General features: G+C 55.3%; 88 protein-coding genes, 1 pseudogene and 1 riboswitch. Of the genes and pseudogenes, 47 read left to right on the top strand and 42 right to left on the bottom strand.

Features of this window, described 5'->3' with window-relative positions:
* Positions 1-83: 83 nt before the first annotated feature.
* Positions 84-590, bottom strand: coding sequence for a molybdopterin-guanine dinucleotide biosynthesis protein MobB (gene mobB / locus GRPL_RS21245; RefSeq protein WP_032698473.1), 507 nt, complete (start codon positions 588-590; stop codon positions 84-86).
* Positions 587-1168, bottom strand: a complete 582-nt coding sequence (gene mobA / locus GRPL_RS21250) for a molybdenum cofactor guanylyltransferase MobA (RefSeq protein ID WP_032698472.1) — start codon at positions 1166-1168, stop codon at positions 587-589. The genes mobB and mobA overlap by 4 nt, the downstream gene beginning before the upstream one ends.
* Positions 1169-1239: 71 nt before the next feature.
* Here mobA and GRPL_RS21255 point away from each other — a divergent pair, with 71 nt between their 5' ends.
* The 3 genes from GRPL_RS21255 (at position 1240) to dsbA (ending at position 3222) form a co-directional block, all read left to right on the top strand.
* Entirely contained in the window at positions 1240-1509 is a 270-nt protein-coding gene (locus tag GRPL_RS21255) for a YihD family protein (protein ID WP_004869260.1), read from the top strand.
* Positions 1510-1584: 75 nt separating this feature from the next.
* Positions 1585-2571, top strand: coding sequence for a serine/threonine protein kinase (locus tag GRPL_RS21260; RefSeq protein ID WP_032698470.1), 987 nt, complete (start codon positions 1585-1587; stop codon positions 2569-2571).
* Between the two features lie 27 nt (positions 2572-2598).
* Positions 2599-3222 carry a thiol:disulfide interchange protein DsbA gene (gene dsbA / locus GRPL_RS21265; protein ID WP_032690139.1) on the top strand — a complete coding sequence of 208 codons (624 nt, stop codon included), beginning with the start codon at positions 2599-2601 and terminating at the stop codon, positions 3220-3222.
* A gap of 76 nt (positions 3223-3298) precedes the next feature.
* Here dsbA and yihG read toward each other — a convergent pair whose 3' ends face one another.
* A complete protein-coding gene (yihG, locus tag GRPL_RS21270) occupies positions 3299-4207 on the bottom strand; it encodes a 1-acylglycerol-3-phosphate O-acyltransferase, YihG family (protein WP_032698468.1) in 909 nt (302 codons plus the stop codon).
* A gap of 396 nt (positions 4208-4603) precedes the next feature.
* Here yihG and polA point away from each other — a divergent pair, with 396 nt between their 5' ends.
* Together polA and spfP are read left to right on the top strand one after the other, a co-directional pair.
* Positions 4604-7390, top strand: a complete 2787-nt coding sequence (gene polA, locus GRPL_RS21275; RefSeq protein WP_032698466.1) for a DNA polymerase I — start codon at positions 4604-4606, stop codon at positions 7388-7390.
* 165 nt (positions 7391-7555) lie between these two features.
* On the top strand, positions 7556-7603 hold the full coding sequence (gene spfP / locus GRPL_RS28640) for a small protein SpfP (RefSeq protein WP_071892919.1): 48 nt from the start codon (positions 7556-7558) through the stop codon (positions 7601-7603).
* A 135-nt stretch (positions 7604-7738) separates the two neighbouring features.
* On the opposite strand, the gene yihA is transcribed toward spfP, so the two are convergent.
* Complete coding sequence (gene yihA / locus GRPL_RS21280) at positions 7739-8371, bottom strand: ribosome biogenesis GTP-binding protein YihA/YsxC (protein WP_032690136.1); 633 nt, start codon at positions 8369-8371, stop codon at positions 7739-7741.
* A 585-nt stretch (positions 8372-8956) separates the two neighbouring features.
* On the opposite strand from yihA, the gene yihI reads away from it, so the two are divergent.
* Together yihI and hemN are read left to right on the top strand one after the other, a co-directional pair.
* Positions 8957-9463 (top strand): Der GTPase-activating protein YihI, encoded by a 507-nt coding sequence (gene yihI, locus GRPL_RS21285; RefSeq protein WP_032690135.1) that lies wholly within the window; start codon positions 8957-8959, stop codon positions 9461-9463.
* Between the two features lie 188 nt (positions 9464-9651).
* A complete protein-coding gene (gene hemN / locus GRPL_RS21290) occupies positions 9652-11025 on the top strand; it encodes an oxygen-independent coproporphyrinogen III oxidase (protein ID WP_032698464.1) in 1374 nt (457 codons plus the stop codon).
* A gap of 43 nt (positions 11026-11068) precedes the next feature.
* Here hemN and glnG read toward each other — a convergent pair whose 3' ends face one another.
* From glnG to glnA, 3 genes are all read right to left on the bottom strand, one after another.
* A complete protein-coding gene (gene glnG, locus GRPL_RS21295; RefSeq protein WP_032690144.1) occupies positions 11069-12478 on the bottom strand; it encodes a nitrogen regulation protein NR(I) in 1410 nt (469 codons plus the stop codon).
* An 8-nt stretch (positions 12479-12486) separates the two neighbouring features.
* Positions 12487-13536 carry a nitrogen regulation protein NR(II) gene (gene glnL / locus GRPL_RS21300; RefSeq protein ID WP_004869278.1) on the bottom strand — a complete coding sequence of 350 codons (1050 nt, stop codon included), beginning with the start codon at positions 13534-13536 and terminating at the stop codon, positions 12487-12489.
* 187 nt (positions 13537-13723) lie between these two features.
* The gene (gene glnA / locus GRPL_RS21305) at positions 13724-15133 is read right to left on the bottom strand and encodes a glutamate--ammonia ligase (RefSeq protein ID WP_004127100.1); all 1410 of its coding nucleotides are present in this window, start codon (positions 15131-15133) and stop codon (positions 13724-13726) included.
* A gap of 378 nt (positions 15134-15511) precedes the next feature.
* Between glnA and typA the strand changes: the two genes are divergently transcribed.
* The 6 genes and pseudogenes from typA (at position 15512) to fabY (ending at position 20680) form a co-directional block, all read left to right on the top strand.
* Positions 15512-17335, top strand: coding sequence for a ribosome-dependent GTPase TypA (gene typA / locus GRPL_RS21310; RefSeq protein WP_032690133.1), 1824 nt, complete (start codon positions 15512-15514; stop codon positions 17333-17335).
* Between the two features lie 160 nt (positions 17336-17495).
* Positions 17496-17690, top strand: a pseudogene (locus GRPL_RS26525) (transposase); the annotation flags it as partial.
* Between the two features lie 116 nt (positions 17691-17806).
* The gene (gene yihX, locus GRPL_RS21315) at positions 17807-18397 is read left to right on the top strand and encodes a glucose-1-phosphatase (protein WP_032696664.1); all 591 of its coding nucleotides are present in this window, start codon (positions 17807-17809) and stop codon (positions 18395-18397) included.
* A gap of 2 nt (positions 18398-18399) precedes the next feature.
* Positions 18400-19254 (top strand): virulence factor BrkB family protein, encoded by an 855-nt coding sequence (locus GRPL_RS21320; protein WP_032690129.1) that lies wholly within the window; start codon positions 18400-18402, stop codon positions 19252-19254.
* 2 nt (positions 19255-19256) lie between these two features.
* Positions 19257-19694 (top strand): D-aminoacyl-tRNA deacylase, encoded by a 438-nt coding sequence (dtd, locus tag GRPL_RS21325; protein ID WP_004869291.1) that lies wholly within the window; start codon positions 19257-19259, stop codon positions 19692-19694.
* 44 nt (positions 19695-19738) lie between these two features.
* On the top strand, positions 19739-20680 hold the full coding sequence (fabY, locus tag GRPL_RS21330) for a fatty acid biosynthesis protein FabY (protein ID WP_032690128.1): 942 nt from the start codon (positions 19739-19741) through the stop codon (positions 20678-20680).
* Positions 20681-20695: 15 nt separating this feature from the next.
* Here the strand turns inward: fabY and GRPL_RS21335 are convergent, their stop codons facing one another.
* The 5 genes from GRPL_RS21335 to fdnG all read right to left on the bottom strand — a co-directional run bounded on the left by GRPL_RS21335 (position 20696) and on the right by fdnG (position 27340).
* Entirely contained in the window at positions 20696-21619 is a 924-nt protein-coding gene (locus tag GRPL_RS21335) for an alpha/beta hydrolase (protein ID WP_032698463.1), read from the bottom strand.
* A 197-nt stretch (positions 21620-21816) separates the two neighbouring features.
* A complete protein-coding gene (gene fdhE / locus GRPL_RS21340) occupies positions 21817-22746 on the bottom strand; it encodes a formate dehydrogenase accessory protein FdhE (RefSeq protein ID WP_032690126.1) in 930 nt (309 codons plus the stop codon).
* Entirely contained in the window at positions 22743-23378 is a 636-nt protein-coding gene (gene fdoI / locus GRPL_RS21345) for a formate dehydrogenase cytochrome b556 subunit (RefSeq protein ID WP_032690125.1), read from the bottom strand. The genes fdhE and fdoI overlap by 4 nt, the downstream gene beginning before the upstream one ends.
* The gene (gene fdxH, locus GRPL_RS21350; RefSeq protein WP_004869304.1) at positions 23375-24277 is read right to left on the bottom strand and encodes a formate dehydrogenase subunit beta; all 903 of its coding nucleotides are present in this window, start codon (positions 24275-24277) and stop codon (positions 23375-23377) included. The genes fdoI and fdxH overlap by 4 nt, the downstream gene beginning before the upstream one ends.
* Before the next feature lie 12 nt (positions 24278-24289).
* Entirely contained in the window at positions 24290-27340 is a 3051-nt protein-coding gene (gene fdnG, locus GRPL_RS21355; RefSeq protein ID WP_094898567.1) for a formate dehydrogenase-N subunit alpha, read from the bottom strand.
* A gap of 157 nt (positions 27341-27497) precedes the next feature.
* Between fdnG and fdhD the strand changes: the two genes are divergently transcribed.
* From fdhD to GRPL_RS21405, 9 genes are all read left to right on the top strand, one after another.
* On the top strand, positions 27498-28334 hold the full coding sequence (fdhD, locus tag GRPL_RS21365) for a formate dehydrogenase accessory sulfurtransferase FdhD (RefSeq protein WP_032690122.1): 837 nt from the start codon (positions 27498-27500) through the stop codon (positions 28332-28334).
* Between the two features lie 127 nt (positions 28335-28461).
* A complete protein-coding gene (locus GRPL_RS21370; RefSeq protein ID WP_032690121.1) occupies positions 28462-28674 on the top strand; it encodes a YdgH/BhsA/McbA-like domain containing protein in 213 nt (70 codons plus the stop codon).
* A gap of 401 nt (positions 28675-29075) precedes the next feature.
* Positions 29076-30056, top strand: a complete 981-nt coding sequence (locus GRPL_RS21375; RefSeq protein ID WP_032698474.1) for a 6-phosphofructokinase — start codon at positions 29076-29078, stop codon at positions 30054-30056.
* Between the two features lie 11 nt (positions 30057-30067).
* On the top strand, positions 30068-30382 hold the full coding sequence (locus GRPL_RS21380) for a PTS sugar transporter subunit IIB (RefSeq protein ID WP_032690119.1): 315 nt from the start codon (positions 30068-30070) through the stop codon (positions 30380-30382).
* Entirely contained in the window at positions 30375-31742 is a 1368-nt protein-coding gene (locus GRPL_RS21385; RefSeq protein WP_032690118.1) for a PTS sugar transporter subunit IIC, read from the top strand. The genes GRPL_RS21380 and GRPL_RS21385 overlap by 8 nt, the downstream gene beginning before the upstream one ends.
* Entirely contained in the window at positions 31729-32571 is an 843-nt protein-coding gene (locus tag GRPL_RS21390) for a class II fructose-bisphosphate aldolase (RefSeq protein WP_032696659.1), read from the top strand. The genes GRPL_RS21385 and GRPL_RS21390 overlap by 14 nt, the downstream gene beginning before the upstream one ends.
* 65 nt (positions 32572-32636) lie before the next feature.
* Positions 32637-32906, top strand: coding sequence for a hypothetical protein (locus GRPL_RS21395; RefSeq protein ID WP_032698461.1), 270 nt, complete (start codon positions 32637-32639; stop codon positions 32904-32906).
* A gap of 9 nt (positions 32907-32915) precedes the next feature.
* Positions 32916-33353: a PTS sugar transporter subunit IIA gene (locus GRPL_RS21400; protein WP_032690117.1), complete on the top strand. Its 438-nt coding sequence runs from the start codon at positions 32916-32918 to the stop codon at positions 33351-33353.
* Positions 33350-33904, top strand: a complete 555-nt coding sequence (locus tag GRPL_RS21405) for a P-loop nucleotide/nucleoside kinase family protein (RefSeq protein ID WP_032690116.1) — start codon at positions 33350-33352, stop codon at positions 33902-33904. Before GRPL_RS21400 ends, GRPL_RS21405 begins: the two co-directional genes overlap by 4 nt.
* 41 nt (positions 33905-33945) lie before the next feature.
* On the opposite strand, the gene GRPL_RS21410 is transcribed toward GRPL_RS21405, so the two are convergent.
* Positions 33946-34269, bottom strand: a complete 324-nt coding sequence (locus GRPL_RS21410) for an AzlD domain-containing protein (protein WP_032690115.1) — start codon at positions 34267-34269, stop codon at positions 33946-33948.
* On the bottom strand, positions 34269-34928 hold the full coding sequence (locus GRPL_RS21415) for an AzlC family ABC transporter permease (protein ID WP_032690114.1): 660 nt from the start codon (positions 34926-34928) through the stop codon (positions 34269-34271). The genes GRPL_RS21410 and GRPL_RS21415 overlap by 1 nt, the downstream gene beginning before the upstream one ends.
* 100 nt (positions 34929-35028) lie before the next feature.
* On the opposite strand from GRPL_RS21415, the gene GRPL_RS21420 reads away from it, so the two are divergent.
* The 4 genes from GRPL_RS21420 (at position 35029) to GRPL_RS21435 (ending at position 40219) form a co-directional block, all read left to right on the top strand.
* Entirely contained in the window at positions 35029-35577 is a 549-nt protein-coding gene (locus GRPL_RS21420; protein ID WP_032690113.1) for a helix-turn-helix domain-containing protein, read from the top strand.
* 101 nt (positions 35578-35678) lie between these two features.
* Positions 35679-36674: a substrate-binding domain-containing protein gene (locus GRPL_RS21425; protein WP_032690112.1), complete on the top strand. Its 996-nt coding sequence runs from the start codon at positions 35679-35681 to the stop codon at positions 36672-36674.
* Between the two features lie 113 nt (positions 36675-36787).
* Complete coding sequence (locus GRPL_RS21430) at positions 36788-38911, top strand: alpha-galactosidase (protein ID WP_032698459.1); 2124 nt, start codon at positions 36788-36790, stop codon at positions 38909-38911.
* A gap of 42 nt (positions 38912-38953) precedes the next feature.
* A complete protein-coding gene (locus GRPL_RS21435; protein ID WP_032696650.1) occupies positions 38954-40219 on the top strand; it encodes an MFS transporter in 1266 nt (421 codons plus the stop codon).
* Between the two features lie 94 nt (positions 40220-40313).
* Here the strand turns inward: GRPL_RS21435 and rhaM are convergent, their stop codons facing one another.
* The 9 genes from rhaM to rhaB form a co-directional block, all read right to left on the bottom strand.
* Positions 40314-40628 (bottom strand): L-rhamnose mutarotase, encoded by a 315-nt coding sequence (gene rhaM, locus GRPL_RS21440; protein WP_032690106.1) that lies wholly within the window; start codon positions 40626-40628, stop codon positions 40314-40316.
* Positions 40625-41773 carry a lactaldehyde reductase gene (gene fucO / locus GRPL_RS21445; protein WP_032696649.1) on the bottom strand — a complete coding sequence of 383 codons (1149 nt, stop codon included), beginning with the start codon at positions 41771-41773 and terminating at the stop codon, positions 40625-40627. The genes rhaM and fucO overlap by 4 nt, the downstream gene beginning before the upstream one ends.
* A gap of 90 nt (positions 41774-41863) precedes the next feature.
* On the bottom strand, positions 41864-42868 hold the full coding sequence (locus GRPL_RS21450) for an ABC transporter permease (RefSeq protein ID WP_032698458.1): 1005 nt from the start codon (positions 42866-42868) through the stop codon (positions 41864-41866).
* The gene (locus GRPL_RS21455) at positions 42865-43872 is read right to left on the bottom strand and encodes an ABC transporter permease (RefSeq protein WP_162180055.1); all 1008 of its coding nucleotides are present in this window, start codon (positions 43870-43872) and stop codon (positions 42865-42867) included. The genes GRPL_RS21450 and GRPL_RS21455 overlap by 4 nt, the downstream gene beginning before the upstream one ends.
* Complete coding sequence (locus GRPL_RS21460; protein ID WP_032698455.1) at positions 43869-45380, bottom strand: sugar ABC transporter ATP-binding protein; 1512 nt, start codon at positions 45378-45380, stop codon at positions 43869-43871. The genes GRPL_RS21455 and GRPL_RS21460 overlap by 4 nt, the downstream gene beginning before the upstream one ends.
* A gap of 48 nt (positions 45381-45428) precedes the next feature.
* A complete protein-coding gene (gene rhaS / locus GRPL_RS21465; RefSeq protein ID WP_032690100.1) occupies positions 45429-46415 on the bottom strand; it encodes a rhamnose ABC transporter substrate-binding protein in 987 nt (328 codons plus the stop codon).
* Positions 46416-46591: 176 nt separating this feature from the next.
* On the bottom strand, positions 46592-47422 hold the full coding sequence (gene rhaD, locus GRPL_RS21470) for a rhamnulose-1-phosphate aldolase (protein WP_032698453.1): 831 nt from the start codon (positions 47420-47422) through the stop codon (positions 46592-46594).
* A 168-nt stretch (positions 47423-47590) separates the two neighbouring features.
* A complete protein-coding gene (gene rhaA / locus GRPL_RS21475) occupies positions 47591-48850 on the bottom strand; it encodes an L-rhamnose isomerase (RefSeq protein ID WP_032698451.1) in 1260 nt (419 codons plus the stop codon).
* Positions 48847-50313 carry a rhamnulokinase gene (gene rhaB, locus GRPL_RS21480; RefSeq protein WP_032698450.1) on the bottom strand — a complete coding sequence of 489 codons (1467 nt, stop codon included), beginning with the start codon at positions 50311-50313 and terminating at the stop codon, positions 48847-48849. The genes rhaA and rhaB overlap by 4 nt, the downstream gene beginning before the upstream one ends.
* Before the next feature lie 312 nt (positions 50314-50625).
* Here rhaB and rhaS (GRPL_RS21485) point away from each other — a divergent pair, with 312 nt between their 5' ends.
* Both rhaS (GRPL_RS21485) and rhaR read left to right on the top strand, forming a co-directional pair.
* Positions 50626-51462 (top strand): HTH-type transcriptional activator RhaS, encoded by an 837-nt coding sequence (gene rhaS, locus GRPL_RS21485; RefSeq protein WP_032690143.1) that lies wholly within the window; start codon positions 50626-50628, stop codon positions 51460-51462.
* Positions 51463-51534: 72 nt separating this feature from the next.
* Positions 51535-52383 carry an HTH-type transcriptional activator RhaR gene (gene rhaR, locus GRPL_RS21490; protein ID WP_032696643.1) on the top strand — a complete coding sequence of 283 codons (849 nt, stop codon included), beginning with the start codon at positions 51535-51537 and terminating at the stop codon, positions 52381-52383.
* Between the two features lie 4 nt (positions 52384-52387).
* On the opposite strand, the gene rhaT is transcribed toward rhaR, so the two are convergent.
* Positions 52388-53422, bottom strand: coding sequence for an L-rhamnose/proton symporter RhaT (gene rhaT, locus GRPL_RS21495; RefSeq protein ID WP_032690095.1), 1035 nt, complete (start codon positions 53420-53422; stop codon positions 52388-52390).
* A gap of 292 nt (positions 53423-53714) precedes the next feature.
* Between rhaT and sodA the strand changes: the two genes are divergently transcribed.
* Together sodA and yiiM are read left to right on the top strand one after the other, a co-directional pair.
* Complete coding sequence (gene sodA / locus GRPL_RS21500) at positions 53715-54335, top strand: superoxide dismutase [Mn] (protein WP_032698449.1); 621 nt, start codon at positions 53715-53717, stop codon at positions 54333-54335.
* A gap of 71 nt (positions 54336-54406) precedes the next feature.
* Positions 54407-55081 (top strand): 6-hydroxyaminopurine reductase, encoded by a 675-nt coding sequence (yiiM, locus tag GRPL_RS21505; RefSeq protein WP_032696642.1) that lies wholly within the window; start codon positions 54407-54409, stop codon positions 55079-55081.
* A 129-nt stretch (positions 55082-55210) separates the two neighbouring features.
* Here the strand turns inward: yiiM and cpxA are convergent, their stop codons facing one another.
* Both cpxA and cpxR read right to left on the bottom strand, forming a co-directional pair.
* Complete coding sequence (cpxA, locus tag GRPL_RS21510) at positions 55211-56584, bottom strand: envelope stress sensor histidine kinase CpxA (protein ID WP_004869367.1); 1374 nt, start codon at positions 56582-56584, stop codon at positions 55211-55213.
* Positions 56581-57279, bottom strand: coding sequence for an envelope stress response regulator transcription factor CpxR (gene cpxR / locus GRPL_RS21515; RefSeq protein WP_004869370.1), 699 nt, complete (start codon positions 57277-57279; stop codon positions 56581-56583). Before cpxR ends, cpxA begins: the two co-directional genes overlap by 4 nt.
* Positions 57280-57434: 155 nt before the next feature.
* On the opposite strand from cpxR, the gene cpxP reads away from it, so the two are divergent.
* The 3 genes from cpxP to pfkA all read left to right on the top strand — a co-directional run bounded on the left by cpxP (position 57435) and on the right by pfkA (position 60158).
* Positions 57435-57938 carry a cell-envelope stress modulator CpxP gene (gene cpxP, locus GRPL_RS21520; protein WP_004869373.1) on the top strand — a complete coding sequence of 168 codons (504 nt, stop codon included), beginning with the start codon at positions 57435-57437 and terminating at the stop codon, positions 57936-57938.
* A 157-nt stretch (positions 57939-58095) separates the two neighbouring features.
* Complete coding sequence (fieF, locus tag GRPL_RS21525; protein ID WP_004869375.1) at positions 58096-58992, top strand: CDF family cation-efflux transporter FieF; 897 nt, start codon at positions 58096-58098, stop codon at positions 58990-58992.
* A gap of 203 nt (positions 58993-59195) precedes the next feature.
* Complete coding sequence (gene pfkA / locus GRPL_RS21530) at positions 59196-60158, top strand: 6-phosphofructokinase (protein ID WP_004869378.1); 963 nt, start codon at positions 59196-59198, stop codon at positions 60156-60158.
* Between the two features lie 63 nt (positions 60159-60221).
* Here pfkA and rraA read toward each other — a convergent pair whose 3' ends face one another.
* From rraA to priA, 7 genes are all read right to left on the bottom strand, one after another.
* A complete protein-coding gene (rraA, locus tag GRPL_RS0125515) occupies positions 60222-60707 on the bottom strand; it encodes a ribonuclease E activity regulator RraA (protein ID WP_004869382.1) in 486 nt (161 codons plus the stop codon).
* 92 nt (positions 60708-60799) lie between these two features.
* Entirely contained in the window at positions 60800-61726 is a 927-nt protein-coding gene (gene menA, locus GRPL_RS21535; RefSeq protein ID WP_032698447.1) for a 1,4-dihydroxy-2-naphthoate polyprenyltransferase, read from the bottom strand.
* Positions 61727-61794: 68 nt separating this feature from the next.
* Positions 61795-63129: an ATP-dependent protease ATPase subunit HslU gene (gene hslU, locus GRPL_RS21540; protein WP_004869389.1), complete on the bottom strand. Its 1335-nt coding sequence runs from the start codon at positions 63127-63129 to the stop codon at positions 61795-61797.
* Between the two features lie 9 nt (positions 63130-63138).
* On the bottom strand, positions 63139-63669 hold the full coding sequence (gene hslV / locus GRPL_RS21545; protein WP_004869393.1) for an ATP-dependent protease subunit HslV: 531 nt from the start codon (positions 63667-63669) through the stop codon (positions 63139-63141).
* Between the two features lie 91 nt (positions 63670-63760).
* Positions 63761-64750: a cell division protein FtsN gene (ftsN, locus tag GRPL_RS21550; RefSeq protein ID WP_072010661.1), complete on the bottom strand. Its 990-nt coding sequence runs from the start codon at positions 64748-64750 to the stop codon at positions 63761-63763.
* Between the two features lie 91 nt (positions 64751-64841).
* Positions 64842-65870 carry a DNA-binding transcriptional regulator CytR gene (gene cytR / locus GRPL_RS21555; protein WP_004869399.1) on the bottom strand — a complete coding sequence of 343 codons (1029 nt, stop codon included), beginning with the start codon at positions 65868-65870 and terminating at the stop codon, positions 64842-64844.
* A 151-nt stretch (positions 65871-66021) separates the two neighbouring features.
* Complete coding sequence (priA, locus tag GRPL_RS21560; RefSeq protein ID WP_032690086.1) at positions 66022-68217, bottom strand: primosomal protein N'; 2196 nt, start codon at positions 68215-68217, stop codon at positions 66022-66024.
* Between the two features lie 241 nt (positions 68218-68458).
* On the opposite strand from priA, the gene rpmE reads away from it, so the two are divergent.
* Positions 68459-68674, top strand: coding sequence for a 50S ribosomal protein L31 (gene rpmE, locus GRPL_RS21565; protein ID WP_004869403.1), 216 nt, complete (start codon positions 68459-68461; stop codon positions 68672-68674).
* Positions 68675-68804: 130 nt separating this feature from the next.
* Here rpmE and metJ read toward each other — a convergent pair whose 3' ends face one another.
* Entirely contained in the window at positions 68805-69122 is a 318-nt protein-coding gene (metJ, locus tag GRPL_RS21570) for a met regulon transcriptional regulator MetJ (RefSeq protein WP_004869405.1), read from the bottom strand.
* Between the two features lie 267 nt (positions 69123-69389).
* Between metJ and metB the strand changes: the two genes are divergently transcribed.
* Both metB and GRPL_RS21580 read left to right on the top strand, forming a co-directional pair.
* Positions 69390-70550: a cystathionine gamma-synthase gene (gene metB / locus GRPL_RS21575; protein WP_032690084.1), complete on the top strand. Its 1161-nt coding sequence runs from the start codon at positions 69390-69392 to the stop codon at positions 70548-70550.
* Between the two features lie 2 nt (positions 70551-70552).
* The gene (locus GRPL_RS21580; RefSeq protein WP_004869409.1) at positions 70553-72985 is read left to right on the top strand and encodes a bifunctional aspartate kinase/homoserine dehydrogenase II; all 2433 of its coding nucleotides are present in this window, start codon (positions 70553-70555) and stop codon (positions 72983-72985) included.
* Positions 72986-73029: 44 nt separating this feature from the next.
* On the opposite strand, the gene GRPL_RS21585 is transcribed toward GRPL_RS21580, so the two are convergent.
* Positions 73030-73401 carry a carboxymuconolactone decarboxylase family protein gene (locus GRPL_RS21585; protein WP_032698444.1) on the bottom strand — a complete coding sequence of 124 codons (372 nt, stop codon included), beginning with the start codon at positions 73399-73401 and terminating at the stop codon, positions 73030-73032.
* Positions 73402-73491: 90 nt separating this feature from the next.
* Here GRPL_RS21585 and GRPL_RS21590 point away from each other — a divergent pair, with 90 nt between their 5' ends.
* Positions 73492-74391 carry a LysR family transcriptional regulator gene (locus GRPL_RS21590; RefSeq protein WP_032698442.1) on the top strand — a complete coding sequence of 300 codons (900 nt, stop codon included), beginning with the start codon at positions 73492-73494 and terminating at the stop codon, positions 74389-74391.
* Between the two features lie 167 nt (positions 74392-74558).
* A complete protein-coding gene (metF, locus tag GRPL_RS21595) occupies positions 74559-75449 on the top strand; it encodes a methylenetetrahydrofolate reductase (RefSeq protein ID WP_032690080.1) in 891 nt (296 codons plus the stop codon).
* A gap of 29 nt (positions 75450-75478) precedes the next feature.
* On the opposite strand, the gene gldA is transcribed toward metF, so the two are convergent.
* The 3 genes from gldA to GRPL_RS21610 form a co-directional block, all read right to left on the bottom strand.
* Positions 75479-76582 (bottom strand): bifunctional L-1,2-propanediol dehydrogenase/glycerol dehydrogenase, encoded by a 1104-nt coding sequence (gldA, locus tag GRPL_RS21600; protein ID WP_032696639.1) that lies wholly within the window; start codon positions 76580-76582, stop codon positions 75479-75481.
* A 54-nt stretch (positions 76583-76636) separates the two neighbouring features.
* Positions 76637-77299, bottom strand: coding sequence for a fructose-6-phosphate aldolase (fsa, locus tag GRPL_RS21605; RefSeq protein ID WP_032698441.1), 663 nt, complete (start codon positions 77297-77299; stop codon positions 76637-76639).
* 211 nt (positions 77300-77510) lie between these two features.
* Complete coding sequence (locus GRPL_RS21610; protein ID WP_032696636.1) at positions 77511-78362, bottom strand: helix-turn-helix domain-containing protein; 852 nt, start codon at positions 78360-78362, stop codon at positions 77511-77513.
* A 152-nt stretch (positions 78363-78514) separates the two neighbouring features.
* Between GRPL_RS21610 and zinT the strand changes: the two genes are divergently transcribed.
* Positions 78515-79165 (top strand): metal-binding protein ZinT, encoded by a 651-nt coding sequence (gene zinT / locus GRPL_RS21615; protein ID WP_032696635.1) that lies wholly within the window; start codon positions 78515-78517, stop codon positions 79163-79165.
* Positions 79166-79270: 105 nt separating this feature from the next.
* On the opposite strand, the gene ppc is transcribed toward zinT, so the two are convergent.
* Positions 79271-81922 carry a phosphoenolpyruvate carboxylase gene (ppc, locus tag GRPL_RS21620; protein WP_032690075.1) on the bottom strand — a complete coding sequence of 884 codons (2652 nt, stop codon included), beginning with the start codon at positions 81920-81922 and terminating at the stop codon, positions 79271-79273.
* A gap of 254 nt (positions 81923-82176) precedes the next feature.
* On the bottom strand, positions 82177-83328 hold the full coding sequence (argE, locus tag GRPL_RS21625) for an acetylornithine deacetylase (protein WP_032690073.1): 1152 nt from the start codon (positions 83326-83328) through the stop codon (positions 82177-82179).
* Positions 83329-83506: 178 nt separating this feature from the next.
* Between argE and argC the strand changes: the two genes are divergently transcribed.
* The 4 genes from argC to oxyR all read left to right on the top strand — a co-directional run bounded on the left by argC (position 83507) and on the right by oxyR (position 87965).
* On the top strand, positions 83507-84511 hold the full coding sequence (gene argC / locus GRPL_RS21630) for an N-acetyl-gamma-glutamyl-phosphate reductase (protein WP_032690072.1): 1005 nt from the start codon (positions 83507-83509) through the stop codon (positions 84509-84511).
* 6 nt (positions 84512-84517) lie between these two features.
* Entirely contained in the window at positions 84518-85294 is a 777-nt protein-coding gene (gene argB, locus GRPL_RS21635; RefSeq protein WP_094898572.1) for an acetylglutamate kinase, read from the top strand.
* A gap of 102 nt (positions 85295-85396) precedes the next feature.
* Positions 85397-86770: an argininosuccinate lyase gene (gene argH, locus GRPL_RS21640; protein WP_032696633.1), complete on the top strand. Its 1374-nt coding sequence runs from the start codon at positions 85397-85399 to the stop codon at positions 86768-86770.
* Positions 86771-87047: 277 nt separating this feature from the next.
* A complete protein-coding gene (oxyR, locus tag GRPL_RS21645; protein WP_004869452.1) occupies positions 87048-87965 on the top strand; it encodes a DNA-binding transcriptional regulator OxyR in 918 nt (305 codons plus the stop codon).
* Here the strand turns inward: oxyR and sthA are convergent.
* Positions 87948-89348 (bottom strand): Si-specific NAD(P)(+) transhydrogenase, encoded by a 1401-nt coding sequence (gene sthA, locus GRPL_RS21650; RefSeq protein ID WP_004869456.1) that lies wholly within the window; start codon positions 89346-89348, stop codon positions 87948-87950. The two genes, oxyR and sthA, sit on opposite strands and share 18 nt — an antisense overlap.
* Before the next feature lie 196 nt (positions 89349-89544).
* On the opposite strand from sthA, the gene fabR reads away from it, so the two are divergent.
* Entirely contained in the window at positions 89545-90180 is a 636-nt protein-coding gene (gene fabR, locus GRPL_RS21655; protein WP_032690068.1) for an HTH-type transcriptional repressor FabR, read from the top strand.
* A 15-nt stretch (positions 90181-90195) separates the two neighbouring features.
* On the top strand, positions 90196-90555 hold the full coding sequence (locus GRPL_RS21660) for a YijD family membrane protein (RefSeq protein WP_032690067.1): 360 nt from the start codon (positions 90196-90198) through the stop codon (positions 90553-90555).
* Positions 90556-90598: 43 nt separating this feature from the next.
* On the opposite strand, the gene trmA is transcribed toward GRPL_RS21660, so the two are convergent.
* A complete protein-coding gene (gene trmA, locus GRPL_RS21665) occupies positions 90599-91699 on the bottom strand; it encodes a tRNA (uridine(54)-C5)-methyltransferase TrmA (RefSeq protein ID WP_032698440.1) in 1101 nt (366 codons plus the stop codon).
* Between the two features lie 115 nt (positions 91700-91814).
* A riboswitch (cobalamin riboswitch) is annotated at positions 91815-91994 on the top strand.
* 67 nt (positions 91995-92061) lie between these two features.
* Here trmA and btuB point away from each other — a divergent pair.
* Together btuB and murI are read left to right on the top strand one after the other, a co-directional pair.
* Entirely contained in the window at positions 92062-93930 is a 1869-nt protein-coding gene (btuB, locus tag GRPL_RS21670; RefSeq protein WP_032698438.1) for a TonB-dependent vitamin B12 receptor BtuB, read from the top strand.
* Complete coding sequence (murI, locus tag GRPL_RS21675; protein ID WP_032690064.1) at positions 93875-94726, top strand: glutamate racemase; 852 nt, start codon at positions 93875-93877, stop codon at positions 94724-94726. The genes btuB and murI overlap by 56 nt, the downstream gene beginning before the upstream one ends.
* Positions 94727-94877 lie beyond the last annotated feature (151 nt).

The raw sequence follows: 94877 nt of genomic DNA, 5'->3' as shown, positions 1-94877 counted from the left end.
GTTATTTATCCGCTATGTTTAATCTTGCAGGAATAACGCAAACGGGCGTAATCTTACGCCCATTGCTGAAATACTCACTGCCATTAAGCTTCTGCCAACCATCGTAGAATAAACGCCGCGATCTGCGGAATATCGTTTAAATCTAACTGTGGGAGTGATGTCTCTAATGGGGTGTCGCTGACCACCGCAATCACATGCTCGTCCAGGACGAGTTCCTCGATACGATGTCCACCCTGTTGCCGAAAAAGCAGGAGCTTTGCCACCGGCTCATGCTTAAACCCTTCAACCAGAACTAAATCCAGCTTTGATGCATCCATCCTGCTAACCAGCCAGGCCAAATCCACCTCTTCTTGATCCGGCGTTTCCGTCATTAGCGCCCAGCGTTGTGAACTGGCGACAATCGTTTGAGCTGCCCCGGCTTTACGCAATTCATAGCTGTCTTTACCCGGCCGATCGACATCCATATTGTGATGGGTATGCTTGATCAAACCTGGACGCAGGCCAGCAGCGCACAATGCGGGGATTAATTTCTTTAACAGCGTTGTTTTACCGGTACCACTCCAGGCTGAAATGGCGAGAACGGGGATCATGATTGCTCCTGTATGCGCTGCAAGTCATCAAGGGTATTGACGTTAATAAATGCCGAGCGGACATCGCTGAAATCAACGCGATGTCCGCCGCTGTCGCGCATAAAAGCCATCACGCGTCGTTCTCCTGCAGCAAGATATGTTGCCAGATCGGGCATTAAACATCGATGCATCAGAGTAATAGCGGGATGATCGCGTTCGCCATCGTAAACCCAGACTACGGGGGCGGTCTTTTTCTGCTGTATAAAGCGCTCAGCCAGGAATGGGGGGATAAAGGGAGTATCGCAGGGACAGAAGAGAAACCATTCGCTCTGTGTCTGCTGCATCACGGATAGCATACCGGCTAATGGCCCCGGGAAGTCAGCGAGACTGTCGGAATACACCGGATACCCGCTTTCATACCAGCGTTCCAGATTACGGTTGGCGCTGATAGCCAGGTTGGCCACCTGAGGAGACAGCGCATCTGCAACATGGCGCCATAATGGCTTACCATCGAGTAGCTGCAATCCCTTATCCGCTCCTTCCATCCGCGTGGCCCTTCCGCCTGCTAATACAACGCCGGTTATGACCTCGCCTTGCATATCAATATCGCCTCTTTCATTGTGGGATTGACCCTGTTAAGTTGTCGCTATCAAGAGTAAGGAGCATGACCATGAAATGTAAACGTCTGAATGAAGTAATTGAACTCCTCCAGCCAGCCTGGCAGAAAGAGCCGGAGCTGAACCTGATGCAATTTTTGCAGAAACTCGCAAAAGAAGCCGGTTACGACGGTGAGCTGGTCGATCTTTCCGACGATATCCTGATTTATCATCTGAAAATGCGTGATTCAGCAAAAGAAGCCGTTATTCCTGGTATTCAGAAGGATTACGAAGAGGATTTCAAAACGGCCTTATTGCGCGCACGCGGCGTGATTAAAGAGTAAAAGGTTGTAAGTGCTGCCGCGGAACGAGTTATGAGATGATATCCTGAACTATTCCTAAGATTATCGGATGTCAGGATGCACGATAAGGCTTTTAATTTTCAGACGCTAAACCCGGATACCATCATCGATGGGCTATTCGATCTGGGGATGCGAGTGGACTCCGGGCTCACTCCGCTTAACAGCTATGAAAACCGCGTTTACCAGTTTCAGGACGAAGACCGCCATCGCTATGTGGTGAAGTTCTATCGTCCTGAACGTTGGTCTGCCGAACAGATCCTCGAAGAACACCAGTTTACCCTCCAGCTCAAGCAGGATGATGTTCCTGTTGCTGCGCCATTATTTTTCAATGACAGCACCCTTCATCAGCATCAGGGCTTCTTTTTTGCCGTGTTCCCCAGCTTAGGTGGGCGCCAGTTTGAATCTGATAACCTCGATCAAATGGAGTCCGTCGGCCGTTATCTGGGGCGCTTGCACCAGACCGGGCGTAAAGCGCGTTTTGTCGCGCGCCCTGAGATAGGAGTGAATGAGTATTTGCTCGCGCCGCGAGACGTTTTTGAACACTCAACGCTGATCCCCTCAGGTCTGAAGAAGGACTTCCTCTGCGCCGCAGATAAGCTGATTGCTGCCGTTATCGCTCAATGGCACGGCAACGCGGACATTCTGCGTCTGCACGGCGATTGTCATGCCGGTAATATTCTCTGGCGCGATGGTCCGCTTTTTGTCGATTTAGATGATGCCCGCAACGGTCCGGCCATCCAGGATCTCTGGATGCTGTTGAACGGTGATAAAGCCGAGCAGCGTATGCAGCTGGAGATGATCGTTGAAGCTTATGAAGAATTCAGTCCGTTCAATTCGGACGAAATCGCCCTTATCGAACCTTTACGCGCCATGCGGTTAGTTTATTATCTGGCATGGTTGCTCAGGCGCTGGGACGATCCTGCTTTCCCTATTAATTTCCCCTGGCTTACCGGGGAAGATTACTGGCGGGGGCAGACAGCAACTTTTCTTGAGCAGGTGAAGGTTCTGCAAGAACCCCCTCTTCAGTTAACGCCAATGTATTAATCAGATATTTCCAGGAGAGACGTAAACATGAAAAAAATTTGGCTGGCGCTGGCTGGTATGATTCTGGCTTTTAGTGCTTCTGCTGCCCAGATCACCGACGGTAAGCAGTACATCACCCTTGATAAGCCCGTAGCCGGCGCGCCTCAGGTTCTTGAGTTCTTCTCGTTCTACTGCCCGCACTGCTATCAGTTTGAAGAAGTGCTGCACGTTTCTGATAACGTGAAGAAAAAGCTGCCGGAAGGCGTCAAAATGACCAAGTACCACGTTGAATTCCTCGGGCCTTTGGGTAAAGACTTAACCCAGGCATGGGCCGTAGCGATGGCGCTGGGCGTTGAAGATAAGATCACTGTGCCGATGTTTGAAGCGGTGCAGAAAACCCAGACCGTGCAGACCGTGGCTGATATTCGTAAAGTCTTCGTTGATGCTGGCGTGAAAGGTGAAGACTACGATGCGGCATGGAACAGCTTTGTCGTGAAATCCCTGGTTGCTCAGCAGGAAAAAGCGGCCGCTGACTTCCAGCTGCAGGGCGTACCGGCAATGTACGTCGACGGCAAATATCAGCTGAACCCGCAGGGGATGGATACCAGCAATATGGACGCCTTTGTCGCCCAGTATGCGGATACCGTTAAGCAGCTGGTTGAGAAGAAGTAAAAAAAAAGCCGGTCACTGACCGGCTTTTTTAATATCCCTGTTAAACTCCCCTGTCGAGGTGGCATCATTATCAGGTTCAACGCTCCTCGCGTCCTTTTGTCCGCATGATTTCCGTCAGCTGACGATCTTTCTCTTCCCACAGTTCATTCAACCAACGCTGGAAACGGCGCTTAAAGTTTTTGTCATTCACGTAGTCGCCGTGCAGATCTTCCGCCACGAGAACGAGATTAACGCGAACCACAATACGCGTCAGCCGGCCGCTTAACATATCGTAAAATGGCCTCTGGTTGTTCTCCGGATAGCAAAGCGTGACGTTCAACAGCTTATCGAACTGAGCACCGAGCACGTTCAACGCCATCGCGATACCAGCGGCCTTCGGTGGTAATAAATTGCGATAAGGTGAACGGGTTTGCCGCTGCTTGTCTTCGGTAAAACGTGAACCCTCTACAAAATTGACGATGGTTGTCGGATGTGAGCGAAATTTCTCGCAGGAGCGGCGAGTGGTTTCAACATCTTTACCGCGACGCTCAGGATGGCGAATTAAATAACCTCGCGAGTAGCGACGCATAAAGGGCATATCCAGCGCCCAGCAGGCAAGCCCGATAAAAGGCACCCACGCCAGCTGTTGCTTAAGGAAGTACTTATTCATAGGGATATGCTTGCGGAACAACACGCAGAGCACCACGATATCCGCCCAGCTGTGATGATTACTGATAAGCAGATACCAGTTTTTCTTATTCAGCCCTTCAAGACCTTGCACGTCCCACGTCAGTCTGGGATTCAGGTAGAGCAGCAGTGCCAACCCTTCGCACCAGCAATACATCATGAAATTGCAGAAACGGGAAATCGCACGCCATACCGCAGGGATGGGTACAAGAAGTTTAATCAGCCCGGCGATGATTATCGGTACGGAACAGATAATGGTGACTAAGATGGTAAGGGCGATACTCAGCGGAAGTGTTATTGCAGCGAGTAATCTCGACATAGTTAGTTTATTCAGAAAGTTAGGCTGATAAAGAGCGCAGTTAAACCGTGCAAGAGGCTGATTTTACCAGAAAACGCAGCAAATGACGGGTCTTACCAGAACAGAAAAAAAGGCGGATCTTATATCCACATGGAACATTGAGTCATTAGAAAGGTATTAAAAGCCAGGATCAATAATTAACTTTATGATAAATAAACTTAAATTATGTTTTTTGTTATTTTATTTCAGAGCAGACAGCTATCCTTATAAAACTATGCACAAAGTTATCCACAGATATTGCCGCCGCACGATCGACCGGATCAACGAATCTTTTTGGTGAAATGCGGGAAAAATTCAGGTTTTCAGGCCTGTCTGTGGCATCCTTTACCCATAATCTGATAAACAGGCACGGAAATTATGGTTCAGATCCCAGAAAACCCACTTATCCTCGTTGACGGCTCCTCTTACCTCTACCGGGCGTATCACGCTTTCCCGCCGCTGACTAACAGCGCCGGAGAACCGACAGGCGCTATGTATGGCGTGCTGAATATGCTGCGAAGCCTGATCCTCCAGTATCAACCCACGCATGCCGTGGTGGTATTTGATGCCAAAGGGAAAACTTTCCGTGACGAACTGTTTGAGCATTACAAATCCCATCGTCCGCCGATGCCGGACGATCTGCGGGCGCAGATCGAACCGCTGCATACCATGGTGAGGGCGATGGGGCTGCCGCTGATGGCTGTGCCTGGCGTCGAAGCGGACGATGTGATCGGAACTCTGGCGCGCGAAGCAGAAAAAGCGGGCCGCCCGGTGCTCATCAGTACCGGTGATAAAGATATGGCGCAGCTGGTCACGCCGGGAATTACCCTGATTAATACCATGACCAATACCATTCTTGGCCCGGAAGAAGTGGTGACGAAGTACGGCGTTCCGCCAGAGCTGATTATTGACTTCCTGGCGCTGATGGGCGACTCCTCCGATAACATTCCCGGCGTACCCGGCGTGGGCGAGAAAACGGCTCAGGCGCTGCTGCAGGGGTTGGGAGGGCTGGATACGTTGTACGCTGAGCCAGAAAAAATTGCCGGTTTGACCTTCCGTGGTGCCAAAACGATGGCGGCGAAGCTGGAACAGAATAAAGAGGTGGCCTACCTCTCGTATCAGCTGGCCACGATTAAAACCGACGTCGAGCTGGATCTGAGCTGTGAAGAGCTGCACGTGCTGCCGCCGGCGGCGGATGATCTGTTGGCTCTGTTCAAAAAATATGAATTTAAGCGCTGGATCACCGATGTTGAATCCGGAAAATGGATGCAGTCAAAAGGCGTGAAGCCAGCCGTAAAACCGACAGAAGCGGTGGCAGTAGCGGAAGACGAAGCCGAGGTGGTGGCGACGCTGTCTGCGGAAAACTACGTCACTATTCTTGATGAGCAGACGCTGATCGAATGGATCGACAAGCTGAAACAAGCGCCGCTGTTTGCGTTTGATACGGAAACGGACAGCCTGGATAATATTTCTGCCAATATGGTGGGTCTGTCGTTTGCCATCGAGCCCGGCGTTGCCGCCTATGTACCGGTTGCGCATGATTATCTCGATGCGCCGGATCAGATCTCCCGAGAACGCGTACTGACGTTGCTGAAACCCCTGCTGGAAGACGAGAATCTGCTGAAGGTCGGGCAAAACCTGAAATATGACCGCGGAATTCTGGCGAACTATGACATTGAGTTACGCGGTATCGCTTTTGACACCATGCTGGAATCCTACATTCTTGATAGCGTGGCGGGCCGTCATGATATGGACAGCCTTGCCGACCGCTGGCTGAAGCATAAAACGATTAGCTTTGAAGAGATTGCGGGTAAAGGTAAAAATCAGCTCACCTTTAACCAGATCGCGCTGGAAGAAGCCGGCCGCTACGCGGCGGAAGATGCCGATGTCACCCTGCAGCTGCACCTGAAGATGTGGCCGAAGCTGCAGCAGCATGAAGGTCCGCTGAATATTTTTAAAAATATTGAGATGCCGCTGGTACCGGTGCTCTCCCGCGTAGAACGTAACGGGGTCAACATTGATCCGGCCGTACTGCATGCCCATTCACAGGAGATTGCCAAACGCCTGATCGAGCTGGAGCAGAAAGCCTACGAGATCGCGGGTGAAGAGTTCAATCTCTCTTCACCCAAGCAGCTTCAAACTATTTTGTTTGAAAAACAAGGTATTAAACCACTGAAGAAAACACCGGGCGGCGCGCCTTCAACTTCCGAGGAAGTGCTCGAAGAACTGGCGCTGGATTATCCGTTACCGAAAGTTATTCTGGAATATCGCGGACTGGCGAAGCTGAAGTCGACATATACCGACAAGCTGCCGCTGATGATTAACCCTAAAACCGGCCGCGTGCATACCTCTTATCATCAGGCGGTAACGGCGACGGGGCGTCTCTCCTCCACCGATCCTAACCTGCAGAACATTCCGGTGCGTAACGAAGAGGGGCGTCGTATTCGTCAGGCATTTATCGCGCCGCCGGATTACCTCATCGTCTCTGCCGACTATTCACAAATTGAGTTGCGCATTATGGCGCATCTGTCGCGTGACAAAGGCCTGCTGACCGCCTTTGCGGAAGGTAAAGATATCCACCGCGCAACGGCGGCAGAGGTCTTTGGCCTGCCGCTGGAGAGCGTAAGCAGCGAGCAGCGTCGAAGTGCCAAGGCGATTAACTTTGGTCTGATTTATGGCATGAGCGCATTTGGCCTTGCCCGGCAGCTCAATATTCCGCGTAAAGAGGCGCAGAAATATATGGACCTCTATTTTGAGCGCTATCCTGGCGTCCTCGATTACATGGAGCGTACCCGGGCACAGGCAAAAGAGCAGGGCTATGTCGAAACGCTGGATGGCCGTCGCCTCTACCTTCCGGACATCAAATCCAGCAACGGCGCCCGTCGTGCCGGCGCCGAACGTGCGGCGATCAACGCCCCGATGCAGGGGACGGCGGCTGACATTATCAAGCGCGCGATGATCGCCGTTGATGAATGGCTGCTGACCGAGAAGCCGCGGGTGCGGATGATCATGCAGGTGCACGATGAACTGGTCTTTGAAGTGCACAAAGATGACCTTGATGCCGTGGCGAAAAAGGTGCACGAACTGATGGAAAATAGCACCACGCTGGCGGTACCGCTGCTGGTGGAAGTGGGAAGCGGAGAAAACTGGGATCAAGCGCACTAAGTATTCAGTGGATAAGGTGATTTCCTGTAAGTAAGCAACATAACTTATAGCGTTTTGTGATGATCATTTGAATTTGCTATGTAAAGAGTGAAAAAAAACTACAAAAAGTGCTTTCTCCGTAACCAAAAGAAGAGTAGAGTTAATGACGTAGGGTACAGAGGTAAGATGTTCTATCTTTCAGACCTTTTACTTCACGTAATCGGATTTGGCTGAATATTTTAGCCGCCCCGGTCATTTATGACCGGGGCGTTTTTTATTGCGCGAAAGAAAATTCTGGCGGACTGCGGTGGGCTGATGACGCAGCCCGGATAAGGCGTCAGGCGCCGCTATCCGGGAAAACAACGGCGATTACTCTCCGTCGGCGATCTCTTCCTGAGGAGGGATCTCATTAAACCAGCTGTCGAGCTTCTGACGCAGCTTATCCACGCCTGATTTTTTCAGCGAAGAGAAGGGTTCAACCTGCACATCGCCGTTAAAGGCAAGAACCGCCTCACGCACCATATTGACCTGCGCTTTACGTGCGCCGCTGGCCAGCTTATCGGCTTTGGTGAGCAGAACCAGTACCTGGATATCGCTTTCTACGGCCCATTCGATCATTTGCTGATCGAGGTCTTTCAGCGGATGACGGATATCCATCAGCACCACCAGTCCTTTCAGGCACAGACGTTTCTCCAGGTATTCACCCAGAGCGCGCTGCCATTTGATCTTCATCTCCTCCGGGACCTGAGCGTAGCCGTAACCCGGCAGGTCGACCAGGCGTTTGCCTTCGGCGACTTCAAACAGGTTGATTAGCTGGGTGCGGCCAGGGGTCTTAGAAGTACGCGCCAGGCTTTTCTGGTTGGTGAGCGTATTCAGGGCGCTGGATTTCCCCGCATTTGAGCGACCAGCAAAGGCAACTTCGATACCCGTATCGGATGGAAGGTGGCGGATATCGGGTGCGCTGGTGACAAAATGCGTCTGTTGATAGTTCCAGTTAGTCAAGACTGTCGTCTCCGTTAAATAAGGCTATGGCGGGGATTATACCTGAACAGCAGAAAAAGGCTGTTTTTACCGCATCCTCTGCCGTAAGTAAAAACCCTTCACTTTGTGAGACATTGTCCATTCAATGTCGAGGCAATCGATGAGAAACGACGGTGTGGATAGTGTTAAAGCATTAAAATTCATACAATTAACTGTATAGAACAATCTTAAATAGCCATTTTTACTTTGTGGTTGGTTGTAGGATTTGATTAAAACGGTAAAGTAATGGGCACAGGCGAGGAAGCCGGCAGGAAAGTGACTCAGGATGAGTAGTCAGGAGCGCCAGGGAGGCGAAGACCCGGGATTAATGTCAGGATGACAAACGTCTGGAGACGTTTTAACAAGGAAAGGGAGATAACAGGGACTGTTATTTGCTAAAGGAAAGACAGGGTGCGTCGTGAGCTAACAGGGAAAGTGGAAACCCGCTAAGGGTTGTCAGTGAGGAAAAAGGCGGCAGAGTAATCTGTCGCCTTTTTTCTTTGCTTGCTTTCTGCTAGATTCCGCCTCAATTCTATACTGAAGAAAACGAATCTGAAGATTACCTATATGAAAAAACCGACATCCGTACCCCGTGGCAAAACGCATCGCAAGACACGTGAAGAAATGAATCAGGAATCCCGCGATCGCAAACGCCAGAAGAAACATCGTGGTCACGCGGCAGGAAGTCGCGCAACCGGCGGTGATGCCGCATCATCCGGCAAAAAACAGAGCCAGCAGCAAGATCCGCGTATTGGGAGTAAAAAACCGATTCCGCTGGGCGTGACTGAAAGCACCCCGGCTCCTAAGCAGCACAAACCGAAGAGCGAGAAACCTATGCTTTCACCACAGGCTGAGCTGGATTTGCTGGAAAACGATGAGCGCCTGGACGCGCTGCTGGAACGTCTGGAAGAGGGCGGCACCCTGAATGCTGAAGAGCAGTCGTGGGTCGATGCCAAACTCGATCGTATTGATGAGCTGATGCAGCAGCTTGGCCTGTCCTACGATGATGACGAGGATGAGGAAGAAGAAGAGCGTCAGGAAGATATGATGCGTCTGCTGAAGGGTGGAAACTAACGTTTGCACTCAATCGGATTCCCGGTCCTGCTTATAACCCTTTTGGTTGTATGTTATCTGCTGTGGTTATTCGTTAAACTACGACGGTTGTCGCGGCGTCAGAAATGGCTGCGCAACCGGCTCATTACCCGAGGTGCGGTTGGGCCGGGGCGGCGTACCCGCCGACGGCACCATCGGAAGGAGTGAGCATGTCTGTGCAGTTAATCGACTGGGATCTGGCCCTGATCCAGAAATATAACTATTCGGGGCCACGTTATACCTCATACCCCACCGCACTGGAGTTTTCGCCTGAGTTCGGTGCGGCAGAATTTGATGCGGCGGTAGCTCGCTACCCGCAGCGTCCGCTATCGCTGTATGTGCATATTCCGTTTTGTCACAAGCTCTGCTATTTCTGTGGCTGCAACAAAATTGTGACTCGCCAGCAGCATAAAGCCGACCAGTACCTGGATGTGCTGGAGCAGGAAATTATTCATCGCGCGCCGCTCTTTGCCGGGCGTCAGGTGCACCAGCTGCACTGGGGCGGCGGTACTCCCACTTACCTGAATAAAGCGCAAATCAGCCGCTTAATGCGTTTGTTGCGCAGCCATTTCAGTTTTAACGCCGATGCAGAGATCTCGATTGAAGTCGATCCGCGTGAAATTGAACTGGATGTTCTGGATCATCTCCGATCGGAAGGCTTTAACCGGTTGAGCATGGGCGTGCAGGATTTCAATAAAGAGGTTCAGCGGCTGGTGAACCGCGAGCAGGATGAGGCGTTTATCTTTGCCCTGCTCAACCATGCGCGTGAAATTGGTTTTACCTCGACGAATATCGATCTGATTTACGGCCTGCCGAAACAAACGCCGGAGAGTTTTGCCTTTACGCTGCAAAAAGTGGCCGAGCTCAACCCCGATCGTCTGAGCGTATTCAACTATGCGCATCTGCCGACGCTCTTCGCCGCTCAGCGTAAAATCAAAGATGCCGACCTGCCTTCGGCGGAACAGAAGCTGGATATCCTGCAGGAGACCATTGTCTCACTCACCGACGCCGGCTATCAGTTTATCGGCATGGATCACTTTGCCCGTCCGGATGACGAGCTGGCCATTGCTCAGCGCGACGGCGTCCTGCACCGTAATTTCCAGGGGTACACCACTCAGGGCGATACCGACCTGCTGGGGATGGGGGTGTCGGCGATCAGCATGATTGGCGACTGCTACGCGCAGAACCAGAAAGAGCTGAAGCTCTATTATCAACAGGTTGATGAAACCGGAGATGCGCTCTGGCGCGGCATCGCGTTGACCCGCGATGACTGTATTCGTCGTGACGTTATTAAGGAATTGATTTGCCAGTTCCATCTCGATTTCTCTGCGGTGGAAACGCGGTGGGAACTGGATTTTCAGCGTTATTTTGCCGACGATCTGGCGCTGCTGGCACCGCTGGCAAAAGATGGGCTGGTGGATGTGGATGACAAGGGCATTCAGGTGACGGCAAAAGGCCGTCTGCTGATTCGCAACATCTGCATGTGCTTTGACGCCTATCTGCGTCAGAAAGCGCGGATGCAGCAGTTCTCCCGGGTAATTTAAACACTATCCCGGCGGGCGACAGGCCTGCCGGGACAGCGAAGCATTACTCCATTCCTAACTCTTTCAGCTTGCGCGTTAGCGTATTACGTCCCCATCCTAGCAGTCGCGCGGCTTCCTGCTTATGCCCTTGCGTATGACGCAGGGCAGTAGTAAGCAGCGTCCGCTCCATCTCCGGCTGCGCTTCAGAAAGCAGGTTTTGATGACCGGAACGTAGAGCGCGATCGGCCCACTGTCCCAGTAAGGTTGCCCAGCTGTCCGGTTGCATATGCGTCGGGCTATCGGGAATCGCGGTTTCAAACAGTTCGCTGGGAAGATCCTGCGTCAGAACCTCCTGGCCTGCTGCCATCACCGTCAGCCAGCGGCAGGTGTTCTCCAGCTGGCGGACGTTACCAGGCCAGGCTAAACGGGTGAGTGCGGTTTCCGTCTCCGGATGAAGCAGCTTGGCTTCGACCCCCAGTTCGCGGGCGGCAATTTGCAGGAAGTGCCGCGCCAGGCGGGGAATATCTTCGCGGCGCTCGCGCAGCGGCGGCAGATGAACGCGAATCACGTTCAGGCGGTGGAACAGGTCCTCACGGAACTTTCCTTCCTGCACGCGCTGCTCAAGGTTCTGGTGGGTTGCCGCAATAATTCGCACGTCTACCTTCACCGGCGCATAGCCGCCAACGCGATAGAACTGGCCATCGGCCAGCACGCGCAGCAGGCGCGTCTGTACATCAAGCGGCATATCGCCGATCTCATCGAGGAACAAAGTCCCACCGTCAGCCTGCTCAAAACGTCCCTGACGTACGGTATTGGCGCCGGTAAATGCCCCTTTTTCGTGACCGAAAAGTTCAGATTCGATCAGGTCTTTTGGGATTGCAGCCATATTCAGTGCGATAAACGGCGCTTTTGCCCGCGGGCTATGGCGGTGCAGGGCGTGCGCAACCAGCTCTTTACCGGTACCGGATTCGCCGTTGATCAATACGCTGATTGATGAACGCGACAGGCGCCCGATGATGCGAAAGACGTCCTGCATTGCCGGCGCTTCGCCGATGATATCGGCCGTCGGGCTATTAATCGGCGCATTACGCGGCTGCTGCTGTTCCTGGTAATGGCTAATCGCCCGATCAACCAGCGCCACCGCTTCATCGATATCAAAAGGTTTGGGCAGATAGTCAAAGGCACCTTGCTGATAGGCGCTGACCGCCGCGTCCAGATCCGAATGCGCGGTCATTATGATGACCGGAAGCATTGGGTGACGCTGTTTGATTTGTTTCAGTAACGCCAACCCATCCATTCCCGGCATCCGGATATCAGATAACAGTACATCCGGGGTTTTGGTGGTGAGTGCATCAAGCACCTCGTTGCCGCTTTCAAACGTTGTACAACTTAAGCCTGCTCCGGTGAGCGCGCGTTCAAGCACCCAACGGATGGAGCTATCGTCATCAACGATCCAGGCTATCCCTCGTTGCATAAACACCTCTACTTCCGAATAGGCAGGTACACCGAGAATTCGGTATGTCCTGGCCAACTGGTAAATTCAATTTTGCCGGAGTGCTGATCGATAAGACTGCGGGCAATGGAGAGCCCCAGACCGGTACCGCCTTCGCGACCGCTAACCATGGGGTAGAACAGCGTATCCTGTAAGTGGGACGGAATTCCCGGGCCGTTGTCCTCGACGTCAATACGCGCGGTGAGGCGGTAACGTACGCCGTGCAGCGTCAGCTGAAAGGCGGTACGGGTGCGCAGGATGATCTCGCCACCTTCTGGCCCCAGCGCCTGCAGCGCGTTGCGTACGACATTCAGCAGAACCTGTTCGATCTGGTCCGGGTCATGAGGAAGCTCCGGTAGGCTCGGGTCGTAATCGCGGACCAGTTTGACGTTATCCGGCAGTTCCATCGAGACCAGCTTCACAACCCGTTCGGCGACCTTATGGATGCTTTCGGTAACGTGCATCCCTGGATGCTGCGGCCCCAGCAGGCGGTCGACCAGATTTCTTAAGCGATCGGCCTGTTCAATAATCACGTTGGTGTATTCCATCAACGCCGGGTCAGGCAGCGCTTTACTCAACAATTGCGCAGCGCCTCTCAGGCCGCCTAAAGGATTTTTGATCTCATGGGCCAACCCGCGAACCAAATCCCGCGCCGCGATTTGCTGGGCGTGCTGCAGCTGCTCCTGGCTCAGGCGTCGCTGGTTATCCATCGGTGCCATCTCCAGCAGGATATAGCCTTCAGGCAGGCGCTGTGCGGTCAGAGACAGGATATGCGAGCGGCCATCGATAACCAGCGTCACTTCGTTGTCGGTAAAGCCCTGGCCCGCCAGCAGGCTTTCCTGCATCAGGCCGATATTCAGTGAAAAGTAGCTCAACAGTTCCGGAAGCGGCGTGCCAAAGAGCTTACGTGAACTTTGCGCCAGCAGCTGCTGCGCGGCCGGGTTCGCGTAATGCACCGCCAGGTCGTCATCGACCAGTAAGATACTGTTGATTAAAGAGTTAAGGATCTGCCCAGCATCGGGCTGAGTGCCTGTTGCCATCTGACAGTCTCCTGAAAAGAGTGCACCATTTTAGTGCAGTATAGCTTTTTATAGATAAAAAGCGCATGAGATCAGAGTGTTGGTGGAGAAAAAAGCCCATCCTGAGATGGGCTGAAAGTTTCCACGGCAACAAAATATCCACGGTACCCCACGCCACAACACGGAATACCGGGGATTTACAGCAAAATCAGACGCTGTAGTACAGTTCGAATTCAACCGGGTGCGGAGTCATGCGTACGCGGTCGTTTTCTTCAATACGCAGGGCGATGTAAGCATCGATAGCGTCGTTGGTGAACACGCCGCCAGCCGTCAGGAACTCACGGTCAGCGTCCAGCGCGTTCAGTGCTTCTTCCAGAGAGCCTGCAACCTGTGGGATCTCTTTCGCTTCTTCCGGCGGCAGGTCGTACAGGTTTTTGTCCATCGCTTCGCCCGGATGGATTTTGTTCTTGATACCGTCAAGGCCAGCCATCAGCAGTGCTGCGAAGCACAGGTACGGGTTAGCCGCCGGGTCCGGGAAGCGCACTTCGATACGGCGTGCTTTCGGCGAGGTGACTACCGGGATACGGATGGAAGCGGAACGGTTACGGGCAGAGTAAGCCAGCATGACCGGTGCTTCGTAACCCGGGACCAGACGCTTGTAGGAGTTGGTGGTCGGGTTTGCCAGGGCGTTGATCGCTTTAGCGTGCTTGATAACGCCGCCGATGTAGTACAGCGCTTGTTCAGACAGGCCTGCATACTTGTCACCAGAGAACAGGTTAACGCCGTTCTTGGACAGAGACATGTGGCAGTGCATACCGGAACCGTTGTCGCCGAACATAGGCTTCGGCATGAAGGTCGCGGTTTTACCGAAACGGTGCGCCACGTTGTGCACAACGTATTTGTAGATCTGAATTTCGTCCGCTTTTTTAGTCATGGTGTTGAAACGGGTAGCGATTTCGTTCTGACCCGCGGTAGCCACTTCGTGGTGGTGAGCTTCAACAACCAGGCCCATCTCTTCCATGATCATACACATGGTAGAACGGATGTCCTGAGAGGAGTCAACCGGCGGAACCGGGAAATAACCGCCTTTCACGCCTGGGCGGTGACCTTTGTTACCACCTTCGTATTTGGTGGAGGAGTTCCATGCGCCTTCGATGTCGTCGATAGCAACGTGGGAGCCGGAGATAGAGGCGCCGAAACGGATATCGTCGAACAGGAAGAACTCAGGTTCTGGCCCGAACAGAACGGTGTCCGCCAGACCGGTAGAGCGCAGGTATTCTTCCGCGCGTTTGGCGATGGAGCGCGGGTCACGGTCGTAGCCCTGCAGCGTACCTGGTTCCAGGATATCGCAGCGGATGATCAGCGTCGGTTCTTCATAGAACGGGTCGATCAGCGCAGTGGTCGCATCCGGCATCAGAACCATGTCAGATTCGTTAATACCTTTCCAGCCACCAATCGAGGAGCCATCAAACATTTTGCCTTCTTCGAAGAATTCGGCATTTACCTGATGAGAAGGAATTGTGACGTGCTGTTCTTTACCTTTGGTATCGGTGAAGCGCAGATCGACAAACTTCACTTCGTGCTCGTTCAGCATCGTCAAAACGTGTTCAGCGGACATACTTAAACTCTCCCGGATTGGTCATTGTCGTCGTGGTAACGAAAACTTTTTAACTGCTTAATGTGGCGTTGTTGCCTTAAAAAATATAAAGCGAAATCTGTGCCAACTTTTAAATTGCCCCCAAAAGGCGTTATCATGCACTCCATCGTGCAAAAGGGCTGCACCATTATGAATGCATTGCACCAATATAGTGCAATTGTGTGAACATTGGGCACTATTTTGGTGCAATTGACCTTGAATAACCCTTTTAACGCTCCGTGAAAGCGATCACAAAGAAACTCTGCAATACTTGTTTGTGGAGGATGTTTGTGATCCTGTTTTGTACTGCGATTAATCCGTGTACAATAACGCGCTATTTCTAATGCCTGAGGCAAAGTTGTGATCGAAAATTTGCGTAATATCGCCATCATCGCGCACGTTGACCATGGTAAAACTACCCTGGTTGATAAGCTGCTGCAGCAATCCGGTACGTTCGACGCGCGTGCCGAAACTCAAGAGCGAGTGATGGACTCCAACGATTTGGAGAAAGAGCGTGGGATTACCATCCTCGCGAAAAACACCGCCATTAAATGGAATGACTACCGTATCAACATCGTTGATACCCCTGGGCACGCCGACTTCGGTGGTGAAGTTGAGCGTGTAATGTCCATGGTTGATTCCGTTCTGCTGGTTGTTGACGCAATGGATGGCCCAATGCCGCAGACGCGCTTCGTAACCAAGAAGGCATTTGCTCATGGCCTGAAGCCCATTGTTGTCATCAACAAAGTTGACCGTCCTGGCGCGCGTCCTGACTGGGTTGTCGATCAGGTATTCGACCTGTTCGTTAACCTCGACGCTACCGACGAACAGCTGGACTTCCCGATCGTTTACGCTTCTGCGCTGAACGGTATTGCGGGCCTGGATCACGAAGATATGGCTGAAGATATGACTCCACTGTATCAGACTATCGTCGATCGTGTTCCGGCACCGAACGTTGACCTTGATGGTCCGCTGCAGATGCAAATCTCCCAGCTGGATTACAACAACTACGTTGGCGTCATTGGCATCGGCCGCATCAAACGCGGTAAAGTGAAGCCAAACCAGCAGGTCACTATCGTTGATAGCGAAGGCAAAACCCGTAACGGTAAAGTGGGTAAAGTTCTGACCCACCTGGGCCTGGAGCGTATCGACAGCGATATTGCTGAAGCGGGCGATATCATCGCGATCACCGGTCTGGGCGAACTGAACATCTCTGACACCATCTGCGATCCGCAGAATGTTGAAGCGCTGCCGGCGCTGTCAGTCGATGAGCCAACCGTATCCATGTTCTTCTGCGTTAACACCTCTCCGTTCTGTGGTAAAGAAGGTAAGTACGTTACCTCTCGTCAGATTCTTGACCGTCTGAACAAAGAGCTGGTGCATAACGTGGCGCTGCGCGTTGAAGAAACTCCGGATGCTGATGCATTCCGCGTTTCCGGTCGTGGTGAACTGCACCTGTCGGTTCTGATCGAAAATATGCGTCGTGAAGGTTTCGAAATGGCGGTTTCCCGTCCGAAAGTTATCTTCCGCGAAATCGACGGCCGTAAACAAGAGCCGTTCGAAAACGTAACGCTGGACGTTGAAGAGCAGCATCAGGGTTCTGTCATGCAGGCTCTGGGTGAGCGTAAAGGCGACCTGAAAAACATGAATCCAGATGGCAAAGGCCGCGTACGTCTCGACTACGTGATCCCAAGCCGTGGCCTGATCGGCTTCCGTTCTGAGTTCATGACCATGACTTCCGGTACTGGTCTGCTGTACTCCACCTTCAGCCACTACGATGACATTCGTGCGGGCGATGTGGGCCAGCGTCAGAACGGCGTACTGATCTCCAACGGTCAGGGTAAAGCGGTTGCGTTTGCCCTGTTCAGCCTGCAGGACCGCGGTAAGCTGTTCCTGGGTCACGGTGCTGAAGTTTACGAAGGCCAGATCATCGGTATTCACAGTCGTTCTAACGACCTGACTGTAAACTGCCTGACCGGTAAGAAACTGACCAACATGCGTGCTTCCGGTACTGACGAAGCAACGGTCCTGGTTCCGCCAGTGAAGATGACCCTGGAGCAGGCTCTGGAGTTCATCGATGACGACGAACTGGTAGAAGTGACCCCAACTTCCGTTCGTATCCGTAAACGTCATCTGACCGAGAACGACCGTAAACGCGCAATGCGCGGTGCGAAAGAAGATTAATTCCCGCTTCTGTCGATGCCAGAACCCCGCCTTGATGGCGGGGTTTTTTTTGTCTGTAGAAAATCACCGGTCAGGTGAACTGCATCCCAAAAGCTGGGCGGGGGCAGTTCACTAGTAGGGGGGGCCGTAAATCTTTCCGCTTTGGGCCCGTTATGAGTGTGCGGGATTTATGGGATATCTGAAGGGAAAAAGTCACCTGATACTGTATGAGCAGTTTGGTGATCTGAAGTGTAAATACAGAGTCAGGGCGTTCTGACACCGGGGTGACTACGCCGATACGGTGGGCAAGAACTCGGCGAAGATACAGGAATACATGAAGCACCAGATTGAAGAGGATGAAATGGGAAGACCGTGATCGATTCCTTATCCGGGCAGCATAAATCGTTCTGAACGCCGGTTTAAAAACCATACATAGTCAAACCCCGCCTTTCCCGCTACAGTTAATCTTTCATGGCGCGCAAGGAGACAAAAATGCTCTATATCTTTGATTTAGGTAATGTGATTGTCGACATCGACTTCAACCGGGTACTCGGGACATGGAGCGATTTGAGCCGTATCCCGCTCGCGACGCTCAAGCAGCATTTCACCATGGGCGAGGCGTTCCATCAGCACGAACGCGGTGAAATTAGCGATGAGGCCTTTGCGCAGGCGATGTGCCATGAAATGAATATGCCGCTGAGCTATGAGCAGTTTTCCCACGGCTGGCAGGCCGTTTTTGTCTCTCTGCGCCCTGACGTCATCGCGATTATGCAAAAACTGCGTGAGCAGGGGCACCGCGTGGTTGTCCTGTCGAATACCAATCGCCTGCATACCACTTTCTGGCCGGATGAATATCCGCAGGTGCGGGCCGCCGCCGATCGTATCTATCTTTCCCAGGAAATGGGGATGCGCAAACCCGAGGCGCGAATCTATCAAAGCGTCCTGCAGTCGGAAGGTTTCTCTGCGGAGGATACGGTCTTTTTTGACGATAACGCCGATAATATCGCGGGGGCTAACCAGTTGGGGATCACCAGTATTCTGGTGACCGGAAAGGAGACCATCCCCGCCTACTTTGCGAAATAACTATGCTCAAAACCGTTCATCAAAAAGCAAAGCACCGCGTCCGGCCCCTGATGGCCTGGATAAAACTGCTGTGGCGGCGCATTGATGAAGACCATATGACCACGCTGGCGGGGAATCTCGCCTACGTGTCGTTACTCTCCCTGGTGCCGCTGATTGCCGTGGTCTTTGCGCTGTTCTCGGCATTTCCGATGTTTTCCGAGGTCAGCGGGCAGATTCGCCATTTTATCTTCGCTAACTTCATCCCGGCGACGGGGGATGTCATCCAGGGATACATCGAACAGTTTGTCGCGAACTCCAGCCGGATGACGGCCGTCGGCGCCTTCGGGCTGATCGTGACGTCACTGCTGCTGATGTATTCTATTGATAGCGCGCTGAACACTATCTGGCGCAGCACGCGCACCCGGTCCAAAATTTACTCGTTTGCCGTTTACTGGATGATTCTGACGCTGGGGCCGCTGCTGGCGGGGGCGAGCCTGGCCATCAGCTCTTATCTGCTGTCTCTGCGCTGGGCAAGCGAACTGAACGGCGTGATTGATGATGTGCTGCGTCTCTTCCCGCTGATTTTATCGTGGACGGCGTTTTGGCTGCTTTACAGCATTGTACCGACGACCCAGGTACGCAATCGCGATGCGATTATCGGATCGCTGGTGGCGGCGCTGTTATTTGAGGCGGGTAAAAAAGCGTTTGCCTTATATATCACGGCGTTCCCGTCGTATCAGCTGATTTACGGCGTGATAGCCGTGGTGCCTATTTTGTTTGTCTGGGTGTACTGGACGTGGTGTATCGTCTTGCTTGGGGCAGAAATTACTGTCACTCTCGAGGAATACCGCAAACTTAAAAAAGAAGAAACAGAATAACTATGATTGCATTAATTCAGCGCGTATCCCGTGCAAGCGTAACCGTGGAGGGCGAGGTGACGGGTGAAATCGGCCCGGGGCTTCTGGTGTTGTTGGGCGTCGAGAAAGACGATGATGAGCAAAAAGCGAATCGCCTGTGCGAGCGCGTGCTTGGCTATCGTATCTTCAGCGACGCCGAAGGAAAAATGAATCTGAATGTGCAGCAGTCCGGCGGCAGCGTGCTGGTGGTCTCACAGTTCACGTTGGCAGCGGATACCGAACGGGGTATGCGCCCGGGTTTTTCCAAAGGGGCTGCCCCTGACAGAGCAGAAGCGCTGTATGACTATTTTGTCGCGCGCTGTCGCCAGCAGGAGATGAACACACAAACCGGGAGATTCGCTGCGGATATGCAGGTATCACTGGTGAATGATGGTCCTGTGACCTTTTGGTTGCAGGTATGAGCCAGCTTCCGGGCCGGCTGCGGGTAACAAAAGAGAGTACAGCTATGTATCACCTTCGTGTACCGCAAACAGAAGACGAACTCGAGAGCTACTATCAGTTCCGCTGGGAGATGTTGCGTAAGCCGCTTCATCAGCCCAAAGGATCGGAGCGTGACGCCTGGGATGCGATGGCGCATCACCAGATGGTAGTGGATGAAGAAGGCAACCTGGTTGCCGTCGGGCGGCTATATATCAATGCGGAGAACGAAGCCTCCATTCGTTTTATGGCCGTACACCCGTCGGTGCAGGATAAAGGCTTGGGTACGCTGATGGCGATGACGCTGGAGTCCGTCGCCCGTCAGGAGGGCGTTAAGCGCGTGACCTGTAGCGCTCGCGAAGACGCGGTGGATTTTTTTGCCAAGCTCGGTTTTGTTAACCAGGGCGAGATTACCACGCCAACCACCACGCCTATCCGCCACTTCCTGATGATTAAACCGATCGCCTCGCTGGACGATATTCTGCATCGCGGCGACTGGTGCGGGCAGCTGCAGCAGGCCTGGTATCAGCACATTCCGCTCAGCGAAAAAATGGGTGTGCGCATTCAGCAGTACACCGGCAAAAATTTCATCACCACCATGCCCGAAGCCGGTAACCAGAATCCGCACCATACGCTGTTTGCCGGAAGTCTGTTTTCCCTGGCGACGCTGACCGGCTGGGGGCTGATCTGGCTGATGCTGCGCGAACGGCATTTGGGCGGTACGATTATTCTCGCCGATGCCCATATCCGTTACAGCCAGCCGATTAGCGGCCGCCCGAGCGCAGTGGCCGATCTGGGTTCGCTCAGCGGCGATCTCGACCGTCTGGCGCGTGGACGTAAAGCCCGCGTGCAGCTGCAGGTTGAGTTGTTTGGCGGCGAGAGTCTGGGCGCCATTTTTGAAGGCATTTACATCGTTCTGCCCGCGAAGCCGTTTGGTTCGTATGAAGAGGGCGGGAACGAAGAAGAGTAATTCCCGCCGCAGCGATTATAGCGACCGACCTGGCGAACGGATTCGCCAGGCGATATCTCCCATGGCATGGCGCGCCGCCAGACTGATGCCACCCAGCTGAAAGAAACCGTGAATCACGCCAGCATAGCGCTGGCAGGTACAGGCCACATTTTGCTCAACCATCCGTTGGTACAGCGCTTCGCCTTCATCGCGCAGCGGGTCATATTCGGCGGTGAGGATATGCACGGGCGGCAGACCGCTGAAGTCGTCACGCCAGAGCGGGCTTGCCTCCGGGTGTGCAGATTCCGTGGCGGGCAGGTACATTTCGTAGCCGCTCAGCAGCGTATCCCGGGTGATGATGTAATCCTCTCCGTTGCTGATGTAGCTTGCCGAAGCCGCGGTAGCGTCCAGCATGGGATAAATCAGAATCAGCTGCGCGGGCAGCCAGGTCCCCGCAGCTTTCAGCCGTAGCGCGGTGACGAGAGCCAGATTCCCCCCCGCGCTATCGCCCGCAAGGGTGATTCGCGAGGTATCCACCCCAAGCGGCTCTGCGTGGCGCCGGATAATCTGCGCTCCCCGTTCCGCGTCATTGTGCGCGGCAGGAAACGTCTGCTCGGGCGCCAGCCGGTATTGCACGGCAATCACCCGGCAGCCGCTTTCATACGCCAGCTGGCGCAATTGTTTATCGTGGGTGGCGAAGCCGCCGCTGACAAAACAGCCGCCGTGATAGTAGATAACGGTAGGTAGAGGACCGGCAGCATTCTGCGGTGATACCACGCGAAAATTGATTCCTTCCAGCGTGATGTCGTCCACCTGCACACGCGTTTCGCTTTCTCCGGCCAGCACCGTACTGGCTACATAACCCGCCCTCCGGTCATCAATATTCTGCTGTCGTGAAGAGGGGCGCCCTGCGGCGATAAACTCCTCAACCAGCCGGGCGATACCTTGTTCCAGTGCCATCATTATATTCTTTCAATCTGTATGGATATACAGTGTTATAGCCTGGATTGCAGCCGATAGAAAAGGGTTTTTTTGTGAGAAATGAGCGCCGGGGCCGGGAGAGGGGCGTACTAAAGCGAAGGCGTTCCTCGGCTGAGGTGCTTGCGCATCGGGGTGGAGTGCCGGGTAACCTGGATTACCCGGCACTATGAGGGGATTTACTCCCCTTCACCCGGGAACATAAACGGGTTAATCGAACTTCTGGCGAAGCCTTCCTGCTCCATGCGGGCATCCAGCACCAGCGAGGCGAGATCGTCGGCCACGGCTTCCACTTTCGGATCTTTTTCCTGATATAGAATCTTCAGGTACGTTCCGCAGTCACCGCAGCTTTCGGCTTTCACCGCCGCATCTTCATTTTCCAGCGACCAATAGTTGAGATCGCGGGTCTGTTCGCAGTTGCTGCATTTGATGCGCACCACGTGCCATTCAGTTTCACACAGGTTGCAGTGCAGGTAGCGCAGCCCCTGAGTGGTCCCAATCTGCACCATGCTGGAAACAGGCATTGAACCGCATACCGGGCAGAACTGGCGTGCTTCACCGTATTCGGCGCGGGCTTTACCTGGGATCAGGCTGGCCATTTGCGCCCAGTAGAGCGACAGGGCGGCCCAGATAAACGGCGCTTTATCACTGCTCACCAGCGAGAAGTCGGAAGCGAACAGCGCGCTTGCCATCTCTTCCAGCTCCAGATCGGAGGATTTTTCCAGATTCTCGATAACCGCCAGCGCGGTACCGCTCATCTCCGGCTTCAGCTCGGCAATGAGCGAATGCAGCAGCTTGTGCCAGTGCTTATCGCGCGGCAGGAGGTGAATATCCAGCGGCGGTTTGCCCTGCGCGTTGGCTTCTTTGATGCGCGCGGTCAGGTCCATTTGCAGCGGGTGGTCGTAGAGCACCACTTCCTGCGCGTGGGCGACCAGCGCGGCAAAACGCAGAAAATCGCCCAGCGGGTTGTTCTCTGCCAGCTCGCGCAGACGCTCTGCGCGGCGGTTGTAGAGGTTCTTGAGTCTGGGGAATAACAACGGCGGAATATAATCCGCCGTGCGTTTCTCGCTCGAACCCAGCTCATCTTGCGGGATTATGCGAATACTCATTCAGTCTTATTTTCCTGTTTCTGGCGAACTTCTCGGTACCAGCGGGGGTGATGTTTCTTCGCCCATGTTTTGGTAACCCAGCCTTCCACCATCGCGGTAATGGTGCCTTTCACCCACAGGGCGGCGTAAATATGCACCATGATAACCACAATTAGGGCAACGGCGGCAAATGAATGCAGCATGAGCGCTAACCGGATTACCGGGATTGAGAACGCAGGCGCAAAATACGGACGCCAGATGATCACACCGCTGACCAGCAGCAGAACCAGCAAAATAATCGCCGCCCAGAATACGCATTTCTGGCCGAAGTTATAGCGCCCGGTGTCACCCACTTCCTCGTTGACGACGATCTTACGAATATTCTTCGCCCAAAAGATATCATCCCGATTGATTAGGTTATGGTGCCAGTAGCGGAAAAACATGATGATGAATGAGGCAAACATAATGACCCCAACAAACGGGTGCAGAATGCGCGCCAGCTGCGGAGTGCCCATGATTTGCATCAGCCAGTTGAAGGACGGGAAAAAGAATCCCAGTCCGCTTATCGCCGCCAGCATGAAGCAGAAGGCGGTGACCCAGTGGTTGATGCGTTCCGGCGCCGTGTAGCGCACGATGGTGTCACGTCTTTTCATTTGCGCACCTCGTCATTCTCTTCATGCAGGTTGTCCTCTTCCTCTTCCGCACGGTTCGGACCGACCCCGACATAGTGGAAGACGCTGGCTGCAAAGGTCGCGGCAAACCCTACCGCCGCGAGCGGTTTCCAGATACCTTTCCAGAACTTCACGGTGGCGCTGATTTCCGGATTTTCCGGCAGGCCGTGATACAGATTCGGCTTGTCGGCGTGGTGCAGTACGTACATCACGTGCGTTCCGCCTACGCCAGCCGGATCGTACAGGCCCGCATTGTCATATCCACGAGTTTTCAGCTCGGCGACGCGTTCGCCGGCCAGCACCTTCATGTCCTCTTTGGAGCCAAAGTGAATCGCCCCGGTCGGACAGGTTTTCACGCATGCCGGCTCCTGGCCCACGGTGACACGGTCTACGCACAGCGTACATTTGTAGACGCGGTTGTCTTCCGGGTTGAGTCGGGGGACGTCAAACGGACAGCCGGCGATGCAGTAGCCGCAGCCAATACACTGTTCGGACTGGAAGTCGACGATGCCGTTGGCATACTGAATGATTGCCCCTTCCGACGGACAGGCCTTCAGGCAGCCCGGATCGGCGCAGTGCATACAGCCATCCTTACGGATCAGCCACTCCAGTTTGTCGTTCTGTTCCACTTCCGAGAAGCGCATTACCGTCCAGGATTTGGCGGTCAGATCCGCGGGGTTATCGTACACCCCGACGTTGCTGCCGACTTCATCACGGATGTCATTCCATTCTGAACAGGCGACCTGACAGGCTTTACAGCCAATACAGGTGGTGACGTCGATTAGCTTCGCGACTTCCTGCTGGTGGTCCCGCGCCTGAGGCGCGGGAGTGAAACCGTTAGTCGCGGAACGACGAATGATGTCTTGCGATTGATAAGCCATAAGTCGTCTCCGTTACACCTTTTCCACGTTCACGAGGAAGGCTTTAAACTCCGGCGTTTGCGTGTTCGCATCGCCGACGAACGGCGTCAGCGTGTTGGCGATAAAGCCTTTCTTCGCCACCCCTTCATAACCCCAGTGGATAGGAATACCGATCGTATCGATATCCTTACCGTCCACTTTCAGCGTGCGAATACGCTTGGTCACCACCGCCTTGGCTTTGATATAGCCGCGGTTGGAGGAGACGCGAACGGTATCGCCATGCGCGATGCCGAGCTTATTCGCCAGCTTCTCGCCGATTTCCACGAACTGTTCCGGCTGGGCGATGGCGTTGAGCAGCGCATGCTTGGTCCAGTAGTGGAAATGCTCGGTGAGACGGTAGGTGGTACCGACGTACGGGAACTTATCCGCTTTACCCATCTGTTCCAGGTCACCGCTAAAGACGCGGGCGGCCGGGTTAGAGACGACATTCGGGTGTAGCGGGTTGGTGCCCAGCGGCGTTTCAAACGGCTCATAGTGTTCCGGGAACGGACCTTCCGCCATCTTATCGAGAGCAAACAGGCGACCCATACCTTCGGGCTGCATGATAAACGGTCCGACATCGCTGCCCGGTGCGGCGGCGCTGTAGTCCGGAATATCCATACCGGCCCATTTGGCGCCGTCCCATTTCAGAATCTGACGCTTCGGATCCCACGGTTTACCCTGCGGATCCGCCGAGGCGCGGTTATACAGGATGCGGCGGTTGAGCGGCCACGCCCAGGCCCAGCCCAGCGTATTACCCAGCCCTGACGGATCGGCGTTATCACGGCGGGCCATCTGGTTGCCTTCCGGCGTCCAGCTCCCGGCGAAGATCCAGCAGCCGCTGGAGGTGGTGCCGTCATCGCGCAGCTGCGCAAAGGAGCTGAGCTGCTGGCCTTTCTTCACCACTACCGCGCCGGTGACCGGGTCGGTCAGATCCGCCAGCGCCTTACCGTTGCTCTCCATCGCCACTTCTTCCGAAGCCGGTTCGTGCGGCGTGGAGTAGTCCCACGTCATATTCAGCACCGGTTCTGGCGTCGGGCCGCCTTCTTCGGCGTACATTTTCCGCAGGCGTAAGAAGATACCGGCCAGAATTTCACCGTCGGTGGTCGCAATCCCCGGGGCGTCCGCGCCTTTCCAGTGCCACTGCAGCCAACGCCCGGAGTTGACGATAGACCCGTTCTCTTCGGCGAAGCAGGTGGAGGGCAGACGGAACACTTCGGTCTGGATTTTCGCCGGATCGACATCGTTCGACTCACCGTGGTTTTGCCAGAAGGTGGACGTTTCGGTATTGAGCGGATCGATGGTCACCAGGAACTTCAGTTTCGACAGCGATTCGACCACCTTGTTTTTATTTGGGAATGAGGCCACCGGGTTAAAGCCCTGGCACAGATAGCCGTTCACTTTGCCCTGGTGCATCATCTCGAAGTATTGCAGGACGTCGTAGCCCTTATCCCACTTCGGCAGCCAGTCGAAGCCCCAGCTGTTTTCCGCCGTCGCTTTATCGCCAAAGAAGGCCTTCATCATTGAGACGAAGAATTTCGGGTAGTTGCCCCAGTAGTTCACCTGATCTTTCAACAGTGGCTTCGGCGTGTTGGCGGTCAGGTAGGTTTGCAGGTCGGTCTGTTTCTCACTCGGAAGCGTCATATAACCCGGTAGGCTCTGCGACAGCAGCCCCAGATCGGTCAGCCCCTGGATGTTGGAGTGACCGCGCAGGGCGTTCACGCCGCCACCGGCCATCCCCATGTTGCCGAGCAGCAGCTGGATCATCGCCATGGTACGGATGTTCTGCGCACCGATAGAGTGCTGCGTCCAGCCGAGCGCGTAGAGGAATGACGCGGTTTTATCCGGTGCGCTGGTTTCGGCGATGTACTCGCAGACTTTCAGGAAGTCGGCCTTCGGCGTACCGCAGATGTTTTCCACGACATCCGGGGTATAGCGGGAAACGTGTTGTTTCAGCAGGTTCCATACGCAGCGCGGATGTTGCAGGGAGGTATCGCGTTTGGCGAAGCCGTTTTCGTCCAGCTCATAGTTCCAGCTGGTCTTATCGTAGCTGCGTTTTTCCGCGTTATAGCCGCTGAACAACCCGTCGTCGAAGCTGTAATCCTCACGCACAATCAGGCTGGCGTTGGTATAGGCTTCGGTGTACTCGCGGTTGAATTTTTCGTTATTCAGCAGGTACAGGATGACGCCTGACAGGAAGGTAATGTCAGTCCCGGAACGAATCGGGGTATAGAAGTCGGCTACCGACGCGGTACGCGTAAAGCGTGGGTCGATAACAATCAGCTTCGCGCCGTTGTGAATTTTGGCTTCCATCGCCCAGCGGAACCCTACCGGGTGCGCTTCAGCGGCATTACCGCCCATCACCACGATCAGGTTGGCGTTTTTGATGTCAACCCAGTGGTTGGTCATCGCACCGCGACCAAATGTTGGAGCAAGACTTGCTACCGTTGGTCCGTGTCAGACGCGCGCCTGGTTGTCGACCGCGAGCATACCGAGCGCGCGGGTGAATTTCTGCGTTAAATAGCCGGTTTCGTTACTGGAGGCTGAAGCGCACAGCATCCCGGTGGTCAACCAACGGTTGACGGTAGTGCCGGCGTCGTTTTTGGCGATAAAGTTGGCATCGCGGTCTTCTTTCATCAGCTTCGCGATGCGATCGAACGCTTCATCCCAGCTGATTTGCTGCCACTTGTCGGAGCCTGGCGCACGATATTCCGGGAATTTCAGACGACTTTCGGAATGGATAAAGTCGACCAGACCCGCCCCTTTCGGGCAGAGCGCACCACGGTTGACCGGATGGTCAGGGTCACCTTCGATATGAAAGATGGATGCTTTGGCGTTTTTCGCACCGTCGCCGAGGCTATACATTAACAGCCCACAACCGACAGAACAGTACGTACAGGTGTTACGGGTTTCACGGGTACGCAGCAGCTTATATTGCCGGGTTTCCGCGAGCGCGGCGCCTGGGGCAAAACCCAGCGCTGCAGCCGTTGTGCCTGCCATACCGCCAGCGCAGATCTTAAAGAACTGCCTTCTGCTGACCTGCATGGTTCACTCCTTGTATCGACATTGTCACATGTAGTTATTTACTTTGCGGTAAGCGCCGCAAAGGTTCAGAATTGGGGGGTGATCACCCTTTCACTTGAAGGGGTATGCAAAGAATACCACATTGTGTGTATGCCTGTTCCAATACGGTTAAGACAAAGTGAATAAGAACCCTCCCGAACAAATTGAAAATGTGACAAGCATCACAGGATGTCGTCAGGTCGCGCTCTGGAAGCGCGATGATTTGCAACATCCGCAGTCTGACGAATTAGCCGAAGAGGTTCCTGTGGCGCTGGTCTATAACGGTATCTCACACGTTGTCATGATGGCCTCTCCCAAGGATCTGCAACGATTTGCCGTCGGTTTCTCATTATCCGAAGGGATTATTGAAAACCGGCGCGAGATCTACGGGATGGAGGTGGTGCAGGCCTGCAACGGTCTGGAAGTGCAGATTGAACTTTCCAGCCGTCGTTTTATGGGGCTGAAAGAGCGCCGTCGCGCGCTGGCCGGGCGTACCGGCTGCGGCGTTTGCGGCGTTGAGCAGCTCAACGATATCGGCAAGCCGGTGCAACCTTTACCTTTCACGCAAACCTTTAGCCTGGGGAATCTCGATCGCGCGCTGGAACAGCTTCGTGATGTTCAGCCGATTGGCCATATCACCGGCTGCACCCATGCGGCAGCGTGGCTGCGTCCGTCTGGTGAGCTGGCGGGCGGACACGAGGATGTCGGGCGTCACGTCGCGCTGGACAAACTGCTGGGGCGGCGCGTAGAAGAGGGCGATGACTGGCAATGCGGGGCGGCGTTAGTCTCCAGCCGCGCCAGCTACGAGATGGTGCAGAAGGCGGCAATGTGCGGGGTGGAAATTCTGTTTGCGGTTTCCGCCGCCACTGCGCTGGCGGTGGAGGTCGCGGAACGTTGCAACCTGACGCTGGTGGGCTTTTGCCGCCCGGGCAGGGCGACGGTTTACACCCATCCGCAGCGGCTGATCGCAGGTTAAAAATAAGTCAATTTTTTTGAATGATGAGAGCAAATCCTTCCGCTTTTAGTTGTGGGTTGTGAGGTCTACTATTTATCACATCAAGGAAAAACGCCTTACCCAAACAACTTAATGAAGGATTTACATCATGAAAAGCATCAAAACTTTTGCTGCAGTTATCGCTCTTACCGCTTCCTTCGGTTCTTTCGCTGCACAGTCAGTGAGCGCAACCTCCTCTACAATGGACGGCGCGGAAGCGAAAATCGCCGCTCAGGCTCAGGCCGCCGGTGCTTCTTCTTACACCATCACCGAAGCCTTCACCGGTAACCGCGTGCATATGACGGCAGAACTGAACAAATAAAACCGGCACCACCGTCGAAAGAGCGCCTGCGGGCGCTTTTTTTGTTTTTGTGCTTTCATCATCGTGAAATCCCTCCACCCAACGCCTCCACTTCTCCTCAAAAAAATGTGGTGTTTATCACGTTTCTCTTCTTTGCTTTTGGCAACGAGGTTAAGCCTCTGGCAAGCAAAATGACGCGCTCTCCTCTCAATATTTAACCTAATGAATAATAAAGTTATTTAAAAATAACTGTTAAGACGATCTCATCTTTTAAGTGAGATGTTCATCACAAAAAACACTCCATATTTATATCTGTCAATCGTTACAACGGATAAATTAATCATAATTATGTGATCTTGATTGCAAATCCAGGTCTTGAACTTAGGGATAAATGTGGGCAAGCAAATATGACGGTGGTGACCATGAAAATCGGTATTGTTATTAGCGGCGGCGATGTATCTGGAATTAATAATTTCATTTTTCAGGTTGCGAAACTCGCGAGCGCGGAGATCACCATTTTTAATGGTGGAATACCTGGGCTGCTCGATAAAAATCACCAGGACATCGCCTGGCGGGATCTTGTCGATTTCTCTATTTGTTCACTGCCTGTTATTACGTCCGGCCGAACCACTCGCAAATTGCTGAGAAATGAGTATGAAACTATAGCCAGGAAAATTAAGTCACTGCGCCTTGATGTACTTATTATGGCCGGTGGTGATGGTAGCCTACAGTTCCTTAATACGCTTAGCGAATTTGATATTAACTGTTTCGGTGTCGGGATGACTATCGATAACGATGTATACGGTAGTGATTATACTATCGGATTTTCTACAGCCTGCGAACAAATTATCAAGGAGGTTTCTCGTTTAAGAAATACCGGCAGGGCATTACCTGGGCGGGTGTTTATGGTTGAAATATTAGGAGGGTATTGTGGAGAGCTAACGCTGCAGTCAGCGATTAAAAGTAATGCCGATATTGCGCTGATCCCGGAAGCACAGATGCCATTAGAGGATCTGGCTGAGCGCGTCAGAGGCAAGCTTCGCGAGCAAAACAGCGTGGTGATACTTTGCTCTGAAGGTTACACCAGGGAGTATTCACCTGGGTTTCAAGGGGCTATCGATACGATGATCAAGCAGCTTGAGCCACGTATCGGTGTCCGCATCCGTAAAACCATCATCGGCTATGGACTGCGCAGCGGCGACCCGACCTGCGAAGAAATTTACCAGGGCACGATCATGGCGAATGAAGTTGTTCGCTGTATTCAGTCAGGAATGAAAAATAAAGCCATTATTATAAATTCAAGCAATAAACCTATTCCAATTGACTTAGTCAGTATGAAAAAACGTCTGGTAGATATCGAAGGACATCATTATAAACTTGCCAAACAACTCAATATTATTTGAGGAGACCCTACATGCTGAAAATTCTTTGCGTATGTGGCTGCGGCCTCGGTTCAAGCTTTGCCATCGAAATGACGGCGAAAGCAGTATTAAAGAAGCTGGAAATTCCTGCACATATTGAACATACCACCGTATCTGAAGCTGGAGCATTTAAATCTGACATTATTCTGACGCAAAAAACATTTGCCGACATATTAACTGCCGACGCTACTGAAGAGGAAATAAAACGAGTGGTGGTCCTCAACAAGCTGACGGATAAAGATGAAATTGAGCGAAAAATCGTCTCATTCCTGAAGGAGCGTAATCTGAAGGTGGCCGATCATGAATAGCTTTATCGAGTTTATTGTAAAAGATTTGCTCGGCCAGGCTTCGATATTAATCGCGTTTATTGCCATGCTGGGTCTGATCTTACAGAAGAAGTCAGTGGGTAAAACAGTAGAGGGGACATTTAAAACGCTGCTCGGGTTCTTAATTATGATGGCCGGCATTAATATTATTGTCGCCACCCTGAGCTTCCTTAACGATATCTTCACCCACGGTTTCGGGATGAAAGGATACATCACCGATGTTGCCGCTATCGCCGGTCTGGCGAATCGGGAGCTGGGTTCTGAAGTGGCGCTGACGCTGATGGTGATCTTTGCCGTTAACATTATTATCGCCCGCCTGACGCCGCTGAAATATATCTTCCTCACCGGGCAGGCGCTGCTGTGGATGGCGACGATTGGCACGGTGATTGGCTACAAAGCCGGGCTGACCGGGCTGCCGCTGATCCTGACCGGCGGTATCTTTGGCGGCGTCATGGCGGTACTGATGCCGGCATTAGCGCAGCCGGTGGTCAGACGCATTACCGATTCTGACGATGTGGCTCTCGGCCATTTTTGCACCATCGGATATTTAGTCCAGGCAGCGGTGGCCAAAGTGGTGGGTAAAGGCTCCCGTTCCACTGAAGATCTTGAACTGCCTGATAACTTCAAGTTTCTGCAGGATACCTATCTCGCCATGGCGGTGGTGATGGTCCCCATGTACCTGATTCCGGCGCTGGCGGCCGGACCAGAGTATATCGCCCAGTTTTCCGGCGGCGTGAACTACATGATGTATGCCTTTATGCAGTCTGTTCAGTTTGTGGCAGGGGTCTTTGTCCTCTACAGCGGCGTGCGCTTATTACTGAATGAACTGGTCCCGGCTTTTCGCGGTATTGCCATGCGTATTGTTCCGGATGCGAAACCAGCGCTGGACTGCCCCGTACTGTTCCCTTATGCCCCGAACGCGGTCATCGTGGGATTCCTGGCGACTACCGTGGGTTCGATCATCGGCATGTTGGTCTTCCCGATGTTTGGTCTGGCGATGATCCTCCCGGGACTGTTAACCAACTTCTTTGCCGGCGGTACGGCGGGCGTCTTTGGTAATGCGCTGGGGGGGCGTCGCGGGGCAATGATTGGCGGCGTGGTTCACGGTCTGTTTATTACTTTCCTGCCTGCCATTCTGGTACCGATGCTTGAAAGCTACGGTTTTACCGGCGTCACATTCAGTGATTCAGATGTCATTAGTTCAGGGTTGGTATTAGGCCATGCCTTGCAGAATAACTGGTTATTTGTCGCCTTGTTTATTGTTTTTGTCGCCGCACTGGCATGGTTCGTAAACGGTACATCATCTAAGCCTAAAGGGGAAAATATTCATGAGTCTGTATAATTTCAACGATATTCTGAAAGTCGCCCAGCAACGAAATTACAAAGCTATTGGCTCATTTAATTTGCACTGTATTGAAATGCTACCGGCTTTTTTTAAAGCTGCACAAAAGAGCAATAGCCCTTTAATGATTCAAATCTCGACCGGTACGGCGGAATATCTTGGCTATCGTTTACTGGTGGATGCCGTTCGCTCACTGGCGGAAAGTGAAAATGTGCCAACCTGTCTGCATCTGGATCACTGTTCTGATATTAGCGCGATTGAAACGGCCATGAATGCCGGATTTTCATCGGTTATGTATGACGGTTCACACCTGGGGCTCGAAGAAAATATCGGCAATACGCGGATTGTGGTGGAAATGGCGCGGCCGCGGAATATCACCGTGGAAGGGGAGCTGGGCGCCATCGGGGGTTCAGAAGATGGTAAAGCCGTTGCCGCAGAGGATATCTGTTTTACCACCGTCGAAGACGCCACGCGCTTTGTAAATGAGACCCAGGTTGACATGCTGGCTGTATCCGTCGGTACGGTGCACGGCCTTTATACCGGAAAGGCGCAGATCCAGCATCAGCGCCTGAAGGAGATTAGCCGGGCTACGGGCGTTCCGCTGGTGCTGCACGGCGGTACCGGCGTCAGTGATGAGGATATGCGTAAAGCGGTGACTGAAGGGATTAATAAGGTCAATGTGGGCACAGAAATGAACGTGCAGTGGGTTGACCAATGTAAAACCACTTTTGAAAAAGGCAAGGTTAATGACAGCGTGCGTAAGTTTTTAATTCCCGCCAATAATGCGGTCACGCAGGTGCTGATGGAAAAAATGGAATTATTTAAATAGTCAAACCGCAATAATAGATTGTTATTACCAGGTTAGCCCTGCACCCGTCAGGGCGGGAGAAGATTATGTTTCAATCACTGAAAGCGTTGTGGAAAAAAGAGAATCATCCGCCGCAGGATTATGATCGGCTGTCCCGTGAGCTGGCTGAGGAAATAAAGACGCTGGAAAATGAACTGCAGGGCGAGCCTGGCAATGGTGAAATCCAGAAGGCATTGATGCTGAAGTATAACAGGGCGCTAGCGGTGTATGCTAAAAGCAAAATACATCGTCAGGATATCGACGCACTATTTATTCGTATTGATGAGTTACGCAATATTATTCGCCGTAATATCTAGGGAGGCGTAATGACCATAAAAGATTTGCTGATTGAGGCCGATGCGATTCAGGTCGGCGTGATGGAGTCTGACTGGCGCAAGGTGATTGAGCTTGCCGCCAGTCCCCTGGTGGCGAACGGGTATATCTCTGAGAGTTATAGTAAAGCGGTTATTGATAATACTCTCAATCATGGAGCTTATTACGTATTCGAAGAGGGGATTGCCATTCCCCATGCCAGACCGGAGTGCGGGGTGAAGCGAAACTGCTTCAGTCTGGTGGTATTAGATAAACCGATTCAATTTGCCGGAAGCGACAGGGCGGATATCGTCATTATGTTCGGCGCTCAGGATAGTAATGCGCATATTGAAGAGGGAATTCGGGCGATTGTTGCGCTGCTGGACAATAACGAAACCATGGCCAGGCTTCGCGCCGCCAGTACCAGAGAAGAGGTGATTGCGTTGTTATGAACAGACATCTCACTGCAGGCTGTAAAACCGTGATCTTAATTAACGGCATCCCCGCTTCGGGAAAGAGCACGATAACCCAGGCGCTATCGCAAACCTTTGGCCTGCCGCTCCTGACCATCGATGAGATTAAAGAGCCGTTTATGGCGTGCTTTACCGACATCGATCGGCCTTTTAACCGTCAGTTGGGATGCGCGGCCTACGAGGTTATCTGGTCGATCATCGGGAATTCGCCAGCCAACGTTATCTGGTTAATCGACGCCTGGTTCGGTTTCCAGCCCCGGGAAACTCTGCAGCGGTTGCTGCATCAGGCGGGGGTTGAGAAAGTGGTTGAGATCTGGAATCAAATCTCCCCTGAGCTTGCCGTGTCACGCTATGCCACGCGCCTGCAGGAGCGCCGCGCGGGACACCCCGGAGAAGAATATCTGCCGGAACTTGCCCTGCTGGCTGAACGGGCTGAGCCGATGCGATTTGGCCCGGTCTTCACGGTGGATCAACAGCAACCGCTGGATATTGTCAGGCTATCGGCGTGGATTAAGCAGACGCTAGGTTGACGGAGCGTCTGATTGCCGGATAGCGCTTACGCCTGTCCGGCCTACGAAAGTCCGGCCAGACGCAGCAGCGCCGTGACCACCGCCGCCGAAATAATCACCACGATCAGCGGCATCTTGCGCCAGGCAAGAAAAACGGCGAAACCGACGCCCAGCACTCGTGCCATGCCAGCAAAATGTTCACCTTCATAAAAGGTGGTCGCCAGGGCCACAGAAAACAGCAACACCGTTGCCGCATCGGAAAGCAGCGCCTGAGATCGTTCAGAAAGCGCTAAACGACTGCCGAGCTTCGCCCCGCCCAGGCGCATCAAATAGGTTCCTGCCGATAAAATCGCCATGCCGACGATGAACAGCGTGATATCAGCCATTATTTTTTCCTCGTCATCAAACCAAACAGAGAGAGCAGCACCGGCAAACCCACCGGAGCGAAGGGAACGGTAGCAAGGGATAGCGCCGCGCCGCTGCAGGCGCGAATTAAGGTGGTGCGATTCTTAAACGCCGGAATGACCAGCGCCAGCAAAATAGCCGGGAATACCGCATCCAGACCAATGGTTTCCGGGTCGGGTAACAGCTTGCCGACCATGGCGCCGAGCAGTGCCCCTGCGGGCCAGATCATCGCCACGCCGAGGCCACACAGCCAGTAGGCGGCTTTACGCTGTTCCGGCGTTTTTTGCGAGAGCCCGAACACCACGCTCTCATCATTCATAATATGGCAACCCAGCAGGCTGACGCCGCGTTTGCCGACCAGGTCGCGCACCGTGACGCCGAACGGAATATGACGGGCGTTGACCAGCAGGCCTGCCGCCGCAGCGGCTAGCGGGTTCCCGCCGCTGGCGATAATGCCGATAAACATAAATTCTGAGGCGCCTGCCAGTACCGAAAGGGAGAGCGCAAACGGAACCCAGACCGGGAAGCCATAGGCTATCGCCAGCGAACCGTAGGACATGCCGACGATGCCGACTGCCAGGCACACTAACGCTATCGCTTTGATAGTGTCTGCTTTGAGACAGGAGAGGTGCTGCTTCATACTATTTAGCCATATCGAACGAATTTCCATTATAATGAACGCATCAGTATCGATTTTCAAGACGAACGAATCGTTCGATATAAAAAACGTGGAGCCGTGTATGACACAGCCAATTAGCCTGATTGCCAAAAGTCTGGTACGTGAACGTGCACGTACCGGGCTGTCGCTGGCGGAAGTGGCGCGCCGGGCGGGTATTGCTAAATCAACGTTATCGCAGCTGGAATCGGGCAACGGTAATCCGAGCCTGGAGACCCTGTGGGCCCTCTGCGTCGCGCTGGATATCCCTTTTGCGCAGCTGCTGGAGCCGCAGGCGCAAAAGACACAGGTATTGCGTCGCGGAGAAGGAACCAAAGTGGTGGCCGAACAGGCCCATTACCAGGCTATTTTGCTGGCGAGTTGTCCGCCGGGTGCCCGCCGCGATATCTATTTATTACTGACGCAGCCAGGCGCTGACCGAATTTCTCACCCCCATCCACCGGGTTCGGTTGAGCATATTATTATTACTCAGGGGCGCGCGCGGGTCGGGTTGACCGAAGCACCGGAAGAGCTGGGTGAAGGAGATTACATCTGCTATCCGGCGGATCAGGAACATGTTTTCCAGGCGCTGGAACCGGATACTCAGGCGATACTGGTTGCTGAACAAAACTAACGGGATGGCGAGGACACAGGCGCCGTCGCTGTTGCTGTTGCTGGACGCCATCTCCGTATTGCGGGAAACTAGCCGCATTCTCCGCGAAGACAGGGATACATATGTCGCTGAAAGCCATTGCTAAAGAACTTGGGATCTCGGTCACCACCGTCAGCCGGGCATTAAACGGCTATGATGACGTGTCGCAGGAGACGCGAGCCCGCGTCGAGGCAGAAGCGAAACGCCGCGGCTATCGGCCCAATACCTTTGCCAGGCGTCTTAAAATGGGCAAAATCGATGCCGTGGGCCTGGTGTTCCCCGTACGTCCGGCTCCGCTGAATAACACGGTGTTTCTCGAGATGGTCGGAGAGATTAGCCATGAGCTGGCGCGTTATGAAATTGATTTGCTGCTGATCGCGGATGATGAGCAGGCGGATAAACATGGCTATATGCGCATGGTGCAAAGCCGGCGAGTCGATGCGCTGATCGTGGCGCACACGCTGGATGACGATCCGCGTCTGACGCAGTTGCTCTCCTCCGGGTTCCCGTTCCTCGCTCTTGGTCGCAGCCGCCTGCCGCAGCCCTACGCCTGGTTTGATTTCGATAATTATGCCGGGACGTATCGCGCGACCCGCCACTTAATCAGCCAGGGCCATCGGCGCATCGCCCTGCTGGGGGAAAATAACAGCCAGGCGTTTATCATTCAGCGGCGTAACGGCTACCTGGACGCCTTGCGTGAAGCGGGTCTGTCCGATAGCTGGCTGCGTAGCGTGTCGCCCACCCGACGCGGCGGATACCAGGCTACGCTGGAGCTATTGCGCCTGCCGGAGCCGCCGACGGCGATCGTCACTGACTGCAATACCCACGGCGACGGCGCGGCGATGGCGCTCTCGCAGCTGGGTCGCCTGACCGGCGATAGCCGCGTGTCATTAGTGGTTTATGACGGATTGCCGCAGGACAGCATTATCGATACTCCGGTCGCTGCGGTGGTTCAGTCCACCCGTCAGGGCGTCGGCCGGCAGATTGCAGAGATGGTCCGGCGGCTGATCGCCGGTGACGATCTCTCCTCTTTACAGGTGCTCTGGCAACCTGAATTCATCCCTGGCGAAACCGCCTGATCGTCTTTCTACAACGCTAATTTCTGCACTCGATCACGGATCCGAAACGTTTTGGTTGTTACCCGAAACGTTTCGGATCAACAGTAAGACATTCCTTGTTGTGGAGATGTCTGATGTCTGATTCGATTTTACGTCTGCAAAGCGCCACGGTTGATGTGGTAATCAAAACCCAGCCGTTCGCCGAAATTATCTACTGGGGGCCGCATTTAGCGCACTTTTCGCCGCAGGATGCTGACACACTTGCTCGCCCGATCGCCAACGGTCGCCTTGATGTTGACTCGCCGGTCACCTTGATGGCCGAGCTGGGCCACGGGTTGTTCGGCGCGCCGGGAATTGAAGGGCATCGTCAGGGCCTGGATGGTTCGCCGGTCTTTGTGACTACCGGGATTTTCCACGAGGGGCAGCGCTTAACGCTGACCAGCGAAGACAAGCAGGCCGGTCTGCGTCTGGATAGCGAGATTGAGCTCGATAGCAGCGGCGTCCTGCGCGTCCGACATGGCTTAACCAATCTTCGCTCGCAGCCCTGGCAGGTCGATCGCCTGGCCGTGACGCTCCCGGTTGCCGAACGTGCCCGCGAAGTTATGGCGTTCCACGGCCGCTGGATTCGCGAATTTCAGCCGCATCGTCTGACCCTTGAGCACGACAGTTTTGTGCTGGAAAATCGCCGCGGACGCACCTCCCATGAACATTTCCCGGCGCTGATTACCGGTAGCCCGGCGTTTTGCGAAATGGAGGGAGAGGTCTGGGGCGTGCATTTGGGCTGGAGCGGTAACCACCGTCTGCGGGCGGAGGTGAAAACCGACGGCCGCCGCTACCTGCAGGCGGAAGCCTTGTATCTGCCGGGCGAAATGGCGCTCGCGGAAGGGGAAACGTTGTGGACACCCAGCCTCTATGCCAGCTATTCCGCTCAGGGGCTGAACGGTATGAGCCAGCAGTTCCACCGCTATCTGCGTGAGCAGATCATTCGTTTTCCGGACAATAAGCCGCGACCGGTGCATCTCAATACCTGGGAAGGGATTTACTTCGACCATGATCCGCAATACATCATGCGCATGGCGGATGAGGCGGCGGCGCTGGGCGTCGAGCGATTTATCATTGACGACGGCTGGTTTAAAGGCCGCAACGACGACTGGGCGGCGCTCGGCGACTGGTATCTCGATGAGAAGAAATATCCCAATGGTCTGACGCCGGTGATTGAGCATGTGAAGTCGCTGGGCATGGAGTTTGGCATCTGGGTTGAACCGGAAATGATTAACCCGAACTCCGATTTATATCGCGCGCATCCTGACTGGGTGCTGGCGCTGCCGGGCTATAAGGCGCTGACCGGACGTCATCAGTATGTTCTGAACCTGAATATCCCTCAGGCGTTCGATTATCTGCTGGAGCGGATGAGCTGGCTGCTGGGCGAACATGCGGTTGATTACGTGAAGTGGGATATGAACCGCGAGCTGGTGCAGCCGGCGCATAACGGCAAAGCGGCGGCCGACGCGCAAACCCGTCAGTTTTATCGCCTGCTGGATACCTTAGTGGCCCGCTTCCCGCAGATCGAGTTTGAATCCTGTTCTTCCGGCGGCGGACGCATTGATTACGAGGTGCTTAAACGCAGCCACCGCTTCTGGGCTTCAGACAATAACGATGCGCTGGAGCGTAATACCATCCAGCGCGGCATGAGCTATTTCTTCCCGCCGGAAGTGATGGGGGCCCATATCGGCAACCGTCACTGTCACGCCACCTTCCGCCAGCACAGTATCGCTTTTCGCGGCCTGACCGCGCTGTTTGGTCATATGGGGCTGGAGCTGGATCCGGTGAGCGCCGATGAACAGGAGCGTGCCGGCTACCGCAAGTATGCGGCGCTGCATAAGCAGTGGCGCGACGTGATTCACCATGGTGTGCAGTGGCGGCTGGATATGCCGGACACTACTACCCTCGCACACGGCGTGGTCAGCGAAGATAAGGGGCAGGCGCTGTTTCTGGTGAGCCAACTGGCGATGCCGGATTACAGCCTGATGGCGCCGCTGCGCATCGCGGGCCTGGAGGCGGGGGCGCGGTATCACATTACGCTCCTTGATCACCCGAATATTCAGATAACGGGGGAGGGCGGTCACACCATGCGCAAGCTGCCGGCGTGGATGACCTCACCGCAGACGGTAAGCGGCGAGTGGTTGCAACAGGCGGGACTGGCGCTGCCGATTCTCGACCCGGAAAGCGCCATTTTGATTGGTCTGCAACGCGTGTGATGGCAATGGGCCGCCCGGCGGCCCTTATTGAGGAATATAAAAATGAACCCGACCGCCTGTACCCATAAAAACAACCCTAACTTCTGGATTTTCGGGCTGTTCTTCTTTCTCTACTTTTTCATCATGGCCACCTGTTTTCCGTTTCTGCCGATCTGGCTATCGGACGTTATCGGACTGAACAAAACCGAGACCGGTATTGTGTTTTCCAGCCTGTCTCTGTTTGCGATCTGTTTTCAGCCGGTGCTGGGCGTTATCTCGGATAAGCTGGGGCTAAAGAAGCATCTGATGTGGGTCGTCTCCGTCCTGCTGGTGCTGATTGCGCCGTTCTTCCTCTACGTGTTTGCTCCGTTATTGAAAACCAATATCTGGGTCGGCGCGTTAAGCGGCGGTGCCTATATCGGCTTTGTGTTTTCCGCGGGCGCCGGGGCGATGGAGGCGTACATCGAGCGCGTCAGCCGGAATAGCGGGTTTGAGTATGGCAAAGCGCGTACCTTCGGTTGCCTGGGATGGGCGCTGTGCGCGACCACGGCAGGCATGTTGTTTAGCGTCAACCCGGAATGGGTTTTCTGGATGGGATCGGTCGCGGCCTTGCTGCTGCTGGTACTGGTGGCGATAGCTAAGCCGCAGGCCAGTCAGGCGACCCAGGTGCTGGGCTCCCTGGGGGCCAATCGTTCCGCAGTGGATTTGAAAACCGCGGTGCGCATGTTCCGCCAGCGCAAAATGTGGATGTTTATTTTGTATGTGGTTGGCGTGGCCTGTGTCTATGACGTGTTCGATCAGCAGTTCGCCACCTTCTTTAAATCCTTCTTTACCACCCCGGAGGCAGGCACGCGGGCGTTTGGTTTTGCCACCACTGCCGGGGAGATCTGCAATGCTATTATCATGTTCTGCTCACCATGGATTATTAACCGTATCGGCGCCAAAAATACCTTGTTGATTGCCGGGATGGTGATGGCGGCAAGGATGATCGGTTCATCGTTTGCCACGACGGCCGCTGAAGTGGTGGCGCTGAAAATGCTCCATGCGCTCGAGGTTCCGTTCCTGCTGGTGGGGGCCTTTAAATACATCACCGGCGTCTTCGATACTCGACTGTCGGCGACGATCTACCTGGTCGGTTTTCAGTTTGCCAAACAGGTGGCGGCGATTTTCCTCTCCGCGTTTGCCGGCAATATGTATGACCGGATTGGCTTCCAGGACACCTATATGATCCTTGGCGGAATAGCGCTGGTGGTCACGCTTATCTCGGCTATCACATTATCAGGTAAAGCCCCCCAGGGCAGCGTAGAGGGCAAGGCGATGACGACCTGATCGTGCAGTTGGCCATAACCCGGCGTGGCCGAGCGCCAGGCACGACGCCGCAGTGACCCGCGGCGTCGTTTTTTATACCCGGTTTCCGGGCGATTCAAGCGAGATAAAACACCTCTTTGAGCTCCGCGCTCACCGGGCTGTTGTCCGGATTGGCAGGCATCACATCGCGCATATGTTGCCACCAGCGCTGGCAGACATCGGTACTGGCGACTGCATTCCACCGCTCCTCAGATTCAATTTCCACCGTGGCGAACAGCAGATTGCGCTCTTTATCGAGATAAATCGCGTAGCGATGCGCGCCCTGTGCTTTGAGTACCGCCTCCAGCTCCGGCCAGATGGGATTATGGCGACGCTGGTACTCCTCATGCGCGTCGGGATTGACCTGCATGACAAAGGCTTTGCGGATCATAAGGCCTCCAGATAGAGCTCACGGACCTCATCGCGGCTGGCGCTGCGCGGGTTGCATGGCGCGCAGGGGTCAGCCAGCGCCTTATCCAGCCAGCCTTCGATATCGGCTTTGGTGACGCCAAGCTGGCTGAAGCCTTGCGGGATTCCGACCCGTTTGCTCAGTGCGCGAATCGCGTTGATGGCTTCTGTGCTGGCGGCTTCATCGCTCAAACCGTGGGTGTCCACGCCCATGGCCTGCGCCACGCGGGCAAAGCGAGCGATGGCGTTCGGGCGGTTAAAATTTTCGATGATCGGCAGCAGGATAGCATTGCATACGCCATGCGGCAGATTGTGGGTGGCGCCTGGCTGATGCGCCAGCGCATGGACCAACCCCAGTCCGGCGCTGTTAAATGCCATGCCCGCCAGATACTGGCCGAATGCCATTTGTTCGCGCGCCTCGAGGTTATGCCCGTCCTCAACGGCCTTCGGTAGCCACCGGGATATCAGGCGAATGGCCTCCAGCGCGTTGGCGTCGGTAAGCGGATGGGCGCCGACGGAAACAAACGCTTCGATGGCGTGGGTCAGAGCGTCCATCCCGGTTGCGGCGGTGATGGATGGCGGAATATCCAGCATTACGCTGGCGTCATCCACCGCAATATCCGGGATAATATTCGGATCGATAATCACCTCTTTGACCTGACGCCCGGAGTCGATAATCACCGCGTTGCTGGTCATCTCTGCCGCGGTACCGGCCGTCGTGTTAATCGCCACCAGCGGTACGCCGGCATTTTTCACCTTGCCGACGCCGGAGTAAGCGGTGGAAGGCGCCGGGTTAGCGGTGAGGATTTTTACCGCTTTGGCGGTATCGATTGGGCTGCCGCCGCCAAAGGCGATGAGGTAATCGCACCCGGCCTCCCGATACGCCGCATAGCCTTGTTGTACCAGCGCCTCGGTGGGATTGGGAAAGACCTCGTCAAACAGATGATAAGACAGCTGCTGCTCATCCAGCGCGGCGAACAGGCTGTCCAGCAGCCCGAGCTTGACCAACTGGCCATCGGTGACGATCAGCGCTTTGCCCCACTGTTTATTCGCTACCAGCTTGACCATATCACCGATAGCGCCCGCGCCGTGGAGGCTGATTTTGGGAAGTGCCAACATAAAACTCATCATAATTCTCCTTAATTACCGTGATTTTTATGCCCGGCGGCGCTGCGTTTGCGTGGGCCTGTTCTCTCGTAGGCGCAGCGCCGTCCGGCATTAGATCCGTCTTCGCTGCATCACTCGCCGCGTAATAATTGGCAGCGAGATCACCGCAATCAGCATCGCGCCGATGATGATTGACATAACAATGCCCGGCACGTTGAGCAGGCTCAGGCCAAAGGTCACCAGCCCCATCAGGAAGGCGGCGATAATCACCCCCACCATGCTGCCGGAACCACCGAGAATATTGATGCCGCCGAGTACCGCCATCGTCACGACCGCCAGCTCCCAGCCCATCGCCAGGGTCGGGCGGGTGCTGCCAAGTCGGGAGGTCAGCAGCACGGCGGCTAACCCGGACATCAGCCCGACCAGCGCAAACAGCACCAGGTTGTGGCGCTTCACGTTGATACCGGAAAACCAGGCGCCGGTCGGGTTATTGCCAATGGCGTAGGTGCGGCGGCCAAAGTTGGTTTTGTGCAGCAGGAAAGCAAAGGCGATGGCGAGAAGAATAAACAGCGCGAACTCGAACGAGAGCGCGCCCCACACATAGCCCTGGCCGAACCAGGCGAAGCTGTCCGGATAGTGGTTCAGCGCTTTGTCGCCCAGCAGAATGTAGGTCATACCGCGATACAGGCTCATGGTGCCGATGGTAATGACGATCGACGACAGATTCAGGCGCGTGACCAGCAGGCCGTTAAACAGACCGCACAGCAGACCCACCCCCAGCCCGACGACCACCAGCAGCGGCGTATCGATCCCCGCCGCCGCGCAGAAGCCCATCACCGTTGAGCTCAGCGCCATGGTGGAGGCGACCGAGAGGTCGATTTCCCGGGCAATAATCAACATCGCCATCGGCAGGACCACAATCGCCTTCTCGGTAAAGTTGAAGGTGGCGTCCGACAGATTCCAGATATTGAGGAAGTAGGGCGAGGCCAGCGCGCAGACCACGAAAACCACCACCGTGACCGCGAGTAAAAATCCTTCCCAGCACAGCAGGCGGCGCAGCGGTGACGGCGCAGGTGCGACGTTGATCATCTCTTCCGGGGTCATTATTTTGCTCATGATTTCACCGTCTGTTTTTGCGCGGCAACCACCGCACTGCGCAGAATTAACCGCCCGTGTCGCTTGTTGCCGCGCTCATTGAGCACCACCGCGATAACGATGACCGCGCCGGAGATCGCCATTTGCCAGAACGGTGAGATACCAATTACCGGCAGCGCATTATTGATGATGCCGAGGAACAGCGCGCCGCAAAGGCAGCCGATGACGCGCCCGGTTCCCCCCATCGTACTGATGCCGCCAATCACGCAGGCGGCCACGACCTGTAATTCAAAACCGTTGGCAACGTCAACGTAGGCGACGGCAAAGCGCGAGATCCACAGGTAGCCACAAAAGCCCGCCAGCGCGCCGGAGAGGCAGAAGCTGATGAACTGCATTTTCCCCGCATTAATCCCGGTGTAATACGCCGCGGTAGCGTTGCCGCCTGCGGTATACAGTGCCCGGCCGGTACGGCTGTAACGCAGAAAGTAGCCCACCAGCAGCAGCGCGGCGATGGCGCACCAGCTCAGCAGCGGTAGCCCAAGCAGCGAGGCGCGCGGCAGGCCGAGAAAATCGGCGCTCATCTGGTGCGAGTTGACCCAGCCGCCGTCGGAAAGCAGGAAGATAATGCCGCGGTAGATGCTCATGGTACCGAGGGTGACCACAATGGCCGGGATGCCGAGCCGCCATACCAGCAGGCCGTTGATCATCCCCATCAGCAGGCCCAGCAGGGTTGCCAGAACCAACAGCGCCCAAACCGGTACCTCGGGATAGTGGGCGTTGAGCAGCGCGACAATCATCCCGGTCAGCGCCAGATTGGCGGTCATCGACAGATCGATGCCTTTGGTCAGCAGCACCATCATCTGACCGAGGGCAAGGATGATCAAAATGGCGGTGTCGTTAAACATCTCCACCAGATTACCGGGAGTGATAAATGACGGCGCCCGGCTGCCGATAGCGCCGATCATCATAATGATGACGACAGCCAGCAGCGCTTCACGGTGTTTAAGCAGTTGTCGCCCCATTATGCTGCCTCCCGACCGAGGCCGCTGGCGGCGCTGACGATGGTTTCCGCCGTTGCCTCCCCGGCGCGATATTCGGCCACCATCAGCCCTTCATGCATCACGATGATGCGGTCTGCCATCCCCATGACTTCCGGCAGCTCCGACGACACCATGATCACCGCCAGCCCCTGGCCTACCAGTTCGGACATAAACTGATGCACCGCCGCTTTTGAACCGATGTCGATCCCCTTGGTTGGCTCATCGAGAATGATCACCTCCGGGTGCGTGGCCAGCCATTTGCCGATCACCACTTTCTGCTGATTGCCACCGGAGAGGGTTTCTACCGTCTGCTGCCAGTTAAACGCTTTGACCTGCAGACGTGAGGCATACTTATTCGCCAGCTGCCATTCGCGGGTGGCGTTCAATACGCCATTGGGGTTGAGTTGACTTAGCTGCGGCAGGCTAATGTTCTGGGCGATTGGCAGGGCAATAATCGCCCCCTGCTTCTGCCGCTCTTCCGGCACGCAGACAATACCCGCCCGGATGGCGTCCGCTGGCTGGCGGAAGTGCATGGTTTTACCGTTCAGCACGATCTCTCCGCTCGCGGGACGAGATACCCCGGAGAGCGCCTGCATCAGCTCGGTTCGCCCGGCGCCGACCAGGCCGTAGAAGCCCAGAATTTCACCTTTACGCAGCGAAAAATGGATGTTGGCAAACTCGGTGGGATGACAGAGGTTCTTCACCTCCAGGACCGTTTCGCCCGGCGTGCACTCGACTTTCGGGTAGGTCTGGGTGATGGCGCGACCGACCATCATCGCCACCATCCGTTCTTCGGTAATGTCATTCATCGCGCCGGAGCTGACGAAGACGCCGTCGCGCAAAATGGTGTAGTAATCAGCCAGTTCGAAAATTTCGTCAAACTTATGCGAGATAAACAAAATCGCTTTCCCGTCTTGCTTCAGACGTTCAACGATTTGATAGAACTCCAGAATCTCATGCTGCGAGAGGGCGGCGGTGGGTTCATCGAGAATCACCACCTGGGCGTCGAAGGAGAGCGCCCTGGCAATCGCCACCATATGACGCTGGGCGATGCTGAGGGTTTTCAGCGTCGCGCGTGGGTCAATCTGCACCTCAAGGCGGGTGAGAATTTCGCGGGCTTTGCGGTGCATTGCGGGCCAGTCGAGTTTCTTCAGCAGGCCGGTATGCAGATACTGGCCGACGAAAATATTTTCGGTGACCGACAGCTCGTCGAACAGCACGGTTTCCTGATGAATCGCGGTGATCCCCACCTTATGCGCCGACTCCGGGTTCGGCAGCTGGATAGGGATCGCTTTATAGAGAATCTCGCCCTCTTCGGGCTGATAAATACCGGTCATGACTTTGACCAGCGTGGATTTGCCGGCGCCGTTTTCACCGATTAAGGCGGTCACTTTGCCGGGCCAGAGATCGAGCTGTACGTTCTCAAGGGCATGCACACCGGGGAAAACCTTGGTGATGCCCTTAAGCGACAGCAGAGGAGTGGATGCCATCATGATAATTCTCCAGTTTTTCCCCTCCCTGAATCGGTGAGGGGAACGGGGTCAAAAGATTTTTGAGAATTTATCGATGTTGCTGGCATCGTAAACGAACGGCTCGGCCATCGCGCCGTTGCCGTCGGCATCCAGCTGTACTTTACCCAGCTTGCCCATACTGGCTTCGGTTTTACTCGCTGTCCCTTTAACCAGATCGTCGGCCAGATATGTGGCGGCGTAGCCCAGATCAATAGGGTTCCAGATAGCGAAGCTTTTGCTGGCGCCGGATTTAATCGCCCCGGCCATTTCAGACGGCAGCCCGAGCCCGGTCACGTAGACCTTGCCAATCTTGCCCTGATCCTTGACCGCCTGCGCGGCGGCAACGATCCCGACCGAAGAAGGCGAGACGATCACTTTCAGATCGGGATACGACTTCAGCAGGCCCACCGCTTCGCGGTAGCTCTTATCCGACAGATCGTCACCGTAGGCCACGGTGACCAGATTGACGGACGGGTACTTTGGCAGCACCTTTTTCATCTCCTCGATCCAGATATTCTGGTTGGTCGAGGTCGGCGTGGCGCTTAACACGGCCACATCGCCTTTATCGACATTCAGCGTTTTTAACGCTTCGGCGGCGAGCCGGACGTTGGTTTCGCCAATCAGGGCATTATTGGAGGGGTTGAGATGGATTTGCCGACCCGCCGGCGCTACGCCGGAATCCCAGGAGACGACTTTGATACCGCGCTGCATGGCTTTTTTCAGTACCGGGACCACGGCATCAGGATCGTTGGCGGAGATAGCGATCGCATCCACTCCCTGGGCGATCAATCCGTTCAGCACTTCGATCTGCGCTTCTGCCGTGGTGGTGGTTGGGCCGGTATAAATCACTTTCACATCGCCTAACTCTTTGGCCGCTTCCTGGGCGCCGACGTTCGCGGCTTCGAAGAATCCATTTCCCAACGATTTCGCCACGAGGGCGATTTTCACTTCCGCGGAAGCAGAACCGGACAACGCCATAATGGCAACGGTGAGGATCAAGCTTGTCTTTGTTTTCATTGCTTTTACTCCACATGATTGAGTTAGATTCCCGTTGTCATGCACATGACAGATGCGTTGGCTTGTACGACCCGTCCATCCGTGGACTCCGCCCCCTTCCTGCAGTGCGACTTACTCGGGGAATGATTTGCAGGTGACAGAGTTCGCCCCGTCTCGGTGAGCGGGGCGCGATGTTGTTATTGATACAGGTCTAACGCGGACTGCATGGGTTGTACCGCAAAGCGTTTGCCCAGGGCGATGAGCTCTTCGCGGGTGATGGTCTGTTTCATGCCCCCCATCGAATAGACTTTCACCAGCACTTCGGCTGACTTCTCGGCGGTATCGATGAGACCGAAGGTTTCGTCCAGCGTCGGGCCGCTACCGAAGACGCCGTGGAACGGCCACAGCACCAGCGAATGTTTGCGCATTTCCTGGGCGGTGGCCTGGCCAATTTCATCGGTACCCGGCACCATCCACGGCAGAATGCCGACCCCGTCCGGGAAGACCACCAGACATTCGGTGCTGCCTTCCCACAGTTTACGGGTGAACAGATCGCTGTTGTTCTCCAGTACATAGGTCAGGGCAATCAGGTTGGTGGCGTGGCAGTGCATGATCACGCGGTCTTTGCCGTTGGTCAGCTTGATGCGTTCGCTGTGGGAGAGAAAATGCGCCGGTAATTCAGAGGTCGGCACCGCATCGTCCGTCAGTCCCCATAGCACGTGGTATCCCGCACCATCGCTGTCTACCTTCACCACGCCGAGATTGGCCGCAGGATCGAGCTGGACGTTGCGGAAAAATTTGCCGGAGCCGGTGACGATAAACGGCTGGTTCGCCAGCGTGGGCATCGGCTGACTGAGGGCGATGTAGCGCGGCTTAGCGTGAAAATCGGCCGCGAACGGTTCGATATCCGCTTCGTCGAGGCGCAGCGTCAGGTTACCGCCGTTACGCTCGTCCCAGCCCTTCAGCCAGGCATCGGAGGTGGCTTTAATCATGCCCTGGACGAACCAGGCGTTGATGATGTTCTGCATAGTCTTGTATTCCTGTTCATTTGGTGCGGGAATTGCCCTCACCGTAAATAGGGTGTTTATCTGCCGTAGGTCCTGTGATGGCGTCGTAAACGGCTTATCCGGATGAGCAGAATTCGCCGATCCGTAGCCCGGGTAAGGCGTCAGCCGCGACCCGGGGAAAATCCGGCATTATCTGCGCTGGTTCAGAACCGCTTTTTCGTAAGCCCGCACGCTATCCAGCCACTGGCTACCGGCCGGGGTATCATGACGCTGGCAGTACATCTCCCAGGCGGCCTGCCATGGCAGGCACTTCTGCTCTTCCAGCAGGGCCAGACGGGCGGTGTAGTCACCGTCAGCTTCCAGCTGGCGCAGCTGTTCCGTCGGTTCCAGCAGGGCGCGCAGCAGCGCTTTCTTCATGTTGCGGGTGCCAATCACCCACGCCGCGATGCGGTTAATCGAGGCGTCGAAGAAATCGAGACCGATGTGCACGCGGTCGAACAGGTTGTGACGGATGATTTCGCTGGCGATCGCCTGGGTTTCGTCATCCAGCAGCACGACGTGGTCACTGTCCCAGCGCACCGGACGGCTGACGTGCAGCAGCAGCCGAGGGATATACAGCATGGCGGCGGAGATTTTGTCGGAGATGACTTCCGTCGGGTGGAAGTGGCCGGCATCGAGGCACAGCGCGGTCTGGCGGCTGGTGGCGTATCCCATGTAGAACTCGTTGGAGCCGACGGTGTAGCTTTCCGCGCCGATACCGAACAGTTTGCTCTCTACGGCATCGATATGATGCGCCGGGTCGAGTTTTTCGCTGATGACCTCATCCAGCGCATTGAGCAGACGCTGGCGCGGGGCAAAGCGGTCAACGGTAATATCTTTCATGCCGTCCGGGATCCAGATATTCATCACCGACGGGGTGCCCAGCTGCTCGCCGAACCAGGCCGAGATACGGCGGCTGGCTTTACAGTGATCGATCCAGAACTGGCGGATTTCGTCGTTGGCATGCGACAGAGTAAAACCATCTGCGCTCATCGGGTGGGAGAAACAGGAGGGGTTAAAATCCAGCCCCAGCTTATTGGTTTTGGCCCACTCAACCCAGTTGCGGAAGTGTTGTGGTTTGATTTCATTGCGCGCCACCGGCGTGTCTGATTCCAGATAGAGCGCGTGCAGATTCAGGCGTTTCGGCCCCGGAATCAGGCTCAGCGCCTGCTCAAGGTCGGCGCGCAGCTCGCCAGCGTTCCGGGCTTTGCCCGGATAGTTCCCCGTGGCCTGAATCCCGCCCGTTAAGCTCCCTTCCGGGTTTTCGAAGCCGGCGACGTCATCGCCCTGCCAGCAGTGCATCGAAACGGGTAGCCGGTCCAGTTGACGCAGGGCCTCCTCGACATCCACGCCAACGGCAGCGTAGCGCTGTTTAGCAATATCCCAGGCTTGTTCAAGTTGAGTGGTCATGCGCAAAGCTCCTTAGTCTGTTGTGGCTGAAACTGCGCCACGAAACGGGCAATTTCATGTTCAGGATTGGGGGTAAAGGTGGTAAGCGCGGCATTGCGGCATACCACCTGACGGAAATCGTCGACGTTATTCAATTCGTCCAGGGTCATCAGCTGGATGCCGATATTGCCCAGCGTAGAGGCCTCTACGGGCCCGGCAACCACCGTGATGCCGCAGGCGTCGGCGCACAGCTGATTAAGCAGCGCGTTCTGGCAGCCGCCGCCGACAATATGCAGCTGGCTGAACGGCTGGCCGCGGAGTTGGGCCAGTTCGCGGAGTACGCGGGCGTAGAGCAGGGCCAGGCTGTCGAAAATACAGCGCGCCAGTTCGGCGTCATCGCCGGGAACCGGCTGCCCGGACTCGCGACAGGCGGACTGAATTTCGGCGCTCATATTGGCCGGATTGATAAAGCGTTCGTCGTTGCAGTCAATGACGAAACGGCAGGCCGGAAGAGGAGCGGTACGGGCGATCAGCGCCGACAGGTCGCTGATGTTTTGTTCTTTCAGCACCCGCTGTAGCAGCCAGAGGCCCATGATATTTTTCAGCACCCGATAGCGCCCTTCGGCGCCACCTTCATTGGTGATATTCGCCTGCAGCGCGTCGCTGCCGGTGTAGGGGGTTTTGCTTTCAAAGCCCATCAGCGACCAGGTGCCGGAAGAGAGATACGCGGCGTTTTTGCTGGCCAACGGCGCGGCGATCACCGCGCTGGCGGTATCGTGACTGGCGACGGCCACTACCGGAATGGCGTTGCCCTGCGGGCATATCCAGTGACCGATCACGTTACCGGGATGCGTCGGCGTACCGAACCATTCGCGCGGCGCTCCGCTCCAGTTCAACAGCTCTTCATCCCAGCTATCGCTGTTAATATTGATCAACTGGGTGGTGGTGGCGTTGGTGTATTCCCAGTTCAGATTGCCGGTGAGGCGAAAGCTGAAATAGTCAGGGATCAGCAGCGCATGCGAAACCTGGCTGACCAGCTCCGGCTGCTGTTCAACCAGCGCGCGGAGCTGGTAAAGGGTATTGAAGGACATAAACTGAATGCCGCTACGGCGGTAGATCTCGGCGCGGCCTATCTGCTCTTCGGCATGGTGCATCAGGCCATGGGTACGTGAGTCACGATAGGAGACCGGCAGGCCCACGCGTTCGCCGTGCTTATCCAGCAGGACATAATCCACGCCCCAGGTATCAATACCGATACTGTCGATGAGGATACCCTGCTCGCAGACCTTCACCAGCCCGCGGCGAATTTCGCCTTCCAGACGGTCGACATCCCAGCAGTCGTAGCCATCCACCTTTTGCAGGCTATTGGTAAAGCGGTGTATTTCGCGCAGCGTTAGCGTACGCGGCCCGCATTCATAGCTGGCAAGCATCACCCGCCCGCTGGAGGCGCCTAAATCAACGGCTACACAATGACGAAAGCTCATGGGGAGATCCTTGTAAAAATCATTGTCAGCAGTCTAAAAAAGTCGTGAATCGCGCACCTTCTTGCCACTGACAGGGAAAACAGGCGGCTGGCAAGAAAGCAAAGATGACCGTGAGGGAGGTCACAGTTTCTCTTCATGAGCGTCAGGGAAGAGGATGTGATGTTGTCCGCAGTTCCCGATCTTTCCGGCTGTTTCTTGAAAAAGCGGCAGGTTTTACGAATTTTGCGGTCAAAAATTGAAGGCCGGATTGCGGACCCTTAATTACTATTTGTGACACTGATTGATAACATTTCTCATTTCGAGGGCGCCGTTATGACCATCTTGCACAGCGTGGATTTCTTTAAGTCCGGGACTTCTGCTGTGGCCATTGAGCCACGTCTCCCTCAGGCGGCGTTCCCGGAACATCATCACGATTTCCATGAAATCGTCATCGTTGAGCACGGTACGGGGATTCATGTGTTTAACGGCCAGCCCTATACCATCAGCGGCGGTTCGGTGTGCTTTATTCGCGATCACGATCGTCATCTCTATGAACATACGGACAATTTATGCCTGACGAACGTGCTCTACCGCGCGCCGGATGCCTTTCGCTTTCTGAATGGCGTCAATCAGCTGTTACCGCAGGAGCAAGAGGGAAATTACCTTTCTCACTGGCGGGTGAACCAGACCGTGCTGCAGCAGGTACGGCAGATCGTCGGACAAATGGAAGATATCGGTCTCGAACCGGATATGCATACGCTCGCCGGACGGGAGATTCTCTTTATGCAACTGCTGGTCCTGCTGCGTAAAAGCAGCCTCGCGGAAGGGGCGGTCGGCAACGAAGCGCGGCTGAATCAGCTGATGGCCTGGCTGGAAGATCACTTCGCCGAGGAGGTCTGTTGGGAGGAGGTGGCGGCTAAGTTTTCCCTGTCGCTGAGAACGTTACATCGCCAGTTGAAGCAACAGACCGGCCTGACGCCGCAGCGCTACCTCAATCGGGTGCGACTGATGAAGGCGCGTCACCTGCTACGCCATAGCGATGAGAGCATTACGGATATTGCCTATCGCTGCGGTTTCGGCGACAGTAACCACTTTTCGACGCTTTTTCGCCGCGAGTTTTCCTGGTCGCCGCGCGATATTCGCCAGGGACGGGACGCCATTCTTCAGTAACGCGAGAGCAGTCAACGTTTTAGCGAGCAAAAACGCGAATAATAAACCGTTATTGGCGGTGGAGTTCTGGTAGTGGCTGGTCAGCTGATTCTGCGCAAAGATGAGTTTTTTGCCTCTCCTTCTCAGGCGGTAGCGGTTGCCGACCGTTATCCGCAAAATGTCTTCGCCGAGCATACCCACGAGTTCTGCGAACTGGTGCTGGTATGGCGGGGAAATGGCCTGCATGTCCTTAACGATCGCCCATGGCGCATTACCCGTGGCGATCTGTTTTATATTCGCGCCGAAGACAAACACTCCTACGCCTCGGTGAATGATTTAGTTCTGCAAAACGTCATCTATTGCCCGGATCGTCTGCGGCTTAACTTTGACTGGGCGGCCCATATTCCCGGTTTGTTTGGGACGTCGTGGATGCCGCACTGGCGGATCGGCAGTTCTGGTATGGCCCAGGTTCGCCAGGTGATTACTCAGCTGGAGCAGGAGAGCGCCCGCGGCGATGCGCAGGCTAATAACATGGCCGAGCTGCTGTTTGCGCAGCTGGTATTGATTCTTCATCGCCACCGCTATGCGACCGATAACCGGGCGGCGACCCAAAGCGAAACGCTCCTCGATAAGCTGCTGACCGAACTGGCCGGCAGCCTGAACCGACCTTTTATTCTCGAGCTGTTTTGTGAGCGGGAAGGGTGCGGCGAGCGTGCGCTGCGTCAGCAGTTTCGCCAGCAGACCGGGATGACGATCAACCATTACCTGCGTCAGCTGCGTATCTGCCACGCGCAGTATTTATTGCAGCACACCGAGCGCTTGATTGGTGACATTGCGATGCAGTGCGGATTTGAAGACAGCAACTACTTTTCCGTCGTCTTTAATCGTGAAATTGGCATGACCCCTGGGCAGTGGCGGCAACGCAGTCGCGTTGCCGCATAGGGCGTTAGCTGGCCATTCCGAGGCCAACGATATTGGCGGCGATGATAATCACCACGCAGCCCAGACTTAACACGCTGACCGGACGACGCCCGGCGTTGTTCCACTCTTTCAGCACCAGCCCGACCAGCCCGCCGCACAGCACATAGAAGCTCATATGCAGCATCCAGCTCATGTAGTCATACTGCGCGGGAATACTGGCGTGGCCCCAGGCATAGAAGAAAAACTGGAGATACCACATCAGGCCGCCCAGCGCCGACAGCAGCACGTTGGCGACGATCAGCGGTTTTGCCCGCGAGAAGTCGGCTTTGATCGACAGGTGTTTGACTTTAGCCAGACGAATAAAGCAGAAGCCAAGGTTGACCAGCGCGCCGCCGCCCATAATCACCACATAGCTGGGCAACGCGGTATACAGCGGGTCAACCCCCAGCGCCGCCGCGGCATCATGCATGGGTCTGGCGGCGTTCATCGCAAAGGACATCCCGGCAGAAAAAATGCCGCACATCACCGCCAGCATCAGCCCTTTTTTCAGATTGAAGTCTTCGGCTTTAATGCCCATCTTGCGCTCTTTCAGCTGGCCGGCGCGGGTGACTATCGCCACGCCAATCACCGCAACCAGCACGCCGAGCAGCGTCATCTGGCCACCCTGGGTATGCAGCAGCACATCGATCTGCCCGTTGATAATCGGGGTCATCAGCGTACCGACAATCAGGGTAATCCCGATGGCAATACCGATCCCCATCGACATGCCGAGGTAGCGCATGGTCAGGCCGTAGTTAATATTGCCGATCCCCCACATCGCGCCAAACAGAAACACCGGCAGCAGCGTGGAGGCGTTGAAGGAACGGTAATAGGCCCAGAAATCAGGCAGCAGCATCGCGCTGATAGCCCAGGGAAGAATCAGCCAGGAGACAATCCCGCCGATTGACCACATGGTTTCCCATGACCACTGTTTAACTTGTTTGAACGGGGCATAGAAACAGGCTGCACTGGCCGCACCTATCAAATGCCAAAAAATACCCATCGTAATCGCGTGATTCATTGATTTTATCCTCATCTATTTTTTTATCGGATAAATCTTCTTCCGACACGATGAGTGTAAAAATCGGTCAGTTTTCTCGCCTTCAGGCTGTTGCCATGTGACGCTGAACTCTGGCAACCAAAAACTTAATTACTTGTTCCAGCTCACAAAAATGCAGGTATACCCTGTGGTTATAACCTTATTAAAAATACGGCATTGATAAGCGTTTTCAATATCATTTAATTAACTATAATGAACCAACTGCTTACTCGGCATTAACACTTCCTGCCGCTTAACAATAATGGAGATGATTATGAGTTATACACTGCCAGCCCTGCCGTACGCTTATGACGCCCTGGAACCGCACTTTGATAAGCAGACGATGGAAATCCATCACACTAAACATCACCAGGCCTACGTTAACAACGCCAACGCTGCGCTGGAAAGCCTGCCGGAATTTGCTGGCCTGTCTGCTGAAGAACTGATCGCTAAACTGGATCAGCTGCCGGCTGACAAAAAAACCGTACTGCGTAACAACGCGGGCGGCCATGCTAACCACAGCCTGTTCTGGAAAGGCCTGAAAACCGGTACTACCCTGCAGGGCGACCTGAAAGCCGCTATCGAACGTGATTTCGGTTCCGTTGATAACTTCAAAGCTGAGTTTGAAAAAGCAGCTGCGACCCGTTTCGGTTCTGGCTGGGCATGGCTGGTGCTGAAGGGCGACAAACTGGCCGTGGTTTCTACCGCTAACCAGGACTCCCCGCTGATGGGCGAAGCTATCTCCGGCGCTTCCGGCTTCCCGATTCTGGGCCTGGACGTTTGGGAACACGCTTACTACCTGAAATTCCAGAACCGTCGTCCGGACTACATCAAAGAGTTCTGGAACGTGGTTAACTGGGACGAAGCAGCAGCGCGTTTTGCCGCCAAAAAATAAGGTTGCATTGTGCTGAACGAGAAGCGAGTCTGATGACTCGCTTTTTTTATATCCGCAGCAAAGGAGCAGCGATGCACTATCCGGTGAATGTCTTTGTGGGCAAGGTAAAGGATTACGACGGCAGCCGTCCAAGCGCCATCGGTAAAATTCAGGTCGACGGTGAACTGACCCTCGGTGAACTGGGGCTGGAGGGCGATGAACAGGCGGAGAAGAAAATACATGGCGGGCCGGACCGCGCGCTGTGCCACTATCCCCGTGAACACTACGCCCATTGGGCTCTTGAACTTCCGCAGCAGGCGGATCTTTTCTGCGCCCCGGCGTTTGGCGAGAATCTCTCGACCGAAGGGCTAACGGAAAACGACGTCTGTATCGGCGACATCTTCCGCTGGGGAGAGGCGCTGATTCAGGTGACGCAGCCGCGTTCACCGTGCTTCAAGCTTAACTATCATTTTGCTGTCAGCGATATGGCGCAGCTCATGCAGAACAGCGGTAAAACCGGCTGGCTGTATCGGGTCGTGGCGGGCGGGCTGGTATCCGGCGATGCGCCGCTGGAGCTGGTTTCCCGACTCAGCGACGTGAGCGTCCATGAGGCGGGCGCCATTGCCTGGCATATGCCGTTCGATGACGAACAATACCATCGCCTGCTCTCGGCGGCGGGGCTGTCGGCGAGCTGGAGCCGTACCCTGCAGAAACGGCGTCTGAGCGGGCAGATCGAAGACAATTCGCGGAGATTGTGGGGGAAATAGTTCGCCGATATCGCCGGAGGCGCTGGCTGCGAATTATCCCGGAAGCGGCGCGCTGCGCCTGTCCGGGCTACCCGTCTGTGGACGGTTGTTGTAGCCCGGCGAAGCGCAGCATAAGCCGGAGAAGAGCGATCAGGTGCGCTTATACAGCGGCAGCCAGATGGTCAGCCGCAAACCGCCTAACGGGCTGTCATCGGCTTTGACCCAGCCGCGATGCTGCTGAATCGCGGCCTCGACAATCGCCAGCCCCAGACCGGTGCCGCCGGACTCGCGATCGCGCGCCTCGTCGGTACGGTAGAACGGACGGAAAATCTGCTCGCGATCCTCCGGACTGACGCCCGGACCATCATCATCGACGTTGACCGTGATGCCGTCTTTATCCACCGAAAAACTGACCGAAATTTTGGTGTGCGAGTAGCGCAGCGCGTTACGGACGATATTTTCCAGCGCGCTTTCCAGCGCATTAGGATTGCCGTACAGCGGCCAGGGGCCCGGCGGATACTCGACGGTGAAGGATTTTCCAACCTGCTCGGCTTCAAACGCCGCGTTATCCAGTACTTCGCCCCACAGCTGATTGGCTTTCACCGTTTCACTGACCAGCGCGTTATTCGCCTGATTGCGCGACATCACCAGCAGGTCGTTAATCATGCTGTCCAGCCGGTGGGCCTCGGTCTCAATACGCTCAAGCTCTTTGCTCTCGCCGCTGCGACGGCGCAGTAAGGCCGTGCCCAGCTGCAGGCGCGTAAGCGGCGTACGCAGCTCGTGGGAAATATCGGACAGCAGACGCTGCTGACCGGTCATCATGCGCTCCAGCGCCGTGACCATCTGGTTAAAACTGGCCCCGGCGGCTAAAAACTCCTGCGGGCCGGCTTCCAGTTCCGGATGTTGACGCAGGTTGCCTTGCGCGACCTCATCGGCGGCGTTTTTCAACTTGCGCGCCGGTTTGGCCAGACTCCAGGCCAGCCACAGCAGCAGCGGCGAACTGACCAGCATCGTGACGATAAGCAGGAGCAGCGGGCGGTCGAACAGCAGGTTGATAAAATCGGACTGGGAGGTGCTGGCAGGGCGGATCAGATAGAGCTGGTAATTATCTTCCCCATCCCTGACGGAAAACGGCCCGACCATTTCCAGACGGCCGTAGCGTTTTTTCTGCGGATGATCGGCATTATCGGCCTGGCCGATAAAGTTACGAATGATCTGCATTTCGTTGCGTTCTGCACCGATCACGCGGCCTTCGCTGGTGACCAGCAGTAAACGCTGTCCCGGCGGAGCCCACTTATCGATAGCGCGAAACAGCCGACGCCACCACATCAGGTCATTGGGGGGATCGGTCGCCAGTTCGGCCTCGACGTGCTGTTCAATCATGGTGCCCTGACGCTGTTCGCTCTCCAGCAGTTCGGTCATCTGGCGCGAGTCCAGCTTGGGCAACATCAGAACCAGCATCAACACCAGCGCCAGCGTGAGCCAGAAAATAGCGAAGATGCGTGCGGTTAAACTTCCTATCATGAAGCCGAAACCATCAGGTAGCCGCGTCCACGCAGGGTTTTAAACCACGGATGGCCGTCTTTGCGTTCCGGCAGCTTACGACGCAGATTGGAAATATGCATGTCGATGGCGCGATCGAACGGCGTCAGGCGTTTTCCCAATACTTCCTGGCTCAGATGTTCACGAGAGACAACCTGGCCAAGATGCTGCGCCAGCAGGTAGAGCAGGGTGAACTCCGTGCCGGTCAGCTCCAGGGTCTGACCATCGAAATTGGCTTCCTGGCGGCCGGGGTTGAGGCTCAAGGCGTCAACTTCCAGCGTCGGGGAACCGACTTCGGTGGTTTGCTGCTGCTCACTCCAGTGAGAACGGCGCAGAATCGCGCGTATACGCGCCACCAGCTCACGATCGTTGAAGGGCTTAGGCAAGTAATCATCGGCGCCCAGCTCGAGGCCGAGAACGCGATCCAGCTCGCTGCCGCGGGCAGTTAGCATGATAACCGGGGTCTGGTGTGTCTGACGTAACTCTTTAAGCGTATCGATACCGTTTTTCTTCGGCATCATCACATCAAGCAAAAGTAAATCGATGCTGTCGTCCAGAAGGGCCAGCGCCTGTTCCCCGTCATGGGCCACGAGCACGTTAAATCCTTCCATATCGAGCAGCTCTTTTAACAGGGAGGTGAGCTCCCGGTCATCATCAACTAACAGGATTTTATTCATTGTTTAAATACCTCCGAGGCAGAAATTACGTCATCAAGGCTCGCTAATCCATGACTTTACGTTGTTTTACACCCCCTGACGCATGTTTGCAGCCCGAATCGTAGACTGTATCTCGTTGAATCGCTACACAGACACAAACGTATTGGGAGTATGTGATGCGCAATGTTATTGCTGCCGTCATGGCCTCAACGCTGGCGCTAAGTGCATATAGCCAAGCCGCTGAAGTCGTTACCAGCGTTAACTGGCTCCCTGGAGACGACGGGGCGCAGCGCACCAGCCAGAGTCATATGTTTGACGGCATAAGTTTAACCGAACAGCAACGCCAGCAGTTACGAGATCTTATGCAACGGGCACGCCATGACAGGCAACCCATTAATGTTAGCGAAATGGAGACAATGCATCGTCTTGTCACCGCAGAAAATTTTGATGAAAACGCTGTGCGCGCTCAGGCTAATAAAATGGCGCAGGAACAGGTTACTCGCCAGATTGAAATGGCGAAGGTTCGCAACCAGATGTACCACCTGTTAACGCCGGAGCAGCAAGCGGTTCTTAATGCTAAACACCAGCAACGAATGGATCAGTTGCGTGAGGTTGCAAGGATGCAAAAAGGTTCAGCAACCATGCTGTCGAGTAGTAGCAATACCGTGCAACCCCAGTAGTAGACCCTGTTTTCCTTGCCATAGACACCATCCCTGTCTTCCCCCACATGATGTGGGGGTTTTTTTTGCCTGTCATTCAGCGAAACGACTCCCGCCTTGCTCCTCGTGGCGACAAAAGTTCAGGTTATACTAAGCGCATCGCCGAAAAGGAGCATGTATGAATCAATCTTATGGGCGGCTGGTGAGCCGTGCGGCTATTGCGGCGACGGTGATGGCGTCCGCGTTACTTTTGATCAAGATTTTTGCGTGGTGGTACACCGGGTCTGTGAGTATTCTGGCTGCGCTTGTGGACTCGCTGGTGGATATTGCCGCCTCGTTAACGAATCTGCTGGTCGTGCGTTATTCGCTTCAACCCGCTGATGAGGAACATACTTTTGGCCACGGTAAGGCAGAATCGTTGGCCGCGCTGGCACAAAGTATGTTTATCTCCGGGTCGGCTCTGTTTCTGTTTTTGACCGGTATTCAGCACCTGGCGCGTCCGGAGCCGATGCAGGCGGCGGGTGTCGGTATTGCCGTGACGCTGATCGCACTGGTCAGCACGCTGGTGCTGGTAACGTTCCAGCGTTGGGTGGTGAGAAAAACGCAAAGTCAGGCGGTGCGAGCAGATATGCTTCATTATCAGTCTGATGTTATGATGAACGGCGCAATTCTGGTGGCGCTGGGTCTCTCCTGGTATGGTTGGCATCGTGCCGACGCGCTGTTTGCTCTCGGGATTGGCATCTATATTTTATATAGCGCTCTGCGTATGGGTTATGACGCCATTCAGTCGTTATTAGACCGCGCGCTTCCTGACGAGGAACGTCAGGAAATTATCAATATCGTGACCGAATGGCCAGGCGTCAGCGGGGCACACGATCTACGGACGCGGCAGTCAGGGCCGACTCGCTTTATTCAAATACATTTGGAAATGGAAGATAACCTCCCGCTGGTTCAGGCACACGTTATTGCCGATCAGGTCGAGCAGGCGATTCTGCACCGTTTCCCGGGTTCTGATGTCATTATCCATCAGGATCCCTGTTCTGTGGTGCCGCTGGCGCGGCAGGGCGTTTTTTGAGCTTTGGGTTATAGTCTGTAAACTCGATGTAAAAGTGTGGGGCAGATCGGCATTTTTTGTATAAATTACCGCCATTTGGTCTGACCTGAATCAATTCAGCCAGAAGCGTTTGATATACTATTGCAATTATCGTCGTGCACTCCTGGTGAAGGAGCGCTTCAGGCAACAGGATTATTTTTTGCTTCCTAAGTTCAGAGGTAGTCATGATTAAGAAAATCGGTGTATTGACAAGTGGCGGTGATGCTCCGGGCATGAACGCAGCAATTCGCGGCGTTGTGCGCGCAGCATTAACGGAAGGTCTGGAAGTTTTTGGAATCTATGACGGTTACCTCGGCCTGTATGAAGATCGCATGGTTCAGCTCGACCGCTATAGCGTTTCTGACATGATCAACCGCGGCGGCACTTTCCTCGGGTCAGCACGCTTCCCGGAGTTCCGCGAAGAGCATATTCGCGCCGTGGCGCTCGAGAACATGAAAAAGCGTGGCCTGGATGCGCTGGTCGTTATCGGCGGCGATGGCTCTTACATGGGGGCGATGCGCCTGACTGAGATGGGCTTCCCGTGCATCGGCCTGCCTGGCACCATCGATAACGATATCAAAGGCACTGACTACACCATCGGATTCTTTACCGCGCTGAGCACCGTGGTGGAAGCCATTGACCGCCTTCGCGATACCTCTTCTTCCCACCAGCGTATTTCGGTTGTTGAAGTGATGGGACGTTACTGCGGCGACCTGACTCTGGCTGCGGCGATTGCCGGCGGCTGTGAATTCATCATGGTGCCGGAAGTGGAATACACGCGTGACGATCTGGTTGCTGAAATCAAAGCGGGCATCGCCAAAGGTAAGAAGCACGCTATCGTGGCCATTACCGAACATATGTGCGACGTGGACGAGCTGGCGCACTACATTGAGAAAGAAACCGGCCGTGAAACCCGTGCGACCGTTCTGGGCCACATTCAGCGCGGCGGTTCCCCGGTTCCTTATGACCGTATTCTGGCCTCGCGCATGGGCGCCTACGCCATTGAACTGCTGCAGCAGGGATTTGGTGGCCGCTGCGTCGGTATTCAGAACGAGAAGCTGGTGCACCACGACATCATCGACGCTATCGAGAACATGAAGCGTCCGTTCAAAAATGACTGGCTGGATTGCGCGAAGAAACTGTACTAATTCTGGCGTGACACAAACAAAAAGGCCTTCTCAGAGAGAAGGCCTTTTTTATTAGTGGGCAGGTTATTCGATATCCAGTGCATCCTCGGACAGGATGATCCCGGTATTATCGGCATACAGATGGTCACCGGAGAAGAAGGTCACACCGCCGAAATTGACGCGTACATCGCTTTCGCCGATACCTTCACCAGCGGCCCCCACGGGAATGGCGGCCAGCGCCTGGATGCCAATATCCAGGTCTTCAAGGTCGTCAACCTGACGCACCGCGCCATAGACGACAATCCCTTCCCACTCATTTTGTACGGCAAGACGCGCCAGGTCAGCGTCAATCAACGCACGTCGGACGGAACCCCCGCCATCGATCAGCAAGATGTGACCACGGCCGTTCTGTTCGAGCATATCGTATAGCAACCCGTTATCCTCGAAACATTTCACCGTGATGATTTGTCCACCAAACGACGACCGCCCCCCAAAGTTGGAGAACAGAGGTTCCACTACGTTGACATCCTCCTGGTAGATGTCACAAAGCTCGGAAGTATCGTATTTCATAGGCTTAACGTTCAGTTGCTGCGAGAGATTTTAGTATATCTCGCGAATCGTATTGTTGGCAAAATCATCAATTGTTAATTGATATTTGTCAGTTAACCCACCAGCTTGCTGCAAATAATCCCAATGACAAACAGCAGGTTGGTCAACAGCGCGGCTTTCACCGTGCGTTCCAGCATCGGGCGCATCGCCACCGGCTCGCGCTCGCGCATCACAAATCGCGCCTGCTTCACCAGCAGCGGCGTGGCGAGCAGGAACAGCCAACCCCATGGGTTATGCAGAGAAATCAGAGTAAACAGCGCCAGGCACAGCGGCGCGCCGATGAGCAGGCAAGTGTGATAGCGGCGGGCGTTGAGCGGCCCCAGACGTACTGCCAGCGTGTTTTTGCCGTTCTCTCTGTCGCTGTCGATATCGCGCAGATTATTGATATTCAGCACCGCGGCGGCTAACAGACCACAGGCGGTGGCGGGGAGGAAAATGGTTGCTTCAATCGTGTGGGCCTGGAGATACCAGCTCCCTGCGACGCTAAGCCAGCCAAAGAACACCAGCACCGAGATATCGCCAAGGCCGATATAGCCATAGGGCCGGGTGCCGACGGTGTAGGTGATCGCGGCGATAATCGCTAAACTCCCCAGCACCATGAAACCAATAAAATCGGCCATCGTCTGCCAGGCGCAGAACAACAGTGCCAGCCCGGAGAGGCAAATCAGCACCACGGTAACGATCAGCGCGCGTTTCATCTGCGCCTGGGTAATGGCCCCTTTTTGCATGCCGCGTAGCGGCCCGATACGGTCGGGTTTATCGCTGCCCTTAACGGCATCGCCATAATCGTTGGCCAGGTTGGATAAGATTTGTAGCAGGCCGGCGGTGATCAGCGCCAGCAGCGCGACCCAGGGATCGAAGTACCCCTGCTGCCACGCGAGCGTCGTACCGACAACAATGGCGGAAAAGGCCAGCGGTAGCGTTTTTGGCCGCAGGCTTTCCAGCCAGGCCTGGGTTCGGTTTATCGGTTGTTCAGTCATAATTCCTGGCCAAAAAAATGGGGCTATATATAGCCCCATCGATTGTGATGAAAATACATTGAACCGGATTATAGGATAAAACGGCTCAGATCTTCATCCGCCACCAGCACATCCAGATGCTTACCGACATACTCGGCATCAATAATAATGCTCTGACCACCCATTTCACTGGCGTCAAAGGAGATGTCTTCAATCAGACGCTCCAGTACGGTGTGCAGGCGACGTGCACCGATGTTTTCGGTGGTTTCGTTAACCTGCCATGCCGCCTGCGCAATACGCTTGATGCCGTCTTCCGTAAACTCGATGTTGACGCCTTCGGTCGCCATCAGGGCTTTGTACTGGACGGTGATGGAGGCGTTCGGCTCGGTCAGGATGCGCTCGAAATCTTCCGTCGTCAGCGCTTTCAGCTCGACGCGAATCGGCAGACGGCCCTGCAGTTCAGGGATCAGGTCAGACGGACTGGCCACCTGGAATGCGCCAGAGGCGATAAACAGAATGTGGTCGGTTTTCACCATCCCGTGCTTAGTCGACACGGTGCAGCCTTCGACCAGCGGCAGCAGGTCGCGCTGTACGCCTTCGCGAGAGACATCCGGGCCGGAGCTGTTGCCGCCGCGCTTACAGATTTTGTCGATTTCGTCGATAAACACGATACCGTGCTGTTCAACGGCATCGATGGCGTCCTGCTTAAGCTCTTCCGGGTTGACCAGCTTCGCCGCTTCTTCTTCGATCAGCAGCTTCATTGCGTCTTTGATTTTCAGCTTGCGCGGCTTTTGCTTCTGGCCGCCGAGGTTCTGGAACATCGACTGCAGCTGGCTGGTCATCTCTTCCATGCCCGGAGGGGACATGATTTCCACGCCCATCGGTGCGGCGGCGAGATCGATCTCGATTTCTTTATCGTCGAGCTGGCCTTCACGCAGTTTTTTGCGGAATGCCTGACGTGCAGCAGACGGTTCCTGAGGCTGTTCAGCCTGGCCCCAGTTGTTTTTTGCCGGCGGGATCAGCACATCAAGAATGCGCTCTTCCGCCAGTTCTTCCGCGCGATAGCGGTTTTTATCGATGGACTGCATGCGGACCATTTTGATCGCCGCATCGGTCAGGTCGCGGATAATCGAATCCACTTCTTTCCCGACATAGCCCACTTCGGTGAATTTTGTGGCTTCAACTTTGATGAACGGCGCGTTGGCCAGTTTCGCCAGACGACGGGCAATTTCCGTTTTACCCACACCGGTCGGACCGATCATCAGAATGTTTTTCGGCGTGACTTCGTGACGCAGCTCTTCGTTCAGCTGCATACGGCGCCAGCGGTTACGCAGCGCGATAGCGACAGAACGCTTCGCCGCGTCCTGACCGATAATATGTTTGTCCAGTTCGCTGACAATTTCGCGTGGGGTCATTTCAGACATGGGAGATCCTTACGCTTTAGAGGCTAATTCTTCGATGGTGTGGAAATGGTTGGTATAAATGCAGATATCACCTGCAATATTCAACGCCTTCTCTGCGATATCGCGTGCGCTCATATCGGTATTTTCCAGCAGAGCGCGGGCAGCGGCCTGAGCGTAGGGACCACCGGAGCCGATAGCAATCAGGTCGTTTTCTGGCTGCACCACGTCACCGTTACCGGTGATGATGAGCGAAGCGTTTTCATCCGCCACGGCCAGCAGAGCTTCCAGTTTGCGCAGCATACGATCGGTACGCCAGTCTTTCGCCAGTTCCACGGCGGCTTTGACCAGGTGGCCCTGATGCATTTCCAGTTTACGTTCAAACAGTTCAAACAGCGTGAAGGCGTCGGCGGTGCCGCCGGCGAAGCCCGCGATCACTTTGTCGTTGTAGAGACGACGCACTTTTTTCACGTTACCTTTCATGACGGTATTGCCAAGCGTGGCCTGGCCATCACCGGCAATAACCACATGGCCGTTACGGCGAACACTAACTATTGTTGTCACGAGCAGACCCCTTGGTTACAAAAGCGGAATAGGGGCCCCGCGCTTCACGCGGGGCAGAATGCAATTATAGATGGGGGGGATTTTTGGGGTTTCAACCCCTGGCGGCGAGACGAATGCAGTTTGCGTGTCCGGCCATCTTCAGGCGAGTGATCATATCGTTGGCGCTCTCCTTGCCTTTCAGCGGCCCAATGACCACGCGATTCCAGCCATTGTTGGTGGTAATGTGTGAGGAGAACCCTTCAAACGCCAGCTGCGCCCGAACGGTTTCCGCCTGTTCTGCGCCTTTAAAGGAGCCGCACTGAATCATCCAGCTACGATCGTCTTTCTTCTCCGCCGCTGCTTTCGGCGCCTCTTCAACGCGAGCGACCGGCGCAGCCGCCTGGGTTTTAGGCTGTGCGGTAGTATGCGCAGGCGTCTGCAGCAGATCCTGATACGGCTGCTGCGTCGAGGCGGTTTGTTTCGGTTGCTGTACCGGCTTTGGCTGCTGCTCTGCCACGCGCTGCTGCACGCGCGGCTGTTGCTGCACCGGCGCCTGCTGCTGGGTTTGCGCCCATTGTTGTTGAGCCTGCTGCTGCTGTTGTTGTACCTGTTGCTGCGCCAGACGCTGACGCTGCAGCGTTTGCTGGCGCTGAGCCGGGGTTTGTTCGTTCCACGGCACCTCGGTCAGTTGGGTCGGCTGCTGGCGCATATCCGCCTGCATTTGTGCCAGCAGCTGGCGCTGTTCGTTGGTCAACTGCTCGGGTTTCATCACTTCCCCGCCGGCCGTCGGTTCAGTAGGCGCACGGACGCCTGGCTGGCGACTTTCCAGCTCTTTAATATAGCGCCAGCGCTCTTCCGGTTTCGGCGGGAGGCCATTACCTGCCACCTGACGGTTTTGCAGCGCTTCCGCTTCTTCTTTTTTATGGTGCGTGATGAAGTACAGCCCACCGATAAAGGCCACCAGCACTGCCGCCGCGATCGCAACCATAGTGGGTGAAACCGCCGGAAGGCTGCTCTGTTTATTCCTTGAGCTTCGGGTATTACCCTTTTTGCGCCGCGAAGGAGCCGGTTGGCTGCGGCGTACATAATCTCGTTGTGCCACTATCGTTTCGCTGTTTTATTCGTTCGTCAGTCCGCCATGTTACTTAAGCGGCGGGCCTTTGACCAGAAGAGCAGGCCCGAAAACCTGATGGTTATGCTCTGATTTTGCGTGTACTGCCGCGAACGATCAGTTCGCAGTCCAGCAATCGTGAACCGCTGTTCACATTGTGACCATGTAGCTGATCCAGTAACAGGAGCATTGCTTCGCGGCCAATATCAAAGCGCGGTTGCGCAACGGTCGTCAATGGCGGATCGCAAAATTCGGATAAAGAGATATTATCGAAACCGACAATCGACAGGTCGTCAGGTACCTTCAGGCCCCGACGTTTTGCCAGCGACAGCGCCCCCAGCGCCATAATATCGCTATGGCAGAAGACCGCGGTTGGTGGCACCGGCAGCGCCAGAAGCTGTTCCAGCGCGCTGGCCCCTGCTTCATAGGTAAAGTTGCCGCGAGCGATATAGTGCGGATCGATGGTGATCCCGCTACGACGCAACGCCTGCACATAGCCCTGGAGACGATAGTGGCAGAGCGGCATCTCTTCCGGGCCGGCGATACAGCCAATACGCTGGTGACCCAGTTCGTGCAGATAATTCACGGCATTAAATGCGGCGGTGAGGTTATCGATGTGCACCGTGGGCAGCTCCAGCTCCGGCGCAAATTCATTCGCCATCACCATTGGCGGTAGATTGCGCTGCTCTTCCACGCCTGCGTCAAACGGCAGGCGGGAGCCTAGCAACAACATACCGTCGATCTGCTTGGTAATGATCAGGTCGATAAAGGTCTTTTCCTGCCGGTTCTGGTGGGCGCAGTCGCCGATCAGCACCAGATATCCCTGTTCCGCCGCGGTAATCTCAATGCCGCGGATAATCTCGCTGAAAAAGGGATCGCAAATATCCGGTACGATGACCAGAATCGTACGCGATTCGTTACGTTTCATATTGCGTCCGAGCGACTGCGGCAAATAGCCGACTTCAAGCGCCGCCTGCTCCACCCGGTTACGGGTAGTCTGAGAAACCTTATCCGGATTCATTAACGCTCGGGACACGGTTGCCGTTGAAACGTTTGCCTTCAGGGCGACGTCTTTCATTGTGGCGGCAACCACCTGTTTTTTGGGCTTCACCTGTTTTCTCCTCGCTGACTGGCGCAGACACATCCCTTGCGATCTGACATCAGCAACATTTTTAGCAGATAGTCGATGTAGAGAGTTACAGAATTTTCATGAAAAACGTGATGGCCGTTGAATTTTTTCGATCCGTCTCGCAAGAGAAGGCTTAACCTTCAATAGGATCGACGTCGAGAACCCATTTTACCTTGCGCGCTTCCGGCAGCGTATTGATCAAGGCGAGCGTACCGCTGACGATATGCTGCAAGCGAACGCGGGAAGGATGCTGGAGCAGAATTTGCCAGCGCCAGCGGCCCCCGCGTTTGGGCGCCAGTGCCGGAACCGGGCCCAGCACCCACAGTTTGTCATCGGCCAGCGGACTGGCCTGCAGTAAATTACGCAACTGCTGCAGGAACAACGGCGCCTGCTGGTTGTTATGGTCTTCGGCACGAATCAGGACATGGCTGGTCCACGGCGGCAACTGCATGGTCTGCCTTTCGGCCAGCGCCTGTTCGGCAAAGGCGTCGTAGCCTTTATACAACAGCGTTTGCAGCAGCGGATGTTCCGGGTGGTGGGTTTGCAAAATCACCTCGCCCTGTTTACCCGCGCGTCCTGCGCGGCCAGAGACCTGGGTATAGAGCTGAGCGAAGCGTTCTGCCGAGCGGAAATCGGCGGAAAACAGCGCGCCATCGACATCCAGCAGCGACACCAGGGTAACGTCCGGGAAATGATGACCTTTAGCCAGCATCTGTGTGCCGATCAGAATACGCGCCCCGCCGCGATGGATATCGCTGAGGTGCTGTTCGAGTGCGCCTTTACGGCTGGTGGTATCCCGGTCGACGCGTGAGATCGGCACGCCGGGGAACAGCGGCGCCAGCGCCTGCTCCAGCTGCTCGGTCCCCAGCCCGACCGGCACCAGATGCGTCGAGCCGCAGGAGGGGCACTGACGCGGAATCGGGCGCTGGCTGTCGCAGTGGTGGCAGCGCAGATGATGCTGCGCCTGATGCAGGGTGTAGTAGCTGTCGCAGCGCGGGCATTCGGCGATCCAGCCGCAGTCATGGCACAGCAGCGCCGGAGCGAAGCCGCGGCGGTTCAAAAACAGAATCACCTGATTATCGGCCTGCAAGTGCTGACGCATGCGGGCAATCAGCGCCGGGGAGAGTCCTGCCTGTAATTGCTGTCCTTTCAGGTCCAGCACATGCTGTTGCGCCGGACGGGCATTACCCGCACGCTTTGTCAGCTTCAGCTGGCGATATTTTCCCTGACGAACGTTGTATAAGGTCTCCAGCGCCGGGGTTGCCGAGCCAAGAATAATCGGGATTTGTTCGCTATGGGCGCGCCAGACCGCCAGATCGCGGGCGTGATAGCGCCAGCCTTCCTGCTGCTTATAGGAGCTGTCGTGCTCTTCATCGATAACGATCACGCCCAGGTTTTTAAATGGCGTGAACAGCGAGGAACGCGTGCCGATGACGATGGCCGCCTCGCCATTTTTGGCCTTCAGCCACGCGGAAAGACGTTCGCTGTCGTTAAGGCCGGAGTGCAGAACTTCAACCGGGGCGTTAAATCGCTGACGGAAACGGGCGATGGTTTGCGGCGTCAGGCCAATTTCCGGCACCATCACCAGCGCCTGTCGGCCTTGCGCCAGCACATTTTCCAGTACGCTGAGGTAAACTTCCGTTTTCCCGGAGCCGGTAATCCCCGCCAGCAGCCAGGTTGAAAAACGGTCCGATGCGCTGTGAATCGCCCCGACGGCAGTGGCCTGCTCGGTGTTGAGGCGCAGCCGTTCGCCGGGTACCGCAAAGTGGGTTCGCCAGTCGGTGAGGGCGGGTGCTTCGCTTGCCAGCTCGCAAAGTCCTTTCCCGCGCAGAGCCTGCAACGCCGCATCGTTAAACTCCAGCTCCGCAACCTGGTGACGCCAGATCCTCCCCTGACGCAGTGCGGCCAGAGCCTGCTGCTGTTTCGGGGAGCGTTTGAGGCTGTTGATATCGACAGCCTGGCCCTGTTCGGTAGCGAACCAGTACCACTGCGGCGCCGCGCTGGCCGGTTTCCCCTGGCGAAGCATGATCGGCAGGGCGTGGAACAGCACATCGCCGATAGGATGATGATAGTAGTCGGCCGCCCACAGCAGCAGTCGCCAGACGGCAGAAGAAAATACCGGTTCGGCATCCAGCGTGTCGATAACTGGCTTGAGCTCATCCAGCGGCAGCTCGCTGCGTTCGCTGACGGCGGTCACAATCCCAATACGCTCTTGCTTACCGAACGGCACGCGCACGCGGCAGCCTGCTTTGACCGGCATTCCCTCAGGTAGCAGGTAGTCAAAGGTACGGGGCAGCGGGACGGGCAGGGCAACGTGGGCGACGGGCATGTCATCTTCCTGACTTGAAATCTGGCCGGTTAGTATACACATTGTGATAAGGGCTCGCGGATCAGTTTGCATATGCTGGTCAAATTCTGTATGATTCGCCGCCTTTGGTGCGCTTCGTGCAGCATCAGAATCTATTACCCGGGGATTGCGTTTAGCGGAATTGCGCCGGGAAATTATTAACATCGCGTGGTGTCTGGCGTTAGGGCTGGAAGAGCGACGCGGCCTTAACTGAGGTTCTCCCATGAAAAAAGATATTCATCCGAAATACGAAGAAATTACTGCTTCTTGCTCTTGCGGTAATGTCATGAAAATCCGTTCTACCGTAGGTCACGACCTGAACCTCGACGTGTGCGGTAAATGCCACCCGTTCTACACTGGCAAGCAGCGTGATGTTGCGACCGGTGGCCGCGTTGACCGCTTCAACAAGCGCTTCAGCGTTCCAGGCACCAGCAAGTAAGTTGCCGGAAGAAAAAGCCGCCCACGGGCGGCTTTTTTTGTTTCTGTCGTTATGCCCTGAATGCAAATTCAGGGTGGGCGGGAAGAGACGTAAAAAGGGCGGAAGGTCACTTCCGCCCTTTTTTATTGACTTAGTATTCCCACGTATCCGGGTCGATACCCATCTCGCGCATAATCTGTTTCGCCGCTTCCGGGATCTCATCGCTGCGCTCTTTACGCAGGTCTTCATCGTTGGGTAACGGTTGACCGGTAAATGCATGCAGGAACGCTTCACACAGCAGTTCGCTATTGGTGGCGTGGCGCAGGTTGTTGACCTGACGACGCGTGCGTTCATCGGTGAGGATCTTCAACACCTTCAGAGGAATGGATACCGTAATTTTTTTTACTTGCTCACTCTTCTTACCGTGCTCAGCGTATGGGCTGATATATTCGCCGCTCCATTCAGCCATGAGATACCTTTAATCCTCTAGTCATTAGTTAAGGGCCAGAACCCAGGGTCCGGGCCATAATTGCGCGTAGTTTACCGTAGAGGGGGCGTTCTGACACCCGATAAGCCCCTGCAGAGATGCGCTAATGCATATAATTTTAACGGCTATTCTCTATTTGCTCAATCTATACGCAAAGAAGTTTAGATGTCCAGATGTATTGACGTCTATTGTGACAATGATTACTCTGGTGCCTGACTTTTCACCGATTCAGCCCAGGAACTGCCCAACATGACGCGTAAACAGGCCACCATCGCAGTGCGTAGCGGTTTAAATGACGACGAACAATACGGTTGCGTTGTCCCGCCGATTCACCTTTCCAGTACCTACAACTTCACCGGCTTTAATGAACCTCGTGCCCATGACTACTCCCGCCGCGGTAATCCTACCCGCGATGTGGTACAGCGCGCGCTGGCGGAGCTGGAAGGGGGAGCGGGCGCCGTTCTGACCAATACCGGCATGTCGGCGATTCTGCTGGTGACAACCGTATTCCTGAAGCCCGGCGATCTGTTGGTGGCGCCTCACGACTGCTACGGCGGCAGCTATCGTCTGTTTGATAGCCTGGCGAAGCGCGGCTGCTATCGGGTTCTGTTTGTCGATCAGAACGATGAACAGGCGCTGAGTGCGGCATTGTCTGAAAAACCGAAGCTGGTATTGGTCGAAAGCCCAAGTAATCCATTGCTGCGGGTGGTGGATATTGCGAAAATCTGCACGCTGGCTCGTGAAGCGGGGGCGGTGAGCGTGGTGGATAACACTTTCCTGAGTCCGGCGTTGCAAAATCCGCTGGCGCTGGGAGCCGATCTGGTGCTGCATTCGTGCACCAAATACCTGAACGGGCATTCTGACGTGGTGGCCGGGGTGGTGATTGCGAAAGATCCGGCGGTTGTCACCGAACTGGCATGGTGGGCGAATAATATCGGCGTGACCGGCGGCGCATTTGACAGCTACCTGCTGCTGCGAGGTTTACGTACGCTCTCTCCGCGTATGGAAGTCGCACAGCGCAATGCGCTGGCGATTGTCGACTATCTGAAAACCCAGCCGCTGGTGAAAAAACTGTATCATCCGTCTCTGCCGCAAAATCAGGGGCATGAGATTGCTGCCCGTCAGCAAAAAGGTTTTGGCGCGATGTTAAGCTTTGAGCTGAAGGGCGATGAGCAGACGCTGCGTCGTTTTCTGAGCGGATTATCGCTGTTTACGCTGGCCGAATCGCTGGGGGGCGTAGAAAGTCTGATTTCGCACGCTGCGACGATGACCCATGCAGGTATGGCACCTGAGGCGCGCGCGGCGGCGGGGATTTCAGAAACGCTTCTGCGTATTTCGACCGGTATTGAAGATGGTGAAGATTTAATTGCCGACCTGGAAAATGGCTTCCGGGCAGCAAACGAGGAATAAACATGAGTGTGAATGCGCAGGCAGGGGCGAAGGGTCGTCAGCTGCACAAATTTGGTGGGAGTAGTTTAGCGGATGCGAAATGTTACCTGCGCGTCGCGGGGATCATGACGGAATACTCGCAGGCCGGGGACATGATGGTTGTCTCCGCCGCGGGCAGCACCACCAATCAGCTGATTAGCTGGCTGAAGCTCAGCCAGACCGATCGCCTTTCTGCGCATCAGGTACAGCAGTCGCTGCGCCGTTACCATATGGAGCTGATCGCCAGCCTGCTGTCGGCAGAAGCGGCGGATACGCTGATCGCATCGTTTATTCACGACCTCGAGCGTCTCGCCGGCTTGCTGGATAGCGGCGTGACCGATGCGGTATATGCCGAAGTGGTCGGCCACGGCGAAGTGTGGTCTGCGCGTCTGATGGCAGCGGTGCTCAACCAGCTGGGACTGGAAGCGGCATGGCTTGACGCACGTAGCTTCCTGCGCGCCGAACGTGCTGCGCAGCCGCAGGTGGATGAAGGTCTGTCTTATCCGCTGCTGCAACAGCTGATGGCGCAACATCCCAACAAACGTCTGGTGGTGACCGGCTTCATCTCGCGCAACAGCGCCGGGGAAACCGTGCTGCTGGGGCGTAATGGTTCTGACTATTCCGCTACCCAAATTGGCGCCCTGGCCGGAGCTTCGCGCGTCACTATCTGGAGCGACGTGGCCGGGGTTTACAGCGCGGATCCGCGTAAAGTGAAGGATGCGTGCCTGCTGCCGCTGCTGCGCCTGGATGAAGCCAGCGAGCTGGCGCGTCTGGCGGCTCCGGTCCTGCACGCACGCACCCTTCAACCGGTCTCCGGTAGCGATATCGATCTGCAGCTGCGCTGTAGCTACACGCCTGAGCAAGGCTCCACGCGCATTGAGCGCGTGCTGGCGTCTGGCACCGGTGCGCGTATTGTCACCAGCCATGATGATGTCTGCCTGATTGAGTTCCAGGTGCCCGCCGGTCAGGATTTCAAGCTGGCGCACAAGGAGCTGGATCTTATCTTTAAACGCGCCCAACTGCGCCCGCTGGCGGTTGGCGTACATGCCGACCGTAAGCTGCTGCAGTTCTGCTATACCTCGGAAGTGGCCGACAGCGCGCTGCGCCTGCTCGATGAAGCCGGTCTGCCGGGCGAGCTGCGTCTGCGTCAGAAACTGGCGCTGGTGGCAATGGTCGGGGCTGGTGTCAGCCGTAACCCGCTGCACTGCCACCGTTTCTGGCAGCAGCTGAAAGGGCAGCCTGTCGAGTTTACCTGGCAGTCTGAAGAGGGGATTAGCCTGGTGGCGGTGCTGCGCGCAGGCCCGACGGAAAGCCTGATTCAGGGCCTGCATCAGTCTCTTTTCCGGGCAGAAAAACGTATTGGCCTGGTCCTGTTTGGTAAAGGCAATATCGGCTCGCGCTGGCTGGAGCTGTTTGCCCGTGAACAGAGCACGCTCTCAGCCCGCACCGGCTTTGAGTTTGTCCTCGCTGGCGTGGTGGACAGCCGCCGCAGCCTGCTTAACTACGACGGTCTGGATGCCAGCCGCGCGTTGGCCTTTTTCAACGATGAAGCCGTTGAGCAGGACGAAGAGTCGCTGTTCCTGTGGATGCGCGCTCATCCGTATGATGATTTAGTGGTGCTGGACGTGACCGCCAGCGAGCAGCTGGCCGATCAGTACCTCGATTTTGCCAGCCATGGTTTCCACGTCATCAGTGCGAATAAGCTGGCCGGTGCCAGCAGCAGCGACAAATATCGTCAGATTCACGATGCGTTCGAGAAAACGGGCCGTCACTGGCTGTACAACGCTACCGTCGGCGCGGGTCTGCCGGTGAACCATACCGTGCGCGACCTGATTGACAGCGGCGATACCATTCTGGCGCTGAGCGGTATTTTCTCCGGCACGCTCTCCTGGCTGTTCCTGCAGTTTGACGGCACCGTGCCGTTTACCGATCTGGTCGATCAGGCCTGGCAGCAGGGGCTGACGGAGCCGGACCCGCGCGTTGACCTGGCGGGGAAAGACGTGATGCGTAAGCTGGTTATCCTTGCGCGCGAAGCCGGTTATGACATCGAGCCCGATCAGGTGCGGGTGGAATCGCTGGTGCCTGCGCACTGTGAAGAGGGCTCCGTGGATCACTTCTTTGAGAATGGCGAAGAGCTGAACGAACAGATGCTGCAACGTCTGGAGGCCGCTCGTGAACTGGGGCTGGTTCTGCGCTACGTGGCGCGTTTCGATGCCAACGGAAAAGCGCGGGTTGGCGTTGAAGCCGTCCGCGAGGAGCATCCGCTGGCGGCGCTGCTGCCGTGCGATAACGTCTTTGCCATCGAGAGCCGCTGGTACCGCGATAACCCGCTGGTCATTCGCGGCCCGGGTGCCGGCCGCGACGTGACCGCTGGTGCCATTCAGTCGGATATTAACCGCCTGGCGCAGCTGCTCTAATCCTGCCTCTGCCCGAGACCAGACCGGCGTCTGGTCTCGGAGTATCAATGCGCCGCAAAGACCTCTTTGGCGGTGAACAGGCCATTTAAGGCCGCCGGGAATCCGGCATACACCGCCATCTGCATGATGACTTCGATAATCTCCTCCTGCGACAAACCGACGTGCAACCCGGCGGCAATATGTACTTTTAGCTGCGGTGCGGCATTGCCCAGCGCGGTTAAGGCGGCAATGGTGGCGATTTCACGGCTGCGTAAATCGAGCCCCGGGCGGGCGTAAATATCGCCAAACGGGAATTCAATCAGGTAGCGGGCAAAGTCCGGGGCGATGGCCTGTAGGCTTTTGACGACGGCATCGCCGCCTTTACCGTCAACGCGCTGCAACATGTCCAGGCCGGTGGTATAACGCTCTGATGTCATGATCTTTCCTCATAATGATGGTGGGTTGGGAAGAAGGTTAGAGGCGTTGATCGGACTTGAGTAATACCCTTTTCGTGATACCTTTCAGGTATGACAAGTTCACGCTTACAGACTCTTGATATTCGCCTGCTGCGCTATTTTGCCGTGGTGGCGGAAGAGAATAATATCAGCCGGGCGGCGCAGCGACTGTTCATCTCACAGCCGCCGCTGAGCCGCCATATCCGTCATCTGGAAACGCTGTTGGGCGTGACGCTCTTTGTCCGCCATACCAAAGGGCTGATTCTTACCGCAGAGGGTGAGCGGGTGCTGGAGCTTATTCGTCCGCTTCTGGCGCTGCAGGAGACGACGCTGAGTGCGCTAGGCCAGCTGTCCGATGACCGGCAGCAGCCCTTACATCTGGGGCTGACGACCGCCTTTGAGCAGGGTATTTTTGCGTCTCTGGAATCGGCGTTGGGTCGCCAGGCCCGTGCGCTTTCCCTCCTTCGCCACTCGTCGCCTGCCCTTGCCCGGCAAGTGCGCAAAGGCAAGCTGAACGCTGCGCTGGTTGCGCTGCCGCTGGACGCCGATGGGTTAACGCTTTCTCCTTTGCCCTATCATGAAGCGCTGATTGCGGCGCTACCCGCGTCATGGCCGGAATCCGCAATCCCCCGGCTGGTCTTAAAACACCTGAATCATCGGCCGCTGTTTTGGTTCAGGCGCGAACGTAATCCGGCCTTTTTTGACGCAACCCGGCGTATTTTTGACCGTATTGGCTACGTGCCGGCGTATGTGGAGGAGCCCGCTGAGCATGACGTCCTGTTGGCGCGCATCGCACGCGGAGAAGGGATGATTTTGCTGCCGGCGTCATTTGCCGCGATACAGCGTCAGGGGGTGGTATTTCATCCGCTGGAGGAGACTCGTTTGCGTTTGTCGCTGGGATTACTGACGCGACCGGAAGATGAAGCTTTGCGCGCGTGGTTGCTGCCGTTTATTGAGGAATCATTATCTTAGCGTTTAGCGACATGAGTTAATCTCATCTTCACTGAATATTCCTCACTCTTTACGCTGATTTTTCTATTGACGCCCGCTCTCTTTTCCGTCATTTTTACATCTGGACGTCTAAACGTATAGAAGTTCGCGACACAACAAACAATAAAATGCGATTGATGAGGTAAGGTATGAGCTTTTTTCACGCCAATCAGCGGGAAGCCCTGAATCAGAGCCTGGCAGAAGTGCAGGGCCAGATTAACGTGTCCTTTGAATTCTTTCCGCCGCGCACCAGTGAAATGGAGCAAACCTTGTGGAAGTCCATCGATCGCTTAAGCAGCCTGAAGCCAAAGTTTGTCTCGGTGACCTATGGCGCCAACTCCGGCGAGCGCGATCGTACCCATAGCATCATTAAGGGTATTAAAGAACGTACCGGTCTGGAAGCGGCACCGCATCTGACCTGTATTGACGCCAGCCGCGATGAACTGCGCGCGATCGCCGAAGACTACTGGAACAACGGTATTCGCCACATCGTTGCCCTGCGCGGCGACCTGCCGCCGGGTAGCGGTAAGCCTGATATGTATGCGGCGGACCTGGTGACGCTGTTGAAAGAGGTCGGAGATTTTGATATTTCCGTTGCGGCCTATCCTGAAGTTCACCCGGAAGCCAAAAGCGCGCAGGCCGATCTGCTGAACCTGAAGCGGAAAGTCGAAGCCGGCGCGAACCGCGCGATTACCCAGTTTTTCTTTGACGTTGAAAGCTATCTACGCTTTCGCGATCGCTGCGTGTCTGCCGGGATCGATGTCGAAATTATCCCGGGCATCCTGCCGGTTTCTAACTTCAAACAGGCGAAAAAGTTTGCCGACATGACCAACGTGCGTATTCCAACGTGGATGTCAAAAATGTTCGAGGGTCTGGATAACGATGCGGAAACTCGCCAGCTGGTCGGTGCCAACATTGCGATGGACATGGTGAAAATTTTAAGCCGTGAAGGGGTGAAGGATTTCCACTTCTACACGCTGAACCGTGCCGAGATGAGCTACGCCATCTGTCACACCCTGGGCGTGCGTCCGGCGGTATAAAAAATGGCCCTCATCGAGGGCCATTATGCTTATTCCCATTCATGCAGAAAACGCTGCCCGTACTGATCGGCGACCAGCAGCGCGGCGTAGACTTCATCAGCGGTCGCGCCGCCGGGCATATTGTGGATAGTTTCTCCCTCTGCGCAGGCTGCTTCCGCGACGGTACGCATTTTGCCGGGAATATCTCCTTTAATATCCAGCTGTGCCAGGGTGACAGGCAGCCCGACGCTGTGACACAGCGCGGCGACGGTTTCAATCTCTTCCAGCGGGGCATTTTCCAGCACCAGCTGCGTCAGCGTCCCGAAGGCGACCTTTTCACCGTGATAGTAGTGATGCGCGTCCGGAATGGCGGTAAGGCCGTTATGGATCGCATGCGCTGCTGCCAGCCCGCCGCTTTCAAAACCCACCCCGCTCAGATAGGTGTTGGCTTCGATAACTTTTTCCAGCGCCGGCGTGACGACATGCTGCTCCGCCGCCAGCATCGCTTTTTCACCTTCTGCAATCAGCGTGTTGTAGCACAGCTCAGCCAGCGCCAGCGCCGCCTGAGTGCATTTGCCTCCGGCCATTGTCGTGGCGCCGCTGCGTGAACAGGCGCGGGCTTCAAACCAGGTAGCCAATGCATCGCCGATACCCGCTGCCAGCAAGCGCGGTGGAGCGCCTGCGACGATTTGCGTATCGACAATCACCATGTTCGGGTTGCGCGGCAGCATCAGATAGCTGTCAAACTCGCCTTCGTCGGTATAGATAACGGAGAGGGCGCTGCAGGGGGCGTCCGTTGAGGCAATGGTCGGGGCAATCACTACCGGAAGATTCATAAAGTGGGCTAATGCTTTCGCGGTATCCAGCGTTTTTCCGCCGCCGATTCCCAACACGGCATTGCAGCGGGCCGCGCCGGCGATTTCTCGTAAGCGATTGATTTCATTATGCGAGCATTCACCGCCAAACGGCACGATTTCAGCAGCCAGACCCGCATCGGCCAGGCTTTTTCGCAGCTTTTCTTCGGCAAAACCCAGCACAAACTTGTCGCCAACAATGAGCCAGCGTTCGGCCAGCGGTTTGAGATAGTTGCCAAGGCGGGTGATAGCATTCGCGCCCTGAATATATTTGCCTGGGGATTGAATAATGCGATCCATTTCTATTCCTCCTGGTTGATCGTGGCGCCGCCCTCTGGCGACGCGACAATCGGGTTACAGGTTCAGATTGCCAAAAGCGTTATTCCAGTCTTGCTCAAACTTCTCTATGGCTGACTCTACCGCGGGGGTGCCGAGCATTTGTTGCGCTACGTCTAAGGGAAGGGTGATAGCTTCACAGCCGGTCAGCAGGCAATCCAGCGCCTGACGTGGAGTTTTAAAGCTGGCGGCCAGCACTTTGCTCCCCGGCGCGTGCTGCTCCAGCAGGGATTGCAGCTCCTGCACCATGCGAATACCGTCACCCCCCTGGGCATCGACGCGGTTGACGTAAGGGGCAACATATTTTGCGCCCGCCAGCGCTGCCAGCAGCCCCTGCGCGGCGCTATAGACCGCGGTACCCAGCGTCGGGATGCCTTCTTTCTTCAGTAATTTGATAGCGGCGAGGCCTTCAGCGGTGACCGGGATTTTAACCACGATGCCCGGAACGGCGTTGCTCAGCCGTTTGGCTTCCGCCACCATGCTTTCAGCATCGCGGCTCATCGTCTGGGCAAACAGCGTGCCATCAGGTCCGATGGCCTTTTGCAGACGCGGGAGAACATCCCAGATCGGCGTTTTGCCTGCGGCGATAATGCTCGGGTTGGTGGTCACTCCGGCCAGCGGATAGATTCGTGCCAGACGTTCAACTTCTGCTACGTTCGCGGTGTCCAGATAGAGTTCCATAGCCTTTCCTCAATTCTCAATTCAGTGATGTTGAGGTAAGGATACGGCTTCTCCTCGGCGGGTCGCCAGATGACAAATTTGCCAAAAACTGGATAAATGTACGCATTGCGGGTAAGGATGATTTAGATCACATTTTCCAGCTATATCTGGCGAGCCTGGGCAGGAGGATCGTAAAAACGCGATGGCTTACTTACAAAAATCTAGTTTCTGCTTAGCGCGGTTTCTCCGTCAGCTGGCTGTGATACTGGCGGCGATACTCGGAGGGGGAACGCTCGGTATTCTTGCGAAACAGACGGCAGAAATAGTTGCTGTCGACAAAACCGCAGGCGTGAGCGACATCTTTGATTTTCATGTCGTGGCCTTTTAACAGCATTCGGGCCTGCTCAAGTCGGATGTGATTCAGATACTCGTTAAACCCCATGGTCCCGCATTTCTGGAACAGATGGGAGAGATAGTTTGGCGAGAGATAAAATTCCTGTGCCACCGATTCGCGGGTTAACGGTTCGGCAAAGCGAGCGTCGATATATTTGCGGATCGCTTCAAAGAGCGCCTGACTTCGGGAGGCGGTTTGCACCTGGCTACCAAGCAGATCGGCGCAGTGGCTCAGCAGGCTGATAACGATGTATCTCGCGGTGTGCTGTTCCTGCGGTTGCATCTGCATCTCATTGAGCGCCTGTAGCAGGAAGGAGCCTGTCCGGGGGCCGCGGCGCGGTACCTGAAGCTTATCCTCAACATTCAACATACTGCCGTTCCAGCGCGTCAGGGCGAGCTCTAACTGCTGCTTGCCAAACACAATGCTCAGGACGGTACAGGGCGACTGCCAACGGGGAGAATGCCATCCGCCGGCGTGAATAAACAGCACGTCGTGCCGGGACAGCACGGGCGGATCGGCTTTGATGCCGGGATCGTGAAGCTGGCCATCAAGCATGATTTCGAGGCGTGGGAAATCCGCCCTCTGCACGTTACCGGATGCCGGGCGGCCGTCGGTGGCAAATCGGATCTGCCGGATCGTCGCCGGGCTTTTGATTAACGCGTCGATGTGTTGATTGAGATCGGTATCCATTCTTGCTCCGTAGAAGGCGCCACATTTTTATCATACCGGACAGCGCGAAAAGGGTAAAAGTCAGTGGGCAATGAGGGGAAATCATATTGCAGCTTATATATGATATGTTATATCGTAACATATCATTGCAAATGTTAACTCAGGAGAGAGTGATGACCAAAATGATTTCTGCCCTTGCGCTGGGCGTTGGCATGCTGTTAGCCAGCGCTCAGACCTCTGCCCACGGCCACCATAGCCATGGCCCCGCGTTAACGGAGGCGGAGGTTAAGGCCAGCGAAGGTATTTTTGCCGATGCGGACGTTAAGGATCGGGCGCTTAGCGACTGGGATGGGATCTGGCAGTCGGTGAATCCGTATCTGCTGAATGGGGATTTGGATCCGGTGCTGGAGCAAAAAGCCAAAAAAGCGGGCGGCAAGAGCGTGGCGGAATATCGGGAATATTATAAGAAAGGCTATGCCACTGATGTGGACCAGATTGGGATCGAAGATAACGTGATGGAGTTTCACGTTGGCAAAACCGTTAATGCCTGTAAATACACCTATTCCGGCTATAAGATCCTGACCTATGCTTCCGGCAAGAAAGGCGTGCGCTATCTGTTCGAATGCCAGCAGGCGGAATCAAAAGCGCCGAAATTTGTTCAGTTCAGCGATCATATTATCGGACCGCGCAAATCACAGCATTTCCATATCTTTATGGGCAATGACTCGCAGGAGGCGTTACTGAAAGAGATGGACAACTGGCCGACCTATTATCCTTATGCTCTGCATAAAGAGCAGATTGTCGACGAAATGCTGCACCATTAATAAAAATCCCCGGTCGCGTGAGGCTCACCGGGGAAAGCGTAACCGGATCAGGCGCGATCCGGTTTTTTCCCGGTAAATATCGTCTTACCGGGAACGGCTGATAAATTAGCCCGTGTTGCGCATACCTGCGGCAACGCCCGCAATCGTGACCATCAGCGCTTGTTCAACGCGCGGATCCGGCTCTTTACCTTCTTCTTCCGCCAGACGTGAACGGTGCAGCAGTTCTGCCTGCAGGACGTTCAGCGGGTCGGTATAGATGTTACGCAGCTGGATAGACTCGGCGATCCACGGCAGGTCGGCCATCAGGTGGGAGTCGTTTGCAATATCGAGCACCACTTTGATCCCGTTGGATAGCAGCTCACGCAGCTCCGCGCCCAGTTCCCATAGCTCCGGTTTCACCAGACGCTGATCGTAGTATTCCGCCAGCCACAGGTCAGCCTTCGAGAACACCATTTCCAGCATGCCCAGACGGGTAGAGAAGAACGGCCAGTCGCGACACATGGTTTCCAGTTCGCTCTGCTTGCCATCTTCCACCACTTTTTGCAGCGCGGTACCTGCACCCAGCCAGGCCGGCAACATCAGACGGTTCTGGGTCCAGGCGAAAATCCATGGAATGGCGCGCAGGGACTCGACGCCACCGGTAGCGCGACGTTTTGCCGGACGCGAGCCGAGCGGCAGTTTACCCAGTTCCTGCTCCGGCGTCGCGGAGCGGAAATAAGGGACAAAGTCTTTATTTTCACGCACGTAGCCGCGGTACATTTCACAGGAAATGTCGGAGAGCTCGGCCATGATGTGACGCCATTCCGGTTTGGGTTCCGGCGGCGGCAGCAGGTTGGCCTCCAGCACGGCGCTGGTGTACAGCGACAGACTGCTGATGGTGACTTCCGGCAGACCGTACTTAAAGCGAATCATCTCGCCTTGTTCCGTCACGCGCAGGCCGCCTTTCAGGCTTCCCGGGGGCTGAGAAAGCAGCGCCGCGTGCGCCGGGGCGCCGCCGCGACCGATGGAACCCCCACGACCGTGGAACAGCGTCAGTTCAATACCGGCTTTTTCGCAGGTCTTGATCAGCGCGTCCTGTGCCTGATACTGCGCCCAGGAGGCGGCCATCACGCCGGCGTCTTTCGCTGAGTCGGAATAGCCAATCATGACCATCTGTTTGCCCTGAATAAAGCCGCGGTACCAGTCGATGTTCAGCAGCTGGGTCATGACGTCATTGGCGTTGTTCAGATCGTCCAGGGTTTCAAACAGCGGCGCAACCGGCAGGGCGAAGCCAATACCGGACTCTTTCAGCAGCAGGTGAACTGCCAGCACGTCGGATGGAGTCTTCGCCATGGAGATCACGTAAGCGGCGATGGATCCGTGCGGCGCTTCGGCGATCACCCGGCAGGTGTCGAGCACTTCGCGGGTTTCATTGCTCGGCTCCCACTGACGTGGCAGCAGCGGGCGTTTGGAGTTCAGTTCGCGGATCAGGAAAGCCTGTTTGTCGGCTTCTGACCAGCTTTCGTAATCGCCAATGCCGAGATAACGGGTCATCTCTCCCAGTGCTTCGGTATGGCGGGTGCTTTCCTGACGAATATCGATACGCACGAGCGGTACGCCGAACGATTTCACGCGGCGCAGGGTATCGAGCAGTTCGCCGTTGGCAATAATGCCCATGCCGCAGGACTGCAGCGACTTATAGCAGGCATAAAGTGGTTCCCACAGCTGTTCGTTCTGGGTAATCAGGCCGGCAGGTTTCGGCAGCTTCTGTCCTTTCAGGCGAGCTTCCAGCCAGGCCTGCGTTTCCATCAGCTGGGTACGCAGTTTTTTCATCAGATAACGGTACGGTTCCTGCGCGCCTTCCGCGCCGGCCAGCTCCCGCAGTTCGTCGGTACATTCGACCATCGACAGTTCGGAAATCAACAGCTGAATATCTTTCAGGAACAGGTCGGTGGCTTTCCAGCGGCTCAGCAGCAGCACCTGACGGGTGATATCGGCGGTCACATTCGGGTTACCGTCGCGGTCACCGCCCATCCAGGAGGTAAAGCGCACCGGTACAAAGTCAACCGGCAGCTGATAGTTGAGGTTCTCTTCCAGCTGTTCGTTCAGCTCACGCAGGTAGTTTGGTACCCCTTCCCACAGGCTGTTTTCAACTACGGCAAACCCCCATTTCGCTTCATCAACTGGGGTCGGGCGGTACTTACGGATTTCATCCGTATGCCATGACTGGGCGATCAGCTGGCGCAGACGGCGCATCAGCTGATGGTGTTCGTAATCCGCGATATCTTTATTATCAAGCTGCTTCAGGCAGTTGTTCACTTCCACCATTTTGTGGATCAGCGTACGGCGGGTGATCTCGGTGGGGTGAGCGGTTAATACCAGCTCCAGAGACAGGGACTCCACCGCTTTTTTAATGGTATCTTCGTTGAGATGGGGTTGGTCTTTGAGTTTTCTCAGGGTGCGGGCAATCACTTCCGGATTGCTGGCCGCTTCGCCGTTTGGCGAAATACTGTGGTACTGCTCCGCCGTATTCGCCAGGTTCAGGAACTGGCTGAAGGCGCGAGCGACCGGCAGCAGCTCGTCGTTGGACAAGTTTTGCAGCGTGGTGAGCAATTCCTGGCGATTGGCTTCATTGCCGGCGCGAGAAGACTTGGACAATTTACGGATAGTTTCGACACGATCAAGAATGTTCTCTCCCAGTGCATCCTTGATGGTATCGCCTAGCACCTTACCGAGCATACTGACATTACTACGCAAAGCGGAATATTGTTCGTTCATGTTACCCCAGACACCCCATCTCATTTTATTTTGTTATACCCGGCACTCTGCAACGTTGAGCGGCGGATAAGCAGCCGTCTTTTATAAAGCCACGTAAAAACCCCCACGTCAATTGTTGCGAAATCGCTTCAGCAAACGAATAAATGGCGGCAATTTGCGAAATTTAACTCAGACGTCGCTTGATAAGCGTTGCTTATGGAAATGTGACCAGAATCACCGTCCCGCCCCAGGAAAAGAGGCGGGATCCGCAGGCTTTAGTGCCAGCAGAAATGGTGGACAACCTGCGTAATCAGCTCACGGGTCGGCTTGATAAAGCGGGTTTCCAGATATTCATCCGGCTGGTGGGCCTGGTTAATGGAGCCAGGACCTAAAACCAGCGTCGGGCAGAGCGTCTGGATAAACGGCGCTTCGGTGCAGTAGTTCACGACTTCAGTTTGTGCGCCGAGGAGCTTTTCAACAACCTGAACCAGCCGGTGGTCCGGCGGGCATTCGTAGCCCGGAATCGGCGGATGCAGCTCGGAGACGGTCAGGCGACCCGGCCAGCGCTCGCTAACCGGTGCCAGCGCTTCATCCAGCAGTCCGTTGAGATCGTTGAGCGTCATGCCCGGAAGTGGGCGAATATCCATATGCAGCTCGCAGCAGGCGCAGATGCGGTTTGAGGCGTCGCCGCCATGGATAGCCCCGAGGTTGAGCGTCGGATACGGTACGGTGAAGGCATCGTAGTGATAGCGCTCTTTCAGCGAGTCGCGCAGCTGCATGATGCGACCAATGGCATCGTGCATCAGCTCAATGGCGTTGACGCCGCGCGCCGGATCGCTGGAGTGGCCGGACTGCCCCTGGATACGGATGGCGTTGGACATATGGCCTTTGTGCGCGCGTACCGGCTGCAGAGAGGTGGGTTCACCGATGATGGCGCAATCCGGGCGCAACAGGGTCGTTTCGGCAAAGTAACGGGCGCCGGCCATGCTGGTCTCTTCATCGGCGGTAGCCAGGATGTAGAGCGGTTTTTTCAGCTGACTGACATCGACATCGCGCAGGGCATCAAGAATAAAGGCAAAAAAGCCTTTCATGTCGGCGGTGCCGAGGCCGTACAGCTTGTTTTCGTGCTCGGTGAGGGTGAAAGGATCGCGGGTCCAGCGGCCGTCATCAAAAGGAACGGTATCCGTATGTCCGGCGAGGAGCAGGCCGCCAGCGCCGTGGCCGGTGCTGGCCAGCATATTGAATTTGTTGCGCGTATCCGGCACCGGCTGCACTTCGACATTGAAGCCAATTTCGCGGAACCAGCCAGCGAGTAAATTGATTAAAGTCTCATTACTTTGATCCAGCGCCTCTTCGGTTGCGCTGATAGAAGGTGTGGCGATCAATGCGCGGTAAATCTCGATAAAGGGTGGTAAGTTGTTTTTCATTGTTGACACACCTCGGGTCATGATAGTATCAATATTCATGCAGTATTAGTGAATAAAAATACATTATCGTTGAGCGTAAGAAAACCCATAAAGTGTAGGGAAAGTGCTTACGGCTTAACAGGGTGAGGAAGAGAAATGCTTCCTGGACAAACATGACGTAAGAAGGTGAAGAGCCCCGATGTTGAAGACGCTGATTGTGGGTGCCAGCGGTTATGCCGGCGCAGAGCTAGTGACCTATGTAAATCGCCATCCTCATATGACCATAACCGCTTTGACGGTCTCCGCGCAAAGTAATGATGCAGGGAAATTCATTTCCGATTTGCATCCGCAGCTGAAAGGCATTGTGGATTTACCGCTGCAGCCGATGTCAGATATCAGCGAATTTAGCGCCGGGGTGGATGTCGTCTTCCTCGCTACCGCCCATGAAGTGAGCCACGACCTGGCGCCGCAGTTCCTTGCCGCAGGCTGCGTGGTATTCGACTTATCCGGCGCCTTCCGCGTAAACGACGCTGCGTTCTACGAAAAATATTACGGCTTTACTCATCAGCATCCGGCCCTGCTTGAGCAGGCGGTGTATGGCCTGGCAGAGTGGAGCGTCGACAAACTGAAAGAGGCGAATCTGGTCGCCGTACCGGGCTGCTATCCGACAGCGGCTCAGCTGTCGCTGAAGCCACTGATCGATGCGGACCTGCTGGATCTTAGCCAGTGGCCGGTGATCAACGCGACCAGCGGCGTCAGCGGTGCGGGTCGTAAAGCGGCCATCGGCAATAGCTTCTGTGAAGTCAGCCTGCAGCCGTATGGTGTGTTCAACCATCGCCATCACCCGGAAATCTCGACCCATCTTGGCGCAGAGGTGATTTTTACGCCTCATCTCGGCAACTTTAAACGTGGGATTCTGGAAACCATTACCTGCCGCCTGAAGCCAGGCGTCAGCAAAGAGCAGGTTGCCGGAGTGTTCCAGCAGGCGTATGCCGATAAGCCATTGGTACGTTTATACGATAAAGGCGTGCCCGCATTGAAAAACGTCGTAGGTCTGCCATTCTGTGATATCGGTTTTGCGGTTCAGGACCAGCATATTATCGTGGTGGCGGCGGAAGATAACCTGCTGAAAGGCGCGGCGGCGCAGGCAGTCCAGTGCGCGAATATTCGTTTCGGCTTCGCTGAAACGCAGTCTCTTATTTAAGGTGTGATGATGAACCCATTAATTATCAAACTCGGCGGCGTTTTACTCGACAGCGAAGAAGCGCTGGAGCGTCTGTTTACCGCGCTGGTCAATTATCGTGAAACGCATCATCGCCCGCTGGTTATTGTGCACGGCGGCGGCTGTGTGGTGGATGAGCTGATGAAGCAACTCAACCTGCCGGTGAACAAGAAAAACGGTCTGCGGGTGACGCCTGCGGATCAGATCGACATTATTACCGGTGCGCTGGCGGGAACTGCGAATAAGACGCTGCTGGCATGGGCGAAGAAACACCATATTGCGTCCGTTGGCCTGTTCCTTGGCGATGGTGACAGTGTGAAGGTCACTCAGCTTGATGAAGAGCTGGGCCACGTTGGCCTGGCGCAGCCGGGATCGCCGGCGCTGATTAACACGCTGCTGGCGGGCGGCTACCTGCCGGTGGTCAGTTCGATCGGCGTGACCGATGAAGGGCAACTGATGAACGTGAACGCTGACCAGGCGGCCACTGCGCTGGCGGCGACCCTTGGCGCGGATCTGATTCTGCTTTCCGATGTCAGCGGTATTCTCGATGGTAAAGGCCAGCGCATCGCGGAAATGACCGCGGCGAAGGCGGAGCAGCTGATCGAACAAGGCATTATCACTGATGGCATGATCGTCAAGGTGAATGCCGCGCTGGATGCGGCGCGGACGCTGGGCCGTCCGGTGGATATCGCCTCCTGGCGCCACGCGGAACAGCTGCCGGCATTGTTTAATGGCACGCCTATCGGCACGCGTATTCTGGCTTAATATTTCATGCCCGGCGGCGTATTGTTTGCCGGGCCTACAAGACTGTAGGTCGGGTTAGCGAAGCGTCACCCGGCAGAACTAAACGAATTTAAGGAAATGGTTATGGCACTTTGGGGCGGGCGTTTTACTCAGGCAGCAGATCAGCGGTTCAAGCAGTTCAACGACTCTTTGCGCTTTGACTATCGTCTGGCGGAGCAGGATATCGTTGGCTCTGTCGCCTGGTCTAAAGCGCTGGTGACGGTGGGCGTTCTGAGTGCCGCTGAGCAGCAGCAGCTGGAAGAGGCATTAAGCGTGCTGCTGGAAGAGGTGCGGGCAAATCCGCAGCAAATTCTTGCAAGCGATGCGGAAGATATCCACAGTTGGGTGGAAGGTAAACTGATCGACAAAGTGGGCCAGCTGGGTAAAAAATTGCATACCGGTCGTAGCCGTAACGATCAGGTCGCAACCGACCTGAAGCTGTGGTGTAAAGATACCGTCGCGGAGCTGCTTTCTGCGAACCGCCAGCTGCAAAGCGCGCTGGTGGATACGGCGCAGAACAACCAGGATGCCGTTATGCCGGGTTATACCCACCTGCAGCGTGCGCAGCCGGTGACGTTCGCCCACTGGTGCCTGGCCTACGTTGAGATGCTGGCGCGCGATGAAAGCCGCCTGCAGGATACCCTCAAGCGTCTGGACGTCAGTCCTCTGGGCTGCGGTGCGCTGGCGGGTACCGCCTATGATATCGATCGCGAGCAGCTGGCCGACTGGCTGGGCTTTGCGTCGGCGACCCGCAATAGCCTGGACAGCGTTTCTGACCGTGACCACGTACTGGAGCTGCTCTCCGATGCGTCGATTGGCATGGTTCACCTGTCACGTTTCGCCGAAGATCTGATTTTCTTTAATACGGGCGAAGCCGGTTTTATTGAGTTATCCGATCGCGTCACCTCCGGTTCCTCGCTGATGCCGCAGAAAAAGAACCCGGATGCGCTCGAACTTATCCGCGGAAAATGTGGCCGCGTTCAGGGCGCCCTGACCGGGATGATGATGACTCTGAAAGGTCTGCCGCTGGCCTACAATAAAGATATGCAGGAAGATAAAGAAGGGCTGTTCGACGCGCTCGATACCTGGCTTGATTGCCTGCATATGGCGGCGCTGGTGCTGGATGGCATTCAGGTCAAGCGTCCGCGTTGCGAAGAGGCGGCGCAGCAGGGCTACGCGAATGCGACCGAACTGGCGGATTATCTGGTTGCGAAAGGGGTGCCGTTCCGTGAAGCGCACCATATTGTCGGGGAAGCGGTTGTTGAAGCGATTGCCCAGGGCAAACCGCTGGAAGATCTGGCGCTGGCCGACCTGCAGAAGTTTAGCGGCGTGATTGCCGACGATGTCTATCCGATTCTGTCGCTGCAATCTTGTCTGGATAAGCGCTCGGCAAAAGGCGGCGTTTCGCCGAAGCAGGTTGCCCAGGCGATTGCTGACGCGAAACAGCGTCTGGTGTAAATCCTCGCCGCCCCTGGATGATTCCAGCGGGATGAGTGAGAAAAGAGGCTCGGGCTATGTCCGGGCTTTTTTATGCAAAAAAAAAGCGGACACAAGGTCCGCAAAAGTTCACGTTGGCTTTAGTTATCTGGTCAGGGAATATGCTGAGGCAATGTCGTGATTTTCTGACTTTCGCCTCGTTTCTGGGTTTATTATTGAACAGAAAACTTGATAGGGATAATCGTTCGTTGCTATGCTATCTATCGCCATGAACTATCATGGCGACGGAGGATGAATAATGAATATTCGCGATCTTGAATACCTGGTTGCGCTAGCCGAGCACCGCCACTTCCGGCGCGCGGCGGACTCCTGCCACGTCAGCCAACCCACGCTTAGCGGACAAATCCGTAAGCTGGAGGATGAACTTGGGGTCATGTTGCTGGAGCGCACCAGCCGTAAGGTGCTGTTTACCCAGGCCGGACTGTTGCTGGTGGATCAGGCGCGTACCGTGTTACGCGAAGTCAAAGTGCTCAAGGAAATGGCAAGTCAACAGGGTGAGACCATGTCCGGGCCGCTGCATATTGGCCTGATTCCGACCATTGGCCCTTACCTGTTGCCACAAATCATACCGATGCTACACCAGACGTTTCCAAAGCTGGAAATGTACCTGCATGAAGCCCAAACGCATCAGCTGCTGGCTCAACTGGACAGCGGCAAGCTTGACTGCGCGATCCTCGCGCTGGTGAAAGAGAGCGAGGCCTTTATCGAGGTACCGCTGTTTGACGAGCCGATGATGCTGGCAATCTACGAAGATCATCCGTGGGCTAATCGCGATCGCGTGCCGATGTCCGATTTGGCCGGGGAAAAACTGCTGATGCTGGAAGATGGCCACTGCCTGCGCGATCAGGCGATGGGGTTCTGTTTTGAGGCCGGTGCGGATGAAGATACGCATTTCCGCGCGACCAGCCTCGAAACGCTGCGCAACATGGTGGCCGCAGGTAGCGGTATTACGCTGCTGCCGGCGTTAGCGGTGCCGCAGGAGAGAAAACGCGATGGCGTGGTCTATATTCCGTGCATTAAGCCGGAACCGAGACGAACCATCGGGTTAGTTTACCGCCCCGGCTCCCCGCTGCGCAGCCGCTACGAACATCTGGCGGAGGCCATCCGCAGCACCATGGATGGCCATTTCGACAAAGCGTTAAAACAGGCGGTTTAAGCCATTTAACGCAGCAACCCGATAGGCTTCCGCCATGGTTGGGTAGTTAAAGGTGGTGTTGACGAAGTACTCAATGGTGTTGCCACCACCTTTTTGCTCCATAATCGCCTGGCCGATATGAATAATCTCGGCCGCGCGCTCGCCAAAGCAATGAATCCCAAGGATCTCTTTCGTTTCCCGATGGAACAGGATCTTCAGCGTGCCCACGCTCATGCCGACGATTTGCGCCCGTGCCAGATGTTTAAACTGCGCGCGACCCACTTCGTACGGTACCTTCATGGCAGTCAGCTGCTGCTCCGTTTTACCGACGGAGCTGATTTCCGGGATGGTGTAGATGCCGGTGGGGATATCCTCAATCAGATGGGCAGAAGCCTCACCTTTAATCAGCGCCTGCGCGGCGATGCGACCCTGATCGTAAGCGGCTGATGCCAGACTTGGATAACCGATGACGTCGCCTACGGCATAGATATGCGGCAGCGCGGTCTGATACATGCTGTTGACCTTGAGCTGGCCGCGGCTATCGGTTTTCAGACCAATATTTTCCAGCGCCAGCGAATCGGTGTTACCGGTACGCCCGTTGGCGTACAGCAGGCAATCTGCTTTCAGTTTTTTACCCGATTTCAAATGCATGATCACGCCGTCATCAACGCCTTCAATCTTCTCGTACTCTTCGTTGTGGCGAATAACCACACCGCTGTTCCAGAAGTGATAGGAGAGGGAGTCGGACATCTCTTGATCGAGGAATGCCAGCAGACGATCGCGGGTATTTATCAGGTCCACTTTGACTTCCATACCGCGGAAAATGGACGCGTACTCACAGCCAATCACCCCGGCGCCGTAGATAATGACGTGGCGGGGCTCGTGCTGCAGACTGAGAATAGAATCGCTGTCGTACAGGCGCGGGTGGGAAAAGTCGACATCAGCCGGATGATACGGACGGGAGCCGCAGGCGATGACGAATTTCTCGGCGGTGATCGTCTCGACGGTACCGTCGTGACATTCCAGGGCGAGCGTGTGTTCATCAACAAAGTGCGCGTTGCCCTGCAATATTTCGCAGTGGTTGCGCTCATAGAAACCCTGACGCATATGGGTCTGCTGGTTAATGACGCTGTCGGCATGGTTAAGAATGTCGGCGAAGGAAGAACGAAGAAGACGGGAATGGTCGCTGTAGAGGGGGTTTTGGTTAAACTCGATAATACGACTGACGGCATGGCGGAGGGCTTTCGACGGGATGGTACCCCAGTGGGTACAGCCGCCGCCGACGTTATGATAGCGCTCAATAACGGCGACGCGCGCTCCTTGCTTAACCAGTCCCATCGCAGCACCTTCACCGCCAGGACCGGAACCAATCACTATTGCATCATAATCCCAAGAGTGTGACATGGCATTACTCACCTGTTTTATACATAAAATAAACACGATGATAACATTCGCCGGGCTTTAACCCAATTATCGTTGTGCTTTTTTGCGGCATAAAAGCAGATTCGGCTCGTAAACAATCATTCACAAACCTGGCTAAACCGATTAGTTTTAATCTCTGGTATAGTGCCAACAGGTCTATTGGAAGGATTCAGACATCGTGATGGGCGTAAGAGCACTACAAAAAGAGAAAACCCGACGTTCGCTGGTCGAAGCCGCATTCAGCCAGCTGAGTGCTGAGCGGAGTTTCGCCAGCTTGAGTTTGCGCGAAGTAGCGCGCGAGGCGGGGATTGCACCAACGTCCTTTTATCGCCATTTTCGCGATGTTGACGAACTCGGTCTGACGATGGTCGACGAGAGCGGGCTCATGCTACGCCAGCTGATGCGCCAGGCGCGGCAGCGTATCGCCAAAGGCGGCAGCGTGATTCGCACCTCGGTTTCCACGTTCATGGAATTTATAGGTAATAACCCAAACGCTTTCCGTCTGTTGTTACGGGAACGTTCTGGCACATCCGCGGCGTTTCGTGCCGCCGTGGCGCGTGAAATTCAACATTTCATCGCGGAACTTGCCGATTATTTAGAAATCGAAAACCATATGCCGCGCGCCTTTACCGAAGCGCAGGCTGAAGCTATGGTCACTATCGTTTTCAGCGCCGGCGCTGAGGCGCTGGACGTCAGTCCTGAACAGCGCCGGCAGCTGGAAGAGCGACTGGTACTGCAGCTCAGAATGATCTCGAAAGGCGCGTATTACTGGTATCGCCGCGAACAAGAAAAAATGTCACATCATTCCGAATAACGTGAAGGACGAGCAATGAAACACTCAGTTCAAGATAAAGGTACGCTGCTGCTGGCGCTGATCGCTGGTTTATCCATTAATGGAACCTTCGCCGCGCTGTTCAGCTCGATTGTTCCCTTTTCCATCTTCCCGGTGCTGTCTCTGCTGCTGACAGTTTACTGTCTGCATCAGCGCTACCAGAACCGCAGTATGCCCGTGGGCTTGCCTGGCCTGGCGGCGGCCTGCTTTATTCTCGGCGTTCTGCTGTATAGCACCGTGGTACGTGCGGAATATCCGGATATCGGCTCCAATTTCTTCCCGGCCGTGCTGTCGGTGATTACCGTGTTCTGGATCGGCTACCGGATTCGTAACCGTAAGGATACGGCGGCAGAGTAAGCCTCGTTACCCGGCAAACATTGCGTTGCCGGGTGTTTGGTGCTTACTTTTTCGTGAGCAGTACGCCACATTCCATATGATGGGTGTACGGGAACTGATCGAACAGCGCCAGACGCGTGACGTCATGAGTCTGGCTTAAGGTTTCCAGATTCTGGCACAGGGTCTCCGGATTACAGGAGATGTACAGAATACGCGGGTACGCCTGCACCATCTTCTCCGTTTCATTATCCAGCCCGCTGCGCGGCGGATCGACAAAAATCGTCTCACACTGATAGCTTTTCAGGTCAATACCCTGCAGGCGGTTAAACTCTCGTACACCGTTCATGGCCTGCGTAAACTCTTCCGCCGCCATACGGATAATCTGCACGTTATCAATATGGTTAGCCGCAATGTTGTACTGCGCCGCCGCGACCGACGGTTTGGCGATTTCCGTTGCCAGTACGCGATCGAAGTTGCGCGCCAGGGCCAGCGAGAAGTTACCATTGCCGCAGTACAGCTCCAGTAAATCTCCCGTCGCCTCTTTGGTGGCGTCCAGCGCCCACTCCAGCATCTGGATATTCATGGCGGCATTCGGCTGAGTGAAGCTGTTTTCTACCTGGCGATAGATCATTTCGCGGCCGGCAACCGGCAGACGCTCATCGATGTAATCTTGATCGAGCTCGATTTTGGTTTTGGTGGCCCGGCCAATCAGATGCACGTTGAGGTTTTTCGCGCGCAGCGCATCGCGCAGAATCTCGGCCTGCTGACGCCACTCATCGTCGAGTTTTTTGTGGTACAGCAGCGATACCACGGCCTGGTTGCTCATGGTCGTCAGATAATCGACCTGGAATAGTTTGTGGCGCAGAACCGGGTTATCGCGCACGCCGTCAAGAATCTCGACCATCAGTTGATTGATGAGCTCACTTGCCGCCGGGAAGCTATCGACGCGAATCCGGGATTTCGTCTGCTGATCGAACATGATGTGGTACAGGTCGTCACCGTCATGCCACAGGCGGAATTCAGCACGCATACGATAATGACTCACCGGCGAACGAAACACCTCCGGAACCGGCGCGGCAAAAGGCACCATCATTTTTTGCAGACGGACGACTTTTTCTGCCAGCTGCGCTTCATATTGTTCGGTCGGAAGGTGTTCTGGGGTCATGATGCATCCTGAATAAAATAAGTACGCGGGGATTGTAGGGAAAGCGCAGGGGATGTCCAGCCCGGATAAAGGATCAAATATAATTATAGAAGTCTGGACATCTATATGTTTCTAATTATAGCATTGTGTAACCGGTCCTGTGAGTTAAAAGGGAACCCAGTGTAAATCTGGGGCTGACGCGCAGCGGTAAGGAAGGTGGGATGAACGCATTATGCAGACACTGCCGATATCAGGTGGGAAGTCCTCATCCATAACACGCCCCAAGCCCGAAGACCTGCCGGAATACGTCGCATTTGGTTTCTATCATCGCGTGCTACTGATGAAACCAGCGGCATCCTTTATATGTTACGGATGCTTTTACAATGATTAAAAAAGCTTCGCTGATGACGGCTCTCTCCGTCACGGCATTTTCTGGCTGGGCGCAAGACAGCAATTCAGATACGTTAGTGGTGACAGCAAATCGTTTTCAACAGCCGGTCAATACGGTTCTTGCACCGACCGATGTGGTCACCCGCGAAGATATCGATCGCTGGCAGGCGAAGGATTTGAATGACGTTATGCGTCGACTGCCGGGGGTGGATATTGCCCAGAACGGGGGAATGGGACAGAGCTCTTCTTTATTTGTCCGCGGTACCGAGGCCAAGCAGGTTCTGGTGCTGATCGATGGCGTTCCCATGCCGCGCCCCGGTATTACAAACAATCCTGACCTCAATCAAATACCGCTTTCTCTGGTACAACGCGTGGAATACATCCGCGGCCCGCGTTCGGCTATTTATGGTTCCGGCGCGATGGGCGGCGTAATTAACGTCATCACCCATTCTGATAAAGAAGAATCTAAGATTACCGCAGGCGTCGGTTCTGAAGGCTATCAGCAATACGACGGCACGCTTCGCCATCGCTTCGGTGATACGGTGGCGACGGTCGCCGGTTCCTATGAGGGCAATAAGGGCTTTAACGTTCAGCCTGACTCGAGCTGGTCTCACGATCAGGATCGCGATGGTTTCCGCAGCAAAGCGTTCTGGGGCGGCCTTGAACATAAATTTAACGATAACCTGAACGGTTTCTTCCGTGGGCGTAGCTATACCAATAATAGCGATTACGATCTGGGCAGCCCGCCATACAGCCCTGCCTACAGTGCAGATGAAGAGCAGCTCTATAACCAGAGCTGGGACGCGGGCCTGACATTCAGCTCCGGGATCTACTCTTCACAACTGATTGCCAGCTATCAGAAGGTCAAAGACTACAACTACAGCAGCATATACGGCCGTTACAATGATGGTACGACGCTCGATCGGATGACTCAGCGTAACCTGCAGTGGGGAAATAACGTTATTGTTGGCCACGGTTCGGTGAGCGCCGGCGTCGACTGGCAACAGCAGCGCCTGACCTCGTCGGATACGGTCATATCGGATACCTACAAGCGTGATAACACCGGCCTGTATCTGACCGGTCAGCAGCAGTTTGGCGATGTTACGCTGGAAGCGTCCGGTCGCGAAGACCATGACGAGCAGTTTGGCTGGCACGGGACCTGGCAGACCACCGCCGGTTGGGAATTCGTGGAAAACTATCGCGTGACCCTCGGCTATGGTACCGGCTTCCTCGCGCCTTCGCTGGGACAGCAGTTTGGTTCGACCCGTTTTGGTATCAGTTCAAACCCGAACCTGAAGCCTGAAGAGTCCCAACAATGGGAAGCCGGGTTTGACGGTCTCACCGGGCCGCTGGACTGGCGCCTGTCTGCGTATCACTACAAGATCACCAATCTGATTACCTATTACTCGGATCCTGTCACCTATGAAGGCGAGTATGACAATATCAATGCCGCAACCATTAAAGGCGTTGAGTGGACCGGTAATATCGACACCGGCATTTTCAGCCACCGCGTCACGTTGCAGTACGTCGACCCGCGTAATGATGACAATGGTGAAGTCCTGGCCAGACGTTCTAAGCGACAGGCGAAGTACCAGCTGGACTGGACAATGTTCAACGTCGATATGGATGTATCGTGGCAGTATTACGGTAAGCGCTACGATAACAACACGTCTCAGTACAATAATACGCAGCGCATTTTGCCAAGCTACAGCACTGTTGATGTTTCTGCCGCGTATCCGATCACCGATCACCTGACAGTTCGTGGTAAAATAGCTAACCTGTTCGATAAAGATTACGAGACAGCTTATGGCTACCAAACTGCAGGACGAGAATACTACTTGTCTGGCAGCTACACCTTCTGATCCACGTCCCACCGTGCTGGTGTTTGACTCCGGCGTCGGTGGGTTGTCGGTTTATCATGAGATTCGGCAGCTTCTGCCGAATCTGCATTATATCTACGCTTTCGATAACGTCGCTTTTCCTTACGGGGAGAAGAGTGAAGAATTTATCGTTGAACGCGTGCTCGAAATTGTCACTGCCGTTCAACAACGTTATCCGCTGGCGCTGGCCGTCATTGCCTGCAACACCGCCAGCACAGTCTCTCTTCCCGCCCTTCGTGAAAAATTCGCTTTTCCTGTCGTGGGAGTCGTCCCGGCGATTAAACCCGCGGCGCGTTTAACGGCGAACGGTATTGTTGGTCTGCTGGCGACGCGTGGAACGGTCAAGCGTCCTTACACCCGCGAGCTGATAAGCCGTTTCGCAAATGAATGTAAGATAGAGATGCTGGGTTCCGCTGAACTCGTTGAGCTGGCGGAAGCGAAGCTGCACGGCGAACCGGTCCCGCTGGAGGAGTTGCGGCGTATTCTGCGCCCGTGGCTGCGAATGGCGGAGCCGCCTGATACGGTTGTGCTGGGCTGCACACATTTCCCTCTCTTACAGGAAGAGCTGCAGCAGGTGCTGCCGGAAGGGACGCGGATGATCGATTCAGGTGCTGCGATTGCGCGTCGTACCGTCTGGCTGCTGGAACATGAAGCGCCAGATGCGAAATCCAGTGATCCGAATATGGCTTATTGCATGGCGCTGACGGCCGAAACTGAACAACTTTTGCCCGTTTTACAGCGTTATGGCTTTGAGACGCTGGAAAAACTGCCACTTTAATCGCGTTTTGCACAAAAAAGAGACGGTTGAAAAGTTTTTTTAAAACAGGGCTTGTCAACGTCTCAGAACTCCCTATAATGCGCCTCCACTGACACGGAACAACGGCACGCAAGCCGCCGGGTCAGCGGGGTTCAGAGATGAACGCCAACAG

The sequence above is a fragment of the Klebsiella planticola ATCC 33531 genome (assembly GCF_000735435.1).
Lineage (GTDB): Bacteria > Pseudomonadota > Gammaproteobacteria > Enterobacterales > Enterobacteriaceae > Klebsiella > Klebsiella planticola.
This window is presented reverse-complemented; position numbering and strand designations above follow the sequence as displayed.

Bases quoted from the DNA above. Each gene is read 5' to 3' on its own strand.
- mobB (WP_032698473.1), bottom strand. From the start codon at position 590: ATGATCCCCGTTCTCGCCATTTCAGCCTGGAGTGGTACCGGTAAAACA.
- mobA (WP_032698472.1), bottom strand. From the start codon at position 1,168: ATGCAAGGCGAGGTCATAACCGGCGTTGTATTAGCAGGCGGAAGGGCC.
- GRPL_RS21255 (WP_004869260.1), top strand. From the start codon at position 1,240: ATGAAATGTAAACGTCTGAATGAAGTAATTGAACTCCTCCAGCCAGCC.
- GRPL_RS21260 (WP_032698470.1), top strand. From the start codon at position 1,585: ATGCACGATAAGGCTTTTAATTTTCAGACGCTAAACCCGGATACCATC.
- dsbA (WP_032690139.1), top strand. From the start codon at position 2,599: ATGAAAAAAATTTGGCTGGCGCTGGCTGGTATGATTCTGGCTTTTAGT.
- yihG (WP_032698468.1), bottom strand. From the start codon at position 4,207: ATGTCGAGATTACTCGCTGCAATAACACTTCCGCTGAGTATCGCCCTT.
- polA (WP_032698466.1), top strand. From the start codon at position 4,604: ATGGTTCAGATCCCAGAAAACCCACTTATCCTCGTTGACGGCTCCTCT.
- yihI (WP_032690135.1), top strand. From the start codon at position 8,957: ATGAAAAAACCGACATCCGTACCCCGTGGCAAAACGCATCGCAAGACA.
- hemN (WP_032698464.1), top strand. From the start codon at position 9,652: ATGTCTGTGCAGTTAATCGACTGGGATCTGGCCCTGATCCAGAAATAT.
- glnG (WP_032690144.1), bottom strand. From the start codon at position 12,478: ATGCAACGAGGGATAGCCTGGATCGTTGATGACGATAGCTCCATCCGT.
- glnL (WP_004869278.1), bottom strand. From the start codon at position 13,536: ATGGCAACAGGCACTCAGCCCGATGCTGGGCAGATCCTTAACTCTTTA.
- glnA (WP_004127100.1), bottom strand. From the start codon at position 15,133: ATGTCCGCTGAACACGTTTTGACGATGCTGAACGAGCACGAAGTGAAG.
- yihX (WP_032696664.1), top strand. From the start codon at position 17,807: ATGCTCTATATCTTTGATTTAGGTAATGTGATTGTCGACATCGACTTC.
- GRPL_RS21320 (WP_032690129.1), top strand. From the start codon at position 18,400: ATGCTCAAAACCGTTCATCAAAAAGCAAAGCACCGCGTCCGGCCCCTG.
- dtd (WP_004869291.1), top strand. From the start codon at position 19,257: ATGATTGCATTAATTCAGCGCGTATCCCGTGCAAGCGTAACCGTGGAG.
- fabY (WP_032690128.1), top strand. From the start codon at position 19,739: ATGTATCACCTTCGTGTACCGCAAACAGAAGACGAACTCGAGAGCTAC.
- GRPL_RS21335 (WP_032698463.1), bottom strand. From the start codon at position 21,619: ATGGCACTGGAACAAGGTATCGCCCGGCTGGTTGAGGAGTTTATCGCC.
- fdhE (WP_032690126.1), bottom strand. From the start codon at position 22,746: ATGAGTATTCGCATAATCCCGCAAGATGAGCTGGGTTCGAGCGAGAAA.
- fdoI (WP_032690125.1), bottom strand. From the start codon at position 23,378: ATGAAAAGACGTGACACCATCGTGCGCTACACGGCGCCGGAACGCATC.
- fdxH (WP_004869304.1), bottom strand. From the start codon at position 24,277: ATGGCTTATCAATCGCAAGACATCATTCGTCGTTCCGCGACTAACGGT.
- GRPL_RS21370 (WP_032690121.1), top strand. From the start codon at position 28,462: ATGAAAAGCATCAAAACTTTTGCTGCAGTTATCGCTCTTACCGCTTCC.
- GRPL_RS21375 (WP_032698474.1), top strand. From the start codon at position 29,076: ATGAAAATCGGTATTGTTATTAGCGGCGGCGATGTATCTGGAATTAAT.
- GRPL_RS21380 (WP_032690119.1), top strand. From the start codon at position 30,068: ATGCTGAAAATTCTTTGCGTATGTGGCTGCGGCCTCGGTTCAAGCTTT.
- GRPL_RS21385 (WP_032690118.1), top strand. From the start codon at position 30,375: ATGAATAGCTTTATCGAGTTTATTGTAAAAGATTTGCTCGGCCAGGCT.
- GRPL_RS21390 (WP_032696659.1), top strand. From the start codon at position 31,729: ATGAGTCTGTATAATTTCAACGATATTCTGAAAGTCGCCCAGCAACGA.
- GRPL_RS21395 (WP_032698461.1), top strand. From the start codon at position 32,637: ATGTTTCAATCACTGAAAGCGTTGTGGAAAAAAGAGAATCATCCGCCG.
- GRPL_RS21400 (WP_032690117.1), top strand. From the start codon at position 32,916: ATGACCATAAAAGATTTGCTGATTGAGGCCGATGCGATTCAGGTCGGC.
- GRPL_RS21405 (WP_032690116.1), top strand. From the start codon at position 33,350: ATGAACAGACATCTCACTGCAGGCTGTAAAACCGTGATCTTAATTAAC.
- GRPL_RS21410 (WP_032690115.1), bottom strand. From the start codon at position 34,269: ATGGCTGATATCACGCTGTTCATCGTCGGCATGGCGATTTTATCGGCA.
- GRPL_RS21415 (WP_032690114.1), bottom strand. From the start codon at position 34,928: ATGAAGCAGCACCTCTCCTGTCTCAAAGCAGACACTATCAAAGCGATA.
- GRPL_RS21420 (WP_032690113.1), top strand. From the start codon at position 35,029: ATGACACAGCCAATTAGCCTGATTGCCAAAAGTCTGGTACGTGAACGT.
- GRPL_RS21425 (WP_032690112.1), top strand. From the start codon at position 35,679: ATGTCGCTGAAAGCCATTGCTAAAGAACTTGGGATCTCGGTCACCACC.
- GRPL_RS21430 (WP_032698459.1), top strand. From the start codon at position 36,788: ATGTCTGATTCGATTTTACGTCTGCAAAGCGCCACGGTTGATGTGGTA.
- GRPL_RS21435 (WP_032696650.1), top strand. From the start codon at position 38,954: ATGAACCCGACCGCCTGTACCCATAAAAACAACCCTAACTTCTGGATT.
- rhaM (WP_032690106.1), bottom strand. From the start codon at position 40,628: ATGATCCGCAAAGCCTTTGTCATGCAGGTCAATCCCGACGCGCATGAG.
- fucO (WP_032696649.1), bottom strand. From the start codon at position 41,773: ATGAGTTTTATGTTGGCACTTCCCAAAATCAGCCTCCACGGCGCGGGC.
- GRPL_RS21450 (WP_032698458.1), bottom strand. From the start codon at position 42,868: ATGAGCAAAATAATGACCCCGGAAGAGATGATCAACGTCGCACCTGCG.
- GRPL_RS21460 (WP_032698455.1), bottom strand. From the start codon at position 45,380: ATGATGGCATCCACTCCTCTGCTGTCGCTTAAGGGCATCACCAAGGTT.
- rhaS (WP_032690100.1), bottom strand. From the start codon at position 46,415: ATGAAAACAAAGACAAGCTTGATCCTCACCGTTGCCATTATGGCGTTG.
- rhaD (WP_032698453.1), bottom strand. From the start codon at position 47,422: ATGCAGAACATCATCAACGCCTGGTTCGTCCAGGGCATGATTAAAGCC.
- rhaA (WP_032698451.1), bottom strand. From the start codon at position 48,850: ATGACCACTCAACTTGAACAAGCCTGGGATATTGCTAAACAGCGCTAC.
- rhaB (WP_032698450.1), bottom strand. From the start codon at position 50,313: ATGAGCTTTCGTCATTGTGTAGCCGTTGATTTAGGCGCCTCCAGCGGG.
- rhaS (WP_032690143.1), top strand. From the start codon at position 50,626: ATGACCATCTTGCACAGCGTGGATTTCTTTAAGTCCGGGACTTCTGCT.
- rhaT (WP_032690095.1), bottom strand. From the start codon at position 53,422: ATGAATCACGCGATTACGATGGGTATTTTTTGGCATTTGATAGGTGCG.
- sodA (WP_032698449.1), top strand. From the start codon at position 53,715: ATGAGTTATACACTGCCAGCCCTGCCGTACGCTTATGACGCCCTGGAA.
- yiiM (WP_032696642.1), top strand. From the start codon at position 54,407: ATGCACTATCCGGTGAATGTCTTTGTGGGCAAGGTAAAGGATTACGAC.
- cpxA (WP_004869367.1), bottom strand. From the start codon at position 56,584: ATGATAGGAAGTTTAACCGCACGCATCTTCGCTATTTTCTGGCTCACG.
- cpxR (WP_004869370.1), bottom strand. From the start codon at position 57,279: ATGAATAAAATCCTGTTAGTTGATGATGACCGGGAGCTCACCTCCCTG.
- cpxP (WP_004869373.1), top strand. From the start codon at position 57,435: ATGCGCAATGTTATTGCTGCCGTCATGGCCTCAACGCTGGCGCTAAGT.
- fieF (WP_004869375.1), top strand. From the start codon at position 58,096: ATGAATCAATCTTATGGGCGGCTGGTGAGCCGTGCGGCTATTGCGGCG.
- pfkA (WP_004869378.1), top strand. From the start codon at position 59,196: ATGATTAAGAAAATCGGTGTATTGACAAGTGGCGGTGATGCTCCGGGC.
- rraA (WP_004869382.1), bottom strand. From the start codon at position 60,707: ATGAAATACGATACTTCCGAGCTTTGTGACATCTACCAGGAGGATGTC.
- menA (WP_032698447.1), bottom strand. From the start codon at position 61,726: ATGACTGAACAACCGATAAACCGAACCCAGGCCTGGCTGGAAAGCCTG.
- hslU (WP_004869389.1), bottom strand. From the start codon at position 63,129: ATGTCTGAAATGACCCCACGCGAAATTGTCAGCGAACTGGACAAACAT.
- priA (WP_032690086.1), bottom strand. From the start codon at position 68,217: ATGCCCGTCGCCCACGTTGCCCTGCCCGTCCCGCTGCCCCGTACCTTT.
- rpmE (WP_004869403.1), top strand. From the start codon at position 68,459: ATGAAAAAAGATATTCATCCGAAATACGAAGAAATTACTGCTTCTTGC.
- metJ (WP_004869405.1), bottom strand. From the start codon at position 69,122: ATGGCTGAATGGAGCGGCGAATATATCAGCCCATACGCTGAGCACGGT.
- metB (WP_032690084.1), top strand. From the start codon at position 69,390: ATGACGCGTAAACAGGCCACCATCGCAGTGCGTAGCGGTTTAAATGAC.
- GRPL_RS21580 (WP_004869409.1), top strand. From the start codon at position 70,553: ATGAGTGTGAATGCGCAGGCAGGGGCGAAGGGTCGTCAGCTGCACAAA.
- GRPL_RS21585 (WP_032698444.1), bottom strand. From the start codon at position 73,401: ATGACATCAGAGCGTTATACCACCGGCCTGGACATGTTGCAGCGCGTT.
- GRPL_RS21590 (WP_032698442.1), top strand. From the start codon at position 73,492: ATGACAAGTTCACGCTTACAGACTCTTGATATTCGCCTGCTGCGCTAT.
- metF (WP_032690080.1), top strand. From the start codon at position 74,559: ATGAGCTTTTTTCACGCCAATCAGCGGGAAGCCCTGAATCAGAGCCTG.
- gldA (WP_032696639.1), bottom strand. From the start codon at position 76,582: ATGGATCGCATTATTCAATCCCCAGGCAAATATATTCAGGGCGCGAAT.
- fsa (WP_032698441.1), bottom strand. From the start codon at position 77,299: ATGGAACTCTATCTGGACACCGCGAACGTAGCAGAAGTTGAACGTCTG.
- GRPL_RS21610 (WP_032696636.1), bottom strand. From the start codon at position 78,362: ATGGATACCGATCTCAATCAACACATCGACGCGTTAATCAAAAGCCCG.
- zinT (WP_032696635.1), top strand. From the start codon at position 78,515: ATGACCAAAATGATTTCTGCCCTTGCGCTGGGCGTTGGCATGCTGTTA.
- ppc (WP_032690075.1), bottom strand. From the start codon at position 81,922: ATGAACGAACAATATTCCGCTTTGCGTAGTAATGTCAGTATGCTCGGT.
- argE (WP_032690073.1), bottom strand. From the start codon at position 83,328: ATGAAAAACAACTTACCACCCTTTATCGAGATTTACCGCGCATTGATC.
- argC (WP_032690072.1), top strand. From the start codon at position 83,507: ATGTTGAAGACGCTGATTGTGGGTGCCAGCGGTTATGCCGGCGCAGAG.
- argB (WP_094898572.1), top strand. From the start codon at position 84,518: ATGATGAACCCATTAATTATCAAACTCGGCGGCGTTTTACTCGACAGC.
- argH (WP_032696633.1), top strand. From the start codon at position 85,397: ATGGCACTTTGGGGCGGGCGTTTTACTCAGGCAGCAGATCAGCGGTTC.
- oxyR (WP_004869452.1), top strand. From the start codon at position 87,048: ATGAATATTCGCGATCTTGAATACCTGGTTGCGCTAGCCGAGCACCGC.
- sthA (WP_004869456.1), bottom strand. From the start codon at position 89,348: ATGTCACACTCTTGGGATTATGATGCAATAGTGATTGGTTCCGGTCCT.
- GRPL_RS21660 (WP_032690067.1), top strand. From the start codon at position 90,196: ATGAAACACTCAGTTCAAGATAAAGGTACGCTGCTGCTGGCGCTGATC.
- trmA (WP_032698440.1), bottom strand. From the start codon at position 91,699: ATGACCCCAGAACACCTTCCGACCGAACAATATGAAGCGCAGCTGGCA.
- btuB (WP_032698438.1), top strand. From the start codon at position 92,062: ATGATTAAAAAAGCTTCGCTGATGACGGCTCTCTCCGTCACGGCATTT.
- murI (WP_032690064.1), top strand. From the start codon at position 93,875: ATGGCTACCAAACTGCAGGACGAGAATACTACTTGTCTGGCAGCTACA.